This is a genomic window from Holdemania massiliensis, assembly GCF_022440805.1.
Taxonomy (GTDB): Bacteria; Bacillota_I; Bacilli_A; order Erysipelotrichales; family Erysipelotrichaceae; genus Holdemania; species Holdemania massiliensis_A.
The window spans coordinates 1,440,894-1,555,271 of record NZ_JAKNTK010000001.1; the positions used below are offsets into that span (position 1 = coordinate 1,440,894).

Genomic DNA, 114,378 nt, shown 5'->3' on the forward strand with positions numbered 1-114,378 from the left:
AAATGCGGCATTGATCGGACAGCCGCCAATCCGTTCAAAAGTATCCTGAATCAGCGTGTCCTGCCCCTTGACAGGAAATTGCGATAACAGGCAATACCGGTCCAGACACAGGCCGCCCAACATTAAAACCGGGTTCTTCATGGTTGATTTCCTCGCTTTATTCTTACTATAACGGATATATTATAGTGAACTCCCTCGGGAAAGTCTATGAAACTAAGCAGGAAAACAACGAAATTTGTCAGCAGCACACCCCTGTTCTATGATAAAATAAAGACGTTGAAAATCCACAGCATCCCGATTCCGCTAATGGAGTGCGATGGGCTGCTTGGAAATTTCCGCGTTCCGTTTTTATTTCAGATTTTATCAGAATGAAACTGAGACCGGAAGATCAAAGCGAGGTTATAAAATGAAACAATCAGAACAAGAAATGAAGGAATGGGCGCAGCAGCTCAACGCTGTCCATCTGCCCCGGTGGGAGGAACTGCCGGATATTGATTTGTATATGGATCAGGTCATGACGTTGATGGATCGGTATCTGGATTTGCTTTTAGGCCAGAATCATGAAAAGATCATCACGCCGGCGATGGTCAACAACTATGTAAAGCTGAATCTGATTCCCGCACCGCATAAGAAGCAATACAATCGCGTGCATCTGGCTTATCTGGTCGCGATCACGATCTTGAAACAGGTGGTGACGATCAAGGAGGTGCGCGTCGGGATTCTGTATCAGGCCCATTTGAGCGGAACCCGCAATGCCTACAATCTGTTCTGCATGCAGCAGGAATATGAACTCAAAAGGGCAGCGGCGGAAATTGACCCGCAGCTGGCGCTGCAGGCACAGCCGGAACAAATTCCGTTTGATAATCTGGCGTTAAAAATGGCGTCCGGCGCCTTTGCTCAGAAAATTGTTGCGGAAAAAGCTGTCGCACTGCAGGAACAGGAATTGCGGCAGATGCAGGAAGAACACAACCGCAGCCTGCAGAAATGAGTCGGTTTGTCGTCATCGGCGGAGCCAATGTCGATTTGATCGGAAGTGCGGATCAGCCGCTGCGGCTGCACGATTCCAATCCAGGAACAATCCAGACAATGCTGGGCGGGGTCGGCCGCAATATCGCCGAAAACTTAGCCCGCTTGCAAGAAACGGTGAGTTTAGTCAGTGCTGTTGGGGATGACAGTTTCGGTCATTGGATTCTTGAACAGGGGCGGCAGTGCGGCATCGATATGCGTGCGGTTCAGCTTCTGAAGGGGCAGCGCACATCGGCGTTTCTTGCCATCTTGGATCCCCGTCATGACCTGCATTGCGCGGTGGCTGACATGGGCATTCTGAACCAGCTGAATCCTGCAATTCTGCAGCCAGTGCTTGATTCGCTGGATCCCGAGGATGTCTTGATTTGGGATACCAATCTTGATCCCGAACTGATCAAATGGATTGGCGGGCAGGCTCACTGTTTGCTGGCCATGGATCCGCTCAGTGCGTCTAAAAGTGAAAAAGCCCGCTGCATTCTGCCCAAGCTGACGTATTTCAAGCCCAATCGGGCAGAAGCCGAACGATTGTGCGGATTCACAATTGAAACACCGGCGCAGATCCGGTCGGCTCTGGATTGGTTTGCCGCTCAGGGGATCAAGGAAACCGTGCTTTCCTTAGGTGCTCAGGGAACGGCGCTGGCTGTGGGACAGCAGCGGCTGTTAATGAGCCTGGATTCCATCGTACCGGTCAATACCACTGGTGCCGGTGACTGCTTCTTTGCCGTTTATCTGAGCTGCCGCCGTCAGGGCGTTCCGCTCCAAACGGCGGCGGAACGGGCCGCCGGCGCTGCGGCGCTGACCTTAAGCGATCCGCTGTCCGTCAGTCCCCGGCTAAAACCCGCGATCTTGGATCACTGGCGGGCGCGGCTGCATTGCCAATGGCAGGATCTGACACAGATTTAACCTTCTCTTTCAAAAACAGCGGTGTACTCCGCTTGCGAAATCCACAATCTCGATGAAGAAAGAAAAAGGAGAAAAAACATGGAAGACGTATTGAATATTATTCGTGATGAAACACTGACTTATCAACAACAGCTGCTCGCTTTAGCCCGTCTGGCGGAAAATATGGACGACACGCTAAAACGCAGTCCTGAATATCTTCAGGGACAAAGCGAAGGCATATTCTGCGATTTGGGTGAAGGTCTGGCTCCTTATCGGCCGCGGTATATCTGTCCGGATTATACTCGATTGATGGAATGCGGATCATCATTTCTCGGCTTAACCCCGCCGACGGATCTATTGGAAGCCACTCAGGCGTTATTGATCATGTATCACCATGTTCCTTCAATCACTTCGTTCCCGGTCTATCTGGGCAATCTCGATCAGCTGCTCGAACCCTTTGTCGTCAAGGAAACACCGCAGCGGGCAAAACAGATTCTGAAGATGTTTCTGCTGCACATTGACCGTACGCTGACGGATTCCTTCGTGCATGCCGATCTGGGTCCGTCTGCGACCTTAACCGGCGAGCTGATTTTAGAGCTGACAGAGGAAATGCAGTGTGCGATGCCGAATTTGACGCTGAAATATGATCCGGAACTGACCCCGGATGATTTTCTTAAGCGCTGTGCTTTGTGCATGCTGAAAACCGCTAAGCCTTCATTTGCCAATCATCGGATGTTTACGCGCGAGTGGGGTGAAGACTATGCCATCGCCTCCTGCTACAATGGATTGAAGATTGGCGGCGGCGGATTTACTTTGCCGCGGATCCGGCTGTACGAATGCTCGCTGAAGGCCAAAGATCCGCAGGATTTCCTGGATCATGTGCTGCCGCATTATACGCAGATTATGCTGGAAATGATGGAAGACCGGATTCACTTTTTAGTCGAGACAAGCGCTTTCTTTAAAGCCAATTTCTTAGTCACTGAAGGCTTTGTCAAGCTCGAAAACTTTACCGGCATGTTCGGCATGGTCGGGTTGGCAGAATGTGTCAATCATCTGCTGCACATCGATGATCCGAAGCATGGCTACGGCAACAATCCGCAAGCCGACGATCTGGGCGCAGCGATTCTGCAGCGCTTAAGCGATTTGGTTGCCGGTTATACTTCGGCTTACTGCGACTGCACCGATCATCATTTCCGGCTTCACGCCCAGGTCGGCATTGATTCCGACGGCCGTGAGAACTCCCCGGGAGCACGGATTCCGGTGGGGGCAGAACCGGGCATGCTGAAGCAAATCCAGCACGCAGCTCGGATGCATGGCTTTTTCCCGACCGGCATTGGCGATATCTTTAAATTTGAAGAAACCTGGCTGAATACGCCGGAGGCGCTGGGCGACATTATCAAAGGCGCGATGCAGAGCGGCATGCGCTATTTCTCCGGCTATCTGGAAAACAATGACGTCGTGCGGGTCACCGGTTATCTGGTTAAGAAAAGTGAACTGGCGAAGCTTGATCAGCATAAGCAGTCGCTCAATAATGTCAGCATCTTCGGCCAGGGCGCGCGGGATAAGGCAAAGGCTCTGGACCGGCGGGTAGAAAAGCTGGAGCGATGAAGGCGCTGATCAACCGGATTATTCCGTTTTCCAATGTGGATGGTCCGGGCAATCGCTGTGCAATTTTTTTCCAGGGATGCCCGCTGCACTGCGCCTATTGTCATAATCCCGAAACCTGGCGTCTCTGTGACCATTGCGGGAAGTGTGTACCCGGCTGTCCTGCCGCTGCCTTAACAATTCGGGATGGCCAAGTTCATTGGGATGAAACCCGCTGTGTCGGCTGTGATCAATGCATTCATGTTTGCCCCCATCATGCTTCCTGCAAAGTCAGTGAGCTTACTCCCGATCAATTGTTTGAGCAGATTGCGGAAACCTTCCCGTTTGTTCAGGGGATTACGGTCAGCGGTGGAGAATGCATGCTCTATGCCGATTTTCTCACGGATTTGTTTCGCCAAGTGAAGGCGGCGGGGAAAACCTGTCTGATCGATTCCAACGGGGTCTTCGCGTTTGAAAAATATCCTGAATTGTTGGCGCTGTGCGATGGCGTGATGCTGGATATAAAAGCTTATGATGAACCTTTCCATCGCCAGCTGACCGGCGCGTCGAATCGGCAGGTGCTGGATAATTTGATTCTGCTGCGGGATAGCGGAAAGCTGGAGGAAGTTCGGACCGTACTGCTGCCGCAGTTTCCGGAACAAAACGCGCGGACGGTGCGGGCGGTCAATGAATTGCTTCAGGGGAAAATCCGTTATAAATTGCTGCGCTACCGGCCTTTTGGCGTTTGTGAGGAAGGACTGCAGTTCTGCGGCCGCACGATTACGCCGTTAGCGGAAGCAGAACGGCTGGCTCAGGCTGAAATGGACCGCGGATATTTTAACTGTGTTGTGATTTGAGCAAGGCTTGTGAAAAAGAGATTTGAGGATACGGGGAAGTTCGTAAGGGCTTCCTTTTTGTTCGGCTGCCCTCTTTATAAAATAGGCAGGAACGTGATATAATAAAAAAGCAAGTCAACGAAGGAGCGTCGGGCCGGATGAAAACACCACAAAAAGCGATATCGCAGCTGATCTCGCAGAAGGAAATTTTAGAACAGCTTAAAGAAATTGGCGTCAGTGCCGGCATGATCCTAGAAGTTCATGCGTCGCTGAGCGCTTTTGGTTATGTCTGCGGCGGCGCCCAGACGGTTGTCAATGCGCTGATCGAGGCCGTCGGTTATTCCGGAACGCTTTTGATGGCGCTGCAATGCTCAGATAATACAGAACCCTCGGCCTGGGAAAACCCGCCGATTGAACGGCATTTGATCAAAACGGTCCGGGAACAGATGCCGGCTTTTAATAAAAAGGAAACCGACACCCGGGCGATGGGAGCAGTCGTTGAAAATTTACGCCGTCGGGATGGGATTGTCATCTCTCATCATCCCAACTGTGCCTATGTTGCCTGGGGCAAATATGCCAAACTGCTTTGCAATCACCAGTCGCTGCATTTTCCGTTGTCCGAAGAATCACCGGCCGCCCGGCTGTATGAGCTGAAAGGCTCAGTGCTGTTAATGGGCGTGGACTATCAACGCTGCACAGCTCTGCATTTAGCGGAATACCGCAGCGAGATCCGACCGGTTATTTTGCGCGGTGCAGCGGTGGAGCTGGAAGGCAAACGGATGTGGAAGAAGTATCTGGATTTAGATATCGACAGTGAAATCTTCAATAAAGTGGGCAAACGCCTGGAAGAAAAGGGCTTTGTAAAAAAGGGAAAGGTGGGAATGGCTGATCTGAAGCTGTTTAAAGCCGATGCGGCGATCGATGAGGCCGTCCGCTATTTTGTCAAAGATCATCCTTATGCCCGTTATCTGCAGCCAAGCTTATTTTAGCAAGTAAAGACCGTCGTTCTGTCGGCGGGGTCGGTAAATAGTAAGTCAGAAAAAATAAAAAAAGATGAAATAAAAAGCAGCGAGGACAAAAGTGACCCGTTGCTTTTTGCTTTGTATTGTTTTTTATCGTTCTATTGACAAGCGCTGAAACCCAGCCGGCATTTTCTTAATCCAATTCAAATAAGGAGCTTAGCCACGCGCCTAATTCCCGCAGTATTGTTTCTTCCTGCAAGCCGAACCGGTTGGGGATCGGGGCATCCAGATCCAAGACAGCAACCACTTGACCGTGAAGGCGGATGGGGACGACAATTTCGCTGCGGCTGGCCCCATCGCAGGCAATGTGACCAGGGAACTGATGGACATCCGGCACGACTAAACATTCTCCTTGCAAAGCGGCAGTGCCGCAGACCCCTTTGCCCAAGGCGATATGCGTACAGGCAGGTTTTCCCTGAAAAGGTCCTAAGATCAGTTCGTTTTCTTTCATCAGATAGAATCCCGCCCAGTTCAAGTTCGGCAGACTCTGCATGATCAGCGCGCTGAGATTGGCCAGGCAGCAGATTCGGTCGGTCTCTTGCGCACATAGCGCTTTGGCATTGTCAAGCAAAGACTCCAGATTCATTGTTAAGTTTTCTTCCATCATGATTCCTCCGTTTTTTATATTTTACAGGAATCGGCAGAAAAAAGGAACGTTTCCGTGCAGAATGTGCTATAATGTTTACCGTGAACAGGGGAGCAAATGCTGAGATCCAACGATGGAACAAACCCTTATCACCTGATCTAGGTAAAACTAGCGTAGGGAGTTTACTGATTTTTCCTTACGCCTCACACTTGGAGGTGTTTTTTTATGAAATGGACAACCAAAGATCTCGTCTACATGGCGCTGTACGCTGCATTATTCATCGTACTTGACGTCGCTGTCAACACCCTCGGAATTTTACAGATGCCCAACGGCGGTTCACTGGGCGTATCGGTCATTCCGCTTTTAATGGCCAGTTACCATTTAGGCTGGCAGAAAGGGACGGTCGTTTCCGTTCTTTCGATTCTGCTGCAGTATGTTACCGGACCGATGTATACACCGGACCTGCTCGGCTTTCTGCTCGACTACTTCATCGCCTTTTCCGTTTACGGACTGGCAAGCCTGTTTCCGAATTATAAATGGTTTTATTCCGGAGTTCTGATTACTAATCTGATCCGGCTGCTTTCCAGCACGCTGTCCGGAACCTGGGTTTGGGGTTTGGATTATTGGCCGTCATTTCTTTACAATGCGACCTATATGATCCCAACAGCGATTCTGTGCCTGGTGCTGCTGCCGTTAGTCATGCCTCGCCTCAAACCGGCGATGAACAAGAAATAAAAAGTCCTATTTTCGATTAGATCAGAAAAACTCAGCAATCAGCCGTTTTCTAACAAAAAATCCCCGCAGAGAGAAGCCTGTCTTCGGACATCGCTTAAGCCTGCGGGTTTTCTTTTATTTCAATAAGGGAGAAAACAAAAATGAACTTAGTTTAACTGACTTTCTTCCGATTTAAAGGTTTGGTGCTTGGTATCAATTTTCTGGGCCTGTTCTTTTTCCAGCTTATACCAGCCCTTTTCAAACATCAGATCGTATGTTTTCCGCTGCAACTGGCTGCTTTCCTGAAACAGACCGAACACTTTTGTATACAGGTCGTTGTTGCTGGCTTCCTGACAGGCTAAAGAATACATGTATGTGATATGCTTGATGGATATCAACAGATCATTCAGCCGGTCGCGGTCGTTAAAGCGTTTCTCGTCCGGTAAAATTTCGGACTTCGGATTCATGACTTCCTGGCTGCTCATTCGTTGACACTTCCTTTCAGTTCATCGGTCAGAATGGAATATTGACTTTTTAAGGTCTCGTAGTAGTGAGCGGCAAAGTCGCTGACTTGCTGGTCTTCAATCTTTTGGCTGTAATCCTCCGCTTTCTTGGCTGTAGTCAGCAGCGTTTCCAGCAGATCTGCCAAGTAGGAGCAATCTTTCGGGGAAAGCATTTTCGGCGGTGTTTTCATCATCCAGCCTCCTTTCTTCTCAGAGTATGGGCAATGCAAAATGTTTTATGCGTGAATTGGTGTTGGTTCTCAGGCGGTTTGTACTGACGGATCCGACTGGATTCCCCTCTTTTCGTCCAGACTAAAAAGAGGTATAATAAAAAAGATTTTTGTAAAAAGAAGAAACGAGGTGAATCAACATGCTGCCTGAGGTGGGATCGCAAGTCTACATTCAGAGTTTCAAGCATGATGGTTCGCTGCATCGGACATGGGCTAAGGGATTCGTTATTGAAGCGGGTGTACGCCGGGTGATTGCCGTGACTAACAAAACTTGGGTCACGGAAGCCGATGGACGCCGTTGGTTTACACGGGAACCTGCAATCTGCTTCTTCTATCCTGATCACTGGTACAATGTGATTACAATGATTCGGAAAACCGGTATCTATTATTATTGTAATCTTGCTTCGCCTAGTTTATATGATGGAGAAGCAATTAAGAATATTGATTATGATTTGGATGTCAAGTTGTTTCCAGATGGACGAATTGAGATTTTGGATGAAGACGAATATGTTCAGCATGGCCGTGAAATGGGATACAGCGAACCGCTGAAGCATGCCGTAGAAAAAGAGATGGATGTGCTGATCGGAAAGATTAAAAAGAAAGAATCACCATTCAATCAAAAAGAGATTGAGTGTCTGTACCACGAATATCTGGAACTGCTGCATACAACGCTGCAAAGTTCCGGAAGCGAGAAGCTTTGACTCAGTAAGAACTGAATCAAAGCTTCTTTGTTCATTGAAGACGGCTATATCGATATAGAAAAGAACGGGGGATGACAGGGCTATCGAAGAAATAATTTAAACTTGATGTATAAAATGATTAAAACTGGGAAAGGTGTTGGATAGTAGTTAGGCAGAATCCTAAATAAGGCTTTAAAATAAGGCGAAAATGATGTGATTGGAAAAAACTAAAAAAAAGTGAAAAAAAGACTTGCCAAAAGTAAAGATTCGGGATATACTAACTAAGCTGACTCGGTGAGAGTCAAGCGCGTCGATCTTTGAAAACTAAACAGGAAGAAAAGCACAAAATACAACGTCAATTCATAAAGAATCTGTCTTAGGACAGAGAAGATAAACGAGCTAAACAAACTCGAACAAATGGAGAGTTTGATCCTGGCTCAGGATGAACGCTGGCGGCGTGCCTAATACATGCAAGTCGAACGCTTTGTAAAGGAGCTTGCTTCTTTACGAGGAGTGGCGAACGGGTGAGTAATACATAAGCAATCTGCCCATCGGCCTGGGATAACAGTTGGAAACGACTGCTAATACCGGATAGGTTAGTTTCTGGCATCAGGGACTAATTAAAGTTGGGATACAACACGGATGGATGAGCTTATGGCGTATTAGCTAGTAGGTGAGGTAACGGCCCACCTAGGCGATGATACGTAGCCGACCTGAGAGGGTGACCGGCCACATTGGGACTGAGACACGGCCCAAACTCCTACGGGAGGCAGCAGTAGGGAATTTTCGGCAATGGGCGAAAGCCTGACCGAGCAACGCCGCGTGAGTGAAGAAGGCCTTCGGGTTGTAAAGCTCTGTTGTGAAGGAAGAACGGCTCATAGAGGGAATGCTATGGGAGTGACGGTACTTTACCAGAAAGCCACGGCTAACTACGTGCCAGCAGCCGCGGTAATACGTAGGTGGCGAGCGTTATCCGGAATTATTGGGCGTAAAGGGTGCGCAGGCGGTTTGAAAAGTTTAAGGTGAAAGCGTGGGGCTTAACCCCATACAGCCTTAGAAACTGTCAGACTAGAGTACAGGAGAGGGCAATGGAATTCCATGTGTAGCGGTAAAATGCGTAGATATATGGAGGAACACCAGTGGCGAAGGCGGTTGCCTGGCCTGTAACTGACGCTCATGCACGAAAGCGTGGGGAGCAAATAGGATTAGATACCCTAGTAGTCCACGCCGTAAACGATGAGAACTAAGTGTTGGGGAAACTCAGTGCTGCAGTTAACGCAATAAGTTCTCCGCCTGGGGAGTATGCACGCAAGTGTGAAACTCAAAGGAATTGACGGGGGCCCGCACAAGCGGTGGAGTATGTGGTTTAATTCGACGCAACGCGAAGAACCTTACCAGGTCTTGACATATCAGGCAAAGGCATAGAGATATGCTGGAGGTTATCCTGAATACAGGTGGTGCATGGTTGTCGTCAGCTCGTGTCGTGAGATGTTGGGTTAAGTCCCGCAACGAGCGCAACCCTTGTCTTTAGTTACTAACATTAAGTTGAGGACTCTAGAGAGACTGCCGGTGACAAACCGGAGGAAGGTGGGGATGACGTCAAATCATCATGCCCCTTATGACCTGGGCTACACACGTACTACAATGGCGGATACAACGAGAAGCAAGACAGCAATGTGGAGCAAACCTCAGAAAGTCCGTCTCAGTTCGGATTGAAGTCTGCAACCCGACTTCATGAAGCCGGAATCGCTAGTAATCGCGGATCAGCATGCCGCGGTGAATACGTTCTCGGGCCTTGTACACACCGCCCGTCAAACCATGAGAGTTGGCAATACCCGAAGCCGGTGGCCTAACCCGTAAGGGAGGGAGCCGTCGAAGGTAGGGCTGATGATTGGGGTTAAGTCGTAACAAGGTATCCCTACGGGAACGTGGGGATGGATCACCTCCTTTCTAAGGAGAAAGACGAGAAAAGTTGGATTTTGTGAAAAAGTAAGCCTGTTTAGTTTTGAGAGATCGAAAGATTTCTCAGTCCAGTGATTGTTCTTTGAAAACCGAATAACAGAAAACAGATAGAAAGACATGATCTTTCTGAAAAGTTGAAAAGATTTCAAAAATCAGAACAAGATATTTGAAGTTGAACGTTGAACAGTTCTTAAGAAAGAAAAGCGTAACTGGACGACTCGCAGTCAAGACAGGAACGCGTGATTAAATGAATAAGGGCGTATGGTGGATGCCTAGGCATGTAGAGCAGAAGAAGGACGCAGCTAACGGCGAAACGCGACGGGGAGTGGTAAGCACACATCGATCCGTCGGTCTCCGAATGGGGAAACCCAGCGCGAGTAATGTCGCGTTACCCATGAGTGAATACATAGCTCATGAGGAGAGAACCCAGGGAATTGAAACATCTTAGTACCTGGAGGAAAAGAAAATAAGAATGATTCCCTCAGTAGCGGCGAGCGAACGGGGAAGAGCCCAAACCAGCCTTAGGGCTGGGGTAGTAGGACCACAACGTGGTACGTTGACCGATAGAAGAAGGACATTGAAAGGTCCGCCAAAGAGGGTGCAAGCCCCGTAATCGAAATTGGAAGACGACCTAGTGGAATCCTGAGTACGGCGAGGCACGTGGAACCTTGTCGGAAGCATCCGGGACCATCCGGAAAGGCTAAATACTCCTACATGACCGATAGTGAACCAGTACCGTGAGGGAAAGGTGAAAAGAACCGCGGGAGCGGAGTGAAATAGAACCTGAAACCATATGCTTACAAGAAGACAGAGCCCGTTAAGGGGTGATGTCGTGCCTTTTGTAGAATGAACCGGCGAGTTATGTTATCGTGCAAGGTTAAGTGGAAGACACGGAGCCGAAGCGAAAGCGAGTCTGAAGAGGGCGAGAGTACGATGAGATAGACCCGAAGCCGTAGTGATCTAGCCATGACCAGGTTGAAGGTTGGGTGAAACCAACTGGAGGACCGAACCGACCCCCGTTGAAAAGTTGGCGGATGAGTTGTGGCTAGCGGAGAAATTCCAATCGAACACGGCGATAGCTGGTTCTCCCCGAAATAGCTTTAGGGCTAGCGTCGAAGTAAGGGTAGTGGAGGTAGAGCACTGAATTCATGATGGCGCCGTCAAGGTGTACTGAATGAAATCAAACTCCGAATGCCATTATGTCATCTTCGGCAGTCAGACTGTGGGTGATAAGGTCCATGGTCAAAAGGGAAACAGCCCAGATCATCAGTTAAGGTCCCAAAATTACTGCTAAGTGGAAAAGGATGTGGGGATGCACAGACAACTAGGAGGTTGGCTTAGAAGCAGCCACCCTTGAAAGAGTGCGTAACAGCTCACTAGTCGAGTGACCCTGCGCCGAAAATTAACCGGGGCTAAGCAGTATACCGAAACTATGGCAATGACTTCGGTCATTGGGTAGGGGAGCGTTCCATGGGCGTCGAAGCCGTACCGGAAGGAGCGGTGGAGCGCATGGAAGTGAGAATGCCGGTGTGAGTAGCGAGATGCAGGTGAGAATCCTGCACACCGATAGACCAAGGATTCCAGGGGAAGGTTCGTCCGCCCTGGGTAAGTCGGGACCTAAGGCGAGGCTGAAAAGCGTAGTCGATGGAAAACAGGTTGATATTCCTGTACCCGCGCATTGAGTGATGGAGTGACAAAGAAGGCTAACCGGACCGGTAAATGGATTCCGGATCAAGCGAGGTAGGAGGCAGTCAGGCAAATCCGGCTGTCAATCTGAAGGCGTGATGAGGAGCGAACGGGCGACCTAGTAGCGAAGACGGCGATGCCAGCTTTCAAGAAAAGCTTCTAGCGCAAATCAATGAGCGGCCCGTACCAAAACCGACACAGGTGGTCAAGGCGAGAAGCCTAAGGTGAGCGAGAGAACTGTTGCCAAGGAACTCGGCAAAATAGCCCCGTACGTTCGCAAGAAGGGGCGCTCGAAAGAGCCGCAGTGAAGAGGCCCAAGCAACTGTTTAACTAAAACACAGCTCTCTGCAAAGTCGCAAGACGAAGTATAGGGGGTGACGCCTGCCCGGTGCTGGAAGGTTAAGAGGATGTGTTAGTGGCAACACGAAGCATTGAATTGAAGCCCCAGTGAACGGCGGCCGTAACTATAACGGTCCTAAGGTAGCGAAATTCCTTGTCAGGTAAGTTCTGACCCGCACGAAAGGCGTAATGATTTGGGCGCTGTCTCGGCAGCAGACTCGGTGAAATCTTAGTACCTGTGAAGATGCAGGTTACCCGCAACTAGACGGAAAGACCCCATGGAGCTTTACTGTAGCCTGATATTGAGTTTTGATCAAGTATGTACAGGATAGGTGGGAGACGAAGAAGTTGGGACGTCAGTTTCAATGGAGTCGACGTTGGGATACCACTCTTAGTTGATTGAAATTCTAACCTATATCCGTAAGCCGGGTAAGGGACAGTGTCAGGTGGGCAGTTTGACTGGGGCGGTCGCCTCCTAAAGAGTAACGGAGGCGCCCAAAGGTACCCTCAGATTGGTTGGAAATCAATCGACGAGCGCAAATGCAGAAGGGTGCTTGACTGCAAGACAGACAAGTCGAGCAGGGACGAAAGTCGGGATTAGTGATCCGGCGGTGCAGAATGGAATGGCCGTCGCTTAACGGATAAAAGCTACCCTGGGGATAACAGGCTGATCTCGCCCAAGAGTTCACATCGACGGCGAGGTTTGGCACCTCGATGTCGGCTCATCGCATCCTGGAGCTGAATTCGGTTCCAAGGGTTGGGCTGTCCGCCCATTAAAGCGGTACGCGAGCTGGGTTCAGAACGTCGTGAGACAGTTCGGTCCCTATCTGTTGTGGGCGTAGGAAATTTGAGGAGAGCTGTCCTTAGTACGAGAGGACCGGGATGGACCCACCGCTGGTGCACCAGTTGTATCGCCAGATGCATAGCTGGGTAGCTAAGTGGGGAACGGATAAACGCTGAAGGCATCTAAGCGTGAAACCGACTCCGAGATGAGATTTCCCATTTCCTAGAGAAAGTAAGACCCCTTGAAGACGACGAGGTAGATAGGTCAGAGATGGAAGCACAGTGATGTGTGGAGTTGACTGATACTAATCGGTCGAGGATTTAATCACATGAGGAAAAAACAAACGTTCATAACGAAGTAAGAAAGAGCAAGACTTTCTAGAAGCAACTGTTATTTGGTTTTCAGGGAATAATCCTGAAACGATCTGGTGACGATAGCGAAATGGTCACACCTGTTCCCATCCCGAACACAGAAGTTAAGCATTTCCGCGGCGAGAATAGCTATGCCTGCCATAGTGAAGGCAGCTCGTTGCCAGGTTCTTCGGTTCCCTTCCTAGGGAGCCTTTTTTTGTTTCCTGATTGACTGTAGCTTTGGTTTTTGATCAGTACCGTTTATTTCTTCCATCGCGAAAGTCATCATGAAAAGTGACCAGAACAGGTTCAGGGAAAAAAGGAAAATGTTGAATTCAGGATCTCCATTTCTTTTGAGAATGAGGTGGAATTGAACGAAACGAAGAATGAAAAAAGTAAAATGGATGTCGTTTTGAATGTCTGCATGGTTTTCTTTCTCCCCCGCTTTAAATCTGTGCTATAATATTTTCCATGTGACACAGAGGAAAGGATGTGAACAAATGAAGCTTGAATTGATAACGGAAACACCGCAGGAAACCAAAAATCTCGGTGAGAAAATGGGAAGTTTATCTGAGCCCAATATGGTATGGACCATGAGCGGAGATCTGGGTGCTGGCAAGACAACGCTGACTCAGGGAATTGCCCGCGGATTGGGAATCACCCGTACCGTCAGCAGTCCAACCTTTACGATATTAAAGATTTATCAAGGCCGCTTGCCGCTGTATCATTTTGATGCCTATCGTCTGGAAGGCACGCATCAGGAGCTGGGCTTTGAAGAAATGATTGATGGTGAAGGTTTGACCGTCATTGAATGGCCGGAATATATGGAAGATCTTGAACAAACCGAACCGCTGCGGATTACGCTGCATCGTTTAGGCGAAGATCGCCGGCGAATTGTTTTGGAAACTGAGAATGAAAAATACGCGGCATTGATGGAGGCGTTAAAATGATTACATTATGTATGGATACGAGCAGTAAGTTTTTAGTGCTGGCTTTGATTCAAGAGGATGAGCTGATTGGCAAGCGCTGTCTGTCTTCTTGGAAGCGACAGTCAGAAATGATTTTTCCGCAGCTGACAGAACTGCTTGCGGAATGTGGTCTGTCACCCAAGGCGATTGACCAGGTCGTTGTGACGAAAGGTCCTGGCAGCTATACTGGGGTACGAATCGCGATGACGGTGGCAAAGGTCTTGTGTTCGACTGCGAACTTGCCGCTGTATGCACTTCCAACGCTGGAACTGATCGGCGCCGGTAAGACAAAGGCAGCTGTGCTGCTGGATGCCCGCAGCCAGCGGGCTTATTTTGGAATGATTGAAAACGGCCGGCTGAGCGGAAAAGAAGAAGTCCTTTCCCTCAGCGAAATTCAAGCCCGTATTGACAATGCCGATGGATTGGAACTGGTCGGCGACTGTTCTTTGTTAGGGTTGGAAGATTGTTACCCGGACCTTGCGCAGGCCTTCCTGACGACTCGCTCACAATGGCAGAGAGTCGAGAACGTCCATTTATTAGTGCCGGAATATCTCAAATCGGCTGACGATTATCTGGTAAAAAAAGCATGATTCGGAAAATGACGCTGGACGATTTGGAAATTGTCTGTGAAATGGAGCTGCGCCTGTTTAGTTCGCCCTGGCCGCGGGAAAGCTATGAGTATGAGCTCAAAGAAAACCCCTATTCCCATCTGTTCGTCGCTGAGAATGAAACGGGGACGATCGTAGGCTATGCGGGTGTCTGGACGACCTTTGATCAGGCTCAGATTACAACGATTGGCGTCGATCTTCCGTATCGTCGGCAGCATTGGGCCTCGCAGCTGATGGATCACATGCTGGGGGTGGCCGCTGAACAGGGCTGCGAAGTGATTTCACTTGAAGTGCGAGTGAGCAACATTCCAGCTTTGACATGTTATAAAAAATATGGTTTTGAAATCATCAATATCCGGAAGGGCTATTATCAGGACAACCATGAGGACGCTTATTTGATGATGAAACCAATAGGAGGAAGTTTATGAAACGAAATTTAATCCTGGCGATTGAGTCCAGCTGTGATGAGACAGCCGCAGCGGTGGTTGAGGACGGCTCTAAGATCTGTTCCAATATTGTTTCTTCGCAGATTAATGTCCATAAAAAATACGGCGGGGTTGTCCCGGAAGTTGCATCACGAATCCATGTTGAAAATATTTCCGTCGTGATTGAAGAAGCTCTGTCCCAGGCAGAAGTCACAATGGATGATATTCTGGCGATTGCGGTTACCCAGGGACCCGGGCTGGTGGGTTCGCTGCATGTCGGTGTCCAGGCAGCCAAAACGCTGGCCTGGTATTATGATAAACCGCTGATCCCGCTGCATCATATTATCGGTCATATTTACGCGAACCGCTTTGTGGATGAGCTGCGTTTTCCAATGATCGCACTGGTTGTCTCCGGCGGGCATACCGAACTGGTCTGGATGAAAGAGGAATGGTCGTTTGAAATTCTCGGCACAACGCAGGATGATGCGATCGGCGAAGCTTATGACAAAGTTTCCCGGGTTATGGGAACAGGTTATCCAGGCGGTCCGGTGATTGACAAAATGGCCAAGCAGGGACATCCGCATTACACATTGCCGAAACCCAAAACAGAGAAACCACTCGATTTTTCATTCAGCGGGCTGAAATCGGCGGTGCTGCAGCTGATTGACCGGGAAGGCAAAAAAGGCGAGGAATTGAATAAAGAAGACTTGTCCTATGCTTTCCAGGAAGCTGCGCTGGATACTCTATTAAAAAAGACGATGGCCGCGGTGAAGGAATTCAAACCGAAGCAGGTTGTTCTGGCCGGCGGAGTTGCGGCCAATTCCCGGCTGCGTGAAAAAATCTCAGAAATGATTTTAGAAACTCCGGATGTGCATCTGACGATCCCGCCGTTATGGTGCTGTACAGACAATGCTGCGATGATTGGAGCGGCCGGCTGGACCGCCTATACACACGGTTTAACCGGGTCGCTGGACATCGCTGCGAACCCATCCATGGAAATTGAAACAAGTTCAATTCATTAAATCATTCACAATTTAAAACAAGTGTGCTAGAATAATGCAGAAGGGGTTGATAGTATGCCAACAAAGTCAGTCCCTAAGGCTACACTGCAGCGTTATCCGATCTATCTGAAAGCTTTGCGCAAACTTAAGAATTCCGGCGTAACCCGGATCATGTCCAAGGAGCTTTCGGAATATGTGGCTATTGAGTCCACGACGATCCGCCGAGATTTCTCATTTTTAGGATCGTTAGGGAAGCAAGGCTATGGCTATGACGTTGACCGCCTGATTGAAATATTCAACGAACAGTTGGGCATGGGATTCGATGAGAAGATTATTCTTGTCGGAGCAGGCAACCTTGGGAAAGCTTTAATGAATTACAATCGCTGGAACCATGTTGTCGGCGAGATTGTATGTGCCTTTGACATCCGTCCGGAGTCTGTCGGAAAGACACCGATTCCGGTTTACCACGTCGATGAAATGAAGGATAAGATTCCGGAAGGATGCCGGATTGCGATCCTGTGTGTTTCATCCAATGTTCAAGATGCTGCAGATCGTTTGATCGAATGCGGCATTACTGGTATTGTTGATTTCTCACATGAGCATTTCCAGGTTCCTAAGGGCGTTCTGGTTAAGCCGATTGATGTCGTTTCAACGATTCAGGAACTGGTTTTTGAAACCAACAACATGAAAAAGTAGAAGGCAGCGAAAAGAGAACGATCCTCATACTGAAGCACAGCGAGCCGGGCAGGGTGAAAGCCGGAGTTCAGTCAGGGAATGCGGAACACTCTGGGAGCCGGATCGGAGAACTGACAGTAGACGATCCCGTCGGCGGCGTTAACGCACCCTGAGGCTCAGTGTTTTTTAACCTTTGAGCGAATGAGGATGGCACCACGTTGATTGACGTTCCTTAAGTGAGGAACGTTTTTTTTATAAAACAAAAGGAGAAAAGTATGCTTACATTCATGACCGTCAGAGAACTCTATGAGATGGCTTGTTCCGGCAGCACAATGGAAACCGATCAAATCGAGTATGCCCAGCTGCAGGGATGGGTCAGAACTAACCGCAACAACGGCTCGATCGGCTTTATTGAGCTGAACGACGGCACCTATTTCCGCAACGCTCAGCTGGTCTATTCTTCCGATTTGGCCAATTTTCAGGATGTATCCAAATATTTGACAGGCACGGCTTTAACCGTAACCGGAAAGGTTGTGCTGACGCCGCAGGCCAAGCAGCCTTTTGAGCTGCAGGTCACGGAAGTGATTTTAGAAGGCGCCTGCGACAATTCCTATCCACTTCAGAAAAAGCGTCATTCGTTTGAGTACCTGCGTGAAATCGGCCATCTGCGTCCGCGCAGCAACACATTCAACGCAGTATTCCGCGTCCGTTCCGTACTGGCTATGGCGATTCATGAATTCTTTCAGGATCAGGGCTTCGTTTATGTGAACGCACCGATCATTACCGGCAATGATGCCGAAGGTGCAGGTGAGGTTTTCACGGTGACTACGCGCGAGGACGGCAATTATGAAGAAGATTTCTTCGGCAAGAAAGCCAACCTCACTGTTTCCGGACAGCTGCAGGCAGAGGCGTTTGCGATGGCATTCCGCGACGTTTACACCTTCGGACCGACCTTCCGGGCTGAAAACTCCAACACGACAACGCATGCTTCGGAATTCTGGATGGTAGAACCGGAAATCGCGTTTGCGGATTTGGAAGATGATATGGATTTAATTGAAGATATGATTAAATACTGTATTCAGTATGTTATGGATAACTGTCCGGAAGAGATGAAATTCTTCAATCAGTTTATCGACAATACGCTGCTGGATCGGCTGAATCATGTTTTGAACAGTGAGTTTGTCCGGATGCCGTATACGGAAGCGATTGATCATCTGTTAAAAGCGACGAAGAAATTTGAAAATCCAGTTTCTTGGGGAATGGATCTGAATACAGAGCATGAACGTTATTTATGTGAAGAGGTAGTCAAAGGACCGGTCTTCTTGATCGACTATCCGAAGGATATCAAAGCCTTCTATATGCGGATCAACGCGGATGGAAAAACCGTGGCGGCCTGCGATTTGTTAGTCCCTGCGGTGGGTGAGCTGGTCGGTGGCTCTCAGCGTGAGGAACGGCTGGACGTCCTGCAGAATCGAATGAAGGAAATGGGCGTCCATGAGGAAGGTCTGCAGTGGTATCTTGATCTGCGCCGGTATGGCGGATGTCAGCACGCCGGATTCGGTCTGGGCTTTGAACGCTTCATCATGTATGTCACGGGAATGCAGAACATTCGCGATGTCATTCCCTTTGCCCGGACACCGAAAAACTTGTTGTTTTAATTCATGCGTAAAACAGAAAGAGTTGAAAGTCATCTCAAGTTATGATTTTTGACTCTTTTTTTATCCTTGTCTGCCGGATAATCGGAGTTCACTCTCCTGTTTCGGTCAGTTCAATGGATGTCAGTTTAAAATCCGCTCAGCGATCGCTTGTCCAAAGATAAACTCACTATTTCTTAATTTAAGCATGAGCCAAACTCGATCACAAGGTCAATGAAAATAAATTTTATACAACGATATCCGTCTCTTTGAATAAAACAACGGAAGCGACATAAGAATAAAAGACAGAAACCGATCCAGAGTACAAATCTATTGCTAAAAGATGCGAACTTGTTCTGCGGCTTCAGATTTTGCGGGATAGTTTGCGGAAATGGTTGAAAAAGCGGCTTTATTGGGGCGGATACCAAAAAAACTTGAGGTTGTTCTGTAATTCTCTTATAATAGAGCGTAGGATGTGATGATATGAAAAAATATGTATTAAAAACTGATGAAAACGGCAATGAGATCACGGTTGCCGATGTCCATAAGGTACTTTTAGAGATGCTGAAAATGATCGACGGCATTTGTCAGAAATACAACATACCGTATTTCCTCAACGGCGGCAGCGCTTTAGGTGCAGTTCGTCACCAGGGGTTTATTCCCTGGGATGACGATGCAGATATTGCCATGCTGTATGAAGATTACAAACGTTTTATCATTGCTTTAAAGCAGGATCTGCCGCAGGAATACACGTTTCAGTGCTTCGATACTGACAAGCGTTATAATCCGTTGATTCCGGGGATGAAGATCCGCAAAAAAGGCACGTATTTGAAAGAAGTGAATACGCTGCTGGCGAACCGCTGTACGGAATGCGACGGCATTTTTATTGATGTTTTCGTCTATGACTACTGCTCCGCAAGCAAAACGATGGATCTGCCGCTGCGGATGCTGAATCAGCTGATTATGCCGTTTATCATTTTATTTGATAACCTCGGCATGAATCCGGTATTTCTCAAGCGTTGGTTTGTGTCCAATGCGCGTATGTATGGAAAGCTCAATGAAGGAAGCAAGAAGATCGGATTTGATCTGACATGGACGTTTAAGAGCCCATTAAAGCCGTTTATTTTTGATTATGATGATATCTATCCTGTTCAGTATGTGCCGTTTGAGGATACGCAGCTGCCGATCGCTCATCATCCGCATGAATACTTATGCACGGCGATCGCACCGAGCTATATGACGTTGCCTCCCGAGGAGGAACAGAAGCCGAAGCATATCGTTGATATTCGGTTATAAGGAGTATTGGAAACCATGACAGTGGAACCAAGCTATGTCCCGCGCGGCTCCAAACTGCGCTGGAAATCATTCCTCCTTCTCTTTATCGCCTGCTGTCTGATCGCTTATGGCGGTCAGTGGCTGATGAATCAACGGCAGAAAAAACAAGTGGACACGTATGGGGTCTGCGGACTGAGCAATCAGAAAACACGGCAGCTGTTTGAAAGTCAGATTACAGATGAATCTCAGCTGCTGTCATTAGGCGACTATCTTTACTATGGAGAAACGCTCAATTTATATCATGAACGCTATGACCGCAACGGTCAGGATTTGTTTGCCGGCAAAACGGTCATTCTGCGCAATGTATGCAGCGGGCTGGACTTTGTCTACATGATGGAAAAAAATGCGGATGGTCAGATCCCGTTAGAGGATCTGGATGAAGGCTTTTATCAGGTTTTCATCATGCAGGATCTGAAAGAAAAACAACTGATCAGCGCGGAAAAGCTCCACGATACTTTCTATACGGTCACGCGAACGACAACCAATAAAAAAATTGAGCTGATTGCAGATCAGAATCTTTTTGACAATCCGGAAGAAGAACCATTTCTGGCAAAGAACTATGTGTTTGTCCAAGTCAGCACTGAAACCCAGCCGGAAGACTGGATTGATGTGATGATTGATCCCGGCGCGATGCATCGGGACAATGGATATACGGACAAAGGCGTCCATGGTCATGGGCTGCAGGCGTATGAAGAGAATTACCGAATCGCTGTAAAATTAAAAGATCAGCTTGAAAAGTTAGGTCTGAAAGTGGAGTTAACTCGGGATCTGGATGAAATCGTCAACAGTTATGGCGAGGACGGCCGTTTAGAACGAGCGTATTCCAAGCATGCCCGTTATTACATTAACATTGAAATGAAAAGCGCAACCAACGTTAACCTGCGCGGAACGGATATCGTATATTCGTCTTTTTCCTCCAATCGCATGGCTTCGACGGTACTGAAATCGATTGTCGAGAATACCTCGCTCACATATGCCCGCGAAGCAACTGGATCGGCCAGCGGGACAAGTACCGGGGAAGATGGAACGGCTTATGATGGGCAGAAAATCATCCGGGAATCCGGCGGAAGAATATTGGGAGCTGGTACGTTTTCGGAAGCCTCCCGTCAGAATCAAGCCTTTGCGGCAGAGAATCGTTATGGCATGCAGGCCCTGACCATACAGTATCTGTTTTTAAGCAATGAAGCAGATGTAGCGGCTTGGCAGAATGAGCTGGATGCGATTGCGGAAGCCACCGCGGCGGGATTAGCCAAAGCAATGCGCATCCCAACTGAGGAATAAGGAATACCGAAAGATGGAAATGGAATTTGAAGAAGGGGAGTGAAAGCATGCTCTATCAAATCAGCCGCGGAAGTAAATCCTTTGGCACGGAAACTGTCTTTGAAGATATTCAGTTTGAGATCCGCGGCACTGAAAAAATCGCAGTGGTCGGCCGCAATGGCTGTGGGAAGTCAACACTTTTAAAAATTATGACCGGTGAGCTGGAACTGGACAAGGGTGAAATTCACAGTACCTCCGGCATTCAAATCGGTTATCTGGCGCAGACAACGTTTCCGGATGAAACACGAACTGTCCGCGCGGATCTTGAACAAGTATTCGAACCGCTGCAGAAGATGAAAACACAGTTGGATGAGTTGACTGAGCGGATGGCTACGGATTACAGTGAGGCTGTGCTGGATCGGTACGCGCAGCTGGAAACGCAGTTTGAAATGGCAGGCGGCTATACCTGGCAGTCAGAGCTGATGACTGTCTTTACAAAGTTCGGCTTTCAGGAAGAAATGCTGGATCGGACGATCAATACATTCTCCGGTGGTCAGAAAACACGGTTGGCGTTTGTTAAGCTGCTTTTAAGCAAACCGGATATTCTGCTGCTGGACGAACCGACAAACCATTTGGATCTTGAAACCATTGAATGGCTGGAGGGCTATTTGAAGCGGTACAGCCGGGCAGTTGTGCTGGTATCTCATGATCGGATGTTCTTAGATCATATCGCAGAAGAAGTCTATGAGCTGGAATATGGTTCAATGAAGCATTACACCGGCAACTACACAAGCTTTCAAAATCAGAAGCAGCAGGACTTAATTCGCCAGCAGCAGATGTATAACCGCCAACAGAAGGAAATTGAGCGCCTGGAAGGTTTGATCGAGCGCTTCCGCTACAAGGCGACCAAAGCCGCGATGGCACAGTCAAAGATCAAAGCACTGGAGCGCATGGAAAAGATCGATGCGCCTCAGAAAAGTGATACAAAGAGTTTTTCCGCCCATTTTGTACCGCGGTTAAAAGGCGGAAAAACAGTGTTGGAAATCAAGGATCTTAAGGTGGGCTATGATCGTCCGTTATGTGAGATTTCCCTGGAAATTTTATCCGGCCAGCGAATCGCGGTACTCGGTCCAAATGGCTGCGGTAAGAGTACACTCATGAAAACGCTGGTTGGGGATCTGCCGGCTTTAGGCGGAGATTACCTATATGGGCATCAAATAGAAACCGGCTATTTTGATCAGCAGTTAGCGCAGTTTTCTTCCGGGAAGACCGTATTAGAAGAATTGTGGGATGATTATCCAGATTTGGACCGAACGCAGATCCGCACGGTCCTGGGACGGTTCCTGTTTACCAGCGACGATGTTTTCAAGACTGTGGATGTTCTTTCCGGAGGCGAGAAAGTCAGATTGTCCTTAGCTAAATTAATGCTGCGTCAGGCCAATTTCCTGGTGCTGGATGAACCGACCAACCATCTTGATATCGTTGGGAAGGAAGCCCTTGAAGAAGCGCTGAACGGCTATACCGGAACAATTTTGTTTGTTTCGCATGACCGTTACTTCATTTCAAAAATTGCGACGGCAATCCTGCATCTTGATATGCAGGGCAATGCGGTTTATTATCCCTTTGGTTATGAGCAGTTTGATGAGGATCAGCAGCAGAAGGAAAAGGAACAGGCACCAAAAAAAGATGTCGAAGTGCAGCGTCAGACGCCCAAGCGCAATCCCAATGCCCGTGAAGCAGCCAAGCTGGAAAAACAAATTGCAGAGAAGGAAGAACAGCTGGAAGGTCTGCGTGAAAAACGCTTTGATCCCGAATATTATCATGATTATCAGAAGATGAACGAACTGGATGAACAGATTGATGATCTGCATAATGAGATTGAACATTTAATGCAGCGCTGGGAAGAATGTTTAGAGGGATAGAAATCCGGACTTGTCCAATCCCTGTCTAAACGCTATAATAATCTTGAGGAAAAAAAGGAGAAAACATCATGTCTGAAGTAAAATTAAACCATTTAACAACAGAACGCCGTAACGAGAAAACGATGAATCTTGATACGCTTTCTACCCACGAATTATTAGAAATCATGAATGAAGAGGATCACAAGGTTCCTGAAGCGGTTCGGGAAGCGATTCCGGAAATTGAAAAAGCGGTTCAGGCGATCATCAAAGCGCTGCGCAGCGGCGGACGTTTGATTTACATGGGCGCTGGAACTTCTGGCCGCTTAGGTGTTATCGATTCTGCGGAATGCATGCCGACCTTTGGTACGACTTATGAGGTTGTCGGTTTATTAGCCGGCGGTCCAGGGGCCTTCTTGACAGCGGTAGAAGGTGCTGAGGATGATGCTGAATTAGGAAAGCAGGATCTGGTCGATCAGAAACTGACAGAAAAAGACGTTGTCTGCGGAATTGCAGCCAGCGGCAGAACCCCGTATGTCATCGGCGGTTTGGATTATGCGCGTTCCATTGGAGCAACAGCGGTTTCCGTTGCTTGCAACAAAGGCAGTGAAGTAGGCAAGCATGCAGATGTTGCGATTGAAGTTGATGCGGGACCGGAAGTTTTAACCGGCTCGACCCGTTTGAAATCCGGCACATGCCAGAAATTAATTCTGAACATGTTGTCAACCGCTTCCATGGTGGGCTACGGCAAGGTTTACGGCAACTTGATGGTGGATGTTAAAGCTACGAACCTGAAACTGGTAGAACGTTCAAAGCGCATCATCATGATGGCTACTGACTGTGATTATGAAACAGCGGCGAAGATGTACGAAGTTTCCGGCAACTATCCAAAGGTCGCAATTGTCATGATTCTGACAGGCTGCACTAAGGAAGAAGCGGAAGAACGGCTGAAAAACAACGAAGGATTTGTCCGTCAGGCGATTAAATAAATATGAAAAAGCTGCAGCATTTGAGGTGATTCCCTCAGGGCTGCAGCTTTCTTTATTTTTGATGCTTACGATTCCAGGAATGATATTCAGCCAAAAGCAGTGAAGATAAAGTTTGCAGATCATAATCATCATGGAGCAACAAGGATTTAAGCGAATCACTGCTGGAATTAAACGGATATTTCATTCGCAGAGCCATAAGCGGCAGAGGATCATCAGGGGTTTCTTTCAGTTTTTCCTTGAGTCTTCGTAAATCATTTTCCATTTGCATTCTTAATTCTTCATCATTGATCATACTGCATCCCTCTTTTATTCAGCTCATTTAATTTCTTTAGGTACTTGACTTGTTTTACGATAGAGCGAGTTTCATAATACTGAATAAGCTGTTCGTAAACAAAGATCATTCCTTCAGAACTACCTTCTCGATTTAAGTATTTCTCACAAGCTTTGAGTTTAGACTCAATTTCTTTCTCCTTATTGGGGGTTCTCTGCATATCAATAATCTGTAGCATATCTCCAATAAATTTGTTTTTTTCATATTGTTTGCAATAGATCAAAAACTTATCTAATTCTTCTGACTGATCTGTATGCAATAATGTCCAAGCTATACCATAAAATATTTCAGGAATAGTTTGCCAGCCTGATCGTAACTGCTTGTAAATATTCTGAGCTTTTTCGTATTGAGCTGCACTAACATAATTATTCCCAGCATTACTTAAGATAATATTGATATCTTGATCTGTTAAATACTTTGAATAAGTTTTTAATAACGTTTCATATATTTTTCCTGCTTCTGTAGGATGATTTTCATGGGCATATATTATTGCCTCATGCATTTGTGAAAATGCTACGCGTTTAAAGTTATTATTCTCTTTGAAAAGCATCTCAGCTTTATTATTGTATTTATGGGCTAATGCTAAATGCCCTATTTGGATTAAGCAAATTGATGATTGATAATATAATAAATCTTGGAAATAATTTACAGAGTAAGGATAATCAAAAAGGGTTTGAAAATAAGTTAATGCTTTTGCTGGATGATGTAGGTTTTTCTCCAATATTCCTTGATATAAAATAAACTGATAAATTTGAGCATAATCTAAGCAATCTTTGTATTTTTTTAAATACTTGTCTGTTTTTATTTCTTTGCAATTATTATAAGTGATATTATATATAAAACAAGTTAAATTATATTCCAAAAACAGAATAGAATTATTAAGTAACTTTTCTTGTCGCTGTAATTTTTTGAATAATGAAGAAGCAGTTTCATAATCACAGAAATATAGTTTTTCTTTTATTAAGCTCATTAGAGTTTTCTGGTCTTCTATCCAATCTTTGTTTAAAGAAGGTAATTCTAATTTATTTAGAATAGTTTTGTATAATTCCTCCGTTATAGGTCGCAGACCTCTTTCCATTTCACTAAATGAAGAATTTGCCATAGGCAGTGACTTTGCAAAGGCTTCTTGTTTCCAGTTTAACTCTATTCGTCTTTTTCTTATTAAAGCTGCTTTTAGTTTAATTTCATCAGTGTTCATTGTATTTATAACCTTCTTTCGTAAAAAAGAGTCAAAATATCTGAATTTTTGCTTTTTTTTATGGCTTTTCTATGCCAAATTTTCAAAAGGGCTTTCGTTGTAGAATACCCCTTTGAATTCTATAATTATTACAGACAAACGTTTGTCCTGAAGAAAGGACAGAGAAGATGAAGAAGATTTTAGTTAGTCTGATGCTGATTCTGCCATTGATGGCTGCTGTTCCAACAGTAACTCCTGTAATGGCAACTTATGGCTTCAGTGTTTTTGGTCCCAATTAAATAAGTAAACTAAGGGCCCTTAGTTTTTAATTCCTATTTCTTTGTTTTTGAATCTTGTCTGTTCGGTTTGTTAGTTTTCTTTGTCTATTTCTCAGTTATTTTATCACTTCCAATAACCCATTTTTCCACATTATATCAAAAATGTTCATTTTAATAAACGGTCAAAATAGTTGATTGCTAGCCTTATATGTAAAAATTACGATCGTTATAATAAAATCAACGAAGATAGAAGAGGTCAGCTATGCGTGAAAATGAACATTTTATTGATTTAAATTACGCTGTATATCTGCGAATCAAAGAAATTCAAAATACGTTCAATATCAAAAGTACCAGCAAACTGGCTGAAATGGCAGGTGTAAATAAATCAACGATTAGTATGCTGAAGACAAAGCGTGAGAAAACAGTAACCTTACAGACTATTCGCCTGATCTGCGATGCAGTAGGTATTACGCTGGCTGAATTCTTTAATTCACCTTTGTTTCCAAATGATCAAGAGAAACGGTTGATCGAGGGATAATTCCTTCGATTTTTTCATATGCTGAATTGAAAGAGGGATGGAAACATGGATGAAATGATGGAACTGATGCATCAATTATTATTAGGTAATGGAATATTAATTGCTGGCTGTGTTTATGTTTGTGCAGAATTGCTCAAAACATTATTGCCGCGAATGAACAGCACCTGGATTCCTTTGATCGGCGCTCTCATGGGTGTCTTGCTAGGATTGATCATCCCTGATTTTTCAGTGGGACAGGGAATGCTGGTGAAGGCGATCAGCGGGTTGTGCTTAGGTTGGGCAGCGACCGGTGCTTTTGAATCTGTGAAATGCATTAAAAGCCGTCAGCGCAGCTAATTGGATAGATTGTATAGAGAGAGGATCGCGGATGCTCTCTTTTACTTTGCTAAATTCAATGAAAGCAAGATTTCTTTTTATCGGAAATATAAACTTAAGGTGAGAATAGGCATTATCGCTAATTTCACTGTGATTATAAAAGCAGATTATTCATCAGGTTTGTAACGGACGCAAAAGACAGAGCTGGTAAACTATGGTACAATAATACAGAAGAAGCGCGAACAGTCGCTTTGTGATAGGAATTTAAAGGAGATTAATATATGAGTGAAAACCAGCCGGAAAAGGCTTTATTTCAAATGATCGCTGAGGCATTAACGCCCGAGGGCACATTGCCGAAGGATTTTTCGCTGCCAAAAGAAAAGGTGCAGAATAAGTTGATCTTTGCTGACGGTGCGATGGATGGCATTAAATTATATCATACCCAGCCAAAGACCGTGGATATCGAACCTGTCTGTCAGGCGCTGCTGCTCATTAGCCAGGGACAGGAAGAAACGGGAAAGGCGCAGCTGACTGCGGCCTTGGAACAGCACAGTGTAATTGAAGTCATCGATGCTCTGCACAAATGGATATATGAAAATCATGATCAGCTGGATCCAGGAAAGCTTTCGGGATTTGCAATCCGCAGTATCATGACATCGACCAATCCGGAACTCGTTAAGCTGGGATTGGCAATTATGGAGCTGCTCAATACCGATAAACAGGAAGCACTGAAAAAAGTGATTCGGGCGCTTGCCTTATGCAATGAGTTTACGCTGTACTGTCTGTTCATCATGCGCAGCTGGACCCGCGGCAATGATGAGATTTTTGATTTGATGCAGAAGGTTCACGGCTGGGGCAGAATTCACTGCGTTAACCAGATTGATCCGGCGAATCGGCTGATCAAGAAGTGGCTGCTGGATCATGGCTGTGAGAACAGTGTTGCTCCGGCATATTCAGCGTTGACCGTCGCAAAAAAGTGTGATTTGATCGAACAAATTCAGCGTGAAGATCTGTCGGCGGAAGATTGGTCAGGCATCACTTTGATGATGGACGGCTTGATGGCAGAAGGTCCGGTTGCCGGAATTTCTGAAATTGAGGATCGTGAAACTTTATTTGCCGGTTATCTGGCACAAACAGAACATTTTCCAATGACATTGGCTACGGTTCAGAATTTGATCGCCATAGCTCAGTATATTGACGGCGAACAGGTTAAAATGCCGGAGATTAAAAAACAATGTTTGGAGCTTTTGAAGTCATCAGCTTGTTATGTGACCGTCAGCGCGGCGATGGAACAGGGAAAAGGGTTCGAGGAAGCATTGAAGCTGAGTATTCCGTATGAAGAAAAGGCAATGACCTGGCTGAAGCAGAATCCAGTTGAGCACTGCATGGCAGCTCGTCTGTTGATGGCATCGGAAAATGCCTGTGACGAGATTCTGGCGCTGTATGCAGACTGTTTGCCATTAGATACGATGGCCAGCGGCCCATCCGATGTTCTAGGTTTAGGTAAGGATTATCAGGATTATCATGCCCTGGCAGCTGTACTGCAGTCACTGAAGCTGTACCCGGGTAAAGGTGTCGAGTTTATCCGCTGCGCTTTGTTGTGTCCGGTGATCAGCTGCCGTACTTATGCGCTGGATACGCTTGAGAGCTGGGTAAAATTAGCGCAGACCTCACTTAAGGGAATTGCCCCTGAATTGTTGATCGTCTTGGAACAGGCATCTGAGCTGGAAGTCAAAGAAGAACTGAAAACACGGATTCTGACGCTTAAACAATCCGCTTAATAGGAAATAGTAGTTGATTGGCAGCATTCGTCTTTGGGTAAGAAGGTGCAAACCGATAAATCAGGAGTTGTTAAAATTAATTCAGCGATGAAAGGAGAGAAATAAGCATGAAATATATGATTAGGATTATTCAAGTTTCTACACTTTTAGGTGGAGCAGAGTTTATGCTGATGTTGCTTTTTGGAGATTTAACTGAAAGCGTAAAGCCATTAGTATTGGGGACAGTACTTGTCAGTCTCATTATATTTGGAGTACTTGACATGATTGGAAGAAAATTAGAAAGTAAAAGAAATGAGGTATCTAATGTTTTATCCTAATTTTTAGCAGGATTATTTGAAGAAACATAGTATTAATTAACTTCAAATTTATCGTGGGAGCTAAACAGATTGTAAAATAAAAACTTACAGGAAGAGATGATAATATGTGGTTCGATATTGATGCGAGTGGCATAAACATCAAATTGCAGATTAATGGATATAAGCAATCATCCAAGGATAATTGGGATAGTGAATGGTGTAAATGCGATTTTTCGTTTTCATCAGGTGAGTTTCTGAATTATCATAAAGAAAATGATGAAGTGTTCTTGTGCTGTGAGGTAGAAGCTCTGGAAACTGCATTAACTGAACTCCTAGATAAAAAAATTCAAAGATAAATGAGATTGAGTTTTTTGAACCTGACTTTAATTTTATATTATATCCGCAGACAGATTTAAGAAATGATCCTAAATATACTTATGTTCGCCCAGGATATGAAATACAAGATATTTATCTTGAATGGAAAATATTCTTTTGGAATGATGGACTTACAGAAAATTTTCTTTCACTAACGTTGGTTAGGGATGAAATTAAAAAATTTCGTGATTATTTGTCATTAATTATTAAACAATAAATTACAATTTCTCGGACTAGTTTAAGCTGTATTATTAGTAATTTGCATTGGTGAAAAAATATATTTACAATAGCGGTAAATTTTGTTTGAGTGCATACACATCACGCAAAATACTTATTGAAAAAAATCATAGTCTTTTATAAAGCGCCAGACAGACACAGACAAAGACATCTTGATTTCATGCAGCAAGCTGCTTTCGCAGAAAAAGGATGAAAAAAAAGGAAAAGTTTAAAATTTAAAAAATCCAGTCTCGGAAGCATTGCTGAGTGCTTCTTAGCTGGATTTTTTTTCTGTCTGAACTCAAAGATTATTCTTTAGGTTATTTGCACTTAGCGTTTTTGATCAGCTTTGATCAGCTCGCGAAGCGCTTCAATCGCGGCCCGGATAGGCGCTTCGGTGTCATGATGCTGAATGTTTTCTAAACCGGCTTTCTCCCGCTGCTGATTGGCAACGGTCAGGAAAACAGAACCGACCCGGCAGCGCAGATAACCGCCGACAATAAATAAGGCCGCTGATTCCATTTCGCTGGCTAAGCAGCCCATCCGAACCCAGGCATCCCATTTGCGCAGCAGTTCTTCATGGTTCGGCAATTCTTCCGGTTTGTGCTGACCATAAAAGGCATCCTTGCATTGGACAACGCCGACATGATAAGGCAGGCTGAGCTTTTCTGCACTGTGAGCCAGAGCGTTGACGATCTGAAAATCAGCAACAGCGGGGTATTCAATTGGCGCATATTCTTTGCTTGTCCCTTCAAAACGGACAGCTCCGGTAGCGATCACCAGATCGCCGCCTTTTACATCCAGATCCATGCCGCCGCAGGTACCCACGCGGATGAAGGTGTCTGCACCGCAGACATGCAGTTCTTCCATCGCAATCGAAGCCGAAGCTCCGCCGATTCCGGTTGAGGTGACACTGACCTTTACCCCATCCAATTCGCCGGTATAGGTAACAAATTCGCGTGAATCTGCAATCAATACTGGATTGTCGAAGTGGGCTGCGATCTTAGCACAACGTTTTGGATCACCCGGCAGCAAAACATAACGGCCGACCTCGCCTTTCGCAACACCAATGTGGTATTGTCTGCCTGAGCCTTCTGTATAATCAATCATACTTGTTCCTCCTTTGTAAAGGGCTTTCATCACTTATAATGTACCACACCTCAGACATCAAAAAAAGCGACATTTGTCGCTTTTTGAGTCTTTTATCCGATTAGTTGTTGGCCGGGTTAAGATCGTTGTTTACGACCAGGTCAACGGCTTTCCAGTTGCCCGAGCTGCGCGTCAGGACAATTTGATAACCACAGTGATAAGTACGGTTTCCATAGGTATTGCTCAATACGGTATAATCGAAAATCACTTTGCCAACTAAGTCGTCATCATCGATCTGGATCAGATCAATGACCTCTGAGTTTTCAAATTTAACACCGGCATGACTAGTATACCATTGGTTGTCCATGGTACGGATTTTAGTGGCAAATTCGCTGCCGGTCAAAAAGTAGCCAGTTAATGTTCCCAAACTGCCGTCGCCGGTTGCATAACGTGCTGCGGCTTCAGCGATGGCAATCATCGTCTTCTCACCTGCGTTTTTGACTTCACCGGCGGCTTCGCTTCCAACATAGAAACGTTCTTCATAGGCGTCTTTAACTACTTTGTAGCCATCGGCTGAGATTTCCGGCTCCGACATCAATTCGCTGATTTCATAACGTGTCACGGAAGGCGCGGCAGAGCTGGTCTTATAGCGATCAAAGGTGCCGGCTGGAACCTGTGTTTCTTTTACATAATCGCTGCCTAATAAAATGCCATTGACTTTCACCTGAGCGGCTGCCGGGGCATCAATCAGATAGCTTAGATTGCCGGAACTCTGCATGATCGTTTCTACCTGCCAGGCATCGTTCTCTTTGCGCAGATTCAGCGTCGAAACCTTTTTGCCGTCAGAATAGACACCGTAGGTACCTTCATGACCTTCAGCCGTTTTATCATCCTTGACATAGCTGAGATCCTGGAAGTCAACATTTCCGTAGATCGTATTCATCGTCGCATTGAAGTCGGCTTCGCTGCTTAAGCTGCCGGTTCGTGTCTGAAACTGTTCATATAATTCCGAATAATCCTGTTTTTCGATTTTCTTCATGTAAGCTTCCAAAGCGGCGTTAGGCATCGTTTTTTCATAAGCGCTCATCTTGGCATTGACTAAGGTGAGTACACCAGCGGAAGCGCCGATTACAATCACCAGGATCAGCCCGATCATGGCCATGGCTGTTCCGGTGGGAATTCCTTGTTTTTTACTCATAGCAATTTCTCCTATTTCACGATAAAGGCGGTTGGCACGCGGCGGTCGCCTTTAATCGATACGGTGGTATTCAGTGTTTCGCCATCATAAACCATGACAGTAGAATTACCGCCGTCCAGATTGGCGGCGTTAACAGCATCATACTGCTGCATGATGTCAATGATATCCTGATAGGTTGAGCCAAAGCTGCTCGGCTGGCGGCCATCCAGAACCATCAGCAGAAAGGCGCCGTCATAACGCTGTCCAATGACTGTGCGCGGATTAAGTCCCGGATGCCGCCCGGTTTCAAAGACGACGTCCCAGTTCTTAATGAAGACGGGACCAAAGGTAACCGCATCGCGGATATCATAATCCAGCGCCTGCTGGGCAGTCATATCACCAACGACTAACTGGTTGGCATTGTTGATGCCGATAACCGGTGTAAATTCGTTAGGTCTGCCGCTGATCAGCTTTCCATCATGAATGACAATACCATAAGCTGTCCCGCCGTTGCCGTTGCCGCCGGCATCTTCAAAGCCCCCGGCATTGATTCCAGCAATCGCGTTGTTATCTTGAATGTACTTTTCAACGGAATACCCCGGTGCTCCGGAATCCATATTCGGATTGCAGGCAACGAAGACGCGTGAAGGATCGTGAACGATCATCAATTTACCTTCAAAAGTAGTTCCCTTCAGATCAATAATTTCAATGGCGTCCTTATCCGCACTTTCTGAAGCGGTTGGTTTATCCTCTTCATCTGCCAGCTGCGGATTGCGGATCGCTTCCAGCTCAGCCTGGGAATAGAACAGCCCAGCGGCTTTATACTGCAGACTGCCTTCCTCCATGGTTTCCAGCAAATGCTGCGTATACGCTTTGTAAGGTCCGCGATAGATCGAATTGAGCGCTAAAGTTCCGGTTATCCCAGCACCAGCTAAGACCATGACCAGGATGATACCGCTCAGCGCTCCGGCGGAGATCCCGGATTTTTTCGCTTTTCTTTTTTTAGTCATTTGTTTCATGTATGAAGTTTGATCTTCATACGACTCCTTTCTTTTGTTCGTGTTCAGCCACAGCATAATTATATCGGCAACCGCGCCAGAAAACAATGCGTGTGCAGACGAAATAAATGAAGACTTCATGACGAAAAGAAATGAAGTGGAGAGCGTTGAGAAGTACCTGTTAAAAAATACTGAAAAAAATAAAAAGAAAGAAATGATCTTGAAAGAAGTGATTAGGAAAGAAAAATAAACAAGTCAGCAAAGATGGAAAAAATATAATGCATATTTAATGCGCATATAATGCATAGATTTTTCAAAACACAAAAAAAAAGCCTTTTGTTAAAGGCTTTCACGTTATAGTGGCAGGGGTGGAGAGAATCGAACTCCCATCAAAGGTTTTGGAGACCTCTGTTCTACCATTGAACCACACCCCTAAAAATGGTGACCCGTACGAGATTCGAACTCGTGAATGACGCCGTGAAAGGGCGCTGTGTTAAGCCACTTCACCAACGGGCCAATTTTTCGATTGCTTTGTAATAATAGCATAAACTTTTTCTGATTTCAACAAAAAAATAAAAAAAGAAAGCAGAACAGAATCGGAACAAGAGATGACTTACCGAATTTCCTGTAATGCAGCGGATAAATCTGTTTGGAAATCGGATACCCCTATTCAATAGGCTGCTAAGAACAGCCTTCTTCTGTCGATGAGTTCTGAGCGAAGGTAGGTTTTCATTTCTTTTTTTGAATTTCAATTCAGCTTTCTTCCTGCTTTTCTTAAACACTTTATTTCTTTTGGTATTTTTGTCTGCTGGAAGTCGCTAATACTGGTTTACTTTTCAGATCAAATATCTTAAAATTTACGTGTATCTAAAATGAGAAGGAGATTAATTATGAAAATTTCATCGCTACAATCTGCTAGATATGAGTATTCACCGAAACTCCCAGGTATGTTACGGCATGGTATTGCCAATATTGGAGTTCAGGAAGGGGAAGAAACTCAGAGCGCAGCCGATCAGGAAGTAATCAAACGCTTATTTCCGAACACATACGGCAAAAAGGAAATCACATTCGTACAGGGTGAGAACACGGCAGAAGCCAAGAAGCAAGTGGTCGGCGTCATTCTTTCCGGCGGTCAGGCACCTGGCGGACATAACGTCATCTGCGGTTTATATGATGCTTTAAAGGCAGCGAATACGGAAAACGTTCTGTATGGCTTTAAAAACGGTCCGATCGGTTTGATTGAAGATGATTATTTGATTTTCGATGATGCTTACATCAATCAGTTCCGCAATACCGGCGGTTTTGATATCATCGGTTCCGGAAGAACAAAACTGGAAACCAATGAACAGTTTGCAATTGTTGCGGATGTCTGCAAAAAGCACGGAATTACGGCCATTGTCATCATCGGCGGAGATGATTCCAATACCAATGCAGCGGTTCTGGCGGAATACTTTGCGGCGCATGATACCGGTGTTCAGGTGATTGGGTGCCCGAAAACCATTGACGGCGATTTGAAGAATGAAGATATTGAATGCTCATTCGGCTTTGATACCGCGACCAAGACGTACAGCGAGATTATCGGAAACATTGAAAGAGATGCGAATTCAGCGAAGAAATATTGGCATTTCATTAAGGTCATGGGCCGTTCCGCTTCGCATGTTGCTTTGGAATGCGCACTTGAAACTCAACCGAATATCTGCCTGATCTCAGAAGAAGTTTCGGCTAAGAAAATGTCGCTTTCCCAGATTGCGGATTACATTGCGGATTCTGTCGAAAAGCGTGCGGCGAAGGGAATGAACTTCGGTGTCGCGATCATTCCGGAAGGCGTTGTTGAATTTGTACCGGAATTCTCAGCGTTAATTCAGGAAATCAACGAACTGCTTGCAGGAAGCAAAGCGGATGCATTCAATGCGCTTGCGACTTGGAGTGAGAAGTATGCGTTCATCGAAAAGGGACTGACTAAAGAATCGATGGGTGTCTTTGCGATTCTTCCTGAAAACATTCAGCAGCAGCTGTTCCTGGAACGCGATCCGCATGGCAACGTTCAGGTTTCACTGATCGAATCTGAAAAATTATTCTCGGCCTTGGTCAAGGATAAATTAGATGAGAGAAAGAAAGCTGGAACCTACAAGGGAAAATTCAGCGCCCTGCATCATTTCTTAGGTTATGAAGGAAGATGTGCATTCCCGTCGAACTTTGATTCAGATTACTGTTATTCGTTAGGCTATAATGCGTTCATGCTGATCCAGTATGGCTATAACGGTTATCTGTCAAAAATCTCCAACCTGTCCAATCCGGCCAGCGAATGGACAGCCGGCGGCATGCCGATTACTAAGATGATGAACATCGAAAGAAGACATGGTGAAGACAAGCCGGTTATTAAAAAGGCACTTGTTGAACTGGATGGCAAGCCGTTCAAATTCTTTGAAGCCCACCGTGAAGAATGGGCAGTAGAAACAAGCTTTGTTTATCCGGGCGCAATCCAGTATTACGGACCAGCGGAAGTCTGCGATATCACAACGAAGACGTTGGCACTGGAGCACGAATAATTCATCAGAATAAACGTTTGATCAGTTGTTCTGTGACTCTTGCATAGGATTGATAAAAAGAAATTGCCAGATTGGATCATAACGATTCCTTTCCGGCAATTTTTTTATTTGTAAATTTTGACTGAACAAGCGTGGACAGGAAGCTGCTGATATGCGTCCAGGATCAAAGCGAGATTCTTCGCTAAGGGTCGGCCGCCGTCAAGATACAGGACACGGCAGGGCAGACTGGCAGCCCACTTCAGATGCCGGCTGCGGCAGGGAGATCCGTCTGTTTCATAACGATCTGAATCCGCCAGAAAACGCTGATGGGAATCAAACATGTCGCCGCCAGGCAGAATCCGTTCTCCAAAAGCTTCCCATTCCCGCTGGTGCAGCCGCTGACGGCGCAGCGCAGCGTCGGCATCGACATGGACGGCTAAGTCAAACAGCGGTACAAAGGGGGCGTTGAAGCTGTCCATGGAACCGGCCATGACGAAATGATCGAATTGAGAAATGTCATGCATTAAACGTTCGGCTTTTTCCTGACGGGAATACATACATGTAAAGGGAATGGGCGTGTCTTTCCGCCAGAGATAATCGTCGATATCAAAATAAGGATAACCTAATTCCTGAGCTAGTTTTCGGCCTAAGGTTGTTTTCCCGGAACCGGAAGAACCGAATAAGATAATTCCGCGTGTCATTCTATATCCCTCCCTGATGATGCATTATGGACTTTTATTCTATCACAAAAGACGCGGTCAGAATAACATAAGTAAAGAATTCCTGTTGTTCTCGTTTTTAGCGATAGAACCTGGTAGAATGATTATAAATAGAAGCTTGATCGCCGGATGCTGGAAACTTTGCAGCTTAAGGGTTTAATGCAGTTAACCGGCAAATCAAACGGATTAGGAGAATAGAATGCTTATTTTGGATGCGCTGCGCAGCTGCTTGCTGGCAGGGGTGGTATTGGGTCTGGTTCCCGTTGTATGGTGGTGGTTTAAAGGCCGTAAACAGGCAAAGTTTACTCTGTATTTTGGTTTGATCCGGCCGAAGAAAACAAGGCAGGCTGCGTTCATGATTGGAATGTACGGCTTGATCTGGGGGATGACTCATCTGCCGTATCTTACGCAGTATACCCAACCCTCGGCCAGTCTGTATGCTGGAATGGGGAGTGCGGCAATCCTTCCGATTTTGATCATCAGTTTCATACAGACCGGGTTTTTGGAAGAATTTCTGTTTCGGGGCTTTCTGAACAAACGGCTGGTTAGTCGTTTCGGTGTTTATCGAGGTGTTCTCCTTCAGGGTGTTATTTTCGGTACTCTGCATGTCCTGTTAGCCTCAAACGTCACGTGGCTTTCCGGAATGATTATTTTTACGACGACCCTGCTTGGCGGCCTGGTGCTGGGCTTGCTTTCTGAAAAAACGTTTCAGGGTTCAATTTTACCAGGCGTATTTCTGCATGGATTGGGCAACATGATCATCAATTTAATCCAGGCATTTTCATAATGATGCCCGCAAACAATGGCTGAGAAAACAGAGATAAAGAAAAACGCTGAGTGAAGTCCGGAATACAGGAAGCACAGCGTTTTTTTGCTTTATATAGTATACCTAATTGATCTGAGGAGCGAAGTTGTCATTGACTTGTAAGTCCAGCTCAGTTTATTCCAAATCGATCAGTCGGACATTGGTGACGCCTTTTTTCTCCTTTAAGCTGCGCAGGACTTCGTCAATGGAACAATCCAGATCCGAGATATCCAGGGAGAGGCTGACGGAGGCATGATCGTGGATAGGGATCGACTGGTTGATTGTCAGAACGCTGGTATGCTGAGCAGCGAGCTCGTTGAGAACCTCGCTTAAAACTCCCTGCTGATGCGTCAGAATCATGCTCAGAACCGCTTTGCGGCCGCGCGCATTTTCCGAGAAGGAAAAGATGGAGTCTTTGTATTTATAATAGGTGCTGCGGCTGATGCCGACTCGCTGGACGGCTTCACTGACGCCTTTGACTTTGTGCTGCTCAACCAGATCGCGGGCAGCGACGACTTTTTCATAGAAGTCCGGCAAAATTTTTGTATTGACGATCAAATATTGTTCACTCATGAAAGTCCTCCTTCATTTCAATGCGGGTACCCTCCTGCTGGACCCGGCATGGCAGCAACTGCCAATGATGGCTGAGCGTTTTCAGCTTTAGGGATAATGCGGCTTCCGGAAGCGTGTCGAGAAATATCGCTAAGAGCGTCGGCCCGGACCCGCTGATCATGACGGCAGCGGCCCCTTGATCCCGACACAGCTGCCGGACTTCATCATATTCAGGAATCAATGGAATGCGGTAGGGTTCGTGCAGCGGTTCATTCATGGCGGCTTCCAATAAGGCGCTGTCCGCGGTTTCCAAGCCCTTTAACAAAAAGGCCAGTTTGCCCAAAGCTCCGGCAGCCTGAGCGTGCGGAATGGCAGCCGGCAGCGCTTGCCGGGCACGCTGGGTTTCCAGCTCATAGTCCGGAACCAACGCCGCCCAATGCAGCCGGTCGCTGACGGTGAAATCGGCGGTCAAAAGGCAGTCCTGATCGACGATGGCGGCTTTGAGTCCGCCCAGCAGTGCGGGGGTGACATTGTCAGGATGACCTTCCAGTTCACAGGCCAGCCGCAATAGATCCAAGGCCGACACCGGTTCATTCAGCAGGGCATTGGCTCCGCACAGACCGGCGATAATGCAGGCGGAGGAAGAACCTAAACCTCGGCTGGGCGGGATCGGTGAGTCAATCGTAATCCGCACCGGCAGGGGTTCTTCATTCAGTTTTTGGAACAGCCGGCAATAGGCGCGCTGAACCAAGTTGTCGGCATTGCAGAAGCGTTCAGGACAGCCGGTAATCGCAAACTGATCCGCCAAAGTAAAGGTAAAACTAGCTTCCAAATCCAAAGCCAGGCCCAGTGTATCAAATCCCGGTCCAAGATTGGCCGTGGTGGCCGGAACGATGACTTTAATCATGCTTCACAACCTGCACTTTCTGCCGGACATAATCGACAATCGCGTCTTTTTCAATTTTGTCGGTATGCCGGATGTTTTTTTCACGCAGGCCCTGCAAAGCGGTTGGAATTGGAAGGCCGGTGCGGGCGGAGAGCTGTTCCATGGCTGACCATTCATCTAAATCACAATGTCCAAACAGCGCTTCGTGGACATCCCTGCTGAATTTATAGCACGAAGCGGTTGCCAGAATGACGCAGGGATCCTGAACCTCGCCTTTTTGCCGCAGCTGCCGCAAAACATGCACGCCGACGGCGGTGTGGGGATCAAGAATCTGAGCGGTCTGGGCGTACACCTTGCGGATCGTTTCCGCTGCCTGATCATCCAGGCAGTCGCCGCAGGCGAATTGACGCTGCAGCTTCGTTAACAGGCTTGGTTCAATCTGATACCAGCCGTTTTGTTTCAGTTGTTCCATATACAGACTGACTGAGCCGTCATCCGGGGCTGATTCATGCGCCAGTAAGCGTTCCAGATTGCTGGAGATCAGAATGTCCATGGACGGCGACGTCGTTTTGACGAGTTTTCGCCGACAATCATAACGGCCGGTCGTAAAAAATTCAGTCAGGACGTTGTTGGCATTGCTGGCGACGATCAGCTTGCCGACAGGCAGGCCCATCTGTTTGGCATAATAGCCAGCCAGAATATCGCCGAAATTACCAGTCGGAACACTGAAATTCAGGTGTTGACCGTTTCTTAGCACGCCTTGTCTGCGCAGTTTTCGGTAGGCCCAGAAATAATAAACAATCTGCGGAACTAGCCGTCCGATATTGATGGAGTTAGCGCTGGAAAGCCGGATATGATGAGCTTGCAGCTCAGCGCTGAGCTGCGGATCGGCGAAGCATCGCTTCACAGCACTTTGGGCGTCGTCAAAATCCCCGCGGACAGCACAGACGCCGACATTTTTGCCTTCACTGGTCAGCATCTGCCGCTGCTGAATTTCACTGACCCGCTGATCAGGGTAAAAGACAAGCAGTTCGCAGCCGCTGCGGTCTTTGAAGCCTTCCAGCGCCGCTTTGCCGGTATCCCCGGAAGTCGCTGCTAAAATCAATGTTTGCGCCGGATTTTCCTGACGAGCTGCGGCTTCGTTTAAAAATAACGGCAGCAGCGACAACGCGATATCCTTAAAGGCCGCCGTCGGACCATGATACAGTTCCAGCAGATAATCCGAACCTAGCGGTTTTAAGGCAACGACGTCTTCAGCTTCGAAGCGGCCGTCATAGGCCTGATGCAGAAAAGATGTGAGGGTCTGCGGATCCAGTTCATCGGTAAAACAGGATAAGACAGCGTGGGCAATCTGCAAGTAACTGTCCGGCAGAGTTTCAACATTGAGTTGTTTGTTTTGCCAGTCTTCGGGGATATACAGCCCGCCATCTTCGGCGATGCCGTTTTGGACAGCGGTCCAAAAATCCGTTTGAATTTGTGAACTGCGCGTACTGCGCAATGATTTTTTCATACTACCACCTCTTGAATTTTTTAACAGTTCTATGATACAATGTCTTTCAATGAAAAACAAGTGTATTTATTTTAAATACATACAAGGGGGAATTCATTTGAAAATCGCAATGCTCGGCTGGGGAACTGTTGCCCGCAGCCTGATGGATCAGCTTAAGCAGCATCCGGATGATGCGATCCAGACCGCAGCCATTCTGATTCGTAAGCCGCATCCGCGGGCCTGTCCGGAAATGACGTATGATTATGCTGTGATCCTGGAAAATCCGGAAATTGACGTCGTAGTGGAAATGATTCCGGGAGCTGAGGCGGCATGGAACTATTGCAGTCAGGCCATGCAGGCCGGAAAATCCGTTGTGACCTCCAACAAGGCGATGGTCTCAGCTTATTTTTCGCAGTTGTTAGCTTTGGCTGAAAAGCACAAAGTTCAGTTTCGCTATGATGCCTGTGTTGCCGGAGGCATCCCCTGGCTGCGCACGCTTACAGCTTTGAAGCAAACTGATCCGTTGCTTTCGATCGAAGGCATCTTTAACGGGACAACCAATTATATTCTTGACCACATGGAGCGGGATCGGCTGTCGCTGGCGGAGGGGATTGCCCAGGCGCAGCAGCTCGGGTATGCAGAAGCGGATCCAAGCGCAGATTTGGAAGGAGAAGATCTGGCGCGCAAGCTGATGATCAGCGCCGGCTGTGCCTTCGGCGTGCTGCTGCATCGGGATCAGTTTGCGGTGCAGGGGCTGCAGGGATTGTGCGCGCAGGATATTGAGGCCTTTCTGGCTAAAGATAAACGCTGCCGGCTGATCTCTACGTTAAAGCAAGGATCCTCAGGCATGCAGGCAGGGATTGAGCCGGTGCTGCTGCCTTTCAACGCCCCGTTGGCACAGATTCGCGATAATCTGAATGCCGGGGTTCTGCGCACCGTCAATCTGGGCGAATTGACTTTGATCGGACAGGGGGCAGGAGGTCCGCCGACCGCTCACGCCGTGCTGACCGACCTGTTGGAGATTCTGAATGATCATCCGGTTTCACCGCTGACGCTGCAGGAAACCAATCTTTGCGAAAATCCGGAGGCTGTTCGATATTATATCGGAACCCAAGCCGAAACCGCCGGCTTGTTTGCCGAGCTGACCCAGGAAATCCGCCGCAGCGGAGGGCGGACGCAGCTGTGGACGGTTCCGACAGCGAACAATAGGCTAAAAGCGCTGATCGCGCAGGCCCGCGCCCAGGATCCGCAGCTGTTTGCTGCTCGGATCGAGGAGGAAGCAAGATGATCGTTGCAAAATTTGGAGGTTCTTCCCTGGCCGATGCCCAGCAGTTTAAAAAGGTCAAAGCCATTGTGGAAACGGATCCGGAGCGTCAGATTGTTGTCTGCAGCGCGGCGGGCCGGCGATGGAAAAAGGATAATAAAATCACGGATCTGCTTTATTTGTGTCATGCCCATCTGCAGTATTCGGTTTCCTGCGATCCGCTCTTTGAATTAATTCGCCAGCGGTTTTATGAAATCCGTGATGAATTGCAAGTAACTGTGGATCTGGAGCAGCCTTTAGCTGAGCTCAGGGAGAAGATGCGTCAGGGCATCAGTCAGGATGAGCTGGTATCACGTGGGGAATGGCTGACGTCCAAGCTGATGGCTGCTTATCTGGGCTGGCCGTTTGTCGATGCGGCCGAGGTGATCCGGTTTGGCTATGACGGCAAGATTGATCACAACCTCACCCGTCAGCTGATCCAGGCGCAGATCCAGCAAACGGAAAAGTTTGTCATTCCCGGCTTTTACGGGGCTTTGCCCAATGGCAAAATCAAGGTTATGGCACGCGGCGGTTCGGATATCACCGGCAGTCTTTTAGCCTCAGCGCTGTCTGCTCGGCTGTATGAAAACTGGACGGATGTCAGCGGAATTCTGATGGCGGATCCGCGGATTATCGAACATCCGGTTCAGATTGAGCGAATTACCTACAGTGAACTTCGCGAATTATCCTATATGGGAGCCAATGTGCTGCATGAGGATGCGATCTATCCGGTGAAGGACGCGAACATTCCAATCGTGATCCGCAATACGAATCAGCCGGAAAATCCCGGCACGCAGATCGTCGATCACGTCGATCCACAACAGGAGGATCGCTCCCGTTTTGTCACCGGCATCGCCGGGAAAAAAGACTTCACTGTCATCACGATGTACCGTCACAATGCGTCCAATGAAGTCGGCTTGCTGAAGCGGGCGCTGGAAGTGCTGGAAAAGTATCGGATCAGCGTTGAGCATGTTCCTTCAGGGATCGATAATTTCTCAATCGTTGTTTCCAGTGCGGCAGTGGCCGATAGTTTGTATGAAATCGCAGCTCAGCTGAAGCAGGTATGTGAATGCGATGATATCAAGGTTGTAAGCAATCTAAGTCTGATCGCGGTCGTGGGACGCAATATGGCGCTGCAGTGCGGAATTTCCGGTCAGCTGTTTCAAACGCTGGGCGCTCATCAGATCAACATTCGGATGATTGCACAGGGTTCGGATGAAATCAACATCATCGTCGGCGTGGAAAATGAAGACTTTGACCGCGCGATCCAGGTTCTGTATGCGGCGTTTGCGCCGAAGCGAGGGAGGAAGCAGGAATGAAAGCATGTCGAATAGCGATCTTGGGAGCCACGGGTGCGGTTGGCCGCACAATGCTTCAGGTCTTGGAAGAACAAACGGATTGGGAAATCGGTGAAGTCCGGCTGTTGGCCAGTCCGCGCAGCGCGGGTCAGACGCTGTTGTTTAAAGGTCAGCCGCTGACCCTTGAAGCGGTAACAGAAACAAGCTTTGAGGGAATGGATGTCGTGTTGGGCGCGGTCGAGAATGATCTGGCCAAACGCTGGGCGCCTTGGATCGTGAAAGCCGGCGCTGTGTTTGTCGACAACAGCAGTGCGTTCCGCTTGGATCCTGAAGTGCCGTTAGTCATTCCGCAGATCAATCCGCAGGATATTCAAAGACATCAGGGGATTATAGCCAACCCCAACTGTGCGACGATTCTGGCTTTGATGGCCGTGGCTCCAATTTATCGGCGGTCCCGGATCACACGGATGATGGTCTCGACCTACCAAGCTGTTTCCGGAGCCGGAGCGGCAGGGCTGGCTGAACTAAAGCGGCAGATCACGGAACTCGAAGCCGGGAAAGCCGCAACCGTCGAAACGTTTCCAGCGCAGATCGCGTATAATCTCATCCCGCAGATCGGCGGATTTAACGAAGCGGGTTACAGCTCGGAGGAAATGAAGCTGAATGATGAAGGTCAGAAAATCCTTCATGATCCAGAATTGCGCGTCAGCTGTACCTGCGTGCGGGTTCCGGTGCTGCGGTGTCATTCCGAATCGATTTACCTGGAAACTGAAGCCTTCCTCAGTCTTGATGAAGTACGTCAGGCCCTGGAAGAAGCCGAAGGGGTTGTGCTTAACGAACAGCCTTATCCGACTCCGCTGCGCTGTACGGATCAGGATTTAGTCGAAGTCGGCCGGCTGCGCAGGGATTTGACTTGTGAAAAGGGAATCGCCTTGTGGTGCTGCGGCGATCAGCTGCGCAAGGGTGCCGCGACCAACGCGGTCGAAATTGTCCGTGAATGGTGGAAATCCGTTCAGTCTTCCAACTGACTGTCCGGTCAATGCGGGTGGAAATTTCAGATCCTCCAAAAGACAAAGATAACCGTAATTCTAACAAAAAAAGTCCTGGGGTAAGCACCCAGGGCTTTTTACGAACAGACGGACAGATCGGGAGGACTGCTTATGGATTCAGTCAGATCCATCCTCTGTTTCGGAATAAGTTTATTGATTGGAAGTCCGGTCCAAACAATCCCAATCCAGTCCGGCCAGCTTCAGAACATCGCTGACCTGATACAGCGTCCAGGTCGGCTGCGTGGAGGGACGATCGCTTCGGCCCCAAACAGCCAGAGCACTGTCACAGCCGGCATGATGGGCACATTGCAGATCGTAATCCGCATCTCCGATATAAATCGTTTCTGCGGCTTCAGCCCCGCTGCGTTTCAGATACATCCGCATCGGCTCGCCATCCGGTTTATGCTTCTGCGTATCATCGGCAGTGATGATGACATCAAAATACGGCTGCAGGCCTAACACCTGAAAATCCTGGGCCAGCTCAATTTGGGTTTTGGAAGTGATGACGCCGCAGGCAACGCGATGCTTCCGCAGCGTTTGAAGCAGCGGCACAATTCCGTCAAAGATCGTCACTTCCTGAAGATATTCGATATACTTCGCATCCCATTGCCGCAGCACTTGTTCAGGATGATCCAGATCGAAACGCACTAACGCATCCTTCCCGGGAATGCCCAGGGCAAACCGAAGCTGCTCAACTGACCGCGCAATTCCATGCTGCTGCAAGGCCCATTGCAGGGAATGCAGCACCGCCATTTCCGTATTCAGCAGCGTGCCGTCAATATCAAAGACCAAATGGGTGTAGGTTTTCATAACGAGCTCTCCATGGTGTTCATCAGCTGCATGGCTCTGCGGCTCAGGCCGATCTCATAATCTGCCCGGAAATCATCGGAAAGCAGTAAGACCGGCGGCTGGACACCGGTAAAACAGGTGTTTAACTGGGTCTGAATTTCATCGAAATGCTGGATAAAAAACGGATGCGTATAAAGCTGAATGAAATCCGGATCGGTAATAATCGCATAGGTCAGAATGCAGTGCAGGATCGCCTTCGGCAAAGTTTCCGGCCAGGCGTTCATGTTCAAGCCTTCCTTGCGGATCCAGGGCAGCAGTTCAATTTCACCGGCAACCTGATGCGCGCCCTTGAGCGTTTTTCCGCCGATAACAAAGCTTGAGCCGAAACCGCAGCTGCCCAAATAGAAACTGATCAGCGTCGTCTGATCGTTCATCCGGCAGCGCTGCCAGCAGCCTTCCGCCGAAATCCACATGTCGTTGCCTAAGGAACCCTTTAAGCCGCTGACACACTCCAGCTCTTTTAACAGATTAACACCCTTGAGCTGCGGATATTCAAAGCTCTGCTGAACGGTTTCGCCGTTGGTGTTGGCGGCGATGCCCAAACAGAAGCAGCACAGCGAGGGTTCCTGACGGCGGGCCTGCAGAAGCAGACCGGCGAGGGTATCAAACAGATCCAAATCGGATTCGATTTCAATTCTTCCCTGGTTTTTCGTCATCCCCAGACTGTCCAGAACAAACCAATCTAGCCGCTGTCCTTCCAGAATCAGGGCAATCGCATTGCGAAAATCGGAATTGTATTGATAAATCCGGCTGCATCGGCCGCCGGAGGAATTCCGCATGCCGACAATCTGCAGCTGGTGTGAATTGACCATCTCATCAATGATTTTGCCAACCGTTGGAAAGCTCAATCCGGTTTTTTCAGCCAGTTCGGTCTTGCTGAAAGGCTCTCCCACCAGAAAAGCATTCCGAATTTTCTGCAGATTGAGCTGTTTAAGCGTTGCGGCATCAGCCATAAGTGCGCCTCCTTTAAATTTAAAATACTTTTTAAAACTGATTTAATAATAAAACGAAGATCGTGTTTTGTCAAGGGCAGCCATCCAATCATGTCTGGCTTCCGTTGACGGATCCTCATTGAAAGCGCCGTTTCTGTGCCTGCAGCCTGAATCTAGCCAACTGCTCACAGCCTGCCTTTATTTTTAACTTCTCTTTTACCAAGGGTCTGCTACAATAAAGATAAGAGGTGAGTCGAAAATGTTGGAAGAACATGAATTCTATCTGCGCCAGATCCGCCTTCATGAAGACGCAAAGGATCATCCTGCAGAATATCCGCTGACGATTCCGCTTTTCAAACACTTTCAGGCCCTGACGCTCCATCAGCCTTTAACGTTTATCACCGGGGATAACGGTACAGGGAAGTCCACGTTAATCGAAGCGATTGCGGTCGGAATGGGCTTTAATCCCGAAGGAGGAACGCGCAATTTCCAGTTTGCCACGCGGGAAACACATTCCTCTCTGCATGAAGCGCTGACGCTGGTCAAAGGTGTCCGGCATTGTCGGGATGGTTTTTTCTTCCGGGCGGAAAGCTTTTACAATGTAGCCTCTGAAATTGAGAACATCGCCGCTGAGGACAGCCGTATGCTCAACAGCTACGGCGGAGTTTCACTGCATAAAATGTCCCATGGTGAAAGCTATCTGACGTTGCTGCGCAGCCGGCTGTTCGGCCGCGGCTTTTATATTTTCGACGAACCGGAATCGGCGCTCTCGCCGACGGGTCAATTTGCAATGCTGGCGATAATGAATGATCTGATTCAGGAAGATTCTCAGCTGGTCATCGCCACGCATTCGCCGATCCTGCTGGCCTGTCCGCATGCCGAGATTCTGGAAATCCAGGATGATGAGCTGGTAGCAGTGAGCTATGATCAGTCGCAGACCGTTAATTTATACCGCCGGTTTCTGAATAACCCCAACATGATCCGGCAGATTCTGGAATAAGCTGTCAAAAAGCATTTCAGCAGGGAATTCATGATCATCCCCGATGGTTCATGCCAATAAAAAACGGACATGCTGTCCGGATTGAGTTAAACAGAAATGGAAGAGGGAAGCGCAGAAGCTTCAAGCACCTGAGCGCAGGTCTGGAAATAACCGATCAGCGTTTTTTCCGCTTCGGTCAGCTTATGGTTTTTTAACCAAGAAACACCGTAGCTCCAAACCTGATCGGCAAATGGAACGCTGGTAAAAACTTCCGAGGCCGGCAGCCGGGTTTCATGTTCGACGGTCAGCGCTATCCCATGATTATCGCAGACAAACTGTCGGAGCAGCTCCATTTCGGAAGTTGTCAGCACGACATTGGGACGAAATCCCAGGCGGCGGCAGCCCTGAATTAAAAAGGCATAAGATTTAAATTCCTTGCCCACCATCATGAGTCTTTGATCCCGCAGATCGTGGAATGTGATCTGAGCTCTATGGGATAAGGGATTTTGGCGGTTAATCCAGAAATGAAACGGTTCGCTGAACAGGGGCTGGGTATGAAAATGAGCCTGATCAAAAGGCGCTACGGTGACGGCGAGATCCAGCTGTTTTTCAAGCAGCTTCTGTTCACAGCGCAGATCCGGCAAGTCCTCATGAAGAATCTCGATGTGCGGATGATGCTGCCGGAATTCGACAAGGGTATTGATGCCCAGGGAACCGATTGTACCATAGGAAAAGCCGATCCGCAGCTGATTGGTTTTTGGCCGGGTGAGATCTTCCAGTTTTTCCAACGTATCGTTATACTCCTCCAGCGTCCGCACGGCAAATTCATATAAACATTCACCCGCCGGCGTCAGCTGACGGCCACTGTCCGTTTTGACAAACAGCGGTGTTTTTAATTCCTGTTCCAAAAGCCGGATGGCTTTGTGCAGACCCTGCGGTGAAATATAGGCAGCCTTAGCCGCTTTAGCGAAAGAAGCCTGCCGGCACACTTCAACAAAATAGCTCAAAGTTCGAAAATCCATAATTCAATCCCCCGCTTGATCATTTCAGCCTGTTTTCATTTGTGCCTATTATAGCATAGATTGTGAAAATAAAAACACAGTGGAAACTCTTGGTTGAAAAAAGATCAAATAAGAGATGATTGGCGAATCTGAAAAGGCTTGTGATAATGGAATCACAAGAGGAGGAAATGAAGTCATGAATCAAAACCACAAAATAACCAGCGGCATTTCACGCCGGGATTTCCTGAAAGGAGCTGCTGCCAGTGCTGTCGGCTTTGCCGCCGCAGGACTTTTGACTGGATGTGAAAGTCAGACCGCACCGTCCGCTTCGCCTTGTCCTGAGGCCATAGCCCCAACGACGCAGTTTGCCTGGGAAACGGCGCCGGATCCGATCCCGGACGATCAGATTAAAGCGACAGTAGAAAGTGATATCGTTGTTGTCGGCGGGGGATTCAGCGGGTTGTGCTGCGCCCTGTCTGCTCGTGAAGCCGGAGCAGAGGTTGTTCTAATTGAACGGATGCGTCAGGTCATCGGCCGCGGCGGTTCTATTTTCGCGATCAATTCTAAGCTGACCCGGGAAAAGGGATATGCGCTGAGCGAGGAAGAAATCAGCAAGATTTATAAGCGCATGATGGGCTACCATTCATACCGTATTGACGGCAGCAAGTGGATGCTGCACGCCAAGCGCAGCGGTGAGGCGATGGACTGGCTGATCGATCACATGACCTCAGCGAGCCAGGTCGGAGGACATGATCTGACACCGGTTATGGAGCACTGGTATTCGGATCCGGAAGATGTCAACGGAGAATTCCCGGGAACGCATGAATTTTTAGGCGGACCCAATGGCAAAGGACCGGATGATAACCCGCAGCAGGACGTCTGCGACAACATGGCCGCCTACTGCGCTCAGGCCGGGGTGGATATGCGCTATGAAAACGCCGCAAAGCAGCTGGTCAAAGAAAAGGGGCGGGTCATCGGCGTGATCTGCACCAATGCGGACAATGAATACGTGAAGTATATCGCACGCAAAGGCGTCGTCATGGCGACTGGGGATTTTGGTGCGGATGCAGAAATGCTGGAAAAATATATTCCGTGGGCGCTGCAGGCTGGACGGGGCGGAATCTGGGAAGGCTCCGGACATAAAATGAGTTATTGGGCAGGGGCTGCCGTGGATAAAAGTGAAACGCCGACGCCGATGATTTTCTGTTTCCAATGGCGCAGCATCACCCGTCAGGTTCGGGCTTTCCAGGGTCTGATGGTCAACAGCGACGGTGTCCGCTACACCAACGAGGACAACGTAATCTCCCACGGCGGATTATCCTTGATGCATGAAAAGGGACATCATGCCTATGCGATTTGGGATCGTGCCTATGCCTCTGAACCGCAGTGGCAGAACCATCGTTATGTCGACGGGCCGAAGGTTTTTGAAAATGAACAGGAAGTCATCGAGTATTGGGATGAAATCGTTGCCAGCTCCGGCACGATTGAAATGAACGGCTCCGGTTCCATCGACGTGAAAATGGTCAAAGCCGACACGCTGGAGGAACTGGTGGAGAAGCTGGGATTGCCGAAAGAAACCACACTTGCGACAATCGAACGCTATAACGGATACTGCGAGCAGGGCGTAGACGAAGAATTCTACAAACGGAAGGAACTGCTGCTGCCGATCAAAACCGGACCTTTCTACGGCATCCAATGTACGCCATGGTTTTTATCCACGGTAGGAGGAATCCGCTGCAACGATCACATGCAGGTCATGAACGCCGAAAATGAAGTGATCGAAGGCTTATACTGCGTCGGCTCAATGGTCGGCGATATGTACTGCAACTGTTATTCCACGCATTTCCCTGGCCATAATCTGGGTGCAACCTGTCTGACCTTTGGCTATCTGACAGGCAAATATCTAGCTGAAGAGGCCTGATTGACAAGCGTTAGACTTTCATCATTCTATTGAGAACAGAACAAGCAACCCAAGCTCATCCGCAGCGCTGATTTTTAGGCGCTGCTTTTTGTTAAAATTTCCTGTTTCAGCGCCTTGACTTTGCCCTAAGGACAAGGTGTATCCTGAATTCAGAGATCTTGAAAGGAGGAAAAGTGATGTTGACGATCGGCGAATTTTCTAAAATCTGCCGCGTATCGCCGAAAACCCTGCGCTATTATGAAGCCATCGGTTTGCTTCAGCCCAGACTCGTAAATCCGACGACAGGGTATCGTTTTTACGCTGCCGATCAGCTTGAAACGATGCGGCTGATCAATCATCTCAAGGCGTACAGCTTCACGCTGGAAGAAATTAAGCTGCTCGTTGTCACGTTAAGCGGTAAGCCGGAGGATCTAACCGCGGCCCTGACCGAGAAAAAACAGGAGCTGCGGCGGCAGGCGGAACAGCTCACGCAGCAGCTGCAGCAGTTAGACAGGGATATCCAAAATCTCCATGACGGCCATTCGCTGTTTGCCAATGACGATGAAATTCCGGTTCAGCTGACGGAAGTTGCCGACAGCGAGCTTTTATCCTGGCGGCTGATGGTTCAGGAACAAGCCTTTCCCCAAGCCTATAAACAGGGCTTTGGAACCTTGTTAGAAAAGCTTCGGACACAGGGCTTAACGATGAGCTGGGCACCGATGGTCCTGTTTCACGACGCGCAGTTTTCAGATGAAGGTCTGGATACAGAGTTTGCGGTTCCGGTAGCGGAAACAACTCCTGAAACCCGGCTTTTTCAGCCCGGACTTTGCCTAAAGACAGTTGTCAGCGGCATTCAGGCGGATTTTGCGGCAGTGTATGCCCGGCTGATCCATACGGCCCAGGTTCAGGGTTATCACAACTCAGGTCCGTTGTTTGAAGTTTATTTATCCGATCCTCAAGACCATCCGGAAACCCTGATTACCGAAGTCTATTACCCAGTCACGAAAAACAAAATGAAAAGAGGAGAGAACGATGGATTCCCAGAAAATGAAGGCTTTGAATGAACTTGTCAGAAACGAATATCCCAATATTGCCGGAATGGTAGTCCTGCAAAACGGTCAATGTCAAATCGAGGAATACTATCACAACTTTACATCCGAGAATCGGTTTCACATCTTTTCCATCACCAAAAGTATTGTTTCCTTGTTGATCTCGATTGCGCTTGACCGCGGTGAAATTCAAAGCGTGGATCAGAAAATCCTCGATTACTTCCCTGAGTATCCGATCCGCAAAGGCCATGAGCTGCTTAAGCAGGTGACGCTTCGGCATTGTCTGACGATGTCTGTTCCTTATCGGTTTCGCTTTAATCCCTATACTCGATATTTTACCAGCGATGACTGGGTCAGCTTTTCATTGAATCAGATTGGTGGTTTGGGACAGCTGGGTGAATTCCGCTACGCGCCGATCATCGGTCCGGATATTCTGACAGGAATTTTAACTCGGGCCACGGGTCGGTCGGTACTGGATTATGCGCAGGAGAATTTATTTCAGCCGTTAGGCATCCGAGTTGAAAAGAGTCTGACGTTTGCGACTAAAGAAGAACAGATGGCGTTCAATCAGACGACGACGCTGAGCGGCTGGGCCATGGGGCCTAAGGGGGTCAATACCGCCGGCTGGGGATTGACGCTGTCGCCGCGGGAAATGGCCGCGATTGGTCAATGCTGCTTAAATGACGGTCAGTTTCAAGGGCGGACGCTTATCCCGGCAGCGGAATTGAAAGAAAGTACCCGCAAACAAATCCGATGGGAAAAGATGGGGTTGGACTACGGTTATTTGTGGTGGGTTATCAACGAACACGAACACGCTTTCGCAGCGCTGGGCGACGGCGGCAACGCCTTGTATGTCAATCCGCAGAAAAACTGCGTCGTTGCGATTGCTTCGACCTTTGTACCGCGGGTCAAAGACCGGATTGATTTTATTCGCGATCACATCGAACCGCTGCTGAACGAATAAATCTGAAAATCGTCTGCGTTTCAGCATCCGCTGCGGTTTATATTCAGTTGACAACGATGAACGTCCGGTGTACTAATAAGGAAGAGGTGATCCCATGGATTCGATCAAAGCCAATATCGCCCTTCTGACAAACCAGGATCATTCGCTTGCCTATTCGGCGCTGAAGGAACTGTTGAAAATCAGCGAAGTGAGTGCGGATGCATCCCTCTATTTTGAATACTTCCTGCAGCTGCTTGGAAGTGAACAATCGTATATCCGGACCCGCGGGCTGCTTTTGATCGCCGCCAACTTGAGCTGGGTGAGCGAAGAAAAAGCAGTTCAGGCACTGCCGGCCTGTTTCGGTCTGCTTCAGGATGTCAAACCGATCACCCGCCGTCAATGCATTCAGGCTCTGCCAACGATGGCAGAAGGTCAGCCAGGCTTGAAGCAGCCAATCCTTGAAGCCTTAAACAAAACCGCGGCGGCGGATGTGCCGGAGACAATGCGCAGGCTGATTGAAAAGGATATCCAGAAGGCGCGGGAACAAATTCAGAATCAAGCCTAAATTCCAATTTAAAAAAGCCGCGCGGCCGGATCTGCAGTCCGGCTTTTTTTGCTCTTTCGGCGGAAAGAACGCTGCGGCATCCCTTGGAAAGGCAGCGGATAAAATGATGGAGATCTGGAATTTCTGGATGAATTTCCGGCGTGAACACGCTATAATGAAATTAAAGAAAAACGTCGTGGAAATCCTGAATTTCAGCGAGGATCAGTGAGTCTGAACAGGACCAAGACGGACACGGCAAAAGAAAGCGTGAAATTAGGAGGAATTATCCATGCCTGAAAGTATTAAAGAGCTTGTTTATCCGATATTAAAAGAAGAGCTGATTCCGGCGCTGGGCTGCACGGAACCGATTGCGATTGCCTACGCCTGCGCGAAGGCGAAGGAAGTGCTGGGAGCCTTTCCGGAAAAAATGACAGTGCGCTGTTCCGGCAACATCGTCAAAAATGTAAAGGGCGTTGTCGTTCCCAACACAGTTAACCTCAAAGGCATCAAAACGGCAGCGTTAATGGGCGTTGTCTGCGGGGATGCATCGAAGGGGCTGCAGGTCATCGCCGGCAGTACAGCGCAGGATGTCGCCCGGGTAAAAGAGCTGCTGCACAGCGATCTGTGCCGGGTGGAGCTGATCGAGGGTGAAGAAAACTTGCAGATCTGGGCAATTTTAGAACAAGCGGACAACTGTGTGCAGCTGCAGATCCAGCGCGAGCACACCAACATTACGAAGATTATAAAAAACGGCGAAGTGCTGCTGGACAAGGACGACTGTTCCAATCAGTCCTCAAGCACGATTGACCGCAGTAAGTTAAGCGTCGAATCGATTGTCCATTATGTGGAAACGGAAGATCTCACAGACATCCTTCCGCTGTTAAAAAAACAGGTGGAATGCAACATGGCGATTGCTGAGGAAGGCTTGAAGAATCCGTTTGGTTCGCAGGTCGGCCGCATCATGATGCAGAACAATCCCAACGATCTGTTTACCAAGGTGATCGCCTATGCCGCCAGCGGCTCCGACGCGCGGATGAGCGGCTGCAATCTGCCGGTCGTCGTCAATTCCGGCAGCGGCAATCAGGGCATGACCTGTTCGGTGCCGGTCGTTGTTTATGCCAGAGAAAAAGACGTCAGTGAGGAAAGAATGTTTCAGGCGCTGGCCTTAAGCAATCTGATCACCGTCCATCTCAAGACCGGCATCGGGCGTTTATCTGCCTATTGCGGAGCTGTCAGCGCGGCGTGCGGCGCTTTCAGTGCGATCACGTGGCTGGCCGGGGGCAATCTGCGGCAGATCGAAATGACAATTACCAATTTAGCCGGAACGATCTCCGGGATGATCTGCGACGGCGCTAAGCCTTCGTGTGCCAGCAAGATTGCTTCAGCACTGAGCTGCGGGGTGATCGCGCATCAGATGGCGCTGAATTACATCGCCTTTGAAGAAGACACCGGAATCATCAAACATGACATTGAACAGACGATCGACGCAGTCGGCAAACTGAGCCGGGACGGCATGCGGATTACCGATCAGGTCATTTTAAACATGATGATCAGCGACGAATAGGGCTGCCATCATCCATCAGCGCGAATGAGAAAAAGGAAAGATCAAACGATGTTTCCTTTTTTTAGTAGCCGCAGCGTAATTCCCATGAGAAAACCCTGAAAATCAGCCTCAGGGTTATTTTTTGGAAATGAGGATGAGTGGAAGGCCGATCAGGAAATGGTTTTACCGTATATTCAAGGCTGGGCTTAATTATGTTTGCCGATCATGACAAGGCAGCCGGCCAGAAAGCAGATGGCCTTGGCCGCCAGCGACCCAAGCGCGGTCCAGCTCTTCTGTTCCATCAGCAATACACCCAGAATCACTAAGACCAGCACCAGTGCCAGCGCCTGCAGAAGCACCTTGCGCTTGGCCTTCTGGGCAAATAGGATTCCGCACACGGCATACAGCAGAACGCCGCATAAAAGACAGCCAATTTGATAAATCGGTGTTCCCATCCAGTTAAAATAGTATAAAACACTGAAGAAGAACGAAACTAATAGGGAACCGCCAAGGAAGACGGCGGCCAGTCTGAGATAGGGGTCAAGCAAGTGTTTCATGATGTCACCTCACTCTCATCTTACGCTGGTTGTGCTGAATTATGTCAACAGGAGGAATTCAAAGTGGAATATGTTGAACTCGTTTCAAAATGTATTTTTTTCTATCTGATCATCATCATCTCACTGCGGGTGATGGGCAAGCGGGAAGTCGGCGAGCTGAGCGTCTTGGATATCGTCATCTACTTCGTCATGTCAGAAGTGTATGCTTTGTCCATCTCCGAACCGGATCAGAGTATTTGGAAGGCACTGATTGCTATTCTGACGCTGACGGTGCTGCAGATCATCATTGCCTGGGCGTGTCTGAAAAAGAAAAAATGGCGTGATTTTTTTGAAGGCAAACCGAGCTTAATCATCTATAACGGCATGATCGACCAGATGGAGATGAAGAAGCAGCGTTATACGATTGATGATTTAATGTATCAGCTGCGGGATAAGGATGTTTCCACTCCCGAGGAAGTTCAGTTTGCGATTCTGGAAAACAGCGGTACGCTGACCATCCTGAAAAAAGATGCCAGTAAACTGAAGTGGAAAGATCCGCTGATTTCCGACGGCATTGTGCAGAAACAGGTGCTGGAAGCCATCGGCAAGGATGAAGCCTGGCTGCGCGAACAGCTAGAGACCGAAGGGGTAGCGGATCCTTCAGAGGTCTTCTTATGCCTCTGGCAGAAGAACGGCTTTTTCGTCCTGAAAAAGACAACGCAGAACCCGGCCCAGATGCAGCACGGTCGTCACGAGCATGCCGCTGACTAAGGCAATGCCGACGGCCTGGGTACCTAAGGGAATCGTCAGGAAGCTGACGCAGGCTAAGCGCGTCAGACAGCCGCAGGTCGTATCGATCATCGCTTTCTGACTGCGGCCTAAAGCATGCAGCACGCTGCTGAGGCAGGGCTGAATCGAATACAGGATAAACGGCAGAGTCAGCGAACGCAGAAGCGGAACCATCTGAGTCTGATGGTAAAGCAGCTGACAGATCGGTTCGGCAAAGCAGAATAACGTCAGTCCGCTCGCACAGCCGATGAATAAGCAGCATAAGCCGATCTGAAAGAACTGCCGGCGGGCGTGATCCATGCGGTGCCGGCTGGCTTGGTAGGTGAAAGAGGGCAGCAGCCAGTTGCTTAAGGCGATCGTCGCAAAGCTGGGCAGCGTCAAAAGCGGCATGATGTAGCCGTTGAGCTGGCCATAAGTGGTAATGAGCTGCTGCTGGAGCAGAACATCGGCAAACAGGACTAAACACATCGGTTCCAAAAAGCTGGTGAGCGAGCCAATCAGCCGGCTGCCGGTCATCGGCAGCGACAGGCTGAGCAGTTCGTTGACAGTATCCCAATGCAGAGAACCCGTTAAGGTGCTGACATGGTGCAGCACCCTTTTTTTGCGTTTGAGCGCGATGCATAAATGAACGATGCTGCCGATCTCGCCGACCGACATCGAAAAGACGGCAATCGAGGCCATTTTGACCGGATCGGTGGTCGGCGCCAGCGTAAAGCAGCCGATCAAAAAGAGAATCCGCGTTATTTCCTCACTGATCTGACAGGCCGTAGGCGGAATGATTTCCTGCCTTCCCATAAAATATCCTTTCAGCAAACCGGAGATACTGACTAACGGAATGATCGGCACAACAGCCCTCAGAACCGGGATCAGCACCTGCTGCTTTAAGACGACCGCGGCTAACAGCGGGATCACTAACATGAAAAAAACGGTCAGAAGCAGGTTGTTGATCACAGAAAGCAGCACCGAGGCTTTTAAGACCGGCGTGTAATCCCGACGGGAAGCGACAATCTTGCTGACGGCGCTGGGCAAGCCCATCTGCCCCAGGGTAATCAGGAAAACCGTGGTCGGCATGGTCAGACTGTAATAATTCATCGCTTCGGCGCTGAGTACGCGCGCACAGGCGATCCGAACAAAAAAGGAAAGGATTTTTGCGATCAATGAAAGGGTAAGAAGATGAACGGTTGATCGAATGATTTCTTTTTTCATTACTTTTTCCTCCACTTTTTATAAAGTATGATTTATAATAAATAAGTATGATTAAGAAAGGGGAGAGTTCAGATGGAATCCCTGGATCTGAAAAATAAGCAGATTCAGCTCACTCTGATGCTGAAGCTGCAGCAGCTGCAGCGTGAACAGCTTCCCGGCCTAAACTATAAAAATCTTGAGGATGTCATGTTGAAGCTGGTGTGGAAACGAAATCACCCGAAGACTTTACATGAAGCTGTAAATGATATATTATCTTTATCGGCAGATCAGATCGTCCGTTTTTTATCAAAACAGGCGATCATTGAAGGGTATCATCAAGAATTATCAGAGTTTAGCGATTTAATAGGAGGAAGAAACGTATGAAAAAGGGGACAAGAACAAGTCGTTTAACGGTCTTCATCGTGACTGTTGTTGCCATCTTTGCGATGATCGGCATCTTTGCGCAGGATGTTGCGAAGAACACGACCTTGGGCCTGGATTTACAGGGCGGCTTTGAGATCGTCTATCAGATCAGTCCGCTGCAGGAAGGCAAAGACCTGCCGGCCATGTCGGCTGTGGCAGAAAGCGTCAGTAAGCGGATCAACGTCTTAGGCGTCAGTGAACCGCAGATTTTAATTGAAGGCAATGACCGCATCCGCGTGCAGCTAGCGGGGGTCAAGGATCAGGAGGAAGCCCGGCGGGTCATTTCCTCCACCGCAAACTTGACGTTCAGAGACGTCAACGACAATCTGCTTTCCGATGCGAGCATCATCAAAGAAGGCGGAGCTTCATTAGGGTATGAAAACGGTGCGCCCGTCGTCAGTCTGAAAATTGCCGATCAGGCCAAGTTCAGCGAAATCACACAGAAGGTTTCGGAAATGGGGACAGGCAACAACATTATGATCGTCTGGCTGGATTATGAAGAAGGCGATTCGTATGTCAAGGAAGCCGCTGTGGCGCAGGCCGGCGGCGAAGCCAAATATATCAGTGCCGCGCAGGTCAAATCGGCGATTTCCGGCGACTGCGTCATCAGCGGCGGCTTCACCGAGGGAGAAGCGCGTGAGCTGGCAGAACTGATTAATTCCGGCAGTCTGCCGGTCAAAATGACGGAAATTTATTCCAACGTCGTCAGCGCGGATTACGGCATCGGCGCGTTTAACAAAACGGCAACCGCAGGCATCGTCGGCGTGGCATTAGTCATGGTCTTCATGCTGGTGGTTTACCGGTTTGCAGGTTTGATTGCCGACATCATGCTGGCGCTGTATATCTTTGCGGTTTTCGCGATTTACGGCGGCATGGGCGGCGTCTTCACGCTGCCGGGTATTGCGGCGTTAGTTTTGGGCGTCGGCATGACGGTGGATGCGAATATTATTACGATGGAGCGGATTAAAGATGAACTGTACGCCGGACGTTCGGTTCAGAACGCGGTCAAAGAAGGCCAGTCAACGTCGTTTGCGACGATCTTTGACGCTCAGTTCACTACGCTCTTAGCGGCTTTGATCATGTATATTTTCGGCACCGGCGCGGTCAAGGGCTTTGCGACGATGCTGATGGTCACCGTCTTCTGCACGATGGTGCTGAATGTCTATGTTTCCCGCTTCCTGATCAATCAGATCGTGAAGTCTGGTTTCCTGGATAACAAGAAAACATGGTTCGGCGTCAAGCAGTCCAACATTCCCAACGTATCAAAGCGTCAGGAACAGTTCTATTTCGGTCCGTTTAAGAAAATTGATTTTGTCGGCAAGGCCAAATATTTCATTACCGCCAGCCTGATTATCTTAGCGGCGGCCATCGTCATGATCTGTGTCAACGGATTTGGCGGCAAGGGCGCGCTGAACCTGGGCATTGACTTCTCCAGCGGAACCAAAATTACCGTGACCTCCAATGAGGTCCTGAATACCAACGAAGTCCGCAGTGATTTTGAAGCGCTGGGCTATAAGCCAAGCCGCGTTCAGGCATCCGGTGATAAAGTCGTCTATGTGACCTTAAATCAGGCCTTGGAGCAGGATCAGCTGACGTCCATCAAGGAAACGCTGACGCAAAAATATGGAATTGAACCGAATGACAACGTCGTAACGCCGGTTGTCGGCCGCGAACTTGTAAAAAATGCAATTTCCCTGTCCTTGCTTGCCTGGGTGGTCATGCTGATTTACATCACGATTCGCTTTAAATGGGATTATGCCGTCAGCTGCATCGTGGCGCTGATTCATGACGTAGCGATTGTTCTGGCCATCTTTGCGATCTTCCGCATGGAGATCAACATTGAACTGATCTCGGTTATTCTGGCGATCATCGGTTATTCGATCAACAACTCCATCGTCGTCTTCGACCGCGTTCGGGAATCCGTGGCTGAAAGCCGCAAGCCGAAGTTAGTGAGCGAGGACTACAAGGCGATTGTCAACGATTCGCTGGATAAAACATTGGTGCGTTCGGTCTTCTCTTCAATCACAACCTTGTTGCCGATCATCGCGCTGCTTTTGATGGGATCGGGTGCGATTGTAACCTTTAACTTCGCGATGTTTGTCGGCTTGATTGCCGGCACCTTCTCCTCGATCTTCATTGCTCCGCAGATGTGGTACTATATCCGCACGCATGTCAAGCCGAAGGAAAAGAAAAAGAAAAAAGCCAAGAAAGAGAAACTTGACGAACTGACGATTCCGGGAATCAACGATTAAGCTTCAAGAAGGCGGCGCAGGCCGCCTTTTGTGCTTTAGTAAGAGCGCCTGCCCAGACAGGCAGAACGTTCTGTGATAGAATAAAACACAGGTGAAAAAACATGAAAATAGAACGAATGGAAACCCATGGTGAAGAAAAACGAATTCAGCAGGATTATGGCGTCAGTGAGCTGTGCGCCAAGGTGCTGGCCTGCCGCGGCTGTGACGACGATCAGATTCGGCAGGTTTTAAATACGGATCTGACGCTGCATCCCTGTTCCAGTCCTGAACTCACGCAAATCTTAAAACGCTTGGATACGGCCCGTCAGCGCCATGAAAAAGTCTTGATTGCCGGCGATTACGATGCTGATGGCTTGTGCGCAACAGCGATTATGAAGGAAGCCTTGGATCGGGCGGGAATTGTCAACGGCTTTTATATTCCGCATCGGCTGAATGAAGGCTATGGTTTATCTGCACAGACCGTGCAGCTGGCCAAGGAAAAAGGCTATTCCCTGATTCTGACCGTGGACAACGGCGTAGCGGCGCATGCGGCGTTAACGCTGGCGAAGCAGCTGGGCATTGAGGTCATCGTTACCGATCACCACGTGATCCAGCAGGAGCCTGAATGTCTGACGCTGCTGCATCCGACGCAGATGGGCAAGCCCTGGCAGTATTGCTGCGGAGCGGGAATTGCCCTGCAGCTGTCGATGGCGATGACCGGAGCCCGCAAACGGCCGATCATGCTGGCGGCGATCGCTACGATTGCCGATATGATGCCGCTGTGGGAAGAAAACCGGATTCTGGTGCGGCTGGGTCTGAAATATCTCAATGAGCGACAGTTTACAGCGATTGAAGCACTGAATGAGAAGAAGTGCGAAGTGTGGACGGAAAAGGAAGTCGCTTATCAGATCGTCCCTAAGCTCAATGCCGCCGGCCGGCTGGCGGAGCTGTGCAATATCAACAATATTGTGCGTTATCTGCTGCTTGAGGATCCGGGTCAGATTGAAGCGGCGGCGGTGCAGATCCGTCAGATCAATCAGAAGCGCCGGCAGATGAGCGATAAGATGACCAAGACGGCAATGGAGCGAATCCGCTCGGAAGACGCTTTTCATGTCATTGCCGACGATCAGTTCCATGAGGGCATCGTCGGACTGGTCGCGGGCAGGATCATGAATGAAACCCATCGGCCGACACTGGTCTTGGCGCCCAGCACTCAGGGATACAAGGGCTCGGTGCGCAGCGTGCCGGGTTTGGATATTCAGAGCTTTTTTGAAGATCTGCGCGGCTATCTGATTCAGTTTGGCGGCCATGCCCAGGCCGCCGGGGTGGAATTGGCGGCGGATCAGCTGGAACCGCTGCGGCAGGCGATCCTGGCCAAGATGGAGACTTTGGCGATCCCGCTGGAAGAACCGGTGCTGCAGGTACTGCCGGTCAGCGCTCAGCAGATCAGTTTGACGGCGCTGCATGAGCTGGATCAGCTGGCGCCGTTTGGCCAGCAGTTTGAGCCGGTTACCTTTGAGGTCAGCGGCTTAACGATTCTGCAGTATGCCAAAATGAAGGAAATCTATCCGAAATGGCAGACGACCAACGGCTCCGATCTGATCGATGCGATCAGTTTCAATCGGGATTTGGACAATCCGCATCCTGTCAGCTGGATCGGTCAGCTGCAGATCAATCGTTTCCGCGGTCGGGAAAAGTGTTCAATTCTTGTGGAAACTGTTGAATAAATAGATTCAATTTGTTAAAAATTTGTTATAATAACGGTATTATAGGAGGCATCAATCCATGGACTTCAAAAAATATATTGCATCAATTCCTGATTTTCCGCAGCCAGGCGTGCTGTTCCGCGACATTACACCGTTAATGCGTGATGGTGAAGCGTTCCACCAGGCGACAGCGGAAATTCAGAAGTTTGCCGAACAGGTTGGCGCGGAAGTGATCGCGGGTCCGGAATCCCGCGGATTTATCTTCGGTTGCCCGGTGGCTGCGAATCTGCATATCGGCTTTGTGCCGGTCCGCAAGCCGGGGAAGCTGCCGCGTGAAACGATCAGCTACCGCTACGATCTGGAATACGGATCCAATGAGCTGCACATGCATAAGGACGCCATCACACCGGGACAGAAGGTCCTGATCGTCGATGATCTTCTGGCTACTGGCGGCACCGTCCAGGCTACGATCAAAATGATTGAGGAGCTGGGCGGCGTGGTTGTCGGCTGCGCGTTTCTGATTGAGCTGGAAGGCCTGAAAGGACGCGAAGCGCTGGACGGCTACGAAGTCTTTACGTTGATGTCCTACGAATAAGCCGAAGAGGATTCTCTTCGGTTTTTCTCAAAAAGGGGGGATAGGGTTGTGAATAAAGGGAATACGGAAATCACGCTGGAGGCGCTGATGCGTGAGGTCAAAACATATATTCAGGAGCCGGAAAGCCTGGCATTGATTGAGAAGGCCTACCGCTATGCTCAGTCGCATCATGAGGGACAGCTGCGCCGCAGCGGCGAGCCGTATATGATTCACGCCGCGCAGGTCGGTTATATTCTGGCGACGATGAAGGTGGGGCCGCGGACGATCTGCGCCGGACTGATGCACGATGTGCTTGAGGACTGCGGCGTGGCGCCGGAACAGATGAGTGCTGACTTTGATGAGGAAATTACGATGCTGGTGGAAGGGGTCACCAAGATCGGAAAACTGAAATTCAAAGATGAAAAGGAATATCAGGCAGCCAATCACCGTAAGATCTTTATTGCGATGGCCAATGATATCCGCGTGATTGTCATCAAGCTTGTCGACCGGCTGCATAATATGCGTACGCTGGAATACATGCCGCCGGAAAAACAGAAGAAGATCGCGGCGGAAACACTGCAGGTGTATGCTCCGATCGCGCACCGCTTGGGTATCAGTGAAATTAAAAATGAATTGGAAGACCTCAGTTTCTATTATCTGGATCGCGAAAAGTATTACGAGATCGCCCATCTGGTCGAAGAGAAAAAGGCGATGCGCGATGAACAGGTCAAGCATATGATCCGCGACATTTCCCAAATGCTGCAGGAGAAGCAGATTGAGTTCCGGATTTTTGGCCGCAGCAAGCATCTTTACAGCATCTACAAAAAGATGAAGACCAAAAATAAACGCTTTGAGGAAATTCTGGATCTGTTGGCGATCCGGATCGTCACAAAGACCAAGCTCAACTGTTATGAGATTCTCGGCTATATCCACGCGGCGTATCGCCCGATTCCCGGTCGTCTGAAAGACTATATCGCCGTTCCGAAATCCAACATGTACCAGTCGCTGCACACCACGATTGTGGGCGATGAGGGGCGGATTTTTGAAATCCAGATCCGCACTGAGGAAATGGACAGCATCGCGGAAATGGGCATCGCTGCCCATTGGCGGTACAAGGAAGGCACAAAGTATGATCCGCATAAGGAACAGCGGGAAATTGAACAGAAGCTGTCGTGGTTCCGCGATCTGTCTGCGCTCACCGGCGATCTGTTAAGCGATGATCCCAACGAATACATGGATACCCTGCAGAAGGATATCTTTGAAGCCAATGTCTATGTCATGACGCCGAAAGGTCGGGTCATTGAGCTGCCCAACGGCTCAACTCCGATTGACTTTGCCTATCGCGTGCATACCGAAGTTGGCCATTCCACAGTCGGTGCGATGGTCAACGAAACGCTCGTACCGCTCAACACGCCGTTAAAGACCGGCGATGTCGTGCAGATCAAGACGTCCAAGCAGTCAGCCGGACCGAGTGAGGACTGGCTGAAATTTGTCAAAACCAACCATGCGAAGAATAAGATCCGCGGTTTTCTGCAGAAGAAAGAAGTGGAAAAGAAAGCGGAATATGTCGAACGCGGCGAACAGATTATCCGGGATGAGCTGAAAAAACGCGGCTATCCGGAGAAGGATTATTTTGAACGCAAGAAAATCGATGCGGTCCTGCCGGTTTTCCAAGTCAGTTCGTATACCGATCTGATGTATGGGATTGCGGTGAAGTCAATCTCAGTCATCAGCGTGATTGAGAAGCTGACCAATCAGAAAAAACCGATTATTTTGGATAATGAAACGGTCAGCCGATCGTTTGCGCCGGCCCGCAAAGCGCCGAGCAAATCAGGGATTATCGTGCCGGGCATTGAATCGATGATGATTTCGCTGGCCGGCTGCTGCAGTCCGATTCCGGGAGATGAAATTGTTGGGTATATTTCCAAAGGCAACGGCGTCAAGGTTCACCGCCGCGACTGTCCCAATGTCGCTCATGAGAAATCACGGCTGATCGACGTGGAGTGGGACGACCGCCGTGAACCGCGCAAATATGAAGCGACAATTCAGATTTACAGTCATGACCGCAATTTCCTGCTGACTGATCTCATGACTGTGATCTCCCAATGCAAAGCTTCGCTGCAGAACATTAATTCTTCAGTCAATCAGGAAGAATTAACGGTATCGACAAAAATTATGCTGCTGGTTGATGATTATGATCATTTAAAAACACTGATTGCGAATCTGAAAAAGGTGAACAGTGTAGTCAGTGTTGAACGTGTTATTCAGTAAAGGAGGAGTTCATGCATGAAACTCAGTACAAAATGCCTGTTGACAACTCTGGGCGCTGCGGCGGCAGCCGGGACGGCCTTTGCCGTGCAGCGCGGTGCGAATCAGCGCCGTCAGCAGCTGAATTCAGAAACCGGTATGGAATTGAAGGAATACCGGATGATCAACGGCATTCAGCAATATCTGGTGCATCGCACGGAAAATGACGAGCTGCCTGTGCTGCTGGTTCTGCATGGCGGACCAGGCGAATCGGCGATCCCGACGCGCTATCTGGCTCAGCGGGACTGGGAGAAATATTTTACCGTTGTCAACTGGGATCAGCGGCTGTGCGGCAAGACCTTGCAGATCAACGCTGACAAGCAGACCGAGCTGGCTGCAACTGTAACTTTGGAGCAGCTGATTGAGGATACCCGTGAAATCTGCGATTATCTGCGCGCCAAGTATTATCAGGATAAAATTTTCATTTTGGGCCATTCCTGGGGCAGCGTTTTAGGTTCGATGTTTGCCCGTCAATATCCGGATCGGGTCAGAGCGTATGTCGGCGTCGGTCAGGTGGTCAATATGCGGCGCAATGAAGAACTGGGATATCAGAAGGTTCTGCAGAAAGCCCGGATCGCAGGGGCGGATCATGATGTCCAGACGCTGCTGGCCTTGACCCCATATCCTACGGCAGAGTTCGGTCAGGAAATGATGGATAAAATGATGACAGTGCGCCGCCTGCAGCGCAAGTATTGCTTAGCCTCACCGATTACACTGAAGGATTTGTGGCAGATGGCGACGACCCCGGATGTCAGTTTGAATGAGCTTCCGGTCTATTTTAAAATGGATTTTCAAATCCAGCTGCCGTTATTAAAAGAGCTAATGGATTTTAATCTGGAAGCTTTGGACAGCCATTACGCAGTACCGGTGTATTATCTGTTGGGAGATCACGACTGGCAGACGCCGTATCCGATCGCCGAAGAGTATTTTGCGAAAATTGAAGCGGTTCGCAAGCAGCTGATGTTAATTCCTAACGCCGGTCATAATACGATGATCGATCAGCCGGAATATTTCCTCAATGCACTGCGAATGGTTTTATTAGCATAACGATGTTGAAAACTGCGGGGAAAGATCTTTGCCGTATCCGGTGAAGGCCTCTTTCCCCGTTTATCTTCCAGGTGGGATATGAATTTTTTTCATTTCTTTGCATTTAGGACTCGATTTTTTGAAAAGAATTATGTATAATAGATAAGCATACGGAGAAATACCCAAGTGGCCGAAGGGACCAGTTTCGAAAACTGGCAGAGGTGAAAGCCTGCGGGGGTTCGACTCCCTCTTTCTCCGCCATAAGCAGTTAAAGCCCTTAGCAAAGGGCTTTTTTCGTGTTTTGGTCGAGAAAGAGGGGGTCGGCGCAGCACTTCTGCGCAAACTCAATTCTAATTTTGAGCGTGAATAGGAGAACGCTGTTTTCTGAGGCTTTCTTTCCTCGTGAGCTTTCTTCGACTTCTTGAAAAAGAAAAAGCCGCAGCGCGGCAAATGTCAGAACGTTTACAGAACCTCGTAGAAGATCGTCAGTAAAATGCTGAGTGCCAAAAGCAGGACAGCCAATTTTAAAACGAAATGTGAGCTTGTTCCCCGCCGTTCTTTTTGTTTTTGAACATAATCGAAATACCGCTGGGATCCGGTTGGCTGCGAATGGCGCGACAACAGGTTCTTCGCTGACGAAAACGAATACGACAGAAAGTCAAAATATCCGCCGTGGATCAAGAATTCCAGCAGTCCCACTACGATGAAGACCAGACTGAGGATCGACAGAACGTCGATAAAGGTCAGCAGCGGATTGTTGGAAAAGAGCGCGCATCCGGCGCTGAACACGATCGCTGCGATCATGCAGATCAAGTACGGTTTAAGATTTTTTTTCATAGGTTACCTCGCTGTGTATTATATCAAATCCTGTTGGGAAGACGAAACTAATTTCACAAAATTGTCATATTTCATTTCACTTTTTAAGAATATCATTCTCAATATTGGTGCTATTTTAACTCAATGCAGTAAAATTTAAAGATTCAAATTTTCCATGATTGAAAATTGATTTTGAAAGGAATATACTAAATGGCGTGCTTTAGAATAGGGAGGGGAGGTCTTGCTATGGAATCTGTAATCCTGGATCTGATTCAAACGGATCAGAAGACACGGGAAGCCGTGGAAGAAGCGCATCGCATGAAGTTTGAGTTGAAGCGGAAAATCGCTGATACCGAGAAACAGCTCAGCGAGGAAGCGTGGAAGGAAGTTCACCAGCGTGTCGACGCCAAAAAAGCTGAACTGGATTATCAGATCAGTCAGGTGGAATCCGAAAATCTGAAAGAGTATGAGCAGGAGCTGAAGCGGCTTCAGGCCCATTATCTGGAGAAAAAAGAGGAATGGCAGAAAGAGCTGGTTCGCCGCTGTCTGGAAATTTAGGCGGATTGGACAATGATCCAGTAAAAAAGGAGGGGTGCCATGGGAACCACATCGAATGCAGCGATGGCGACCAAAGCCAAAGCGATGTTTGGAAAACGGCTGACGGCTTCGGATTATCAGCAGCTGCTGCAGAAGAAATCAATTCCGGAAATCGCTTCTTACCTTAAGAATGAAACGTTATTTCAGGAAGCGCTGGAAGGGTACAGTGAAACCGGACTGCACCGCGGTCAGCTGGAAATGCTGATTCGGCGCGATCTGGGAACCCGGCTGTCCCGGCTTTTACGGTATGCCAGTACCAGTGGAGATAAGTTTTATCACTACGGCATCATGATGAGCGAGGTCGAGCAGATTATGGCCTGCATCCGCGCTTTTAATGATGAGGATAACTACAAGATGATCGGCGAGCTGCCGCTGTATATCGAAAAGAGTACGTCGTTCGATATCCGGGCGCTGGCTCAGGTTCATGACTTCGGCGCTTTGCTGGAAGTGTTGGACAAAACGCCGTATGCCGATCTGATCCGGCCGTTTTCCGTAACCAACATGGAAGACTTTGATTATACCGCCTGTGAAAGCGTTCTGCGGAAATACTTCTATGATCAGGTCATGAAGATCGTCGATCAGGAATTCAGCGGAAAAGTGAAAAAAGAGATTAAGGAAATTTTCCTGACGCAGATCGAATTGGACAACATCACGCGAATTTACCGTTCAAAACGATATTTTAACGCGACGCCGGCGCAGATCAAAAAAGTCATCAATCCGGTTTATCTGCGGATTCCAAAACGCGAATTGGAAGAGATGATCGATCACTGCAATGCGGAGGAGTTTATGGAACGGCTGGCACGTTCCGCTTACCACAACTATTTGGATTCCTCTAATTTTGCGTATATTGAATATCACGCGCAGTCGATCAATTACAACCTGAATAAGCGGCACATGATGTTTTCGACCAATCCGGACATTGTGCTGATCGCCTATCTGGTTTTGTCAGAAACAGAAATTCAAAACGTCGTTGATATTATCGAGGGTGTCCGCTATGGAATCCCGGCGGATAAGATTAACCGGCTGTTGATTTATTAAGAAGAAAGGGGGAGCTTATGTCAATCGTAAAAATGAAGCTGGCGACGGTGCATGCCAATGCAGATCAGTTTCAGGACGTGCTGAAACGCTGCGTGTCCTACGCTGAATTCCATCCGGAACCGGCGGCGCATCTGATCAATGACGACAACGGCGGAAAGCCGCTGAACGATGAAAACGTCTATAACGAATATCTGAACCAGCTGAAAAATATTGGCCATAGCGTTGGGTTTGAGCTGAAAGCCGGACCCGTCAGCCGCAGTTATGATGAAGCGGAAATTGAAGCGTTTATCAAGGAAGTCAACGAACAGTTCGCGATGATCGCGGATACGCACGAGCTGATGACCTTGACGGACAACGATGAGATCGCTTTGGAAAAAGTGCGGAGCTATGGATTTGAGGCGATGCATGAGTGCCAGTATATTTCGTTTGGAATGGGCCGGCTGCCGGCCGAAAGCTTTAAAAAGCTGAGTTTGATTGAAAAGCCAAACTTCGTCGTGGAGGAACTGCATAAAAGCGGCCAGTATGTCTGGATTCTGTATGCAACGTCCAACACCTTTGTCAAAGAAGTCCGAAAATGCATGGAAAGCCTGTTCATCGAGGAAATTCCGATCCCGCGGATTGACGGGAAGAAAATCCTGGAACAGTATAAGGAAAAGCTCACCGAAGTTTATTCCTATTGTGCTTATACCAGCGAGATCCGCAAGCTGTATCGGTATGTGATGCAGGTGCAGGACGATTACCAGCTGGCCGGTTTTGTTCCAGCCAACAGTGCGGATCAGTTTGTCAGATTATTCGACGGTCTGAACGTCAGGGTGGATTTAGCCCAGCCGGAAACGGCGCCGCAGCTGGTGCCGCCGACGATGCTGCACAATGCTTGGCTGTTCCGCCCGTTTGAAATGTTTGTCGAAATGTATGGCCTGCCGAATTATCAGGATCTGGATCCGACGCCGTTTGTCGCCGTGACGTTCTGTCTGTTGTTTGGCATCATGTTCGGCGATCTCGGTCAGGGTGCGCTGTTATTGATCGGTGGTCTGCTGCTAGAAAAATGGAAGCACAACCGGCTGGCCGGGATCGTCGGCCGGGCAGGTTTGACCTCCATGATCTTCGGTTTCCTGTTCGGTTCGGTCTTCGGCGTGGAAACACTGCTCAATCCGGTTCATCAGAGCCTGTTTGGGGTTCGTGAGAAGCTGTTTGAGGTCATGGATGCCAGCGCAACGATGCCCTTGTTGATCGGCGCGGTTGCGATCGGTGCAGTTCTGATCTTAATGACGATGATTCTCAACATTTATCTCAATGTCAAGCGCAAGCAGATGGCCGAGGCGCTGTTCTCTCAGAATGGCGTTGCCGGGTTTGTCTTCTATGGCTACATTATTCTGTTTTTAATCGGCATGTTCATGCCGAAAATGCTGCCGTTTAATCCGGGAAGCAAGCCGTTGATGATTCTGTTCATCGGGGTGCCGGTCGTGCTGTTCTTCTTAAAGGAACCGCTCAACGGCTTAATGAAGGGCGAAGGTCTGACGCCGCATCAGGGATGGGGCAACTTTGCACTGGAAGAAGTGTTTGAAGTGCTGGAAATCATCCTGAGCTTTGTCACCAATTCGCTCTCTTACCTGCGTGTCGGCGGTTTCGTTCTGAGCCATGCCGGCATGATGCTGGTCGTCATGACGCTGGTCAAAATGACCGGCAACGCCGGACCGGTCGTCTTTGTGCTGGGCAACTTGTTTGTCATGGGCTTAGAGGGACTGATCGTCGGCATTCAGACATTACGTCTGGAATATTATGAAATGTTCAGCCGTTATTTTGTCGGCAACGGAAAGAAATTTACGATGATTTCATCGGAAAATGCATAAGGAGGAAAATAAACCATGTTAACATTACTTGAAATGCTGCTGCCTTTGATCGCCGTGATCCTGGTGATCGCACCGCTGTTCTTCATCTACAAAAAAGGCGCTTCGGCGGAAAACCTGAAAACCAAGCTGATCGCTCAGATCTGTGTCTTCGGCGGCGTCTTTGTCTTAGCGGTTCTGTTCCAGTTCGGCGGGGTCCATGCTTTGGCGGAAGGCACCGCGGCTGCTAATTCCATCACGGGGACACTGGCTCAGGGGATGGGCTTCATCGCGGCCGCTTTGGCGACCGGCTGTTCTGCTATCGGCGCCGGCTGGGCCGTCGCTTCAGCGGCACCGGCAGCGATCGGGGCCATTTCAGAGAATTCGGAAAACTTTGGTAAAGCGATCATCTTCGTCGCCTTGGGTGAAGGCGTTGCGATCTACGGCCTTCTGATTTCCATTCTGATCATCAACAAACTGTAAGCCGGGGATTGTCATGAAACTTTATTTGATCAGTGACAATATTGATACCCAGATGGGCATGCGCTTAGCCGGGGTCGAAGGCGTCGTGGTTCACGAACGGGATGAGGTGCTGGCCGCTTTGGACAAGGCGATCAGCAATCCGGAAATCGCGATCGTACTGATGACCACGAAGATCGTCAACACCTGCCCGGACGTGGTATCCGATTACAAGCTGCGGCTGTCCAAGCCACTGCTGGTCGAAATTCCAGATCGTCACGGGTCAGCCAAAATCGGAGAGACGATCGACCGCTACATCAGCGAAGCGATCGGCATCAAATTGTGAGGTGAAAACAATGGCAGAGAATACAGAAGCGCTCACGGCGATTCAGGAGGATATCCAGGATCAGGCCGGAATGGTTACCCGTCAGATTCAGTCTGAGGTGCAGCAGCTGCAGGATGAGGAGATTCATTTCTTTTCCGAATCGCTGCAAAAGGAAACCGGGCATTATGAAGAAAAAGAAATCAGCGAGCTGGAACTGCTCCAAGCCACAAAGACCTCCCAAGCCAAGCTGAAGATCAAGCGGGATCTGTTGGCGCAGCGTCAGGCGATGGCGTCCGAGCTGTTCAACCATGTCGCAGACGAACTGAAGGCGTTTGCCGCATCCGAGGCGTATGCGGATTTTATGGAAAAGAAGCTGGATAAGCACGCTTCCCTGATCCGCAAGACGGGAACGTTTATCGTGCGTGAGCAGGACGCGGCGCTGATGCGTGAAATTTTAAAACGCCGGGGATATCCGCAGGCTGTGGAAACGGTCTATCTGGAATTTGGCGGATGGCGGTTTATGTGTCCGTCGGAAGGCTTTGAGATCGACGAAACGCTGGACAATGCATTAAGAAATCAGAAAGAGTGGTTCCAGAACAATTCCGGATTCACATTGTAATATGACGAAAACCGAGGTGAAGACATTGAATAACAATTTGATCTATTCAATCAACGGACCGGTTGTCACCGTCAAGGATTCCAAAGACTTTTCCATGCAGGAAATGGTCTTTGTCGGCAATAAGGAAATGATGGGGGAAGTCATCGGTATTGATGAACAGTACACCACGATTCAGGTGTACGAATCCACCACAGGGCTGAAACCGGGAGAACCGGTCCGGCCTTCCGGATCTCTGTTGTCTGCGACGCTGGGGCCGGGAATTCTGAAAAATATCTTCGACGGCATCGAACGTCCGTTAAAAGAATTGATGGAAACAGAAGGGGCATTCATTGCGGCGGGAACAACGGTTTCTCCGCTGGATGAAGAAAAGCTGTGGGATGTGACGATCCAGGTCAAACTGCACGATCGGCTGTGCCCGGGACAGATTTATGCGACCTGCCCGGAAACGGAGCTGATCGAGCATCGCTGCATGCTCAGTCCGATGCTTCCGGAAGGCGAGGTTGTTTACGTTGCGGAAAACGGACAATTTCATATCAGCGATGAAATCGTGCGGATTCGCGATGATCAGGGCGCGGAACATGCGCTGAGCTTAGTTCAGAAATGGCCGATCCGCAATCCGCGCCCAGTTGGACTGCGCAAACCGATTACCCGGCCTTTGATTACCGGACAGCGCGTGATCGACACGCTGTTTCCGATTGCCAAGGGCGGGGCAGCTGCGATTCCAGGCGGCTTTGGTTCCGGCAAGACGATGACGCAGCATCAGCTGGCAAAATGGTGTGACGCGGATATTATCGTTTATGTTGGCTGCGGTGAACGCGGCAACGAAATGACGCAGGTGCTGGAAGAGTTCACAGACCTGATTGACCCGAAGAGCAACAAGCCGCTTTTAGCGCGGACGGTGCTGATTGCCAACACGTCCAACATGCCGGTCGCGGCGCGTGAAGCGAGCATTTATACCGGCATCACGCTGGCTGAATATTACCGTGATATGGGCTATCATGTCGCGATCATGGCTGACTCCACCAGCCGCTGGGCGGAAGCGCTGCGTGAAATTTCCGGGCGTCTGGAAGAAATGCCGGCGGAAGAAGGCTTCCCAGCGTATCTGCCGTCGCGAATTTCGCAGTTCTATGAACGCGCAGGCTATATTGAAACGTTAAACGGTGCGGAAGGTTCCGTAACGATCATCGGCGCGGTTTCGCCGCAGGGCGCAGACTTCTCCGAGCCGGTCACGCAGAATACAAAACGTTTTGTGCGCTGCTTCTGGGCGCTGGATAAATCGCTGGCGTATGCTCGGCACTATCCGGCGATCAACTGGAATGACAGCTATTCCGAATATCTCGACGATTTAGAGCGCTGGTACGACAAGAACGTCGACCGGGAATTCAATGCGCTGCGTCAGGAAATCCGGGCGATTCTGCATGAAGAGAATCAGCTGATGGAGATCGTCAAGCTGATCGGCTCCGATGTGCTTCCGGAAGATCAGAAACTGACGATGGAGATCGCCAAGGTGATCCGTGTCGGCTATCTGCAGCAGAATGCCTATCATCCGGCCGATACGTACGTGCCGTTTGAAAAACAGTTTAAAATGCTGAAAATTATTTCGTATCTCAACGCGCAGGCCAAAAAACTGGTAGCGCGGCGGATTCCGGTCTCGCTGATCGCGCAGACGGGGATTATCGACAAGGTCGTCAAAATTAAATATGACGTGCCGAATGATCAGCTGGAGCTTTTAGATGGTTATTTTGAGATGATCGATCAGGCTCTGGCCCAGGTGGAATAGGAGGAGAAAACAGATGAGCGTTCAATTAATGGGTTTGAATGAAATCAACGGTTCTCTTGTTGCCCTGGACAATGTCGATGACATCAGCAATGAAGAAATGGTTGAAATTGAGCTGGCAGACGGCTCTGTCCGCAGCGGCCGCGTCGTGCAGATTGAGGGCCGGCGGGCCATCATTCAGGTTTTTGAAGGAACAACCGGCTTATCCAAGACCAATAACAAGACTCGGTTGTTAGGTCATCCGATGGAACTGGCCGTTTCCCAGGAAATTCTGGGCCGGATTTTCAACGGTGCCGGTGAACCGATCGACGGCTTAGGCGAAGTTTATGCTGAAAAACGGCTGGATATCAACGGTCAGCCGCTGAATCCGGTGGCCCGGAAATATCCGCGCAATTATATCAACACCGGAATTTCCGCAATCGACGGGTTAAACACGCTGATCCGCGGACAGAAGCTGCCGATTTTTTCCGGCTCCGGCATGCCGCATGACAAGCTGGCGGTTCAGATTGTCCGACAGGCTCAGCTGGCGGAGGGTGACGGCAAGAACTTCGGCATCGTGTTCGGAGCGATGGGCGTCAAAAATGACGTCGCCGATTATTTCAAGCGCAGCTTTGAGGAAACCGGTGTCATGGAAAAGGTTGTCATGTTTATCAACCTGTCCAATGATCCGATTATCGAACGGACGCTGACTCCGCGCTGTGCTTTAACGGCAGCGGAATATCTGGCGTTTGAAAAGAATATGCATATTCTGGTCATCCTGACGGACATGACTTCCTATTGCGAAGCCCTGCGTGAGGTTTCCAGTTCTAAGGGTGAGATTCCAGGCCGTAAGGGATATCCGGGTTATCTGTACTCCGATCTGGCTTCGCTGTACGAAAGAGCGGGCATTGTCGAGGGCGTTGAAGGCTCTGTAACGCAGATCCCGATCCTAACGATGCCTAACGATGACATCACGCATCCGATTCCGGATTTAACCGGATATATCACGGAAGGTCAGATCGTTCTGGATCGTTCGCTGCATCAAACCGGCATCTATCCGCCGATCGGTGTGCTGGCTTCGCTGTCGCGTCTGATGAAAGACGGAATCGGCGATGGCTTTACCCGCAAGGATCACGCGGATGTTTCCAACCAGCTGTTCGCCTGCTACGCGAAGGTGCAGGACGCGCGTTCGTTAGCTTCGGTTATCGGCGAGGATGAACTGTCAGATATGGATAAGAAGTATATGGCCTTCGGCCGATTGTTTGAAAAAATCTTCGTCGGCCAGGGCTTTGATTCCAAGCGTTCAATCAATGAAACGCTGAATCTGGGCTGGGCGTTGTTGTCTACGCTGCCGATGGAAGCGCTGGATCGGCTGGATCCGGAAGTCATTAAAGAAAACTATGATCCGAAACGCGCGGCACGGATGCTGAACCTCAACGGACAGGAGTAAGCGTATGGAAAACAAAGTGTTTCCGACCAAAGGCAACCTGATCGCGTCCAAGAAATCGCTGGCTCTGGCTCGGATGGGCTATGATCTGCTGGACCGCAAGCGCAATGTCCTGATTCGGGAAATGATGCAGCTTGTCGATAAGGTTAAGATGCTGCGTGATGAAATTACGCAGAGTTATGAGACTGCGTATTATCTTTTGCAGCAGGCTAACGTATCAACGGGAATTATTTCCGATATCGCCGCCAGCGTGCATGTGGAAACCGGGGTGCATGTCACCTACCGTTCCGTCATGGGCGTCGAGGTGCCTTCAGTCAGCATTGAACCTTCGGAAACGAAAATGGAGTACGGCTTTGAAGGCACGAACTCCCGGGTCGATGAAGCGTACCTGCAGTTTCACCGCGTCAAGGAACTGACGATCATTCTTGCTGAGGTGGACAACAGCGTGTATCGGCTGGCCAACGCCATCCGCAAGACGCAGAAACGGGCCAATGCATTAAAGAACATCAGTATCCCTAATCTGGAGGCGACTGTGAAATTCATCACCGAGTCGCTGGAAGAAAAAGACCGTGAGGAATTCTCGCGGCTGAAGGTCATCAAGGCCAACAAAAAGAAGGATACCGTCACGGAATAGAAAAGGTAAAAAAACGCAGAAATCTGCATCGGCAGCAGATGGAACTGCGGTTTTTTTCTAGTTCGCTCAAAAATCGTGTGGGTGAGAGAAACATTTTTCTGACTTTGGTGTAGAATAAAAGACAAAAGGCAGGTGTTTAACATGCGCGTAGGTTTGATTTCTGATACTCATAACGTATTGCGGCCAGAGGTGATCAACATTTTAAAAACATGTGATGAAATCTGGCATGCGGGGGATTTCTGCGAGCCTGAGATCTGGGAAGCCTTGAATGCGCTGAAACCACTGCGCAGTGTTCAAGGCAATAATGATGACGATCCGTTTTTTGAGCGGCTGCCCACGGTCGAGATCTTTGACTGTGAAGGACTGCATGTCGCGATGGCGCATATCCGTCAATCGCTGGACTGCGTTGCGGCTGACTTGAAAATTTATGGTCACTCGCATCGGGCGGAGGATCAGATCCAAGGCAGTACGCGTTGGCTGAATCCCGGCAGCTGCGGCCGGCGGCGGTTTCGCCTGGAACTGACGATGATGGTTCTGACGATTCAGGATCGCCAGATCCATGCGGAACTCATTGTGCTGCAGCCCTAGCAGTTCCTCAGAAAAACAAAAAAGGTATAATTTTAAACAAAAAAAAGCTGAACCTCAACCTTGATGTTCAGCTTTTTAGCTGAGTCTGAAACGAAAGTTAGTTTTTTCGCTGCGCAGAGAACTTAAAGGCCTGCCAGCTGATGGATCTTGTCTTCACTCAAGCGCCAGGTTGTCCATTCGGTTAAACCTTCGGCACCTAAGCTTTTGTAGAAATTGATTGAAGGCGTGTTCCAGTTCAAGCATACCCATTCCATCCGGCCGCAGTGCCGTTCGACAGCGATTTCAGCCAGCCGCTTAAAGAAAGCTTTGCCATAGCCTCGGCCGCGTTTTTCCTGCAGGACATATAAATCTTCCAGATATAGACCTTTGCGTCCGACAAAGGTTGAGAAGTTATGGAAATATAAGGCAAAGCCGACAACCTCTTCCCCCTCATAGCCCAAGAGAACTTCGGCCCGGTGCTCCACAAACAGCTGGTCATAGAGCGTAGCATCATCCCAGATCACGTCGTCGCTCATTTTTTCATATTCGGCAATCAACCGGATAAACCGGCCGATTGTAGCGCAGTCTTGAGGCTGCGCTTGTCTGATAGTCAATGTCATGGTTTCCCTCCTGAATCTGTTCTGTGATCTATTGTACAAAATTTTACACGGATTGACCATCCCTATTCTTCCAAAGAGTGCCAAAGGAATGCGGGAATATTCGATGTCGCCGCGGGAAGACTTCCATTACGCACATCAGGAGGGTCCGGGTCAATGGGTAAATATAAAGTAGATATCTGCGGTGTCAATACTTCGGCGCTGCCGGTTTTAAAGAGTCAGCAGATGACGGAGCTGTTCATCCAGCTGCAGAGTGGTGATCTGTCGGCGAAAGAGAAGCTGATCAACGGCAATTTGAAGCTTGTACTGTCCATCGTTCAGCGCTTTGCGCACCGCACGGAAAACATGGATGATCTGTTTCAGATCGGCTGTATTGGATTAATCAAGGCGATTGACAACTTTGATTTATCCCACGAGGTTCGCTTTTCAACCTATGCCGTCCCGATGATCATCGGCGAGATCAAACGCTATCTGCGGGATAATCAGATGATCCGGGTTTCCCGGCATTTAAAGGATCTGGCGTACAAGGTGCTGAAAGAAAAGGAAACCTTCATTCATACCTACCAACGCGAACCCTCCTTAGCCGAGCTGGCTGAGATCATGGGCGTCAGGGAAAAGGAGATTGCGGAAAGCCTGGAATCTTTGCAGAGCGTCGTCAGCATCTTTGAGCCGATCTATAATGATGACGGCGATACCTTATATCTGTTGGATCAGATCAAGGATGATCACGATGAAATTGGCAAGCTCTCCAGCCTGATCGCTCTGCGTGAAAGCATGAAGCATTTAAGTGATAAAGAAGCGCAGATCATCAATAAGCGTTATTACCAAGGCCAGACACAGACCGAAATCGCCTCTGAATTAGGCATCTCGCAGGCGCAGGTATCCCGCTTAGAAAAAAGCGCGCTGCAGTGTTTGAAAAAGAATTTCTGACAAAAGCTATAAAAATTCGATAGCGAAGCACAAAAATTCGACAGCGGCATACACTGGAATCAGGTGATAAAAATGAAATTCAGTGAACTGCAGGACAAACAGGTCGTCAATGTTCAGGACGGCACCCTGATCGGCCGCGTCGAGGATTTGGATGTGTCGCTGACCAACTACCAGGTTCAGTCATTTCTTGTCGGGAAAAATTCCAGCTGGCTCCGCTCTGTCTTCGCGTTTTTGTTTCCTCCGGCCCGCATCATCGTCGGACTGGATCAGGTGGTGAGCGTCGGCGAAGATGTGATTCTGATTCATCCGCGAAGCAAGAGCGGAAAAGCCAAAGAACAATAAACTGGAAAGAGCTGGAAAAGCAGCGGGCACTTTCATGACTTTCCGCAAACTTTGATGGAAAAAGGGCATTGAAATCCTTTCAATTCTGTGAACTCGGTATTCCCATGCGCAGATTTATGATATAATGAACAAGAATTAAAGGAAGGTGCAAACCATGGGAGTATTGGATAAAATGAAGAATTTCATCGCTCCAGTCGACGATGATTACGATGAGGAAGAACTGGAAGTAGAAGAAGACGAGATTGCCGCACCCGTCAAATATGAACAGCCGCAGACTAAAGGTGTAACCAAGATCGCTTCGGATACGAAAATGGTTTTATTTGAGCCGCGTTCATTTGACGAGGCTGAGGAAGTCGCAAAGCATTTAAAGGAAAGACGGGCTGCCGTTGTCAATCTGCATCGGCTGCAGCGGGAATATGCGCAGCGTACAATTGACTTTTTGACAGGCGTTGTCTTTGCTTTAGACGGAACGATTCAGAAAATCGGTCACAACGTCATTCTGTGCACGCCGAAATCCATCGCCGTCCACGGTGAGATCAGCCTGGACAGCGATGAGGAATAGTGCGGAACGCGCATTTTTCAAAGTCGGATGACGCCGCGCTGCAGGCCCGGCTGGAAGACTGGATGGATCAGTGCAGGACGCGCCGCAAGCCGGTGCGCTCCTGTTTTCTTTCGCCTGCCCAACAGGCTTTTCTGACCCCGTTTCTGCCTTGGGATCTGGCGTACAGATGGGACGGCGGCTGCTTGGGGACAGAGCGGAAAAAGTTGATTCTAGCGCCTGAGGAAGCGGACTTAAGCAGCGATATTGTCTGTCTGACCGCCCGGATTTCGGATAAATTTGTGCAGCTGAAACATCCGGATGTTCTGGGAGCTCTGATGAATCTGGATCTGGATCGTTCGCAGTTTGGCGATCTGTGGGTCGAGCCGGGGCGGATTGTGATTTATACCAGTGAAGACCTGGCGGATTATGTCTGCATGAACCTGACGCGGATTCATCGCCTGTCAATTCAGCTGCAGCGATCCTCAATGCGGTATGAGCCGGCCGTTGAAAAACAGACGCTGACGGTGATCGTGACCGCCTTGCGGTTAGACTGTGTGATCGGCGGGCTGTGCCGGATGTCGCGGGCTAAGGCGCAGGAGTTAATCCGGGCGCAGAAGGTTTCCGTGAATCATAAAATTCTTGATGAATGCGACTTTCTGTGTCATAATGAAGACACGATTTCCGTGTGCGGGTACGGGCGTTTTGTGCTGAAAGGCCAGCGCGGACAGACCCGCAGCGACCGGATCGTTGCCGAATTTGAAAAATACGTTTAGAGAGGGGGATTTCTTTGGAACCGGGAACACCGAAATTCCGACTGATGAAAAACGGATATGACCGCTTCGCCGTCGATAATGCGGTTGACCGGTACGTCCAGGAAATAGATTCTCTGAAAAAACAGCTGGATCTGACCAGCCGTCAGATTCAGTCGGCCAACGAACAGCTGGCGGTGATCCGTCAGCGTTATCAAACCCTGGTCAGTGAATTAACCGTGAAGGAAAAGGCGGCGGATGATATCGCCCGCCTGGCCCTCAAGGAAGCCAACACGATCATCGAAACCGCGCAGAACAACGCGGATGCGATTGTGAGTGAAGCGCTGACAACCGCCCGGATCATTCTCAACGACCTCTCACGGATCGCGTCGGAGGCGACGGAGATGAAAGGGGATATGCAGGAACAGCTGAGCTCGCTGATGGGCATGCTGGACCAGTTTGAAATTCCGCCGGTTCCGAAATCGGAATGGCTGAATCACGAAAAGCTTTGATGCAGGACGCGCCGTTTCCACACAAGCGGGAGTGCAGAGAGTCTGCGGGATGGTGAAACGCAGAACCCCGGCTGGAACTGGACATCACCTGTGAGCTGTCTTTTTGAATTCGAGTAGAAAAGACCGCGGCTCGGCGTTATGAGAAAAGCGCATCGCTGGTGCAAATCAGCGGTGAACGAAGGTGGTACCGCGCATCGTGCGTCCTTTTTGCAAGGGCGCTTTTTTATTGTTTTAGGAGGTAGAAGGATATGGATTACAAAAACACACTGCTGATGCCGAATACGAAGTTCGAGATGAGAGGCAAGCTGCCGACCAAGGAACCGGGCTATCAGAACCGCTGGAAAGAACAGGCAATCTATGAAAAAATGCTGGAAAAACGGGAAGGTTGCGAGCCTTTTGTGCTGCATGATGGGCCACCCTATGCCAACGGCGACATTCATTTAGGTCATGCGTTGAACAAGATTTTAAAGGATGTTATCGTTCGTTCCCATTACATGGCCGGCTATAAAGTACCGTTTATTCCAGGCTGGGATACGCACGGTCTGCCGATTGAAACCGCGATTACCAAGCTGGGTTATGATCGCAAGAAGATGGAACTGTCCGCCTTCCGCAAGCTGTGTTACGACTATGCTTTGGAGCAGGTAGAACGGCAGAAGGCTGGATTTTTATCCTTGGGCGTCGTTGGCGATTACGACCACCCCTACATCACGTTAAAGAAAGAATTTGAAGCGCATCAGATTCAGATTTTCGGTCAGATGGCCATGGATGGTCTGATCTATAAAGGCTTAAAGCCGGTCTATTGGTCACCGTCCAGCGAATCAGCGTTAGCCGAAGCAGAAATTGAATATAAGGATGTCAAGTCTCCGACGATCTTCGTCAAGTTTGCGGTCAAGGATGGCAAGGGGATCCTGGACAGCGATACCTCGTTTGTAATCTGGACGACAACGCCGTGGACGATTCCGGCCAATCTGGCAATCTGTTTGAACCCAGAGTTGACCTATGCGTTAGTCGACAGTGAAAAAGGCAAGCTGATCGTGCTGGAAGAATTGGTCGATATGCTCTGGGCGAAGTTTGGTTTGGAGAAAAAGGAAATCTTAAAGACGTTTAAGGGACGTGAGCTGGAAATGATCACCTGCCAGCACCCGCTGTATGACCGCGAATCCTTGATCATCCTGGGCGATCACGTTACCGCCGATGCCGGTACGGGATGCGTCCATACCGCTCCGGGTTTTGGTGCCGACGACTTCTTCGTCGGACAGAAATATGGACTACCGGCGTATTGCAATGTCGATGAACACGGCTGCATGATGGAGGATGCCGGAGATTGGCTGAAAGGTCAGTATGTCGACGATGCCAACAAGACCGTGGCTAACCGTCTGGACGAACTAGGCGCGTTATTGAAGCTGGAGTGGATCACGCACTCCTATCCGCATGACTGGCGGACGAAAAAGCCGATCATCTTCCGGGCGACAACCCAGTGGTTTGCCTCGATCGACAAGATCCGCACGGAACTTTTAAATCAGATTGACAACGTGGACTGGATTCCGAAGTGGGGCCAGCAGCGGATGCACAACATGATCGCTGACCGCGGTGACTGGTGTATTTCCCGCCAGCGTGCGTGGGGTGTGCCAATTCCAATTTTCTACAACGAAGATGGTTCACCGATCATGGAAAAAGCGGTCTTTGAGCATGTTGCCAACCTGTTCCGCGAATATGGAAGCAACATCTGGTTTGAGAAGGATGCGAAAGAACTGCTTCCGGAAGGTTATGCCAACCCGGCTTCCCCGCAGGGAGAATTTACAAAGGAAACGGACACGATGGACGTCTGGTTTGATTCCGGTTCCTCGCATACCGGAGCGATGATCGAACGCGGTCTGGGCTATCCGGCTGATCTGTATTTTGAAGGCAGCGATCAGTACCGCGGCTGGTTTAACTCGTCGCTGATCGTCGGCACCGCCGTACATGGACAGGCGCCGTACAAACAGGTGTTAAGCCATGGCTTTGTCATGGACGGCAAAGGCGTCAAGATGAGCAAGTCGCAGTGGAACGCCGTCGCTCCGGGGGAAATCACCAAGAAATATGGCGCGGATATCCTGCGGCTGTGGGCGGCCAGCGTTGACTATCAGGCGGACTGCAGCATGTCTGAAGAGATCCTGAAGCAGATCAGTGAAAACTACCGCAAGGTCAGAAACACATTCCGCTTCCTGTTAGCCAATATCAACAACGAGGAAGATTTTACCCGTGCGGATCTGGTTGCCGTCAATGAACTGCCGAAGCTGGATCAGTACATGCTGGCGCTGCTGAACGACGTCAATGAGAAGTGTCAGCTAGCTTATCAAGAATATCGGTTCTCAGATGTCACAACGCTGCTGACCAATCTGATGACCAATGAATTCTCCGCGTACTATCTCGACTTTACCAAGGATATTCTGTATATCGAGCAGAAGGATTCACCACGCCGCCGTCAGGTTCAGACGGTGCTGTACCATGCCGTCGATGTGTTAGTCCGGCTGTGGGCACCGATCTTAGTCCATACCGCGGAAGAGGTCAACGATTTCTTCCAGGGTGAAGCCGAAAGCATCCATCTGGGCAAGTTTGCCGAAATGTTTGCGGTGGAGGACGCCGAAGCCTTGAAGGCCAAGGTTGCGCGGCTGATGCTGATCCGCTCCGATATCTTCAAAGCACTGGAGGAAGCCCGTGCGGCTAAGGTCATCGGCAAGTCGCTGGAGGCTGAAGTGCTGGTCAATGTCAGTGACGAGGATCGGGCATTGATCGCCGAGCTGTGCGGGGATCAGTTCCATCAGTGGCTGATTGTTTCCAAAGTCAGCTTCTCGATTGATGAGCTGAAATCCTATGAAGTCTGCCAGGTTGAAATCGTACCGGCCGAAGGCACTGTCTGCCCGCGCTGCTGGAACCTTTCCGAACAGGCGGACGAAGAAGGACTGTGCCCGCGCTGCCGCAAGGTGCTGGGCAAATAAGCTGTTGATTATTTAGAACCGTTCAGATCCTGATGCAGAATTTCTGCACGGGATCTTTTTATCTTTTCAGAAAAACGAGCTAAATCGTTGCACGCTATTGGATCAATTTTGAAATCAGATCCATTCCTTGCTTTGCTAAGGGGGATAGGAAGGCTGTAAAAGTTAGACAAAAGACCATGATCGTTGACGTCTTTTTCGTTTCTTTGTAGGAAGGAATCTGATATAATCATTAAGATAAGGAGGAACCGTATGCTGCTGAAATACTTCACGCCTGCGCTCTATCTGAAAAGCTTTGAAGATCTGGATCTGAACTGGCTGATCAGCCGGAAGATCCGGCTTTTGATTTTAGATATCGACAACACGCTGGCTGCCCATGATGAACAGACAGCCGGCGTTCAAGCCCAAGCATTTGTTCAAAAACTGAAAGATCATGGCATTCAGGCGGTGGTCATGTCGAATAATAATAAAGACCGTGTGAGTCTGTTTGCTTCCAGTCTGGACGTACCGTATTATTATTTCTCAACAAAGCCGCTGAAGCGGATGTATAAAAAAGTTCTGCGCGACACCGGATTGCAGCCGGAGCAGTGTGCGGTGATCGGCGATCAGCTGCTGACGGATATTCTCGGCGGCAATCGAATGCATTTTGTGACGATCTTAACAACACCGCTGGTCAGCCGGGATATCACCTGGACAAAGTTGAATCGGCTGGTTGAAAACCAGGTTTACCGGTGTTTGGAACAGGCTGGAATCTTAAAAAGGGGAGAATATGATGAGTGAAAAATGTCAGGGCTGCGGCGCCGTACTGCAGCATGATCAGCCGGGGGTGGCCGGCTATACGCCGAAGGTTGGCAGTAAGCTGTGCCAGCGCTGCTTCCGCCTGACGCATTATGATGATCTGCAGTTTTCGATGCGGGAGGGCATTGATCCTGATCGAATTCTGGCTCAGATCCATACGATGGACGCCCTGGTGCTGTGGGTTGTCGATCTGTTTGATCTGGAAGCGAGTCTCTTGGACGGCATGAATCGTCATCTGTTCGGCAAGGATGTGATCGTCGTCGGGACCAAGCGCGATCTGCTTCCGGAAACGGTCGGCAATGAGAAGCTGGCTCGGTTTATATACGGGCGCTTAAAGGCGTTGGATATCCATGTTCAAGGGCTGGTCGTGACCGGCAAAAATATCCCCGGCGGCACGGAAGAGGTGCTGCATGCCCTGCATTGGGCACACGGCAAGGATGTCGTGGTGATGGGGATGGCCAACGCCGGCAAGAGTACGCTGCTCAATGCGTTAATTGACAAACCGCAGCTGACCAGTTCGCGTTATCCCGGAACGACGCTGGATTTCAATCCGATAGTCATTGACGGCGTCACGGTTTACGATACGCCGGGGCTGACGCCGCGCAATTCCATGCTGCTGCATTTAGCGGAAAACGATCTGAAAACCGTGCTGCCGTCTAAAGCGGTTAAACCGGTCGGCTTTCAGCTGCGCGGGAATCAAAGCTTTGCGGTCGGCGGATTATGCCGGATGGATATTCTGAATGCCAAACCGGCTTCGGCGGTGTTCTACTGCAGCAATCTGCTGGAGCTGCACCGCGGGCGGGTGGATAAGGCGGATGAGTTGTGGCAGAAGCATTATGGTGAACTGCTGCAGCCGGTGCCGACAACCGCACCGGTGAACCAGTGGAAACGAACTCTACTGACGCCGTTAGGCGAGAAAGAAGATATTGTGATTCCGGGGATCGGCTGGATGTCGCTGAGCGGAAATTACGATCAGATCGTCGTCACCCATCCTCAGGAAATCGAAATTAAACAAAGAAAGGCAATGATATAGATGTTAACCAATAAACAGAAAAGTACGCTGCGCTCGATGGCGAATTCGCTGCGGCCGCTCTTTCAGGTCGGCAAAGACGGTGTCTCGCACAATTTGATCAACACGCTGTCTGATTCGCTGGAAGCTCATGAATTAGTCAAGCTCAATATTTTAAAGACCTGCTCAGAGGATGTCCGGCAGATCGCTCTGGATCTGTCCAGCGGCACGCATGCCGAGGTTGTGCAGATCATCGGAAGAACGATTGTGCTGTACCGCGAAAGCCGCGAGCACCGCAGAATCGAGCTGCCGCGATGAAAATCGGACTGTTGGGCGGAACCTTTGATCCAATCCATAACGGTCATCTGGCGATCGCCAAGACGGCTTTGAAGCAGCTGAGATTGGATCAGGTCTGGTTTGTTCCGTCATTGAAAACCCCGTTGAAGGACCGGGTGCTGACATCCTTTGAACTGCGTGTGGCGATGATGGAGAAGGCGCTGCAGCCCTATCGGCGGATGAAGATCTGCCTGGTTGAAAAAGACCTGCCGACCCCTTCGTATACTATCAACACCGTCAGGACGTTGAAGAAACAGGTTCCTGACGCAGATTTCGTATGGATCATCGGCGATGATCAGTACGCCAATCTTGATCATTGGAAGGACGTTGATCAGCTGCGTCAGCTTGTCCAGTTTGCGGTATTCAGCCGACAGGGAATCGCCGTTAAGCAGCCGGGTTTTCTCTATGTAGAAAATTTCGCTCATTCCGCTTCCTCGACGGCTGTCCGGCAGGGAGCCTTGAAAGACGTGCCGAAGTCAGTGCGGCGGATCATTCATGACAGCGGGCTGTACGTGGAGGAGATAGCCAAGGCCTATTGCCATCCGCGCCGCTATCAGCACTGCGTTTCAGTGAGCGAGCTGGCGGTAAAACTGGCCAAAGCTCACGGCGTGAATCCGTGCAAAGCCTATATTGCGGGGATGCTGCATGATATCGCCAAGGGCTTGGATGAGGAAACTGCGCGCAGCTGGATTGAAGTCTACTGGCCGCAGGCTCTGGATCAGTCCTGGAAGATCTGGCATCAGTATATTGGGGCAACCTGGCTGAAAACCCGGCTGTATCTTTATGATCGTGAAATCATCGAAGCCGTCAGGGAACATACAACCGGAGACTGCCGCAGTGATCTGGCAAAAATTATTTACATCGCGGATAAAATTGATCCTGGCCGCGGTTATGATATCCGCCGTCAGTTGGCGGTATGCATGAAAGATCTGGATCAGGGTTTCCATCTGGTTCAGCAGGAACAGAAAATGTATTTACGCAAGGAGGGATTGAATGTCTGAATTACTGCAGTTGGTGGTCAAGGCCGCAGATCAGCGCTTGGCGGAAGCGATTTCCGTGCTGGATTTCCGCGGTCACAGCCCGTTTACCGATTACTTTGTGATCGCTTCGGCCAAAAATGAACGAATGGCTGATTCCATCGTCGATCATGTGATTGAGGAAGCCGAAAAGGCCGGATTCGCGGTCCGCAATGTCGAAGGCGGACAGGGCAGCCGATGGCTGTTAGTCGATCTGTATGAGGTTGTCCTGCACGTCTTTGTCGGCGAAGAACGGCAGGTGTATAATCTGGAAAAGCTGTGGGGTGATCTGCCGCGGATTGAGGTCGAGCTATGAGCTATGACAGTCTGGCAGCTTATTATGATGCTTTGGTCAAGGATGAGGAAGCCACGGCAGCCTGGCTGGATTATACCCGGCGCTATCTTGAACCGTGTTCATTGCTGGAGCTGGCCTGCGGCAGCGGTGAGATTTCGATTGCCTTAGCCGAAGCAGGGTACACTGTCGATGCGACTGACTTATCCCCAGCCATGATTCAGGCAGCTCAGGCGAAACCCCATCCAGACGCGGTAACTTTTCGTGTTATGGACATGCTGAACATGCAGACAGCGCTGTCAGTGGAAGGCATTGTGTGCTATTGCGACAGCTTAAATTATCTGACGTCGCTGGATCAGGTGGGACAGTTTATGGATCAAGCTGCGGAATTGCTTGAACCTCATGGCGTTTTGTTGTTTGATATGCATACGCCTCAGCGATTGGAAGAGTTCACTGAGGAATATATTGAAGAAGGGGTGCTGGAAGATACGCTGTATCAATGGACGATCTTAAGTGATGAGGATCGGATTTATCAGCACTTTGCTTTCTGGACGTCAGAAGGACTGAAAGAGGAACATCACGTCCAGACTGTTTTCGATCCGCAGGCTGTGCTTCAGCGAATGGAAGCGGCCGGATTTGAAGTAGAAATCATGACGGATTTTACTCAGCCGGGAATTCAGCCGGGTGAAAAATTATTTTACGCAGGGAGGAAGAAAGCATGATCGCAATTATCGGAGCGATGAAGGTTGAAATCGACGCGCTGCTGGCCTTGATGGAGGACGTCGAAGCCAGCTCAATTCAGAAGATTCCGTTTTATACCGGAAAGCTGGCTGATGTTCCGGTGGTTGTCACGCAAAGCGGCGTCGGCAAAACGTTAGCCGCGATGAGTACCACGCTGCTGCTGGAACATTTTGATGTCAGCGGTGTGATCAATATCGGCACAGCCGGCGGATTAATGGAAAATCAGGAGGTTCTGGATGTCGTCATTTCCACGCGGATTGCGCATCATGATGTGGATGTGCCAGGGTGGAATCATGGCTTCGGCCTGGATAACCCGTGCTGCTTTGCCGCGGATGAACGGTGTGTTCAGGCTGTTTCCCAGGTCATTCAAGAGCATGACCGGGCCTGGATCGGTCCGATTGCTTCCGGCGATTGCTTTGTCAATACCGCACAACAGGTCGCAAGGATCAAACAGGAATACCCTGAGGCGCTGTGTGCGGAAATGGAAGCCGCGTCGATCGCGCAGGTCTCTGCACATTATGGCGTTCCGTTTGTCGTTGTGCGTTCGCTGTCCGACATTACGTTAAAAGCAGGCAATGAAATGACGTTTGAAGAATATGCGCAGAAAGCCTCTGTCCGTTCGGCGGCATGGTGTGAAAAGGTTGTTGTGAAGCTGGCTGAGTGCTTATGAGTGAAACGCTTCGATTCTGGCTGGAACGGATCATGACTGTTGAGTTCTGGGTGGAAGCACTCTCGGCGTTTAAAGATCTGGGACCCTTGGCTCCAATCTGTTTGGCCTTGGTGGAATCCTTGATTCCAGCCTTGCCGTTAGTCGCGATTGTGACGATCAATATCAGCGCCCATGGTGCGATACTGGGGTTTCTGTATTCCTGGATTGGAACGACGTTAGGTTCGCTGATCGTCTTTCTGTTTTTCCGGCGGCTTGTCAAACACCGGCTGATGCCTTGGTTCAGCCGCAGTACTTCGATTCAAAAAGCCTTGAATTGGGTGGCCGGACGCAATGCCGCGGTGCTGTTCATTTTAGTCGCAATGCCGTTTACACCCAGTTCCTTCATCAACATTGCTTTCGGCCTGTCTGATTTTGAAGAATCAAAATTTATTAAAACTTTGATCGCGGCGAAGCTGATCATGATGTTTGGCTTAAGCGTATTCGGCAAGACGTTAAGCATCTCGTTTACCCGTCCGGTTTATCTGATCTTGGCCGTTGGAATCTTAGCTGTTCTGTACTGCGTTTCTGTTCATTTCCGAAAAAAGCATGGGTTATAATCAATCAACCTGAATTTGTTAAACTTCGGGAATTGAGTTTGGAACAGTAAAACAGGATCAGCGAATAAGGCTATACTGAAAGTTTCGTTATTGTTAAGGCTGACCTGTATTCTGGGTCCTGAGGTCTATAAAAAAGGATGCGTTATGAGTTTTTCTGTTTTCCAGAATTTCTCCATAGCGCATCCTTATTATTTGATTTCAACTTCTTGTCAGCAACGTCTTAGGCGTGTTTATTGACAATCCGAGTTTCTGTTTCACCGCTTGCCAGATCGATCATCCGAACAAACAGCGAAACCTTATTGTCAGGATTCAGATTTGTCCATAACAGTTCTGTCATGGCATCCAGTGAATCGAGGATTTCCACCCGTTTTGGTTCCCCTTCAAAGCTTGGCAGCGGATCACCGTCATGCATGTAGGTATGGATGAAATGGCCTTCGCCGGCCAGCGGATTTTCGTAAGCAAAGGTGTAGCGGTGGCAGGACTGCGGATCGCCGTCGCTGCTCTTTAAGATGGACAGTGCATAGTTGAACTTGCCGCTTTCAATATGCAGAATCCCTGAAATGCGGGGCGTAAAGTTCGGCCCATCCGGCTCAAATTCCCGGCTGCGCAGCGCTTGTTCAAAAGTCAGCTGACGATCCATGCCGGCATAAATCGTATCGGTCTGATCACCGTTGGTGACGATGGTCTTGTTGCCCAAGACACGAACCGGAGCATAAATAATTAAGGATGGATCAACCAGCTTTGACGGATCGTAGGCCTGCGTGCGGATGCCCTGACCCTCCGTGACAAAAATACGATTACGGCTGTTTTCACTGCGTCCCATGATAAAATAAGCTGCTACGGCTTTGCGTCCGTCTGGCGTTTTACCCAGTACGATGCCCCGTCCGGGGTAGGTGTTCTGTTGAAGATCGTCTTTGAGTGAGATTTTTTGCATAAATTTTCCTCCCTAAATATGACGGGAAATGCATTCCCGGCCCAGGCGGTCGGCTGATTCCGGCTTGTGCTCCCTGTGGTTATTCCACTGATCCGCCAGTTGCACATCCAACAAGAGTTTAGACTATTCCGCGGAAAAAAACAAGATCATAAAAAATTTTAAATCCTTAACGCAGTGCATAAATAAAAAAGCGGACAGGATCCGCTTAAATTGGTTTACTCCAGGAATACGCACTGTGCATTTGTAAAGGTAGCCAATCCACTCACACTCACTTCCATATCAAAGGATACTACAAAGTATGTCCTGATACTGGCACCGAATGAGTTGTCAGCGTCCACATACGCTGATATTGAACAGCTTTTTCCCTTACAAGTCATAGTTAATTCACTTGACTTTTGGAATTTAGCACTGCTTGGAGATTTCAAACTGGCCTTGGCTAACTTTTTAGCATAATCCCAAGCTGTCGTGAATTTTGATGAAGTATAATCGTAAGTGTTTTCAATGCTGTTATAGATATCAAGCGTTTCCTTAGTTGAAGAATTTTCATAATCATCATATATAATCTGTCCGTTTTTCTTAACTCTATTGGAACTGCTATTAATATCGTACTTATTTCCATTACTAAGGAAATAACGTAAACGCCAATTCTCTCCAATTACACGACCATGCATTCCGTCTTCAACAGAGAACATTTTTTCAAAAGACATATTTTCAAAGTTTGAAGACTCTATGATAACATCATATATTTTGTCGTTAGCATTCCATGTAGTATTGATCTTTACGTTCTTTAATCCAAGTCCTTCGGCTCTTCCCTTGAGTTCCTGAACAAAGGCATTTTTATCAAGACCACCTTCTTTTAAAGCATAGTCTTCGCTGTCTATGTAATTCATTCTATAAGCAATGAATGCAATTACTAAAATAACCGACCCAAGAATGATGAATAGTTTATACCGTTGAAAGAATGAAGAAGTGTTAGTATTGTTTTCCATATTTAGTTTCCTCCCTTATATGTATCTTTACATTATCATTGTAGCACGCATAATTCAAGTGTAAATTACACTGAATAATAGGTGTTTATCCCTTTGCTAAAAAACGTTACTGTTTATGTGGAGGTGTATATCATGGGTTTCAAAATTGAAAAAGAAGAATATGTAAACAGAACATTTCGTATATCCAAAAAGCTTGTTGAAGAAATGGAAATCATCTGCAATGAAAAGAATATTTCTTTAAACAAACTGGTAGTTAAGTGCATAGAATACGCACTAAAAAATTTGGATGATACTGAATAAGGGGCAACCCCCTTTTTATTATAAAGTTATTATGAAATGATCTTTGGCAATAACAATTCATGATTTTACCTGTTTTCATGATAATTTGTATTTATTGGTTTTCTTAAAACCAGGACAGATAACAATACGCACACATGAATCATCCATTTCATCCCTAATGATTCTGACTTCCTGTGGAGTATTGATATAGATAACATTTTCATTGGATACAGGTATTATGATAATTATTCCACAATCCTGACAATGAGTATATTCCATTATTTCACCTCCTTCCCTATAGTTTAAAGCAAACTGAAAAGGGCGGACTTCTGCCTCCTGAATTTAACATTTTGTTCCTTCCTTTCAATAATAAAATGACGCTTCCCAAATAGGTTATTAAAGTAACCCTAGGGAAGCGTATTACACATCTTTAAGTATTTTGTTTCATTGTCTTCTTAATCTTACGCCACAATTTTCACTGTTTCAGGCATCGTAAGTTTGATGAAGTTGTAGAACTGATTATATATAATGAGGGATAATCTATTTAAGGATATAGTTTTCAGAATTAAAGAAAAAGATTTGCTGGAAACTTTCTTGTGTCAGGAAATTTTGGATAGAGTTGAACAAATAGCAATTTTCAATTGTATTTGTTCAACGCATGACCACTTATTAAAAACAGACTGCTTCAACAGTCGTATAATAAGTCATTTGCTTATAAGCTCATCATTCCTATGTTCATGTTAACATAAACTCTGTTACAGTTTAATCCAGACACTGAATCTGTTTGGCATAGGGAATATCTAAAAGACTTATTTCTTGGTTCAGTAAAAATGTATCATGACTTGATGCTTCCTATTACTTGTTCTTTGTGATTATTATATCACAAATAAATTATAATGTCAATTTTATTGATAATTATCAAGACTTATCAATTCATAATGGTGCATTAAAATAGTGTTCATTATCTTTTACTTTATATTATATCAATATTTGAACACAAAATTTATAGGCTGGAGAAGTATAGAAGGTTGAAAATGACGCAGCAAATTAAAAATTTTAAAAGCTGTTTCTAATAGAAACATAAAAAAGTGAATTTACGGCACAGCTGTTTTATTAAGGTTGTTTTCAATGTATTTAATCAGTGCTATTCTGTAAAAACAAAAACAGCTGATCTAGTTGATTATAAGGGCAGAGCTATGATGGGAAAATAGTTTCCTGATATAAAAAGTAAATAAAAAGTGACTCTATGTAGAGAGTAAAAGAAAAGCCCTGAAAATTCAGGACTTACTCAGGCTGTTCAATTAATTCACCCTGTTCTTCAACTTCACCTGTCCAGACGCCGTTGTCAATCATCCAGAGCTTCAGACTCACAGCATCAATCGGATCTTCTTTGTTCCAGCTGAGAACATTGTTGATGGTCTGCGTACCGTCATCGGCAATTGTCAGGGAAACAAAGGCCGGGAAGCTTTCAAAGCCCCACTGGCTTTTCAGCTTGGCTGCCGGATAATACTCACCCAGACTTGTCAGATCATAAAATTCAAACGCATTCAGTGCAGTTGTTTTTAGTTCCTGCGCTAAAGGCTTAAAAACATATTCATTGATATAGGCGCAGTCATCATTATCCGGACGGCAGAAATAAATCGTGTGCGTGCCGGGGCCTAATTCTGGCTGAGCAGAGGCTGAGGCCGGTGCTGCGTCGTCGGATGGCTCAACAGAACGAAGCATAGCGGAAGGTTCCGCGGCGCTTAAATAACTTTCTTCGATGCCGGTTGCGGCTTTGGGTTCCAGCGCCCGGTAAGAAAACAAGGTTGCACTGCTGAGAAAAAGGAATCCCATCGATCCGATCATCAGTTTCTTTAACACATCATCACGCTCCTCAAATGCCAAATCATCATATCATGTTTCACACGTTTTTGCAAATTGGTCAAAAGGGACAGGCTGAATCAAGAATACAAAGCAAAAACTTACCTTTGCTCTAAAGCCGGGTCGAGTTCATTGTTTCAGCAGTCTGAATTTGATATAATAAGGATCACAGAGGTGAAGGCCATGAATTCCAGGCGTGTCCGGTCACTGCTCCTTTCGGGAGCTTTGATTGTTATTTTATTTTTATGCATTTTTATCAGCAGTTCAATCTTTGTTCAGGGTCCCTATATCAAAGACCGCAGTGCGGATCTGCGGCTGCATCGGCAGTTAATGGAATCGATGCGGGCCCAGGAGGGGGAATGGGTTGGTCGTTATGCTCTGAATGAAGTCACGTATATATCGCGTGTTACCTCCTTGTCCAAGCGCTGGCTTGTTTGGTATGATGATCAGCTGACGATTAAGGCTCAGATTGAAGAAGCGCAGATTGATTCAGCGCAGGCTCTGGTGATTGGGGAACAAAATGGAATCCAGCAGGCCCAGATCCAGTTTGGCTGGGTACAAGACCGGCCGGCTGTGATTCTTGAAGATGCCAACCGTGAGCTGGCTCTGGACGCAGAGACCTTAGAAAAATTAATGCTGTATGAAAAGAGGTAGAGGATGAAGGCATGGTGGAAGCAGCCCTATATCAACCGGCTGCAGTGGATTCTGGAACATTATGAATGGTTCGGCTTTTCCGAAACGGAAGGGCTGGTTGTTTTGATGATTGAATATCTGAATACTTGTCAGACCCCGATTACTCCGGCGTTATTGGAAAAGAAAACGGGACTGACGAAAGAAGCGCTGGATCAGGCGCTGAGCGTCCTGTGCGCGAAGAAATATCTGGAATTAAAAGCTGGACGGTCTTCGGTCAGTTTCAGCTTAGACGGACTTTATAACGCGGATACAGCGAAATCGCAGAAGGCCATGGAACAGCCGGTCTTTGATTTATTCGAAGGCGAATTTGGCCGGCCGCTGAATTCTAATGAACTGATGACGCTGCAGACTTGGGTCAGCCGCTATGATTCTTCGGTCTTAGTTAAGGTTTTGAAAGAAGCCAGCATGTATCAGAAACTGAATTTTGCCTATATGCAGCGAATTTTGTCAGAATGGCAGCGGAAGGGTTGGATTGGGCCGGATGGCCGGGAGGTTAGAAATCATGAAAGTGGATGAAATTTTAGCGAAGCTGACGGAAATGTTTCCCGATGCGCATTGCGAGCTGATTCACCGCAATCCCTTTGAACTGGCGGTGGCTGTTGTCCTGTCAGCGCAGACCACAGACGTGTCCGTCAACAAAGTCACGCCGCAGCTGTTTGAGAAATTTCCGACGCCCCAAGCGCTGGCTTCCGCTTCATTAGAGGAAATTGAATCCTGTATCCACCGGATTGGTCTGTATCATAATAAAGCCAAGAGTATTCAGGGACTGGCACGCGGCGTTGTTGAACAGTTTGACGGGGTGATGCCGCAGACGATGGAAGAGCTGATGAGTCTTCCGGGAGTGGGGCGTAAAAGCGCCAATGTCATTATGTCCGTCTGCTTTGGTATGCCGGCGATCGCAGTCGATACACATGTCGAGCGGGTGTCGAAGCGCTTAAGGCTGGCCGCTCCCAAAGATACTGTGCTGGAAGTGGAAAAGAAGCTGATGCGCAAGCTGCTGAAGTCAGAATGGTCGCATGCTCATCATCTGTTTATTTTTTTCGGCCGTTATTTCTGCAAGGCTAAAAATCCGCAGTGTCAGGACTGTCCGTTTACTTCCTTCTGCCGCGAATATCAGGCGCAGCAGAAGCAGACTGAGAAAGTAGAAAAGCAAAAAAGGGTTAAAGCCAAAGCGGCATGAACCGTGGGAAAATGAGTTCGTAAGATGGAAGGCGAATGCTTTGATCTAATTGAAATAAAGAAAAGGCGGATGTTTGACTGCTTGCGGCAGCTGAACATGCGCCTTTGTTATATTTTATTTGAGCTGCCGTCAAAAACGAATTGGATTTCAGTTCGTTTATTTGCCCTTGAACAATTTAAATCCTTTGGGTTTCTCAAGCTCTTTTTGAGCCTGTGCCATCCACTCTGAGTCTCGACCTTCCGCTTTGGCCATTTTCAGCCATTTCAGCGCTTCTTCACGCTGATCTGTTTTCCAATAATGATAAGCCAGAACACTATGGAACCATGGCGTATCATACCCTTTATCGAAGGCTTCCTTTAAATAAGCTTCGGCTTTCGGGTGGTGGCCTAAACGATCCTCTGTGCAGCCCAGCTGAGCCAACAGCCAGCCGCTTTTTTCCTGCCGCAGATGATAGGCCCGCTGGAAATAATCCAGAGCTTTATCGTATAATTCCATTTCACTGTAATTCCAGCCGAATTCTTCATAGAGCGAGGCTTCGTCATGATCCTTCGCTTTGCGCAGATGGGCAATCGCTTCGCGATGTTCTCCCATCGGGCCTAGATTGCGGGCCATCATCCAATGATAATCGCTGCAGTCCTTTTCCTCTTCATCAAACCCCAGCGGGACTTCCTTTAATGCCTCTTCATACTTTTCCATGCGATTGTAAACGACGGCCAGCTGATAATGCGGCCAGCTGTCGGCATATCCCATATCAAGACCTTTCTTCAAACTGGCTTCGGCTTCTTCCAGCTGATCGATATTTTTATAAGAGATGCCTAACTGACAATACGTCCAGGCATTGTCAGGCTTGAGTTTGATTGAACGCTTCAAGTAGCCGATTGCTTCTTCGCTGCGGTCCAGCTGATTCAGACAGTAGCCGGCCTCACCCAATACCCAGCGATCCTCGGTTTCCGGCAGATTCAGCTTTTCCAGAACGCTCAGTTCTTCCTGATAGCGGCTAAGCTGAGAAAGAATCCATGCGGTTTCTCGCAGATTCCAGGGTTCTTCAAAATTCAGCTGTTTTGCTTTTTCCATTTCAGCCAGAGCTTCATCAAAACGTTTGAGCCGACTCAGGGCGTAGCCAAGCTGAGCATGGGCCCAGCCGTCTTCCGGATCCTGTTCAATTGACCGCTCAAATAATTGGCGGCCTTCTTCATAGTTGTCTAGCTGAATTTGATTCCAGCCGATTTCGTTGATGATCCACAGATCGTCGCGGCCCAGCTCCTGTGCTTTTTTCAGCTGTTCCATCGCCGCTTCATTCTTACGCTGCCGGCCATAGTTCCAGGCTCTTAAGGAATACAGCTCAATGTCCTGCTTGCCTTTTTGTTCGGCAATATCCAATTCACTTAAGGCCTCGTCATAACGGTCAAGCTGACTGTAAGCATCGGCTTTGCGGTAATGCAGCCAATCATCATCGCGGCCCATTTCCTGCGCTTTCTGTAAATATTCCAGTTCTTGATCGTAAGCGCCGAGGCGATGATGCAGCCAGGCACAGTCGCTCCAGATCCAGATTTCATGGATGCCGGTCGCAAGAGCCTTGGAATAATTTTCCCGGGCGGATTCCAGCTGATCCATGCGGACTTGATTCCAGGCGATCTGAGCCAGTACCCAGCCGTTTTCAGGCTGTTCTTCCAACAGTTTGAAATAGACCTCAAGCGCTTCTTCCTTATGTCCGCCGGCCGCCAAATTCCAGCCCAGCTGGGTTTTAACCCAGAAGGGATCGTTATGGATTGGAGCGGCTTTTTCGTAGTATTGGACGGCCTTGTCATAATCGTTGACTTCAGAATAATCGTAGCCCAGCTGAGCATACAGCCATCCATCATCCCGTCCCAGGCTCAACGCTTTTTCAAGCAGCGGCAGGGCCTGCTTGGAATCGCCTTTCTGGGAAAGCTGGTAAGCTAGGTGAGAAAGCGCGGCAATGTTGTCCGGATCTTTCTGCAGGGCCAGCTCAAACTGCGGGATAGCTTCCTCCGGCAGATTCATGTCTTCTTTGACATAACCGATCTGAACCTCAATCCAGGCGTCATCCCGACCCAGCGCTTTGGCTTGAAGAAAGTGCGGCAGGGCGGTTTCCGGTTTGCCCTGCATCGCATAGCAGCGCGCCAGCTCACAATGACTCCAGATATCCTGATCGTTTAAAGCTACCGATTTTTCAAGATAGGACTGCGCCTGATCCGGATGATCAAGACTGTTGCAGCAGAAACCCAGCTCATTGAGCAGCCACAGATCTTCTGGATTTTCCTTGATCAGCTCCTGCAGCACTTCCAGCTCATCCTCCAACCGGTTGACGCGCGAGCAGCTCCAGGCATATTCCTTCATGACCCATAGGTCGCGGTAATTCATGGTCAGCGCTTTTTTCAGTTCATTCAGAGCCTGATCGGGCTGTTCCATCCGATTGTAGCAGAATCCGATCTGAGCATGGCACCAGCCGTCGGTCTGATCAAAATATAGGGCTTCCTCAAAGTAACCGATCGCTTCTTCATATTTATCCAGCTGGGTCAGCGTCCAGCCTTTTTCGCGATACAGCCAGGCGTCGTCGCGGCCTTTCTTTTCCGCCTGGTTCAAATAGTCCAGGGCGGATTCATGCATCTCCATCTTGTTCAGAACCCATCCCAGCTGCGAGAGGAGGCCGGCATCGTCCTGACCTAAGCTTGAGGCTTTGCTTAAGCTCCAGAACGCTTCCTGATAGCGTTCCAGCATGCCCAGAATCCAGCCGCGTTCGCTGTAATACCAGGCTTTATCATGAATCTTTGCTTCGTTGGCGTCGAGTGTCAGCAGAGCCTGCTGAATCTGATCTTCGTCGACCAATTTTTGGATTTCTTCTTCGATTTTCAAGTTATCAGCTCCTTGTTCTCATTTTAACATAAAAACGGCAGAGCAAATTGAATTTCCTCTGCCGTTGGCGAAATTAAGATTTTTGTAAGAATACGGAATCAGTTTTGTTCTTCGTTGTTGGTATCCTGTGAATCTTCACTAGGGGTCGGATCAGGAGATTCGGAGGTATCCGGAGAGGGATCCGTCGGCGGAGTCGTCTCCGGGGTAGGATTCGGTTTGGCCGTACAGCCTTTGATCGGATCGCCTTCAAAGCCCTGATTGCACGCGCAGGCGCCGTTGACGATCGAGGCGTTGCTGCCGCAGGACAATCCGACGTACAGCGTTACCGCGAAGCGGGCCTGACCGATCGTCGACTGCATGAAAGTCATCGTCGTGCCGTTGACTTTGGTGCCGTTGGAAAGAATTTCATTGGTGCCTTTCTTCGCTTCGTCGGCCACCTCGGTGAAGCTGACCGTGACGCCGTTGGTGTTCGCCCAGCTTTCGATCTCAGCTTTCGTCGCTTTATCGGACGGAATCGCCAGCTGGATTTCCTTATCTTCAACCTGTATTTCCTTACAGATCTCATTGCTTCGGTAATTCATATTTTCATAAGCGTAGTAACCGCAGACATTCAGCTTATCGCCCGGTTTGACGTCAATCTGCTGATCAAAGCTGGCCTGTTCGCTGGTCACATCAATCGAGAAGTCCTGAATGGAAACCTGCGCTTTGTAGCGAATCGGTCCATAGACCCATGTCCAGTCAAAGGCGACAGCGCAGTCTGGGGCGTCGTACCATTTGCCGCCGACCTCAATGCCGAGGTTGGTTGTATAAGGGGCAACGTTGAGTTTGCTTGGATCCGGGTAATCTCCCCAGGTCAGATGCAGATTACCCTCTGCGCTCAGACTGGCGTCAAAGGTCCCGATATCCTGAACGGAAGCCTGCAATGGATCAGCCAGCTTGTTGAATTCCTTTTTGATTAGGCCGGTGGTGACAAAGCTGCCGTCCATGCCCTCCAGCACAGCGGTGTATGGGTAGAGGCCCTTGATATGGGTGATCGAGGTAACGCCGTCCGGCTGACTGATCGCCGGTGGGTTTTCTTCGCCCTCATGCAGCACATCGAGCATCAATTTGGAAATGTTGCCCGGAATGTTCAGCTTGCTTTTCTTGGAATCAAAGTAGGTATCTTTATCTTTCACGCCTTTTTCATAACCAACCCAGACGGCGTTGGTGTATTTGGAACTGGAAGCGATCATCCATTTATCCTTGGCTGCGCCCTGAGGAATATTGAATTTCAGACCATCGCTGCCCCAGTCCGTTGTACCGGTCTTGCCGTAAATCGGATAGCTGCGTTTTAACAGCTGCATGTAATTGGAATACGGACCGGATACGGCCTGATACATCAGATGTGAGGCTAAATAGGCGGATTCGGCGCTGATCACCTGTGTGCCGGAATAATCCGGAACCACCGGTGAGGTGCCGTCTTTAAACTCAATCTTGGTGATCGTGTGCGGTTTGATATAGCTGCCGCCGTTGATCATCGTGGCATGCGCACCGGCCATTTCAACCGCGCTGGCTTCGTAGGTGGAGCCGCCGATCGCATAGCCGACGTTGAACTCATCCTGCGTGACACGGCTGAAACCGAGGTTCTGCAGATACTGCACGACCTTCTTGCTGCCGATCGCGTCGATGACTTGCTGCAGTGTTTTCAATGCCGGGGTATTCAGGGAATTGCCCACAGCATATTCTAACGGAATATCGCCATAGTAGCGTCCGTTGAAGTTCTTGACGACTTTGGTCGTACCGGCGTAGTTGAACGGCGAATCGGTCACGGTATGCGAGGTCGACCAGCCGAGGTTCTCAAAGGCCAGCGCATAGGAGAGGAACGGCTTAACCGCCGAGCCGGGCTGCTTGAACTGATCCGTTGCATGATTTAAAAGCAGGCTTCCGCCGCCGGCGTAATTGCGTCCGCCGCCGATGCCGACGATTTCGCCGGTCTGATTATTCATCGAAACAATCGCAATTTCCATCAGCTCATCCGGGAACTGAACATCGGTTTTGCCGGCCTGGATATCGTCGATCTGAGCCTGAACTTTCGGATCCATCGTGGTGTAGATTTTCATCGGCACAACCGTCGGATCCATGCCGGTCAGCTCTTTGGTTTCGGCGATCACCGCGTCGACGTAGCTCTGATACTGGGTGCCGCCGTCGGTGCTGCCCTTATTCGCGGAGCTGTCAACCAGCTGATCTTCAACCTTAATTGACTTGGCCAGCTCAGCTTCCTGCTTGGTAATGTAGCCGTGGCGCTGCATCAGGTTGAGAACCGTGTTGCGCCGGTCGGTCGCATAGTCGAGGTTTTTAAACGGGTTGTAGGCATTCGGGGCGTTAATGACGCCCGCCAGCATCGCGCTCTCGCTGAGCGTCAGTTCGCTGACGTCCTTGCCGAAATAGTATTCCGCCGCTTTCTGAACGCCGCGGATATTGCCGGAGCCGCCGAAATTCAGCTTGTTCAGATACAGCTCAAAGATGCGCTTTTTATTCGTCTGATTTTCCAGCTGCATCGCCAGAAAGATTTCCTGGACCTTACGCTTGACCCCGGCCAGCTTGCTGCGGGCTGCCATTTCGCCGGTTTCATCATTGGTAAAGTATGTATTTTTGACCAGCTGCATCGTAAAGGTCGATCCGCCCTGAGAAAAGCTCAATGTTTTCAGATTGGTCAGAAAAGCCTTGGTAAAGCGCGGCAGGTCAAAACCGTTGTGCTCAAAGTAACGGCTGTCCTCGACCGCCACAAAGGCGTCGATCAGCGACGTCGGCATATCGTCATACGAAACGTTGGTGCGGATCTGCTGGCCAATGTCCTGAATCAGATTGCCGTCTTTATCGAGAATCTGCGTCGATTCTTTGCTTTCAAAGTTGTTAATATCAATCTTCGGGGCGTCTTTGAGCATGCTGCCTAAAACCACCATGCCGGCGCTGCCGCCGATTAAGCCCAAAACTACGATGATCGATACGATGATCGTCGCCATGTTTTTGGCATTGATCTTTCTTCTTTTTACCGTTTTCTTTTTTGCCGCTGGTTTTTTCTTCGGCGGCTGTTTCTGGGTCGTATTCATAGCTCACTTCTCCTTAAAGTATAGTTCGTCGATCACCCGCAGATAATGAACCGGCGGGGTCAGCGAATAAGGGATCAGAATCCCTTCCTGAACAAACCAGGAATAAGGCAGGGATTTGCGTTCGGCAAGGCGGTACTGCTGTATCATTTTTTCAGCTTCGACAAAGTAGGTTTCATCAAAGGCGATAAAACGGACGATGACGAAGGCGATCGCGCCCTGCCGCAGCACCCGCTCAAGATGTTCGATCTGATGCAGATGGATGTGGGAGAACGGGAAAGCGGTCTTAGACCGCGTTTCTTTAGCCTCAAAGTCGATCGCTTTGCCGCGGTAGACGCCGTTGTAATCGGTTGTGGAAGGAACCTTGAAGTAGGCTTCCGTGATTTTGGCGGCGCTGCGTTTAGGATAATCGACCTGCACGATCTGGATCGGCGTCGGCTTCTTGTGGATCACCGCTTTGTCCAGCTGCAGGTAGTAATCGTTGGTCTTATTCAGATCATTTTCCAAAGACATGCCGCGTCCGCCCGCAGATTGTTTCACTGTCTGCGGATTCAATGAACGGGAGGCAGTCTTTCCATTCGGATAACCGATCATATCATCACCTTCCATTATTATATACAACATTGCGCCGTTTTTCTAGAAATACCCGGGATTCGTAACAAAATCGTAAAGTCTGACATTCCTTTGTCAAAAAACGTTTTGTGATATGACTTGCTTTTTAAGCCCTGATCTGCGAAAATAAAAGCAGACGGAAGGTTGTGACACGATGGAAAACAAGCTGAATTTAGATCCGCAGACGATCCTAGATAAAGAATTTCATGTTGACTTCAAGGGATATTCCCCGGCGGAGGTTGATGAATTTCTCGATTCAGTCATTCAGGATTATCAGGTCTATGAACGCGTGATCGGTGAGCTGGGAGAAAAGCTGCGGACGCAGGAGCGGACCAACGCTTCGCTGAAAGCCCGGATCATTGAACTGGAAAGCCGTCAGAAGGTACTGGAAGAAGCGGGTCAGAACTCGTTCAACCAGGTTGATATTCTGAAACGCTTGTCGCGTCTGGAACAGGAAGTCTATAAAAATAAACAGATGGATTAGCCTTCTATCTGGGCAATCGCTGGCTTGACCAAAGCTAGAGGAAAGTCCATGCTCGCACAATCTGCGATGATTGTAGTGTTTGCGCCGGCCCAATCAATAAGACCGGGCAGCCGGCAGGCTGACGGCTGACGAAACCCTTAGGTCCCTTCGGGGATGATGGCGGACGTCTGTAACAGTGTCACAGTGACGGAGTTTCCGGGGAAACCCGGAAAGTGGAACGCGATAAACCCCGCAAGCGAGAAACCCAAATTTGGTAGGGGAACTTCCAAGCCTGAAATGAAGGGTGAGGAAGCCGTCCGGAAGGACGGAGATAAATGGTTGCCGCCTGTTTCGATAAGAAACAGGAACAGAACATGGCTTACACGATAGAAGGCCGGGAGCTGAGTGATCAGCTCCTTTTTCTATTTTTAAAACTTGAAATTGGAACAGAAAAGTAAAATTCGTTCTCCCTTACATTAAAAGGCCGTAAAGGTCTCAGCGACTAAAAATGAATCGTATTCAAGCGTTAAAAAGTCAGAGAAGAATGAACTTGAAAATAATTCATCTTTGTGTTATAGTGAGTTTGTTCAGCAAAGTCTGCTCTGCTTCGCCGCTGATTGACAAACGTTACGCTTTGTCGACCGCTTTCAGCGAGTTCATGTTTTACAATTAGAACAACACTTGCTATAATTGTTCTGATATGAAAAAAGAGGTGCAGCAGAATGAAAGAAATTGGTGCTACATTGAAAAAACGCCGGGAAGAACTCGGCTACACTCTTGAAGAGATGAGCAATAAAACGCGGATTTCCGTTGCGCAGCTCAAAGCGCTGGAAGACGGGGATCTGGAGTTCTTTAAGGATGATCTGTCGTATGTCCGTTATTTTGTCCGTTTCTATTGTCAGGCGCTGTATTTGGATTTTGATCCGCTGCGCGATCAGTTGAGTCAGGATCTGGATCAGTTCACTGAAACGATGAGCTTAAAAGCAATTCATGAACGGGAAGAAATGCAGTCCAATATTGAAAAGAAAATCAACAAGGCTTCCGGCACGCTGAAAAAGGAAAAGAAAAAGATCGATTATTCTTTAGTCTCATTGCTGGCGGTGATTGCCGTCATGCTGATATGCTTAAGCGTCGTGCTGTTTAAAACAGTGCCGAATTGGTTTAAAGCGCAGCCGGAGAAGGACAGCTTTCCGGTCGTTGAGGTTACGCCGACGCCCTCGCAGCAGCCGACCGATACCCCTGATGTCCTAGATCAGCCGTCGGCACTGACGGTCACCATGGCGGCCAATGATCCTTCAACGTATGAAGTGCGCGGCTGGAAGGCGCAGGAAAGCTTTACGATCGCCGTTACCTTTGCCCAGGATACCTGGATTCGGGTGCTGGAAAATGATGTGGCGACGGATAATCCGGCGAGCACAACCTATCATGCGGCGGATGTTATGGAAATTACCCGCACTGCGTCGCAGGATTTAAAAATAACGATTCACTTCGGAATTGTCAAAAACAATACGATTACAATTAATGGCGAGGCGGTCGTGCTGGATGCCCAGATTGCCGCGAAGACCAGCGGCCAGAAAGTCAACTTTATTCTGAAAGGAGAATAAGTTATGAATTTACCTAATCGTTTAACCGTGATGCGGATCATTATGATCCCAGTCATCATTCTGATCGCGATTTTTCCTTATTCTCAGTTTGGTATTGAAATTCCGATGCTGCAGTTTGGCTTTGTAACTCTCTCGGCTGTCAATATCGTCATGCTTGTGCTGTTCTGCATCGCCAGCTTCACAGATTTTCTGGATGGTTATCTGGCACGCAAAAACAATTTAGTCACAACCTTCGGTAAGTTTGCGGATCCGATTGCGGATAAGCTGCTGGTTACAACGATGTTTGTTTTATTTGCGGCGCAGGGAACGATTCCGGTCGTGCCGGTTCTGATCATGGTTGCCCGCGACACGATTGTAGACGGAATTCGCATGATTGCCTCCAGTAATGGCGTCGTCATGGCCGCCGGTTATCTGGGCAAGCTGAAAACCGTCGTTCAGATGCTTTCCATCATTACGATTCTGCTGAATAATCTGCCGTTTGAGCTGTATCGTCTGCCGGTTTCGGATTTCCTGCTGTGGTTTGCGGCGTTTACATCGCTGGCCAGCGGTATTTCTTACTTCAACCAGATGAGGGAGTATATTTTTGAAAGCAAATAGCATGGCCGAACTGGCGGAGCTGATCCGTCAGAAGCAATGGACGCTGTGCAGCTGTGAAAGCTGCACCGGCGGTTTGTTTTCCAGCCGTCTGACCGAGGTGCCTGGAGTTTCCGCTTTCTTTAAGGGCGGGGTTGTAACGTATTGGACCGAGGTCAAAACCAATGTCGTACATGTTGATCCGGCGATTATCGAAGCCGAGGGCGTTGTCAGCGAAGCGACAGCGAAAGCGATGGCCGAGCAGTGCGCCGAGCTGATGCACTGCGATATGGCGGTGGCGTTTACCGGCAATGCCGGACCGGACGTGATGGAGAATAAACCGGCGGGGATGATCTGCACGGCCATTCATGTGCCGGGCCAAACCTGGACCTTTACGGACTTGCTGAACGGGACGCGGCAGGAAGTCCGCGAACAGATCGTAGAGCGGGTAACAGAGCGTAGTTTAACAATTTTACGACAGATTTGGTAAAATAAACAGGAATTTTGAAAAATTTGCGTATATAAGAAGTAGCGGAGGGACAGCTATGGCAGAAAAAGAGAAGAATAAAGACGTACTCCTTCAGGACACACTCAAACAGATCGAGAAGCAATACGGCAAAGGTTCAATCATGAAGCTGGGCGACCGGGCGAATGTCGATATCGATGCGATCAGCAGCGGTTCGATTGCGATTGACTATGCTTTGGGCATCGGCGGTTATCCAAAGGGCCGGATCATTGAAATCTACGGGCCGGAATCTTCCGGTAAAACGACGCTGGCGCTGCATGCGATTGCGGAGTGCCAGAAGGCCGGCGGCCGGGCTGCCTTTATCGATGCGGAAAATGCGATTGACCCGATGTATGCGAAAAATTTGGGCGTGAAGATCGACGACTTGATTTTGTCACAGCCCGACAGCGGCGAACAGGCTTTGGAAATCACGGAGCTGCTGATTAAGAGCGGTGCGATTGATTTAATCGTCATCGACTCGGTTGCGGCGCTGGTGCCGCAGGCGGAATTGGATGGGGAAATGGGCGACTCGCAGGTAGGTCTGCAGGCGCGGTTAATGTCAAAGGCAATGCGAAAGCTGGCTGGCGTTATGAACCGCAGCCAGTGTACGGCCATCTTTATCAATCAGCTGCGGGAAAAGGTTGGCATCATGTTCGGCAATCCGGAAACAACGCCGGGCGGCCGGGCCTTAAAGTTCTATTCTTCCGTGCGGCTGGATGTCCGCCGCAGTGAAGCGATTAAAAGCGGCACGGAGATCGTCGGCAATAAAGTCAATGTTAAGGTCGTAAAAAACAAGGTTGCGCCGCCGTTCAAAGTGGCAGCGATCGAAATTATGTACGGTGAGGGCATTTCGCATATCGGCGAAGTGGTCAGCCTAGGCGAATCGTTTGAAATCATCAACAAGAGCGGCGCCTGGTTCTCTTATAACGGCGAAAAGATCGGTCAGGGCCGGGAAGCGGTGCGGGCTTTCTTAAAAGCCAATCCGCAGCTGGATGAGGAAATCACCGGAAAAATCAAACATAAGCTCTTCCATGGCGATGAGGAAGAGGCTCCGGTACAAGAACAGGCTTAGGCTTGTTCTTTTTTTCAGCATTGAAAAAAAGCGCCTAGCCATGGGATAAAAGTGAATTCTGGCGTGAAAGGGCTTCCTTTTTTAATGCCGAAAATCATCAAAGAGGGAATGAAAAAGCGGATGAAAAAGAAAGAAATTCTGGAAAAACCATGCTTTGTTATTGTGAAAACGGTTAAAATTAGGTATTATTATAAAGGAGTCACAACTCTGAACAACTGATAATGGAGGAAATAAGTTATGAACAATCCACTTGTTTTGTCCATTTTATCTGGTATTGGGGGTTTAGCTGTCGGTGTGATCATCATGGTGATTACATCCCGGCTGGGCTTGAATCGTGATCAGCAAAAGGCAAAATTGCTGTTAGAAGAGGCAACAATTAAATCTGAGAACTTAGTCAGACAAGCTGTGCTGGACGGCCGTACGCAGGCGTACGAGCTGAAGCTGGCTGCTGAAAAAGAGGTTAAGGAGAGAAAACAAGAGCTTCAGGATAAAGAAAATAAACTGACGCGTCGGGAAGATAACCTGAATTTTCGTGATGAAACCTTAACGGCGAAAGAAAAGCAGATTGAAAACAAAAACAGCCAGATCACGGATAAACTGAATGTACTGGAGAAGATGGAAAGTCAGCTGCAGGCCAAAATCGACAATCAGATTGTCGAATTGGAACGCATTGCATCAATGAGCGCCGACGACGCCAAGAAAGAATTAATGGATGCCGTCGAGAAGAAAATGGATAAAGAAGTCAGCGTGTATATTCGCGAGAGGGAAGATGAAGCCCGTTCCAAAGCTGCCGATTCTGCCCGCAATATTATTGCGCTGGCGATTCAGCGTTATGCTCAGGAAGAAACGATCGAACGGACGGTTTCCGTCGTCGGTCTGCCTTCTGAGGAAATGAAAGGCCGGATCATCGGCCGGGAAGGACGCAACATCAAGGCGATTGAACAGGCGACTGGTGTTGACCTGATCATTGATGATACGCCGGAGACGATTACGGTTTCCTGCTTTGATCCAATCCGCCGCGAAATCGCGCGCCAGGCATTGGAAACGCTGATCCGGGATGGCCGGATTCAGCCGGGACGGATTGAAGATGTTGTCCGCAAGGTCACCAACGAGCTCAACGACACGATTATGAAGACCGGTGAGGATGCGGTGTTTAAGCTGCAGATCGGCCGGATTGACAAAGAGCTGGTCAAGCTGCTGGGCCGTCTGCGGTTCCGTTACAGCTATGGTCAGAACGTCTTGCAGCACAGCATGGAAGTCGCTTATCTTTCAGGCATGATGGCCGCGGAGCTGGGCTTGAATCAGACGCTGGCCAAGCGGGCCGGCTTACTGCACGATATCGGCAAGGCGCTGGACTTTGAAATGGACGGCAGCCACGTTGAATTGGGCGTGAAGGTCGCTAAAAAGCATGGAGAGAATGCGGTTGTCATCAATGCGATTCATTCACATCATGGCGAAGTTGAACCGACAACGTTGATTTCCAACCTTGTCGCCGCCGCTGATGCCTTAAGCGCAGCTCGGCCAGGCGCTCGGTTTGAAAGCTTTGAGAACTATATCAACCGGCTGGAACAGCTGGAAGCGATCGCCAACGGATTTGAAGGCGTTGATAAGACGTATGCCATTCAGGCCGGACGTGAAATCCGCGTCATGGTCATTCCGGATAAGATTGATGATGTGGCGTGTCATCGCGTAGCACGGGATATTAAAGATAAGATCGAAGCCGAACTGACCTATCCTGGACAGATCAAGGTCACAGTCATTCGGGAAACCCGCGCCAGTGAATTAGCGAAATAATGCGAATTTTATTTATCGGCGATATCGTCGGTTCCCCAGGCAGGCAGATGCTCCAGCAGCACCTGCCTGCTTTAAAAACCGAGATCTGTCCGGATCTGACGATCGTCAATGGTGAGAATGCCGCGCACGGCAAAGGCATCACGAAAAAGATTTACCATCAGCTGCTAAGCTGCGGCGCAGATTACATTACGATGGGCAATCATACCTTTTCCAAAAGTGAGCTGAAAATGTTTATTCAGGAGGCCGACCGTTTGATTCGCCCAGTGAATCTGATACCAATGGAGCTGGGCGAGGGGGTACGGTTTGCCCAGGTTCAGGACAAACGGGTCGGCATGGTCAATCTGTGCGGGCAGGTGTTCATGGACAATGTCGCGCGCAGTCCGTTTGAATGCATGAGTGAAATTCTTAACCGCCACGCTGCGGATCTGTGGTTCGTGGATTTCCATGCGGAAACGACTGGGGAGAAGGAAACCTTCGCCCAGGTATTCGCTGATCGGTGCGTTATGATTGTCGGCACGCACACGCATGTGCAGACGGCCGATGAACAACTGATGCGCGGCTGCGCCTATATCAGCGACGTTGGAATGTGCGGCGCGTTTGACAGCATCCTGGGCCGCGATAAGCGCGAGGTCATCGAGCGCACGCTGTATCAGATCAAAACACGCTATACCGTCGCCGAAGGTCCAGCGATGCTGTGCGGTGTCTGGGCCGAAATTGATGATTTGACCGGCCGGGCTTCCTTTATCGAGCGGATTCAGATCAGACCTTAACATAAACCCCTTTTTTCTCACATATCCTGTTAGAAGAAAGGGGTATTTTATGGAAATATTAAAAGTATCAACGAAATCCAACCCGAATTCGGTAGCGGGCGCGCTGGCCAACTTACTAAAAGAAAACGATCGGGTCGAAGTCGATACGATCGGTGCGGGAGCGATTAATCAGGCGATTAAGGCTGTCGCGATCGCCCGCGGCTTTGTGGCGCCGATCGGTTTGGAACTGTTCTGTGTTCCGGCGTTTATGGATATCGTGATCGACGGTCAGCCAAGAACGGCGATAAAACTTATTGTTGAAAAAAAGCAACCATGATATAATAGGGAGCATAAAGGAGGATGAAACAATGCCAGCAAAAGTAGATAAAGATACATGCATCGGCTGCGGCGCATGCGCAGGAGTTTGCCCGGTAGGAGCCATTGCATTACAGGACGATGGAAAAGCGGGTGTTGACGAAGGAACATGCATCGACTGCGGTGCCTGCGTTTCGACCTGCCCAGTTTCTGCCATTTCGCAGTAATTCCATCCTGAAATAAGCAGATCAACGGAAAGAAGGCGACAAAAAGCCTTCTTTTTGATATAATAAAACGCGTTATGAAAAAGGAGAGGCCTATGAAAAAAGACTGGAAGCTGCCGTCGCTGAAGGCGGCGCAAATACGGACACCGCAGGAAGCGGCGATTGAACGTTCACTGTTTGCCTTAGATCCGCAGGTGCGCAGTCTGGGCATCGGGCGGCGTTATTTCATTCATACCTATGGCTGTCAGGCCAATGAACGCGATTCGGAAACGATCGCGGGAATTCTGGAAGCGATGGGTTTTGTCCCGGCTTCCGCAGAAGCCGAAGCGGATTTAATCCTGCTCAATACCTGTGCTGTCCGTAAAAATGCCGAAGATAAGGTCATCGGGCAGCTGGGGGCGCTGAAGCGCATGAAGCGGGAAAATCCGGATCTGATCTTCGCGGTCTGCGGATGCATGGCCCAGGAAGAAGATATTGTCGATCTGATTCTGAAAAAATACCATCAGGTCGATCTGATTTTTGGAACACATAATCTGCACCGGCTTCCGCAGTTATTAATGCAGGCGATGATGAGCCATGAACGAACGGTGGAAATCTTCTCCAAAGAAGGGGAAGTGATCGAAAACCTGCCGGTTCGCCGCTTTGGCAAGCACAAAGCCTGGGTGAACATCATGTACGGCTGCGATAAGTTCTGTACCTACTGCATCGTGCCTTATACCCGCGGCAAGGAACGGTCCCGCGACCCGCAGGATATTCTGGATGAGGTGCGCGAACTGAAAGCCCAGGGCTATAAGGAGATCACGCTGCTGGGGCAGAACGTCAATGCCTATGGCAAAGATCGGGCCAGCGGTTACGGCTTCGCGCAGCTGCTGCGCGATACTGCCGAGATCGGCGTGGATCGGGTGCGCTTTACGACCAGCCACCCGTGGGACTTTACCGATGAGATGATTGAGGTGATCGCCGCTTATGACAACATCATGCCTGCGATTCATTTGCCGGTGCAGTCCGGCAGCAGCGAGATGCTCAAGATCATGGGGCGCCGTTATACCCGCGAGGAGTATTTGACCCTGTTCCATAAGATTAAAGAGCGGATTCCCGGCTGTTCGTTTACCACGGATATCATTGTCGGCTTCCCGAATGAGTCCGAGGAACAATTTGAAATGACGCTGAGCTTGGTGGATGAATGCCGGTATGATGGAGCCTTTACGTTTATTTATTCCCCGCGGACAGGCACCCCGGCTGCACGGATGCAGGACAATGTCCCCGCTGAGGTCAAAAGCCGCCGTCTGCAGCAGCTCAATGAAAAAATTGCGTATTATGCCCATCAGAATAATGAACCATATCTCGGCCGGATTGTGACCGTGCTCGTCGATGGTCCGTCAAAGAAAAATGATCAGGTTTACAGCGGCTACAGTGAAACCAACAAGCTGGTTAACTTTACCGCAGATCATGCCGAGCCGGGGGATCTGGTTCAGGTTCGGATCACGGAAATTCATTCCTGGTCGCTCAATGGGGAAAAGGTCGAGCAGCCTCAACCTCAAATTGCTTAGTTTTAACCTTTGCCGCAGTCCGGCTGCTTAAACCAAGGAACTGCGGCTTTTTGTTTGTCGGTTTTTCACTTTCACTGGGTAATCGGTGAAAGCGGGGTGAAAGCGAATCAGCACCGGTGTTAAAATGATTGAAATTCAAGCGGCGGTATGATATAGTTTACCCACGAAGCCATCCCTGCAAAACTGGATCATCTTACGATTAAACCGGCTTGGACAAGCGCTTTTCAACGAATTGAAAGCGTTTTTCCTGTGGCTGACGCAGTTGTCAGGAAGCTTTTGGCAGGGTATAATAAAGAAAACATCATAGGAGGAAATTTCATGGATCAAGTACGTCTGTTCGCTTTGGGCGGATTGGATGAAGACGGCAAAAACATGTATGTGGTTGAAGTCGGCGAATCCATTTTTGTCATTGAAGCGGGCTTAAAATATCCGGAATCCACCGATCAGTTAGGGATCGAGCGGATCATTCCGGATTTCAAATATTTAGTTGAAAATCAGCATCGAATTCAGGCGATTTTCATTTCTCACGGGCATGACGATGTCATGGCAGCACTGCCGAATCTGCTTCGGCATGTCAAGGCGCCGGTGTATTCCACACCGTTAACGGCCATGCTGATCGAAGAGATGCTGAAAAAGGAAGGCCTGCGCGATATCCGCGTGCATCGCATTAAGCGCAACTCAAGTTTTAAAATTGCCGGCATCGCGGTTCGGGCTTTTGGCATGACGCAGTCGATTGCGGATGGCTTTGGCCTGGCGATTGAAACGCCGCAGGGTTCGATTGTCTATACCAGCGAATACATCGTCGATTATGATATTCATAACGATGCTTTTTCCTGCGACATTACGGCTCTGGCGGAGATTGGCAAGCGCGGCGTTTTGGCTTTGATGACCGAATCGGTCGGGGCCGACCGCGAAGGACATTCAGCTCCGCATCATCGGATTACTGAATTTGTCGAGCCGGCCTTCGAGGATGCCGAGGGGCGCATTCTGATTACGACCTATCATCAGAATTTATACCGCATTATTGAAATTATCGAACTGGCGAATAAATACAACCGCAAGGTGATCTTCTATGATGACGATTTGCGGGCAATTTTAAAAGCGGTTGAAAAGATGGGGTATTACCGGATGCCGATTGGTTTGGAAATCCCCAAAACCAAGTTTACCAATGACTTAAAGGATGTCGTGGTCATTGTTTCCGGTTCCGGCGATCATGTGTTCAGACGGATGCATAAGGTGGCTCTGGGTGAAGATGCCATGCTGCGGCTGAACAGTCAGGATACGGTGGTCATCGCCTCCCCGGTTGTGCCGGGAACGGAACGCGAAGCGACGAATATGGAAAATGAGCTGTATAAGGAAAACGTCCGGGTAGTGACGCTGGATCGGCGCAAGGTGTATTCAATGCACGCTTCGATTGAAGATCTGAAGATGATGCTGTATCTGTTTAAGCCGACGTATTACATGCCGATCAAGGGCGAGTACCGCCAGCTGGTTTCCAATGCCAACATCGCTTTGAACATGGGCTATCACGCGGATAAGATTCTTGTCCTGGACAACGGTCAGATCGCCAAGTTCGAAAATGGAATTCTGAAGTCGACGGCCGATCAGCTGACGCTGGAGGATGTTCTGATCGACGGCAATGAAAATTTGGATGTCAGCGGCATGGTGCTGCGGGATCGGGAAATTTTGTCAACCGACGGCGCGATCATCGTCGGAATTGTCGTCAACCACAAGACCAAAGAAGTGATCGGCGGACCGGATGTCCAAAGCCGCGGCGTAATCTATTTGAAAGACGCGGATCACATTGTCAAGGAGATCGGCAATATTATTGAGAAAACAGTCGAGGATGCGGTAAAGGAAAAACGTTACGAAAATATGGCGGTGCGGATGGAAGCGAAAGACCGGATCGTGAAATATGTCTTGAAGGAAACCGGCAAGCGGCCGATGATTTTACCGGCGATTGTCGAAATCAATGTCACGGAATAGGAGATGATGATCCGTGGCGAAAACGAAGCAGAAGAAGAAAAAGAACAATTCCAAAAGCACCGTGGATTCGGAAATCCTGCGCTATGTCATTGCGCTGGCGGTGATCACTGTGACATTGATCGCGGCGCTGCAGTTAGGGATCGTCGGACAATTTCTGACAACGATCACACGGTATCTGTTTGGTACGTATTACGGAGTCGTCTACGGGATGTGTTTACTCGGGGGGCTGGCTGTCTTGTTTGGACAGAGGTTTCCCGTTTTCTCCGTTAAGACGCTGATTGCGATCGCTGCCGTATTCATCGCGATGATTTTGTGGTCGGCGATTCCGCAGGATCCCCAGCTGAGCGGATTTCGAGTGTTCAGTGATTATCTTTCGCATACCGGCGAACATTTCAGCTCGCCGACAACCGTCGCTGCCCAGGGCGGAGTTTTAGGCGCCCTGCTGTACTCGCTCAGCTCACTGCTGTTTGCACGTACAGGAACAGTCTTAGTGATTTTTGCGCTGCTAGCTTTGGCGGCGCTGCTGATGATCAAGACGGAAGTGTATGTGTCGATGTGGCATTCGATCACGGACGCGCTGCATCGTGAAAAAAAGCCGAAGGCAAAGCGTTCACCGCGCCAGATGGAAATCGAAGAGCTGGAAGAATCCGGCGAAAACCGCAGGGTGATCGGAAGTGTGGAGCTGGGAAAAAAGAAGAAAAAATCAATTTTCTTAACGCCGGATGACGAACCGGCTGAAGCTGAACTGTCCGCTGCGCCGATCGTTAAAAAAGAAAAGAAAAAAGAAGAAAAAGAGAAACCTGTACCGCCGCCGGAAGAAATGCCGAAGGTGGTCTCGATTGGCAGCGGGGCTGGGGAGGTAGGCTATACGCTGCCGGCGTTGACGATGCTGGATGAAATTCAGGCAAAATCCCGTTCGGTACTGAACCAGAACGCCGCTTCGATCAAGGGCAAGAAGCTGATTGAAGTTCTGGGCAATTTTGGCATCAACGCGCAGCTGGTCGCGACGCATATCGGACCGGCGGTCACTAAGTTTGAAATCCGGCCGGATTCCAACGTCAAAGTATCGAAGATCAACGCGATTTCCGATAACCTGAAAATGGAGCTGGCAGCCCGGGATATCCGCATCGAAGCGCCGATTCCCGGACGCAACGCGGTCGGCATCGAAATTCCGAATGTCGAAACAACGCCGGTGAAGATGCTGGAGCTGATGCGCCAGCTGCCGGAAGATAAGAAAGACAAAAAGCTGCTTTTAGCGCTGGGCAAAGATCTGATGGGGAAGGGGATTTTCTGTCAGCTGGACAAGATGCCCCATCTGCTGATCGCCGGGGCCACCGGCAGCGGCAAGTCAGTCTGCATGAATACGATTATTACTTCACTGCTGCTGCGGACTTCGCCGGATGAAGTGAAGCTGCTCTTAGTCGATCCGAAGAAAGTCGAATTTACGCCTTACCGTGAAATTCCGCATTTGATCGGTCCTGTGATTTCGGATGGAGCCGAAGCGGCGCGGGCCTTGAAGGTCATCGTCATGATGATGGAGAACCGGTATGAGGTCTTCGCTCAGGTTGGGGTCCGCAACATTGCCGGCTACAATGAAAAACTGGCGAAAGAGCCGCAGCCGAATCTGCAGCCTATGCCGTATATTGTCGTCATTATCGACGAGCTGGCTGATTTGATGGCCGTCGCCGGCAAGGAAGTCGAAATGAGCATTCAGCGGATTACCCAGCTGGCGCGGGCGGCTGGAATTCATTTGATCGTCGCCACGCAGCGGCCTTCCACCGATGTCATCACCGGAATTATCAAGGCCAATATTCCAAGCCGGATTGCCTTCTCCGTTTCCAGCGGCATTGATTCACGAACCATTTTGGATCATGTCGGGGCGGAACGGCTGCTGGGCAACGGTGATATGCTCTATTTCCCGATTGGGGAACCAAGTCCGGTGCGGTTACAGGGCGTTTATGTGACCGACGATGAAGTCAAGCGCATCACCGATTTTGTTTCCGCGCAGATGAAGCCGCGCTATGAGGACGCGTTTATCCGTTTGGAAGGCGTGGACAACAATGAAAGCACGGCGGTGATGTCGGCGCAGGACGATCCGCTGTATGAAGAAGTTCGGGAATATGTCATTGAAACGCAGAAGGCGTCGACCTCACTGCTGCAAAGAAGGTTCGGAATCGGATATAATCGTGCAGCCAGACTGATTGACGTTCTGGAAGAACGCGGCATCATTGGTCCGGTGCAGGGCTCCAAACCAAGGGATGTTTACATCAAAAAGAACGAAACTTCGGATGACGAAGAAGAAAATTAAAAAATCACATGTGAAACCGGATTGCATCATTTTCTGAATCAATCCGGTTTTTTTTCTTGATTTGATCGAATTGTCTGAAGAAAACTGCCGCTTAAGTTGACAAATGGCATTTTAAAAGTCTAATATTATACTGTAAGCATAGCTTGCATAAAGCAATGGAGGGAAAGAAAATGAAAAAATTGCTGACCTTTGCTTTAGCGCTGCTGATGGTTGCCGGCTGTTCCAACAATGGTGGAACAACAGCGACACCAACACCAGATGCTGACGCAAACAATGACGGTGGAAACACTGGCTGCACAATTACCATCGGATTAGTTACTGACTTAGGCGGTATCGATGACAAGTCCTTTAACCAGGGCACATGGGAAGGGGTAGTTCAATTCGCAGAAGACAATAACATGGGCGAAGAATGCTACGGTTACCTGCAGTCTTCCGCCGATGCGGATTACATCCCGAACCTGAGCACTTTTGCTGATCAGAAGAAAGACCTGATCGAAGCTCCGGGCTTCCTGTTTGAAGATGCGATGAAGGAAGTCGCTGATCTGTATCCGGATCAGAAGTTTGTTATCATCGATACAGAAGTTGACAAACCAAATGTGGCTTCGGCCATCTTTAAAGAGCAGCAGCCTTCTTACCTGGTAGGCGTTGCCGCAGCGATGAAAGCGAAAGAAGCGGGCATGACGAAAGTTGGATTTATCGGCGGTGTTGAAAACCCGATTATCGAACGTTTTGAAGCAGGCTACAAGCAGGGCGTTGCCAGCGTTGATCCAAGCATTGAAGTGCTGAGCGACTATGCGAATGCATTTGATGATCCAGGCAAAGGCTCGACCTTAGCTCAGAAGCAGTACAATGACGGTGCTTATGTTATTTTCCATGCAGCCGGTGCAACAGGCAACGGTCTGATCAAAGAAGCGAAGGATCGCCGCGAAGCGGGTGAAGACGTTTGGGCGATCGGTGTTGACTCTGACCAGTATGATGCAGGTCTGATGTCTGACGGTACTTCCGCAGTCCTGACTTCCGCATTGAAGCGCGTTGATACAGCGGCTTACTATTTCGCGGATCAGGTTAAAAACGGCACGTTCCAGGGTGGAACTATGGTCTTTGACGCCAGCAATGACGGCATCGGCTTCCCGAAGGAAAATCCGAACCTGTCTGATGAAATCGTTAAGGCGATGGAAGAGGCTTTAGCGAAAATCAAGTCCGGCGAAATCGTCGTTGACGAAGCATTGCAGAAATAAGCAGTACGCAAAAGCAGAAAGGGAGAGTACAAGCTCTCCTTTTTTTGCGCCTTTTCACTAGATAGATGATTCGGATAATGATTTAAGTCCATAGGGGGATGGATTTCGTCCAGTTATTCCCCCAGAAAAATACGGTTTCTTATGATTTTGGCCTCGGAAATGGTGTCAAGAATGAGAACGTTGACACCCTTTCTGACACCATTGGCACCATTTAGTGGCACTATTGGCACCAATTTTGATATGAAGCAGGATGCTTTTGAAGGAACAGGGATGAGTTTTGACTGCTAGCCTCATCAACACAGAGAGGGAAAAGCGCTTGAGAGATTCAATAGACACTAGAAAATGTACAGCTTTTGGGTAAACTCTACCGTCAGTAGGTGTTCTTTTTTTGCTGTTCGGTTACAATCAAAGGCAGATGAGGAGGTCAAAGTAATGGATCAAGTCAAGATCGGCCGTTTTATTGCCGCGTGCAGAAAAGCCGGCGGCTGGACACAGAATGAAATTGCAGCGCAGCTGGGAGTGAGTGATAAAGCCGTTTCCAAATGGGAAACGGGAAAATCTCTGCCGGACTACCCGCTGCTGCTGCCATTATGTAATTTATTGAAGATTACGCTGAACGAGCTGCTGCTGGGAGAGCCAATTAGTGATGCAGAATATAAGGCAAAAGCGGATCAGATTCTCTATGATATGATCGGTCAGTGGTTGGGGCAGGATCAAGCTTTGCCGCAAACGAAGATGAATCATCCCTGTCCAGTATTAAACGTCTCGCATGTCACAAAAATCTATGCTGAGGAAGAAGTGGAAACCCTGGCGGTGGATAATGTCAGCTTTGAAGTGGAAAAGGGCAGCTTTATCGGGATTATGGGTGCCTCCGGCTGTGGGAAGACAACGCTGCTGAAACTGATTGCCACGATGGATCGTGTATCTGAGGGAACGATTGAAATCGCCGGTCAGCCGCTGCAGGCTTTAACCGAATCCCAGCTAGCGCAGTTCCGCGGCACTCACCTGGGGTTTATCTTTCAGGAATACAATCTGCTGGATACGCTGACGCTTCGTGAAAACATCGCGCTGGCGTTAACGATCCAGACAGCCGCTATGGCTCATTCGCCGAAGGTGATTGACGAGCTGGCCGAAAAGTTTGAAATTACCGAAGTTTTGGATCAATTTCCCTACGCGGTTTCCGGCGGACAGCGGCAGCGATGTGCCTGTGCCCGGGCGATTGCCTCGCATCCCAGCCTGATTTTGGCTGATGAACCGACCGGAGCACTGGACAGCCGCAGCGCCCGGCAGCTGCTGGAAATGCTGGTCATGCTGCGCAGAGACTACGGTGCGACACTGTTAATGGCAACGCATGATGTGATGTCAGCCAGTTACTGCGACCGGATTTTGTTTATGCAGGATGGCCGCATTCAGACTGAGCTAGAACGCGGTTCGTTAAACAAACAGGCTTATTTTACTGAGATCTTAAAGACGCTGACAGACGTCACAGAGCGGACAGTTCATGACGCTTAAATTGATCTGGCGCAATATTCAGCGCAGTGCCGGAGACTATCTGCTTTTGGTCATGACGGTAACCCTGCTGGCC

110 protein-coding genes, 3 tRNA genes, 3 rRNA genes, 1 other RNA gene, 2 riboswitches and 1 other annotated feature (2 of these 120 running past the window's edge) are annotated in these 114,378 nt (G+C 48.8%); of the genes, 88 read left to right on the top strand and 29 right to left on the bottom strand.

Features of this window, described 5'->3' with window-relative positions; genetic code table 11:
- Window positions 1-141 carry the start of a carbohydrate kinase family protein gene (locus MCG46_RS06380; protein WP_240278711.1) on the bottom strand. 780 nt of this gene lie to the left of the window's left edge, so only the first 141 of its 921 coding nucleotides appear in the window; its start codon is at window positions 139-141; the stop codon falls past the left edge of the window.
- A gap of 265 nt (window positions 142-406) precedes the next feature.
- Here MCG46_RS06380 and MCG46_RS06385 point away from each other — a divergent pair, with 265 nt between their 5' ends.
- The 5 genes from MCG46_RS06385 to MCG46_RS06405 all read left to right on the top strand — a co-directional run bounded on the left by MCG46_RS06385 (window position 407) and on the right by MCG46_RS06405 (window position 5,317).
- Window positions 407-988: a DUF1836 domain-containing protein gene (locus tag MCG46_RS06385; protein ID WP_040452462.1), complete on the top strand. Its 582-nt coding sequence runs from the start codon at window positions 407-409 to the stop codon at window positions 986-988.
- The gene (locus MCG46_RS06390) at window positions 985-1,929 is read left to right on the top strand and encodes a carbohydrate kinase family protein (RefSeq protein WP_240278714.1); all 945 of its coding nucleotides are present in this window, start codon (window positions 985-987) and stop codon (window positions 1,927-1,929) included. The genes MCG46_RS06385 and MCG46_RS06390 overlap by 4 nt, the downstream gene beginning before the upstream one ends.
- Window positions 1,930-2,007: 78 nt before the next feature.
- On the top strand, window positions 2,008-3,516 hold the full coding sequence (locus tag MCG46_RS06395) for a YjjI family glycine radical enzyme (protein ID WP_240278716.1): 1,509 nt from the start codon (window positions 2,008-2,010) through the stop codon (window positions 3,514-3,516).
- Window positions 3,513-4,349: a YjjW family glycine radical enzyme activase gene (locus MCG46_RS06400; RefSeq protein WP_240278718.1), complete on the top strand. Its 837-nt coding sequence runs from the start codon at window positions 3,513-3,515 to the stop codon at window positions 4,347-4,349. The genes MCG46_RS06395 and MCG46_RS06400 overlap by 4 nt, the downstream gene beginning before the upstream one ends.
- A gap of 137 nt (window positions 4,350-4,486) precedes the next feature.
- Entirely contained in the window at window positions 4,487-5,317 is an 831-nt protein-coding gene (locus MCG46_RS06405; RefSeq protein WP_020226250.1) for an aminoglycoside N(3)-acetyltransferase, read from the top strand.
- 166 nt (window positions 5,318-5,483) lie between these two features.
- Here the strand turns inward: MCG46_RS06405 and MCG46_RS06410 are convergent, their stop codons facing one another.
- On the bottom strand, window positions 5,484-5,954 hold the full coding sequence (locus MCG46_RS06410; RefSeq protein ID WP_154239140.1) for a GAF domain-containing protein: 471 nt from the start codon (window positions 5,952-5,954) through the stop codon (window positions 5,484-5,486).
- Between the two features lie 79 nt (window positions 5,955-6,033).
- Window positions 6,034-6,133, top strand: a riboswitch (TPP riboswitch).
- A 28-nt stretch (window positions 6,134-6,161) separates the two neighbouring features.
- Between MCG46_RS06410 and MCG46_RS06415 the strand changes: the two genes are divergently transcribed.
- The gene (locus tag MCG46_RS06415; RefSeq protein WP_240278720.1) at window positions 6,162-6,671 is read left to right on the top strand and encodes an energy-coupled thiamine transporter ThiT; all 510 of its coding nucleotides are present in this window, start codon (window positions 6,162-6,164) and stop codon (window positions 6,669-6,671) included.
- 146 nt (window positions 6,672-6,817) lie between these two features.
- Here the strand turns inward: MCG46_RS06415 and MCG46_RS06420 are convergent, their stop codons facing one another.
- Both MCG46_RS06420 and MCG46_RS06425 read right to left on the bottom strand, forming a co-directional pair.
- Window positions 6,818-7,135 (bottom strand): spore coat protein, encoded by a 318-nt coding sequence (locus MCG46_RS06420; RefSeq protein WP_240278722.1) that lies wholly within the window; start codon window positions 7,133-7,135, stop codon window positions 6,818-6,820.
- Window positions 7,132-7,347, bottom strand: coding sequence for a hypothetical protein (locus MCG46_RS06425; RefSeq protein WP_154239139.1), 216 nt, complete (start codon window positions 7,345-7,347; stop codon window positions 7,132-7,134). The genes MCG46_RS06420 and MCG46_RS06425 overlap by 4 nt, the downstream gene beginning before the upstream one ends.
- 176 nt (window positions 7,348-7,523) lie before the next feature.
- Here MCG46_RS06425 and MCG46_RS06430 point away from each other — a divergent pair, with 176 nt between their 5' ends.
- The 14 genes from MCG46_RS06430 to murQ all read left to right on the top strand — a co-directional run bounded on the left by MCG46_RS06430 (window position 7,524) and on the right by murQ (window position 23,977).
- Window positions 7,524-8,084 (top strand): DUF402 domain-containing protein, encoded by a 561-nt coding sequence (locus tag MCG46_RS06430; RefSeq protein WP_020226245.1) that lies wholly within the window; start codon window positions 7,524-7,526, stop codon window positions 8,082-8,084.
- Between the two features lie 393 nt (window positions 8,085-8,477).
- Window positions 8,478-10,013 (top strand): 16S ribosomal RNA (locus MCG46_RS06435).
- Between the two features lie 253 nt (window positions 10,014-10,266).
- Window positions 10,267-13,162: ribosomal RNA gene (locus MCG46_RS06440) — 23S ribosomal RNA — on the top strand.
- 95 nt (window positions 13,163-13,257) lie between these two features.
- Window positions 13,258-13,371, top strand: a 5S ribosomal RNA gene (gene rrf / locus MCG46_RS06445).
- The 16S, 23S and 5S rRNA genes sit together here, the layout of an rRNA operon.
- A 313-nt stretch (window positions 13,372-13,684) precedes the next feature.
- On the top strand, window positions 13,685-14,134 hold the full coding sequence (gene tsaE / locus MCG46_RS06450; RefSeq protein ID WP_154239362.1) for a tRNA (adenosine(37)-N6)-threonylcarbamoyltransferase complex ATPase subunit type 1 TsaE: 450 nt from the start codon (window positions 13,685-13,687) through the stop codon (window positions 14,132-14,134).
- Window positions 14,131-14,742 (top strand): tRNA (adenosine(37)-N6)-threonylcarbamoyltransferase complex dimerization subunit type 1 TsaB, encoded by a 612-nt coding sequence (gene tsaB, locus MCG46_RS06455; protein ID WP_240278724.1) that lies wholly within the window; start codon window positions 14,131-14,133, stop codon window positions 14,740-14,742. The genes tsaE and tsaB overlap by 4 nt, the downstream gene beginning before the upstream one ends.
- On the top strand, window positions 14,739-15,188 hold the full coding sequence (gene rimI / locus MCG46_RS06460) for a ribosomal protein S18-alanine N-acetyltransferase (protein WP_240278726.1): 450 nt from the start codon (window positions 14,739-14,741) through the stop codon (window positions 15,186-15,188). Before tsaB ends, rimI begins: the two co-directional genes overlap by 4 nt.
- Window positions 15,185-16,207 (top strand): tRNA (adenosine(37)-N6)-threonylcarbamoyltransferase complex transferase subunit TsaD, encoded by a 1,023-nt coding sequence (tsaD, locus tag MCG46_RS06465; RefSeq protein ID WP_020222999.1) that lies wholly within the window; start codon window positions 15,185-15,187, stop codon window positions 16,205-16,207. Before rimI ends, tsaD begins: the two co-directional genes overlap by 4 nt.
- A gap of 54 nt (window positions 16,208-16,261) precedes the next feature.
- On the top strand, window positions 16,262-16,882 hold the full coding sequence (locus MCG46_RS06470) for a redox-sensing transcriptional repressor Rex (RefSeq protein WP_006060166.1): 621 nt from the start codon (window positions 16,262-16,264) through the stop codon (window positions 16,880-16,882).
- A 254-nt stretch (window positions 16,883-17,136) separates the two neighbouring features.
- Window positions 17,137-18,519, top strand: a complete 1,383-nt coding sequence (gene asnS / locus MCG46_RS06475; protein ID WP_020223000.1) for an asparagine--tRNA ligase — start codon at window positions 17,137-17,139, stop codon at window positions 18,517-18,519.
- Window positions 18,520-18,978: 459 nt separating this feature from the next.
- Window positions 18,979-19,791, top strand: a complete 813-nt coding sequence (locus MCG46_RS06480) for a LicD family protein (protein ID WP_240278728.1) — start codon at window positions 18,979-18,981, stop codon at window positions 19,789-19,791.
- A gap of 15 nt (window positions 19,792-19,806) precedes the next feature.
- Window positions 19,807-21,111 carry an N-acetylmuramoyl-L-alanine amidase gene (locus tag MCG46_RS06485; RefSeq protein WP_154239351.1) on the top strand — a complete coding sequence of 435 codons (1,305 nt, stop codon included), beginning with the start codon at window positions 19,807-19,809 and terminating at the stop codon, window positions 21,109-21,111.
- Window positions 21,112-21,158: 47 nt separating this feature from the next.
- Entirely contained in the window at window positions 21,159-23,012 is a 1,854-nt protein-coding gene (gene abc-f / locus MCG46_RS06490) for a ribosomal protection-like ABC-F family protein (RefSeq protein WP_240278730.1), read from the top strand.
- Between the two features lie 68 nt (window positions 23,013-23,080).
- Window positions 23,081-23,977 (top strand): N-acetylmuramic acid 6-phosphate etherase, encoded by an 897-nt coding sequence (gene murQ / locus MCG46_RS06495; protein WP_240278732.1) that lies wholly within the window; start codon window positions 23,081-23,083, stop codon window positions 23,975-23,977.
- A 52-nt stretch (window positions 23,978-24,029) separates the two neighbouring features.
- Here the strand turns inward: murQ and MCG46_RS06500 are convergent, their stop codons facing one another.
- Both MCG46_RS06500 and MCG46_RS06505 read right to left on the bottom strand, forming a co-directional pair.
- On the bottom strand, window positions 24,030-24,269 hold the full coding sequence (locus MCG46_RS06500; RefSeq protein ID WP_020223005.1) for a hypothetical protein: 240 nt from the start codon (window positions 24,267-24,269) through the stop codon (window positions 24,030-24,032).
- The gene (locus tag MCG46_RS06505) at window positions 24,259-25,506 is read right to left on the bottom strand and encodes a helix-turn-helix domain-containing protein (RefSeq protein ID WP_240278734.1); all 1,248 of its coding nucleotides are present in this window, start codon (window positions 25,504-25,506) and stop codon (window positions 24,259-24,261) included. Before MCG46_RS06505 ends, MCG46_RS06500 begins: the two co-directional genes overlap by 11 nt.
- 519 nt (window positions 25,507-26,025) lie before the next feature.
- Here MCG46_RS06505 and MCG46_RS06510 point away from each other — a divergent pair.
- The 5 genes from MCG46_RS06510 to MCG46_RS06530 all read left to right on the top strand — a co-directional run bounded on the left by MCG46_RS06510 (window position 26,026) and on the right by MCG46_RS06530 (window position 29,049).
- Window positions 26,026-26,301, top strand: a complete 276-nt coding sequence (locus MCG46_RS06510; protein WP_020223007.1) for a helix-turn-helix domain-containing protein — start codon at window positions 26,026-26,028, stop codon at window positions 26,299-26,301.
- A 45-nt stretch (window positions 26,302-26,346) separates the two neighbouring features.
- Window positions 26,347-26,637 carry a hypothetical protein gene (locus MCG46_RS06515; RefSeq protein ID WP_020223008.1) on the top strand — a complete coding sequence of 97 codons (291 nt, stop codon included), beginning with the start codon at window positions 26,347-26,349 and terminating at the stop codon, window positions 26,635-26,637.
- 260 nt (window positions 26,638-26,897) lie between these two features.
- On the top strand, window positions 26,898-28,397 hold the full coding sequence (locus tag MCG46_RS06520; protein ID WP_240278736.1) for a hypothetical protein: 1,500 nt from the start codon (window positions 26,898-26,900) through the stop codon (window positions 28,395-28,397).
- Between the two features lie 107 nt (window positions 28,398-28,504).
- Window positions 28,505-28,714: a hypothetical protein gene (locus MCG46_RS06525; protein WP_240278738.1), complete on the top strand. Its 210-nt coding sequence runs from the start codon at window positions 28,505-28,507 to the stop codon at window positions 28,712-28,714.
- A 104-nt stretch (window positions 28,715-28,818) separates the two neighbouring features.
- The gene (locus tag MCG46_RS06530; protein ID WP_240278740.1) at window positions 28,819-29,049 is read left to right on the top strand and encodes a WapI family immunity protein; all 231 of its coding nucleotides are present in this window, start codon (window positions 28,819-28,821) and stop codon (window positions 29,047-29,049) included.
- A 565-nt stretch (window positions 29,050-29,614) separates the two neighbouring features.
- Here MCG46_RS06530 and udp read toward each other — a convergent pair.
- The 5 genes from udp to MCG46_RS06555 all read right to left on the bottom strand — a co-directional run bounded on the left by udp (window position 29,615) and on the right by MCG46_RS06555 (window position 33,064).
- Window positions 29,615-30,394, bottom strand: coding sequence for a uridine phosphorylase (gene udp / locus MCG46_RS06535; RefSeq protein WP_020223011.1), 780 nt, complete (start codon window positions 30,392-30,394; stop codon window positions 29,615-29,617).
- A gap of 100 nt (window positions 30,395-30,494) precedes the next feature.
- Window positions 30,495-31,571 (bottom strand): NTF2-like N-terminal transpeptidase domain-containing protein, encoded by a 1,077-nt coding sequence (locus tag MCG46_RS06540; protein WP_240278742.1) that lies wholly within the window; start codon window positions 31,569-31,571, stop codon window positions 30,495-30,497.
- Between the two features lie 11 nt (window positions 31,572-31,582).
- Window positions 31,583-32,560 carry a phosphodiester glycosidase family protein gene (locus MCG46_RS06545; protein ID WP_020223013.1) on the bottom strand — a complete coding sequence of 326 codons (978 nt, stop codon included), beginning with the start codon at window positions 32,558-32,560 and terminating at the stop codon, window positions 31,583-31,585.
- A gap of 348 nt (window positions 32,561-32,908) precedes the next feature.
- Window positions 32,909-32,982 (bottom strand) — tRNA-Trp (locus MCG46_RS06550).
- Window positions 32,983-32,987: 5 nt separating this feature from the next.
- Window positions 32,988-33,064 (bottom strand) — tRNA-Glu (locus tag MCG46_RS06555).
- Between the two features lie 374 nt (window positions 33,065-33,438).
- On the opposite strand from MCG46_RS06555, the gene MCG46_RS06560 reads away from it, so the two are divergent.
- Window positions 33,439-35,097, top strand: a complete 1,659-nt coding sequence (locus MCG46_RS06560; protein WP_240278744.1) for a diphosphate--fructose-6-phosphate 1-phosphotransferase — start codon at window positions 33,439-33,441, stop codon at window positions 35,095-35,097.
- 104 nt (window positions 35,098-35,201) lie between these two features.
- On the opposite strand, the gene MCG46_RS06565 is transcribed toward MCG46_RS06560, so the two are convergent.
- A complete protein-coding gene (locus tag MCG46_RS06565) occupies window positions 35,202-35,777 on the bottom strand; it encodes an AAA family ATPase (protein WP_240278746.1) in 576 nt (191 codons plus the stop codon).
- 217 nt (window positions 35,778-35,994) lie between these two features.
- On the opposite strand from MCG46_RS06565, the gene MCG46_RS06570 reads away from it, so the two are divergent.
- Window positions 35,995-36,582: a CPBP family intramembrane glutamic endopeptidase gene (locus MCG46_RS06570; RefSeq protein ID WP_240278747.1), complete on the top strand. Its 588-nt coding sequence runs from the start codon at window positions 35,995-35,997 to the stop codon at window positions 36,580-36,582.
- A gap of 153 nt (window positions 36,583-36,735) precedes the next feature.
- Here MCG46_RS06570 and MCG46_RS06575 read toward each other — a convergent pair whose 3' ends face one another.
- Genes MCG46_RS06575 through thrC form a run of 3 tightly spaced genes read right to left on the bottom strand, consistent with a single transcriptional unit; the run spans window position 36,736 to window position 39,548 of the window.
- The gene (locus tag MCG46_RS06575; protein ID WP_020223021.1) at window positions 36,736-37,173 is read right to left on the bottom strand and encodes an ACT domain-containing protein; all 438 of its coding nucleotides are present in this window, start codon (window positions 37,171-37,173) and stop codon (window positions 36,736-36,738) included.
- Complete coding sequence (gene thrB, locus MCG46_RS06580; RefSeq protein ID WP_240278748.1) at window positions 37,166-38,059, bottom strand: homoserine kinase; 894 nt, start codon at window positions 38,057-38,059, stop codon at window positions 37,166-37,168. Before thrB ends, MCG46_RS06575 begins: the two co-directional genes overlap by 8 nt.
- Complete coding sequence (gene thrC, locus MCG46_RS06585; protein WP_240278749.1) at window positions 38,052-39,548, bottom strand: threonine synthase; 1,497 nt, start codon at window positions 39,546-39,548, stop codon at window positions 38,052-38,054. Before thrC ends, thrB begins: the two co-directional genes overlap by 8 nt.
- Window positions 39,549-39,645: 97 nt before the next feature.
- On the opposite strand from thrC, the gene MCG46_RS06590 reads away from it, so the two are divergent.
- Genes MCG46_RS06590 through MCG46_RS06600 form a run of 3 tightly spaced genes read left to right on the top strand, consistent with a single transcriptional unit; the run spans window position 39,646 to window position 43,156 of the window.
- Entirely contained in the window at window positions 39,646-40,815 is a 1,170-nt protein-coding gene (locus tag MCG46_RS06590; RefSeq protein WP_240278750.1) for a homoserine dehydrogenase, read from the top strand.
- Window positions 40,812-42,149 carry an aspartate kinase gene (locus MCG46_RS06595; RefSeq protein WP_240278751.1) on the top strand — a complete coding sequence of 446 codons (1,338 nt, stop codon included), beginning with the start codon at window positions 40,812-40,814 and terminating at the stop codon, window positions 42,147-42,149. The genes MCG46_RS06590 and MCG46_RS06595 overlap by 4 nt, the downstream gene beginning before the upstream one ends.
- Window positions 42,146-43,156, top strand: a complete 1,011-nt coding sequence (locus MCG46_RS06600; RefSeq protein WP_240278760.1) for an aspartate-semialdehyde dehydrogenase — start codon at window positions 42,146-42,148, stop codon at window positions 43,154-43,156. Before MCG46_RS06595 ends, MCG46_RS06600 begins: the two co-directional genes overlap by 4 nt.
- A gap of 171 nt (window positions 43,157-43,327) precedes the next feature.
- Here the strand turns inward: MCG46_RS06600 and MCG46_RS06605 are convergent, their stop codons facing one another.
- Both MCG46_RS06605 and MCG46_RS06610 read right to left on the bottom strand, forming a co-directional pair.
- The gene (locus MCG46_RS06605; protein ID WP_240278761.1) at window positions 43,328-43,987 is read right to left on the bottom strand and encodes an HAD family hydrolase; all 660 of its coding nucleotides are present in this window, start codon (window positions 43,985-43,987) and stop codon (window positions 43,328-43,330) included.
- Window positions 43,984-44,979, bottom strand: a complete 996-nt coding sequence (locus tag MCG46_RS06610; protein ID WP_240278762.1) for an ROK family protein — start codon at window positions 44,977-44,979, stop codon at window positions 43,984-43,986. Before MCG46_RS06610 ends, MCG46_RS06605 begins: the two co-directional genes overlap by 4 nt.
- Window positions 44,980-45,217: 238 nt before the next feature.
- On the opposite strand from MCG46_RS06610, the gene MCG46_RS06615 reads away from it, so the two are divergent.
- A complete protein-coding gene (locus MCG46_RS06615) occupies window positions 45,218-45,958 on the top strand; it encodes an AAA family ATPase (protein ID WP_240278764.1) in 741 nt (246 codons plus the stop codon).
- Window positions 45,959-46,044: 86 nt separating this feature from the next.
- Here the strand turns inward: MCG46_RS06615 and MCG46_RS06620 are convergent, their stop codons facing one another.
- A complete protein-coding gene (locus MCG46_RS06620) occupies window positions 46,045-46,959 on the bottom strand; it encodes a LysR family transcriptional regulator (protein WP_240278766.1) in 915 nt (304 codons plus the stop codon).
- Between the two features lie 175 nt (window positions 46,960-47,134).
- Between MCG46_RS06620 and MCG46_RS06625 the strand changes: the two genes are divergently transcribed.
- From MCG46_RS06625 to MCG46_RS06645, 5 genes are all read left to right on the top strand, one after another.
- Window positions 47,135-48,859 (top strand): FAD-dependent oxidoreductase, encoded by a 1,725-nt coding sequence (locus tag MCG46_RS06625; RefSeq protein WP_240278767.1) that lies wholly within the window; start codon window positions 47,135-47,137, stop codon window positions 48,857-48,859.
- A 176-nt stretch (window positions 48,860-49,035) separates the two neighbouring features.
- Window positions 49,036-49,902 carry a MerR family transcriptional regulator gene (locus MCG46_RS06630; protein ID WP_240278769.1) on the top strand — a complete coding sequence of 289 codons (867 nt, stop codon included), beginning with the start codon at window positions 49,036-49,038 and terminating at the stop codon, window positions 49,900-49,902.
- A complete protein-coding gene (locus MCG46_RS06635; RefSeq protein ID WP_240278771.1) occupies window positions 49,871-50,851 on the top strand; it encodes a serine hydrolase domain-containing protein in 981 nt (326 codons plus the stop codon). The genes MCG46_RS06630 and MCG46_RS06635 overlap by 32 nt, the downstream gene beginning before the upstream one ends.
- Window positions 50,852-50,945: 94 nt before the next feature.
- Entirely contained in the window at window positions 50,946-51,395 is a 450-nt protein-coding gene (locus MCG46_RS06640) for a hypothetical protein (RefSeq protein WP_240278772.1), read from the top strand.
- A 268-nt stretch (window positions 51,396-51,663) separates the two neighbouring features.
- Entirely contained in the window at window positions 51,664-52,938 is a 1,275-nt protein-coding gene (locus MCG46_RS06645; protein WP_240278774.1) for a serine dehydratase subunit alpha family protein, read from the top strand.
- A 185-nt stretch (window positions 52,939-53,123) separates the two neighbouring features.
- Here MCG46_RS06645 and MCG46_RS06650 read toward each other — a convergent pair whose 3' ends face one another.
- Window positions 53,124-53,474 carry a hypothetical protein gene (locus MCG46_RS06650; protein ID WP_240278775.1) on the bottom strand — a complete coding sequence of 117 codons (351 nt, stop codon included), beginning with the start codon at window positions 53,472-53,474 and terminating at the stop codon, window positions 53,124-53,126.
- A 63-nt stretch (window positions 53,475-53,537) separates the two neighbouring features.
- On the opposite strand from MCG46_RS06650, the gene MCG46_RS06655 reads away from it, so the two are divergent.
- Window positions 53,538-54,224, top strand: a complete 687-nt coding sequence (locus MCG46_RS06655; protein ID WP_040451096.1) for a DUF421 domain-containing protein — start codon at window positions 53,538-53,540, stop codon at window positions 54,222-54,224.
- On the opposite strand, the gene MCG46_RS06660 is transcribed toward MCG46_RS06655, so the two are convergent.
- Window positions 54,126-55,448, bottom strand: coding sequence for an oligosaccharide flippase family protein (locus tag MCG46_RS06660; RefSeq protein WP_240278777.1), 1,323 nt, complete (start codon window positions 55,446-55,448; stop codon window positions 54,126-54,128). The genes MCG46_RS06655 and MCG46_RS06660 overlap by 99 nt on opposite strands.
- Before the next feature lie 72 nt (window positions 55,449-55,520).
- Here MCG46_RS06660 and MCG46_RS06665 point away from each other — a divergent pair, with 72 nt between their 5' ends.
- The 7 genes from MCG46_RS06665 to MCG46_RS06695 all read left to right on the top strand — a co-directional run bounded on the left by MCG46_RS06665 (window position 55,521) and on the right by MCG46_RS06695 (window position 63,955).
- A complete protein-coding gene (locus MCG46_RS06665; RefSeq protein WP_275890956.1) occupies window positions 55,521-55,811 on the top strand; it encodes a post-transcriptional regulator in 291 nt (96 codons plus the stop codon).
- Window positions 55,808-58,102 carry a protein translocase subunit SecD gene (secD, locus tag MCG46_RS06670; RefSeq protein ID WP_240278782.1) on the top strand — a complete coding sequence of 765 codons (2,295 nt, stop codon included), beginning with the start codon at window positions 55,808-55,810 and terminating at the stop codon, window positions 58,100-58,102. Before MCG46_RS06665 ends, secD begins: the two co-directional genes overlap by 4 nt.
- A gap of 101 nt (window positions 58,103-58,203) precedes the next feature.
- A complete protein-coding gene (locus MCG46_RS06675; protein ID WP_240278791.1) occupies window positions 58,204-59,808 on the top strand; it encodes a single-stranded-DNA-specific exonuclease RecJ in 1,605 nt (534 codons plus the stop codon).
- A 58-nt stretch (window positions 59,809-59,866) separates the two neighbouring features.
- Entirely contained in the window at window positions 59,867-60,382 is a 516-nt protein-coding gene (locus MCG46_RS06680) for an adenine phosphoribosyltransferase (protein WP_240278793.1), read from the top strand.
- Window positions 60,383-60,469: 87 nt separating this feature from the next.
- On the top strand, window positions 60,470-62,632 hold the full coding sequence (locus MCG46_RS06685) for a RelA/SpoT family protein (RefSeq protein ID WP_154239583.1): 2,163 nt from the start codon (window positions 60,470-60,472) through the stop codon (window positions 62,630-62,632).
- A 15-nt stretch (window positions 62,633-62,647) separates the two neighbouring features.
- Window positions 62,648-63,715, top strand: coding sequence for an alpha/beta fold hydrolase (locus MCG46_RS06690; RefSeq protein ID WP_240278802.1), 1,068 nt, complete (start codon window positions 62,648-62,650; stop codon window positions 63,713-63,715).
- A gap of 151 nt (window positions 63,716-63,866) precedes the next feature.
- Window positions 63,867-63,955 (top strand) — tRNA-Ser (locus MCG46_RS06695).
- 201 nt (window positions 63,956-64,156) lie between these two features.
- On the opposite strand, the gene MCG46_RS06700 is transcribed toward MCG46_RS06695, so the two are convergent.
- On the bottom strand, window positions 64,157-64,531 hold the full coding sequence (locus tag MCG46_RS06700) for a DUF3899 domain-containing protein (protein ID WP_240278805.1): 375 nt from the start codon (window positions 64,529-64,531) through the stop codon (window positions 64,157-64,159).
- A 225-nt stretch (window positions 64,532-64,756) separates the two neighbouring features.
- On the opposite strand from MCG46_RS06700, the gene MCG46_RS06705 reads away from it, so the two are divergent.
- The 10 genes from MCG46_RS06705 (at window position 64,757) to MCG46_RS06750 (ending at window position 73,799) form a co-directional block, all read left to right on the top strand.
- On the top strand, window positions 64,757-65,068 hold the full coding sequence (locus MCG46_RS06705; RefSeq protein ID WP_240278807.1) for a hypothetical protein: 312 nt from the start codon (window positions 64,757-64,759) through the stop codon (window positions 65,066-65,068).
- Window positions 65,069-65,107: 39 nt separating this feature from the next.
- Window positions 65,108-66,145, top strand: a complete 1,038-nt coding sequence (locus MCG46_RS06710; RefSeq protein WP_020223047.1) for a V0D/AC39 family V-type ATPase subunit — start codon at window positions 65,108-65,110, stop codon at window positions 66,143-66,145.
- A 17-nt stretch (window positions 66,146-66,162) separates the two neighbouring features.
- A complete protein-coding gene (locus MCG46_RS06715) occupies window positions 66,163-67,995 on the top strand; it encodes a V-type ATP synthase subunit I (RefSeq protein WP_240278808.1) in 1,833 nt (610 codons plus the stop codon).
- A 15-nt stretch (window positions 67,996-68,010) separates the two neighbouring features.
- Window positions 68,011-68,454, top strand: a complete 444-nt coding sequence (locus tag MCG46_RS06720) for an ATP synthase subunit C (RefSeq protein ID WP_006060813.1) — start codon at window positions 68,011-68,013, stop codon at window positions 68,452-68,454.
- Window positions 68,455-68,467: 13 nt separating this feature from the next.
- Window positions 68,468-68,776 (top strand): V-type ATP synthase subunit F, encoded by a 309-nt coding sequence (locus MCG46_RS06725; protein WP_240278809.1) that lies wholly within the window; start codon window positions 68,468-68,470, stop codon window positions 68,774-68,776.
- A 10-nt stretch (window positions 68,777-68,786) separates the two neighbouring features.
- A complete protein-coding gene (locus MCG46_RS06730) occupies window positions 68,787-69,374 on the top strand; it encodes a V-type ATP synthase subunit E (protein ID WP_240278810.1) in 588 nt (195 codons plus the stop codon).
- A 25-nt stretch (window positions 69,375-69,399) separates the two neighbouring features.
- On the top strand, window positions 69,400-71,154 hold the full coding sequence (locus MCG46_RS06735) for a V-type ATP synthase subunit A (RefSeq protein WP_240278811.1): 1,755 nt from the start codon (window positions 69,400-69,402) through the stop codon (window positions 71,152-71,154).
- A gap of 13 nt (window positions 71,155-71,167) precedes the next feature.
- A complete protein-coding gene (locus tag MCG46_RS06740) occupies window positions 71,168-72,580 on the top strand; it encodes a V-type ATP synthase subunit B (RefSeq protein WP_020223051.1) in 1,413 nt (470 codons plus the stop codon).
- Between the two features lie 4 nt (window positions 72,581-72,584).
- The gene (locus MCG46_RS06745; RefSeq protein WP_240278812.1) at window positions 72,585-73,211 is read left to right on the top strand and encodes a V-type ATP synthase subunit D; all 627 of its coding nucleotides are present in this window, start codon (window positions 72,585-72,587) and stop codon (window positions 73,209-73,211) included.
- A gap of 141 nt (window positions 73,212-73,352) precedes the next feature.
- The gene (locus MCG46_RS06750) at window positions 73,353-73,799 is read left to right on the top strand and encodes a metallophosphoesterase family protein (protein WP_240278813.1); all 447 of its coding nucleotides are present in this window, start codon (window positions 73,353-73,355) and stop codon (window positions 73,797-73,799) included.
- Window positions 73,800-73,921: 122 nt separating this feature from the next.
- On the opposite strand, the gene MCG46_RS06755 is transcribed toward MCG46_RS06750, so the two are convergent.
- Complete coding sequence (locus MCG46_RS06755) at window positions 73,922-74,398, bottom strand: GNAT family N-acetyltransferase (protein WP_020223054.1); 477 nt, start codon at window positions 74,396-74,398, stop codon at window positions 73,922-73,924.
- Between the two features lie 153 nt (window positions 74,399-74,551).
- On the opposite strand from MCG46_RS06755, the gene sigG reads away from it, so the two are divergent.
- From sigG to MCG46_RS06825, 14 genes are all read left to right on the top strand, one after another.
- Window positions 74,552-75,325, top strand: a complete 774-nt coding sequence (sigG, locus tag MCG46_RS06760; RefSeq protein ID WP_020223055.1) for an RNA polymerase sporulation sigma factor SigG — start codon at window positions 74,552-74,554, stop codon at window positions 75,323-75,325.
- Between the two features lie 72 nt (window positions 75,326-75,397).
- Window positions 75,398-75,667 (top strand): PRC-barrel domain-containing protein, encoded by a 270-nt coding sequence (locus MCG46_RS06765; RefSeq protein ID WP_020223056.1) that lies wholly within the window; start codon window positions 75,398-75,400, stop codon window positions 75,665-75,667.
- A 154-nt stretch (window positions 75,668-75,821) separates the two neighbouring features.
- A complete protein-coding gene (locus MCG46_RS06770) occupies window positions 75,822-76,229 on the top strand; it encodes a cell division protein SepF (RefSeq protein ID WP_020223057.1) in 408 nt (135 codons plus the stop codon).
- On the top strand, window positions 76,229-76,981 hold the full coding sequence (locus MCG46_RS06775) for an RNA-binding protein (protein WP_240278814.1): 753 nt from the start codon (window positions 76,229-76,231) through the stop codon (window positions 76,979-76,981). Before MCG46_RS06770 ends, MCG46_RS06775 begins: the two co-directional genes overlap by 1 nt.
- A gap of 14 nt (window positions 76,982-76,995) precedes the next feature.
- The gene (locus MCG46_RS06780; RefSeq protein WP_020223059.1) at window positions 76,996-77,469 is read left to right on the top strand and encodes a DivIVA domain-containing protein; all 474 of its coding nucleotides are present in this window, start codon (window positions 76,996-76,998) and stop codon (window positions 77,467-77,469) included.
- Window positions 77,457-77,678 (top strand) — a binding site (T-box leader). (Overlaps the previous gene by 13 nt.)
- Window positions 77,679-77,717: 39 nt before the next feature.
- Window positions 77,718-80,447 (top strand): isoleucine--tRNA ligase, encoded by a 2,730-nt coding sequence (gene ileS / locus MCG46_RS06785; protein WP_240278815.1) that lies wholly within the window; start codon window positions 77,718-77,720, stop codon window positions 80,445-80,447.
- A gap of 249 nt (window positions 80,448-80,696) precedes the next feature.
- The gene (locus MCG46_RS06790) at window positions 80,697-81,224 is read left to right on the top strand and encodes a YqeG family HAD IIIA-type phosphatase (protein WP_240278816.1); all 528 of its coding nucleotides are present in this window, start codon (window positions 80,697-80,699) and stop codon (window positions 81,222-81,224) included.
- Complete coding sequence (locus tag MCG46_RS06795) at window positions 81,217-82,275, top strand: GTPase (protein WP_240278818.1); 1,059 nt, start codon at window positions 81,217-81,219, stop codon at window positions 82,273-82,275. The genes MCG46_RS06790 and MCG46_RS06795 overlap by 8 nt, the downstream gene beginning before the upstream one ends.
- Complete coding sequence (yhbY, locus tag MCG46_RS06800; protein WP_240278820.1) at window positions 82,276-82,569, top strand: ribosome assembly RNA-binding protein YhbY; 294 nt, start codon at window positions 82,276-82,278, stop codon at window positions 82,567-82,569. It abuts the gene before it with no gap.
- Window positions 82,566-83,588: a nicotinate (nicotinamide) nucleotide adenylyltransferase gene (gene nadD / locus MCG46_RS06805; RefSeq protein ID WP_240278822.1), complete on the top strand. Its 1,023-nt coding sequence runs from the start codon at window positions 82,566-82,568 to the stop codon at window positions 83,586-83,588. The genes yhbY and nadD overlap by 4 nt, the downstream gene beginning before the upstream one ends.
- Complete coding sequence (gene rsfS / locus MCG46_RS06810; protein WP_020223065.1) at window positions 83,581-83,919, top strand: ribosome silencing factor; 339 nt, start codon at window positions 83,581-83,583, stop codon at window positions 83,917-83,919. Before nadD ends, rsfS begins: the two co-directional genes overlap by 8 nt.
- Window positions 83,916-84,617, top strand: coding sequence for a class I SAM-dependent DNA methyltransferase (locus MCG46_RS06815; RefSeq protein WP_240278823.1), 702 nt, complete (start codon window positions 83,916-83,918; stop codon window positions 84,615-84,617). Before rsfS ends, MCG46_RS06815 begins: the two co-directional genes overlap by 4 nt.
- The gene (locus MCG46_RS06820) at window positions 84,614-85,306 is read left to right on the top strand and encodes a 5'-methylthioadenosine/adenosylhomocysteine nucleosidase (RefSeq protein ID WP_240278825.1); all 693 of its coding nucleotides are present in this window, start codon (window positions 84,614-84,616) and stop codon (window positions 85,304-85,306) included. The genes MCG46_RS06815 and MCG46_RS06820 overlap by 4 nt, the downstream gene beginning before the upstream one ends.
- Entirely contained in the window at window positions 85,303-85,902 is a 600-nt protein-coding gene (locus MCG46_RS06825; protein WP_240278827.1) for a TVP38/TMEM64 family protein, read from the top strand. The genes MCG46_RS06820 and MCG46_RS06825 overlap by 4 nt, the downstream gene beginning before the upstream one ends.
- 220 nt (window positions 85,903-86,122) lie before the next feature.
- Here the strand turns inward: MCG46_RS06825 and MCG46_RS06830 are convergent, their stop codons facing one another.
- Window positions 86,123-86,836 (bottom strand): IMP cyclohydrolase, encoded by a 714-nt coding sequence (locus MCG46_RS06830; RefSeq protein WP_240278829.1) that lies wholly within the window; start codon window positions 86,834-86,836, stop codon window positions 86,123-86,125.
- 32 nt (window positions 86,837-86,868) lie between these two features.
- Window positions 86,869-86,949, bottom strand: a riboswitch (ZMP/ZTP riboswitch).
- Between the two features lie 102 nt (window positions 86,950-87,051).
- Window positions 87,052-87,825, bottom strand: coding sequence for a hypothetical protein (locus MCG46_RS06835; RefSeq protein ID WP_240278831.1), 774 nt, complete (start codon window positions 87,823-87,825; stop codon window positions 87,052-87,054).
- 132 nt (window positions 87,826-87,957) lie between these two features.
- Between MCG46_RS06835 and MCG46_RS06840 the strand changes: the two genes are divergently transcribed.
- Entirely contained in the window at window positions 87,958-88,125 is a 168-nt protein-coding gene (locus tag MCG46_RS06840; protein WP_240278833.1) for a hypothetical protein, read from the top strand.
- Between the two features lie 75 nt (window positions 88,126-88,200).
- Here the strand turns inward: MCG46_RS06840 and MCG46_RS06845 are convergent, their stop codons facing one another.
- Window positions 88,201-88,383 (bottom strand): hypothetical protein, encoded by a 183-nt coding sequence (locus MCG46_RS06845; RefSeq protein ID WP_240278835.1) that lies wholly within the window; start codon window positions 88,381-88,383, stop codon window positions 88,201-88,203.
- 1,005 nt (window positions 88,384-89,388) lie between these two features.
- Window positions 89,389-89,967, bottom strand: a complete 579-nt coding sequence (locus MCG46_RS06850) for a hypothetical protein (protein ID WP_240278837.1) — start codon at window positions 89,965-89,967, stop codon at window positions 89,389-89,391.
- A gap of 183 nt (window positions 89,968-90,150) precedes the next feature.
- Here MCG46_RS06850 and MCG46_RS06855 point away from each other — a divergent pair, with 183 nt between their 5' ends.
- From MCG46_RS06855 to nth, 3 genes are read left to right on the top strand one after another with little or no spacing between them, the layout of a single operon-like run.
- Window positions 90,151-90,621, top strand: a complete 471-nt coding sequence (locus MCG46_RS06855) for a hypothetical protein (RefSeq protein ID WP_240278841.1) — start codon at window positions 90,151-90,153, stop codon at window positions 90,619-90,621.
- Window positions 90,622-90,624: 3 nt separating this feature from the next.
- A complete protein-coding gene (locus tag MCG46_RS06860) occupies window positions 90,625-91,176 on the top strand; it encodes a DnaD domain protein (protein WP_154239548.1) in 552 nt (183 codons plus the stop codon).
- Window positions 91,163-91,840: an endonuclease III gene (nth, locus tag MCG46_RS06865; protein WP_240278842.1), complete on the top strand. Its 678-nt coding sequence runs from the start codon at window positions 91,163-91,165 to the stop codon at window positions 91,838-91,840. The genes MCG46_RS06860 and nth overlap by 14 nt, the downstream gene beginning before the upstream one ends.
- A 156-nt stretch (window positions 91,841-91,996) precedes the next feature.
- Here nth and MCG46_RS06870 read toward each other — a convergent pair whose 3' ends face one another.
- The 3 genes from MCG46_RS06870 to recU all read right to left on the bottom strand — a co-directional run bounded on the left by MCG46_RS06870 (window position 91,997) and on the right by recU (window position 98,394).
- Window positions 91,997-94,714 (bottom strand): tetratricopeptide repeat protein, encoded by a 2,718-nt coding sequence (locus MCG46_RS06870; protein WP_240278843.1) that lies wholly within the window; start codon window positions 94,712-94,714, stop codon window positions 91,997-91,999.
- Window positions 94,715-94,812: 98 nt separating this feature from the next.
- Window positions 94,813-97,803: a transglycosylase domain-containing protein gene (locus tag MCG46_RS06875; RefSeq protein ID WP_240278845.1), complete on the bottom strand. Its 2,991-nt coding sequence runs from the start codon at window positions 97,801-97,803 to the stop codon at window positions 94,813-94,815.
- Window positions 97,804-97,806: 3 nt separating this feature from the next.
- Window positions 97,807-98,394 carry a Holliday junction resolvase RecU gene (gene recU / locus MCG46_RS06880; protein ID WP_240278847.1) on the bottom strand — a complete coding sequence of 196 codons (588 nt, stop codon included), beginning with the start codon at window positions 98,392-98,394 and terminating at the stop codon, window positions 97,807-97,809.
- Window positions 98,395-98,566: 172 nt separating this feature from the next.
- Between recU and MCG46_RS06885 the strand changes: the two genes are divergently transcribed.
- The 16 genes from MCG46_RS06885 to MCG46_RS06965 form a co-directional block, all read left to right on the top strand.
- Window positions 98,567-98,896, top strand: a complete 330-nt coding sequence (locus MCG46_RS06885) for a DivIVA domain-containing protein (protein ID WP_020223077.1) — start codon at window positions 98,567-98,569, stop codon at window positions 98,894-98,896.
- A 4-nt stretch (window positions 98,897-98,900) separates the two neighbouring features.
- An RNA gene (gene rnpB / locus MCG46_RS06890) (RNase P RNA component class B) lies at window positions 98,901-99,262 on the top strand.
- Window positions 99,263-99,597: 335 nt separating this feature from the next.
- A complete protein-coding gene (locus MCG46_RS06895; RefSeq protein WP_020223079.1) occupies window positions 99,598-100,479 on the top strand; it encodes a helix-turn-helix domain-containing protein in 882 nt (293 codons plus the stop codon).
- Between the two features lie 3 nt (window positions 100,480-100,482).
- Complete coding sequence (gene pgsA / locus MCG46_RS06900; protein ID WP_020223080.1) at window positions 100,483-101,076, top strand: CDP-diacylglycerol--glycerol-3-phosphate 3-phosphatidyltransferase; 594 nt, start codon at window positions 100,483-100,485, stop codon at window positions 101,074-101,076.
- Window positions 101,063-101,542 (top strand): CinA family protein, encoded by a 480-nt coding sequence (locus MCG46_RS06905; RefSeq protein ID WP_147612119.1) that lies wholly within the window; start codon window positions 101,063-101,065, stop codon window positions 101,540-101,542. Before pgsA ends, MCG46_RS06905 begins: the two co-directional genes overlap by 14 nt.
- A gap of 55 nt (window positions 101,543-101,597) precedes the next feature.
- A complete protein-coding gene (gene recA / locus MCG46_RS06910) occupies window positions 101,598-102,629 on the top strand; it encodes a recombinase RecA (RefSeq protein WP_020223082.1) in 1,032 nt (343 codons plus the stop codon).
- Window positions 102,630-102,866: 237 nt separating this feature from the next.
- A complete protein-coding gene (rny, locus tag MCG46_RS06915) occupies window positions 102,867-104,423 on the top strand; it encodes a ribonuclease Y (protein ID WP_020223084.1) in 1,557 nt (518 codons plus the stop codon).
- The gene (locus MCG46_RS06920) at window positions 104,423-105,193 is read left to right on the top strand and encodes a TIGR00282 family metallophosphoesterase (protein WP_240278849.1); all 771 of its coding nucleotides are present in this window, start codon (window positions 104,423-104,425) and stop codon (window positions 105,191-105,193) included. Before rny ends, MCG46_RS06920 begins: the two co-directional genes overlap by 1 nt.
- A gap of 49 nt (window positions 105,194-105,242) precedes the next feature.
- Window positions 105,243-105,509 carry a stage V sporulation protein S gene (locus MCG46_RS06925; RefSeq protein ID WP_006060855.1) on the top strand — a complete coding sequence of 89 codons (267 nt, stop codon included), beginning with the start codon at window positions 105,243-105,245 and terminating at the stop codon, window positions 105,507-105,509.
- 31 nt (window positions 105,510-105,540) lie between these two features.
- Window positions 105,541-105,714, top strand: coding sequence for a 4Fe-4S binding protein (locus tag MCG46_RS06930; protein WP_006060856.1), 174 nt, complete (start codon window positions 105,541-105,543; stop codon window positions 105,712-105,714).
- Window positions 105,715-105,806: 92 nt separating this feature from the next.
- Entirely contained in the window at window positions 105,807-107,261 is a 1,455-nt protein-coding gene (miaB, locus tag MCG46_RS06935) for a tRNA (N6-isopentenyl adenosine(37)-C2)-methylthiotransferase MiaB (RefSeq protein ID WP_240278851.1), read from the top strand.
- Window positions 107,262-107,579: 318 nt separating this feature from the next.
- Window positions 107,580-109,247 carry a ribonuclease J gene (locus MCG46_RS06940; protein ID WP_240278853.1) on the top strand — a complete coding sequence of 556 codons (1,668 nt, stop codon included), beginning with the start codon at window positions 107,580-107,582 and terminating at the stop codon, window positions 109,245-109,247.
- Between the two features lie 13 nt (window positions 109,248-109,260).
- A complete protein-coding gene (locus tag MCG46_RS06945; protein ID WP_240278855.1) occupies window positions 109,261-111,555 on the top strand; it encodes a DNA translocase FtsK in 2,295 nt (764 codons plus the stop codon).
- Window positions 111,556-111,725: 170 nt separating this feature from the next.
- Window positions 111,726-112,793, top strand: coding sequence for a BMP family ABC transporter substrate-binding protein (locus MCG46_RS06950; RefSeq protein WP_240278858.1), 1,068 nt, complete (start codon window positions 111,726-111,728; stop codon window positions 112,791-112,793).
- Window positions 112,794-113,225: 432 nt separating this feature from the next.
- A complete protein-coding gene (locus MCG46_RS06960) occupies window positions 113,226-114,305 on the top strand; it encodes an ATP-binding cassette domain-containing protein (protein ID WP_430622659.1) in 1,080 nt (359 codons plus the stop codon).
- Window positions 114,295-114,378: the beginning of an FtsX-like permease family protein gene (locus tag MCG46_RS06965; protein ID WP_240278860.1), read on the top strand. It continues 1,245 nt past the right edge of the window; 84 of the gene's 1,329 nt are visible here — the first part of the coding sequence; its start codon is at window positions 114,295-114,297; its stop codon lies beyond the right edge, outside the window. Before MCG46_RS06960 ends, MCG46_RS06965 begins: the two co-directional genes overlap by 11 nt.

Bases quoted from the DNA above. Each gene is read 5' to 3' on its own strand.
- nth (WP_240278842.1), top strand. From the start codon at position 91,163: ATGAAAGTGGATGAAATTTTAGCGAAGCTGACGGAAATGTTTCCCGAT.
- MCG46_RS06600 (WP_240278760.1), top strand. From the start codon at position 42,146: ATGAAAGCATGTCGAATAGCGATCTTGGGAGCCACGGGTGCGGTTGGC.
- MCG46_RS06660 (WP_240278777.1), bottom strand. From the start codon at position 55,448: ATGAAAAAAGAAATCATTCGATCAACCGTTCATCTTCTTACCCTTTCA.
- MCG46_RS06415 (WP_240278720.1), top strand. From the start codon at position 6,162: ATGAAATGGACAACCAAAGATCTCGTCTACATGGCGCTGTACGCTGCA.
- MCG46_RS06820 (WP_240278825.1), top strand. From the start codon at position 84,614: ATGATCGCAATTATCGGAGCGATGAAGGTTGAAATCGACGCGCTGCTG.
- MCG46_RS06570 (WP_240278747.1), top strand. From the start codon at position 35,995: ATGCTTATTTTGGATGCGCTGCGCAGCTGCTTGCTGGCAGGGGTGGTA.
- MCG46_RS06710 (WP_020223047.1), top strand. From the start codon at position 65,108: ATGGGAACCACATCGAATGCAGCGATGGCGACCAAAGCCAAAGCGATG.
- MCG46_RS06755 (WP_020223054.1), bottom strand. From the start codon at position 74,398: ATGACATTGACTATCAGACAAGCGCAGCCTCAAGACTGCGCTACAATC.
- MCG46_RS06385 (WP_040452462.1), top strand. From the start codon at position 407: ATGAAACAATCAGAACAAGAAATGAAGGAATGGGCGCAGCAGCTCAAC.
- MCG46_RS06630 (WP_240278769.1), top strand. From the start codon at position 49,036: ATGTTGACGATCGGCGAATTTTCTAAAATCTGCCGCGTATCGCCGAAA.
- MCG46_RS06740 (WP_020223051.1), top strand. From the start codon at position 71,168: ATGAGCGTTCAATTAATGGGTTTGAATGAAATCAACGGTTCTCTTGTT.
- MCG46_RS06825 (WP_240278827.1), top strand. From the start codon at position 85,303: ATGAGTGAAACGCTTCGATTCTGGCTGGAACGGATCATGACTGTTGAG.
- MCG46_RS06605 (WP_240278761.1), bottom strand. From the start codon at position 43,987: ATGAAAACCTACACCCATTTGGTCTTTGATATTGACGGCACGCTGCTG.
- MCG46_RS06515 (WP_020223008.1), top strand. From the start codon at position 26,347: ATGGATGAAATGATGGAACTGATGCATCAATTATTATTAGGTAATGGA.
- MCG46_RS06645 (WP_240278774.1), top strand. From the start codon at position 51,664: ATGCCTGAAAGTATTAAAGAGCTTGTTTATCCGATATTAAAAGAAGAG.
- recA (WP_020223082.1), top strand. From the start codon at position 101,598: ATGGCAGAAAAAGAGAAGAATAAAGACGTACTCCTTCAGGACACACTC.
- MCG46_RS06770 (WP_020223057.1), top strand. From the start codon at position 75,822: ATGGGAGTATTGGATAAAATGAAGAATTTCATCGCTCCAGTCGACGAT.
- MCG46_RS06410 (WP_154239140.1), bottom strand. From the start codon at position 5,954: ATGGAAGAAAACTTAACAATGAATCTGGAGTCTTTGCTTGACAATGCC.
- MCG46_RS06830 (WP_240278829.1), bottom strand. From the start codon at position 86,836: ATGCAAAAAATCTCACTCAAAGACGATCTTCAACAGAACACCTACCCC.
- MCG46_RS06650 (WP_240278775.1), bottom strand. From the start codon at position 53,474: ATGAAACACTTGCTTGACCCCTATCTCAGACTGGCCGCCGTCTTCCTT.
- secD (WP_240278782.1), top strand. From the start codon at position 55,808: ATGAAAAAGGGGACAAGAACAAGTCGTTTAACGGTCTTCATCGTGACT.
- tsaE (WP_154239362.1), top strand. From the start codon at position 13,685: ATGAAGCTTGAATTGATAACGGAAACACCGCAGGAAACCAAAAATCTC.
- MCG46_RS06620 (WP_240278766.1), bottom strand. From the start codon at position 46,959: ATGGATTTTCGAACTTTGAGCTATTTTGTTGAAGTGTGCCGGCAGGCT.
- MCG46_RS06875 (WP_240278845.1), bottom strand. From the start codon at position 97,803: ATGAATACGACCCAGAAACAGCCGCCGAAGAAAAAACCAGCGGCAAAA.
- MCG46_RS06420 (WP_240278722.1), bottom strand. From the start codon at position 7,135: ATGAGCAGCCAGGAAGTCATGAATCCGAAGTCCGAAATTTTACCGGAC.
- tsaB (WP_240278724.1), top strand. From the start codon at position 14,131: ATGATTACATTATGTATGGATACGAGCAGTAAGTTTTTAGTGCTGGCT.
- miaB (WP_240278851.1), top strand. From the start codon at position 105,807: ATGAAAAAAGACTGGAAGCTGCCGTCGCTGAAGGCGGCGCAAATACGG.
- MCG46_RS06815 (WP_240278823.1), top strand. From the start codon at position 83,916: ATGAGCTATGACAGTCTGGCAGCTTATTATGATGCTTTGGTCAAGGAT.
- MCG46_RS06510 (WP_020223007.1), top strand. From the start codon at position 26,026: ATGCGTGAAAATGAACATTTTATTGATTTAAATTACGCTGTATATCTG.
- MCG46_RS06405 (WP_020226250.1), top strand. From the start codon at position 4,487: ATGAAAACACCACAAAAAGCGATATCGCAGCTGATCTCGCAGAAGGAA.
- MCG46_RS06615 (WP_240278764.1), top strand. From the start codon at position 45,218: ATGTTGGAAGAACATGAATTCTATCTGCGCCAGATCCGCCTTCATGAA.
- MCG46_RS06750 (WP_240278813.1), top strand. From the start codon at position 73,353: ATGCGCGTAGGTTTGATTTCTGATACTCATAACGTATTGCGGCCAGAG.
- MCG46_RS06855 (WP_240278841.1), top strand. From the start codon at position 90,151: ATGAATTCCAGGCGTGTCCGGTCACTGCTCCTTTCGGGAGCTTTGATT.
- MCG46_RS06705 (WP_240278807.1), top strand. From the start codon at position 64,757: ATGGAATCTGTAATCCTGGATCTGATTCAAACGGATCAGAAGACACGG.
- MCG46_RS06720 (WP_006060813.1), top strand. From the start codon at position 68,011: ATGTTAACATTACTTGAAATGCTGCTGCCTTTGATCGCCGTGATCCTG.
- MCG46_RS06395 (WP_240278716.1), top strand. From the start codon at position 2,008: ATGGAAGACGTATTGAATATTATTCGTGATGAAACACTGACTTATCAA.
- MCG46_RS06690 (WP_240278802.1), top strand. From the start codon at position 62,648: ATGAAACTCAGTACAAAATGCCTGTTGACAACTCTGGGCGCTGCGGCG.
- MCG46_RS06790 (WP_240278816.1), top strand. From the start codon at position 80,697: ATGCTGCTGAAATACTTCACGCCTGCGCTCTATCTGAAAAGCTTTGAA.
- MCG46_RS06470 (WP_006060166.1), top strand. From the start codon at position 16,262: ATGCCAACAAAGTCAGTCCCTAAGGCTACACTGCAGCGTTATCCGATC.
- rny (WP_020223084.1), top strand. From the start codon at position 102,867: ATGAACAATCCACTTGTTTTGTCCATTTTATCTGGTATTGGGGGTTTA.
- MCG46_RS06925 (WP_006060855.1), top strand. From the start codon at position 105,243: ATGGAAATATTAAAAGTATCAACGAAATCCAACCCGAATTCGGTAGCG.
- nadD (WP_240278822.1), top strand. From the start codon at position 82,566: ATGAAAATCGGACTGTTGGGCGGAACCTTTGATCCAATCCATAACGGT.
- abc-f (WP_240278730.1), top strand. From the start codon at position 21,159: ATGCTCTATCAAATCAGCCGCGGAAGTAAATCCTTTGGCACGGAAACT.
- MCG46_RS06485 (WP_154239351.1), top strand. From the start codon at position 19,807: ATGACAGTGGAACCAAGCTATGTCCCGCGCGGCTCCAAACTGCGCTGG.
- MCG46_RS06505 (WP_240278734.1), bottom strand. From the start codon at position 25,506: ATGAACACTGATGAAATTAAACTAAAAGCAGCTTTAATAAGAAAAAGA.
- MCG46_RS06565 (WP_240278746.1), bottom strand. From the start codon at position 35,777: ATGACACGCGGAATTATCTTATTCGGTTCTTCCGGTTCCGGGAAAACA.
- MCG46_RS06845 (WP_240278835.1), bottom strand. From the start codon at position 88,383: ATGGAATATACTCATTGTCAGGATTGTGGAATAATTATCATAATACCT.
- MCG46_RS06860 (WP_154239548.1), top strand. From the start codon at position 90,625: ATGAAGGCATGGTGGAAGCAGCCCTATATCAACCGGCTGCAGTGGATT.
- sigG (WP_020223055.1), top strand. From the start codon at position 74,552: ATGGGTAAATATAAAGTAGATATCTGCGGTGTCAATACTTCGGCGCTG.
- MCG46_RS06930 (WP_006060856.1), top strand. From the start codon at position 105,541: ATGCCAGCAAAAGTAGATAAAGATACATGCATCGGCTGCGGCGCATGC.
- pgsA (WP_020223080.1), top strand. From the start codon at position 100,483: ATGAATTTACCTAATCGTTTAACCGTGATGCGGATCATTATGATCCCA.
- MCG46_RS06545 (WP_020223013.1), bottom strand. From the start codon at position 32,560: ATGACTAAAAAAAGAAAAGCGAAAAAATCCGGGATCTCCGCCGGAGCG.
- MCG46_RS06425 (WP_154239139.1), bottom strand. From the start codon at position 7,347: ATGATGAAAACACCGCCGAAAATGCTTTCCCCGAAAGATTGCTCCTAC.
- MCG46_RS06885 (WP_020223077.1), top strand. From the start codon at position 98,567: ATGGAAAACAAGCTGAATTTAGATCCGCAGACGATCCTAGATAAAGAA.
- MCG46_RS06540 (WP_240278742.1), bottom strand. From the start codon at position 31,571: ATGAGTAAAAAACAAGGAATTCCCACCGGAACAGCCATGGCCATGATC.
- MCG46_RS06400 (WP_240278718.1), top strand. From the start codon at position 3,513: ATGAAGGCGCTGATCAACCGGATTATTCCGTTTTCCAATGTGGATGGT.
- thrC (WP_240278749.1), bottom strand. From the start codon at position 39,548: ATGAAAAAATCATTGCGCAGTACGCGCAGTTCACAAATTCAAACGGAT.
- rimI (WP_240278726.1), top strand. From the start codon at position 14,739: ATGATTCGGAAAATGACGCTGGACGATTTGGAAATTGTCTGTGAAATG.
- MCG46_RS06700 (WP_240278805.1), bottom strand. From the start codon at position 64,531: ATGAAAAAAAATCTTAAACCGTACTTGATCTGCATGATCGCAGCGATC.
- murQ (WP_240278732.1), top strand. From the start codon at position 23,081: ATGTCTGAAGTAAAATTAAACCATTTAACAACAGAACGCCGTAACGAG.
- MCG46_RS06725 (WP_240278809.1), top strand. From the start codon at position 68,468: ATGAAACTTTATTTGATCAGTGACAATATTGATACCCAGATGGGCATG.
- MCG46_RS06730 (WP_240278810.1), top strand. From the start codon at position 68,787: ATGGCAGAGAATACAGAAGCGCTCACGGCGATTCAGGAGGATATCCAG.
- MCG46_RS06675 (WP_240278791.1), top strand. From the start codon at position 58,204: ATGAAAATAGAACGAATGGAAACCCATGGTGAAGAAAAACGAATTCAG.
- tsaD (WP_020222999.1), top strand. From the start codon at position 15,185: ATGAAACGAAATTTAATCCTGGCGATTGAGTCCAGCTGTGATGAGACA.
- MCG46_RS06575 (WP_020223021.1), bottom strand. From the start codon at position 37,173: ATGAGTGAACAATATTTGATCGTCAATACAAAAATTTTGCCGGACTTC.
- MCG46_RS06715 (WP_240278808.1), top strand. From the start codon at position 66,163: ATGTCAATCGTAAAAATGAAGCTGGCGACGGTGCATGCCAATGCAGAT.
- MCG46_RS06895 (WP_020223079.1), top strand. From the start codon at position 99,598: ATGAAAGAAATTGGTGCTACATTGAAAAAACGCCGGGAAGAACTCGGC.
- MCG46_RS06525 (WP_240278738.1), top strand. From the start codon at position 28,505: ATGAAATATATGATTAGGATTATTCAAGTTTCTACACTTTTAGGTGGA.
- MCG46_RS06530 (WP_240278740.1), top strand. From the start codon at position 28,819: ATGTGGTTCGATATTGATGCGAGTGGCATAAACATCAAATTGCAGATT.
- thrB (WP_240278748.1), bottom strand. From the start codon at position 38,059: ATGATTAAAGTCATCGTTCCGGCCACCACGGCCAATCTTGGACCGGGA.
- asnS (WP_020223000.1), top strand. From the start codon at position 17,137: ATGCTTACATTCATGACCGTCAGAGAACTCTATGAGATGGCTTGTTCC.
- udp (WP_020223011.1), bottom strand. From the start codon at position 30,394: ATGATTGATTATACAGAAGGCTCAGGCAGACAATACCACATTGGTGTT.
- MCG46_RS06950 (WP_240278858.1), top strand. From the start codon at position 111,726: ATGAAAAAATTGCTGACCTTTGCTTTAGCGCTGCTGATGGTTGCCGGC.
- MCG46_RS06430 (WP_020226245.1), top strand. From the start codon at position 7,524: ATGCTGCCTGAGGTGGGATCGCAAGTCTACATTCAGAGTTTCAAGCAT.
- MCG46_RS06665 (WP_275890956.1), top strand. From the start codon at position 55,521: ATGGAATCCCTGGATCTGAAAAATAAGCAGATTCAGCTCACTCTGATG.
- rsfS (WP_020223065.1), top strand. From the start codon at position 83,581: ATGTCTGAATTACTGCAGTTGGTGGTCAAGGCCGCAGATCAGCGCTTG.
- MCG46_RS06835 (WP_240278831.1), bottom strand. From the start codon at position 87,825: ATGGAAAACAATACTAACACTTCTTCATTCTTTCAACGGTATAAACTA.
- MCG46_RS06390 (WP_240278714.1), top strand. From the start codon at position 985: ATGAGTCGGTTTGTCGTCATCGGCGGAGCCAATGTCGATTTGATCGGA.
- MCG46_RS06480 (WP_240278728.1), top strand. From the start codon at position 18,979: ATGAAAAAATATGTATTAAAAACTGATGAAAACGGCAATGAGATCACG.
- MCG46_RS06920 (WP_240278849.1), top strand. From the start codon at position 104,423: ATGCGAATTTTATTTATCGGCGATATCGTCGGTTCCCCAGGCAGGCAG.
- MCG46_RS06610 (WP_240278762.1), bottom strand. From the start codon at position 44,979: ATGGCTGATGCCGCAACGCTTAAACAGCTCAATCTGCAGAAAATTCGG.
- yhbY (WP_240278820.1), top strand. From the start codon at position 82,276: ATGTTAACCAATAAACAGAAAAGTACGCTGCGCTCGATGGCGAATTCG.
- MCG46_RS06640 (WP_240278772.1), top strand. From the start codon at position 50,946: ATGGATTCGATCAAAGCCAATATCGCCCTTCTGACAAACCAGGATCAT.
- MCG46_RS06560 (WP_240278744.1), top strand. From the start codon at position 33,439: ATGAAAATTTCATCGCTACAATCTGCTAGATATGAGTATTCACCGAAA.
- MCG46_RS06625 (WP_240278767.1), top strand. From the start codon at position 47,135: ATGAATCAAAACCACAAAATAACCAGCGGCATTTCACGCCGGGATTTC.
- ileS (WP_240278815.1), top strand. From the start codon at position 77,718: ATGGATTACAAAAACACACTGCTGATGCCGAATACGAAGTTCGAGATG.
- MCG46_RS06795 (WP_240278818.1), top strand. From the start codon at position 81,217: ATGAGTGAAAAATGTCAGGGCTGCGGCGCCGTACTGCAGCATGATCAG.
- MCG46_RS06635 (WP_240278771.1), top strand. From the start codon at position 49,871: ATGGATTCCCAGAAAATGAAGGCTTTGAATGAACTTGTCAGAAACGAA.
- MCG46_RS06840 (WP_240278833.1), top strand. From the start codon at position 87,958: ATGGGTTTCAAAATTGAAAAAGAAGAATATGTAAACAGAACATTTCGT.
- MCG46_RS06940 (WP_240278853.1), top strand. From the start codon at position 107,580: ATGGATCAAGTACGTCTGTTCGCTTTGGGCGGATTGGATGAAGACGGC.
- MCG46_RS06685 (WP_154239583.1), top strand. From the start codon at position 60,470: ATGCGTGAGGTCAAAACATATATTCAGGAGCCGGAAAGCCTGGCATTG.
- MCG46_RS06745 (WP_240278812.1), top strand. From the start codon at position 72,585: ATGGAAAACAAAGTGTTTCCGACCAAAGGCAACCTGATCGCGTCCAAG.
- MCG46_RS06765 (WP_020223056.1), top strand. From the start codon at position 75,398: ATGAAATTCAGTGAACTGCAGGACAAACAGGTCGTCAATGTTCAGGAC.
- recU (WP_240278847.1), bottom strand. From the start codon at position 98,394: ATGATCGGTTATCCGAATGGAAAGACTGCCTCCCGTTCATTGAATCCG.
- MCG46_RS06680 (WP_240278793.1), top strand. From the start codon at position 59,867: ATGGACTTCAAAAAATATATTGCATCAATTCCTGATTTTCCGCAGCCA.
- MCG46_RS06520 (WP_240278736.1), top strand. From the start codon at position 26,898: ATGAGTGAAAACCAGCCGGAAAAGGCTTTATTTCAAATGATCGCTGAG.
- MCG46_RS06960 (WP_430622659.1), top strand. From the start codon at position 113,226: ATGGATCAAGTCAAGATCGGCCGTTTTATTGCCGCGTGCAGAAAAGCC.
- MCG46_RS06595 (WP_240278751.1), top strand. From the start codon at position 40,812: ATGATCGTTGCAAAATTTGGAGGTTCTTCCCTGGCCGATGCCCAGCAG.
- MCG46_RS06500 (WP_020223005.1), bottom strand. From the start codon at position 24,269: ATGATCAATGATGAAGAATTAAGAATGCAAATGGAAAATGATTTACGA.